At 67.4% G+C, this 110,418-nt stretch carries 111 protein-coding genes (1 of these 111 only partly in view); 46 read left to right on the plus strand and 65 right to left on the minus strand.

Features of this window, described 5'->3' with window-relative positions:
- Positions 1-540: hypothetical protein (locus tag OEZ60_RS03530; RefSeq protein ID WP_263333276.1), on the minus strand; the 540-nt coding region annotated here is incomplete at its 3' end.
- A 182-nt stretch (positions 541-722) separates the two neighbouring features.
- Between OEZ60_RS03530 and OEZ60_RS03535 the strand changes: the two genes are divergently transcribed.
- The 3 genes from OEZ60_RS03535 to OEZ60_RS03545 all read left to right on the plus strand — a co-directional run bounded on the left by OEZ60_RS03535 (position 723) and on the right by OEZ60_RS03545 (position 3,853).
- Positions 723-1,760, plus strand: coding sequence for an AbrB family transcriptional regulator (locus OEZ60_RS03535; protein ID WP_263333278.1), 1,038 nt, complete (start codon positions 723-725; stop codon positions 1,758-1,760).
- 199 nt (positions 1,761-1,959) lie between these two features.
- Complete coding sequence (locus OEZ60_RS03540) at positions 1,960-2,649, plus strand: MFS transporter (RefSeq protein WP_263333280.1); 690 nt, start codon at positions 1,960-1,962, stop codon at positions 2,647-2,649.
- A 277-nt stretch (positions 2,650-2,926) separates the two neighbouring features.
- Positions 2,927-3,853: a phosphoadenosine phosphosulfate reductase gene (locus OEZ60_RS03545; protein WP_263333283.1), complete on the plus strand. Its 927-nt coding sequence runs from the start codon at positions 2,927-2,929 to the stop codon at positions 3,851-3,853.
- 6 nt (positions 3,854-3,859) lie between these two features.
- Here the strand turns inward: OEZ60_RS03545 and OEZ60_RS03550 are convergent, their stop codons facing one another.
- The 3 genes from OEZ60_RS03550 to OEZ60_RS03560 all read right to left on the minus strand — a co-directional run bounded on the left by OEZ60_RS03550 (position 3,860) and on the right by OEZ60_RS03560 (position 5,881).
- Positions 3,860-4,510 (minus strand): hypothetical protein, encoded by a 651-nt coding sequence (locus OEZ60_RS03550; protein ID WP_263333285.1) that lies wholly within the window; start codon positions 4,508-4,510, stop codon positions 3,860-3,862.
- Between the two features lie 61 nt (positions 4,511-4,571).
- On the minus strand, positions 4,572-4,877 hold the full coding sequence (locus tag OEZ60_RS03555; protein WP_263333287.1) for a hypothetical protein: 306 nt from the start codon (positions 4,875-4,877) through the stop codon (positions 4,572-4,574).
- 143 nt (positions 4,878-5,020) lie between these two features.
- Positions 5,021-5,881 carry a DUF2189 domain-containing protein gene (locus tag OEZ60_RS03560; RefSeq protein ID WP_263333289.1) on the minus strand — a complete coding sequence of 287 codons (861 nt, stop codon included), beginning with the start codon at positions 5,879-5,881 and terminating at the stop codon, positions 5,021-5,023.
- 231 nt (positions 5,882-6,112) lie between these two features.
- Between OEZ60_RS03560 and pyrC the strand changes: the two genes are divergently transcribed.
- The 7 genes from pyrC to OEZ60_RS03595 all read left to right on the plus strand — a co-directional run bounded on the left by pyrC (position 6,113) and on the right by OEZ60_RS03595 (position 12,746).
- Positions 6,113-7,153: a dihydroorotase gene (gene pyrC, locus OEZ60_RS03565; RefSeq protein WP_263333291.1), complete on the plus strand. Its 1,041-nt coding sequence runs from the start codon at positions 6,113-6,115 to the stop codon at positions 7,151-7,153.
- A gap of 104 nt (positions 7,154-7,257) precedes the next feature.
- The gene (locus tag OEZ60_RS03570) at positions 7,258-7,938 is read left to right on the plus strand and encodes an orotate phosphoribosyltransferase (RefSeq protein WP_263333293.1); all 681 of its coding nucleotides are present in this window, start codon (positions 7,258-7,260) and stop codon (positions 7,936-7,938) included.
- A gap of 185 nt (positions 7,939-8,123) precedes the next feature.
- The gene (locus OEZ60_RS03575; RefSeq protein WP_263333295.1) at positions 8,124-9,611 is read left to right on the plus strand and encodes a replicative DNA helicase; all 1,488 of its coding nucleotides are present in this window, start codon (positions 8,124-8,126) and stop codon (positions 9,609-9,611) included.
- Positions 9,612-9,658: 47 nt separating this feature from the next.
- Complete coding sequence (gene alr, locus OEZ60_RS03580) at positions 9,659-10,708, plus strand: alanine racemase (RefSeq protein WP_263333297.1); 1,050 nt, start codon at positions 9,659-9,661, stop codon at positions 10,706-10,708.
- Entirely contained in the window at positions 10,705-11,487 is a 783-nt protein-coding gene (locus tag OEZ60_RS03585; RefSeq protein ID WP_263333299.1) for an MlaE family ABC transporter permease, read from the plus strand. Before alr ends, OEZ60_RS03585 begins: the two co-directional genes overlap by 4 nt.
- Positions 11,484-12,230, plus strand: a complete 747-nt coding sequence (locus OEZ60_RS03590; RefSeq protein WP_263333301.1) for an ABC transporter ATP-binding protein — start codon at positions 11,484-11,486, stop codon at positions 12,228-12,230. Before OEZ60_RS03585 ends, OEZ60_RS03590 begins: the two co-directional genes overlap by 4 nt.
- Positions 12,231-12,299: 69 nt before the next feature.
- The gene (locus tag OEZ60_RS03595; RefSeq protein WP_263333303.1) at positions 12,300-12,746 is read left to right on the plus strand and encodes a paraquat-inducible protein A; all 447 of its coding nucleotides are present in this window, start codon (positions 12,300-12,302) and stop codon (positions 12,744-12,746) included.
- Between the two features lie 223 nt (positions 12,747-12,969).
- On the opposite strand, the gene OEZ60_RS03600 is transcribed toward OEZ60_RS03595, so the two are convergent.
- The gene (locus tag OEZ60_RS03600) at positions 12,970-13,746 is read right to left on the minus strand and encodes a hypothetical protein (protein WP_263333306.1); all 777 of its coding nucleotides are present in this window, start codon (positions 13,744-13,746) and stop codon (positions 12,970-12,972) included.
- 139 nt (positions 13,747-13,885) lie between these two features.
- On the opposite strand from OEZ60_RS03600, the gene radA reads away from it, so the two are divergent.
- The 5 genes from radA (at position 13,886) to OEZ60_RS03625 (ending at position 18,544) form a co-directional block, all read left to right on the plus strand.
- Positions 13,886-15,253 (plus strand): DNA repair protein RadA, encoded by a 1,368-nt coding sequence (radA, locus tag OEZ60_RS03605; RefSeq protein ID WP_263333308.1) that lies wholly within the window; start codon positions 13,886-13,888, stop codon positions 15,251-15,253.
- A gap of 17 nt (positions 15,254-15,270) precedes the next feature.
- Complete coding sequence (locus OEZ60_RS03610) at positions 15,271-15,906, plus strand: CvpA family protein (protein ID WP_263333309.1); 636 nt, start codon at positions 15,271-15,273, stop codon at positions 15,904-15,906.
- A gap of 107 nt (positions 15,907-16,013) precedes the next feature.
- Positions 16,014-17,477 (plus strand): amidophosphoribosyltransferase, encoded by a 1,464-nt coding sequence (gene purF, locus OEZ60_RS03615; RefSeq protein ID WP_263333311.1) that lies wholly within the window; start codon positions 16,014-16,016, stop codon positions 17,475-17,477.
- Position 17,478: 1 nt separating this feature from the next.
- The gene (locus OEZ60_RS03620) at positions 17,479-18,129 is read left to right on the plus strand and encodes a DUF2199 domain-containing protein (protein WP_263333312.1); all 651 of its coding nucleotides are present in this window, start codon (positions 17,479-17,481) and stop codon (positions 18,127-18,129) included.
- Positions 18,122-18,544 (plus strand): DUF1284 domain-containing protein, encoded by a 423-nt coding sequence (locus OEZ60_RS03625; RefSeq protein ID WP_263333313.1) that lies wholly within the window; start codon positions 18,122-18,124, stop codon positions 18,542-18,544. Before OEZ60_RS03620 ends, OEZ60_RS03625 begins: the two co-directional genes overlap by 8 nt.
- A gap of 99 nt (positions 18,545-18,643) precedes the next feature.
- On the opposite strand, the gene OEZ60_RS03630 is transcribed toward OEZ60_RS03625, so the two are convergent.
- A complete protein-coding gene (locus tag OEZ60_RS03630; RefSeq protein ID WP_263333314.1) occupies positions 18,644-19,330 on the minus strand; it encodes an alpha/beta fold hydrolase in 687 nt (228 codons plus the stop codon).
- A 166-nt stretch (positions 19,331-19,496) separates the two neighbouring features.
- Positions 19,497-20,084: a biotin transporter BioY gene (locus OEZ60_RS03635; protein ID WP_263333315.1), complete on the minus strand. Its 588-nt coding sequence runs from the start codon at positions 20,082-20,084 to the stop codon at positions 19,497-19,499.
- A gap of 105 nt (positions 20,085-20,189) precedes the next feature.
- On the opposite strand from OEZ60_RS03635, the gene OEZ60_RS03640 reads away from it, so the two are divergent.
- From OEZ60_RS03640 to OEZ60_RS03660, 5 genes are all read left to right on the plus strand, one after another.
- Entirely contained in the window at positions 20,190-20,855 is a 666-nt protein-coding gene (locus tag OEZ60_RS03640) for an SDR family oxidoreductase (protein ID WP_263333316.1), read from the plus strand.
- A 126-nt stretch (positions 20,856-20,981) separates the two neighbouring features.
- On the plus strand, positions 20,982-21,767 hold the full coding sequence (surE, locus tag OEZ60_RS03645; RefSeq protein WP_263333317.1) for a 5'/3'-nucleotidase SurE: 786 nt from the start codon (positions 20,982-20,984) through the stop codon (positions 21,765-21,767).
- Positions 21,764-22,405 carry a protein-L-isoaspartate(D-aspartate) O-methyltransferase gene (locus tag OEZ60_RS03650; protein ID WP_263333318.1) on the plus strand — a complete coding sequence of 214 codons (642 nt, stop codon included), beginning with the start codon at positions 21,764-21,766 and terminating at the stop codon, positions 22,403-22,405. The genes surE and OEZ60_RS03650 overlap by 4 nt, the downstream gene beginning before the upstream one ends.
- Before the next feature lie 59 nt (positions 22,406-22,464).
- On the plus strand, positions 22,465-23,688 hold the full coding sequence (locus OEZ60_RS03655; protein ID WP_263333319.1) for a M23 family metallopeptidase: 1,224 nt from the start codon (positions 22,465-22,467) through the stop codon (positions 23,686-23,688).
- Positions 23,689-23,770: 82 nt separating this feature from the next.
- Positions 23,771-24,340, plus strand: a complete 570-nt coding sequence (locus OEZ60_RS03660) for a hypothetical protein (protein WP_263333320.1) — start codon at positions 23,771-23,773, stop codon at positions 24,338-24,340.
- Positions 24,341-24,382: 42 nt separating this feature from the next.
- Here OEZ60_RS03660 and OEZ60_RS03665 read toward each other — a convergent pair whose 3' ends face one another.
- From OEZ60_RS03665 to OEZ60_RS03680, 4 genes are read right to left on the minus strand one after another with little or no spacing between them, the layout of a single operon-like run.
- A complete protein-coding gene (locus tag OEZ60_RS03665) occupies positions 24,383-25,225 on the minus strand; it encodes an ATP-binding protein (RefSeq protein WP_263333322.1) in 843 nt (280 codons plus the stop codon).
- On the minus strand, positions 25,222-26,103 hold the full coding sequence (gene tatC, locus OEZ60_RS03670) for a twin-arginine translocase subunit TatC (RefSeq protein WP_263333324.1): 882 nt from the start codon (positions 26,101-26,103) through the stop codon (positions 25,222-25,224). The genes OEZ60_RS03665 and tatC overlap by 4 nt, the downstream gene beginning before the upstream one ends.
- A complete protein-coding gene (gene tatB / locus OEZ60_RS03675; RefSeq protein ID WP_263333326.1) occupies positions 26,100-26,666 on the minus strand; it encodes a Sec-independent protein translocase protein TatB in 567 nt (188 codons plus the stop codon). The genes tatC and tatB overlap by 4 nt, the downstream gene beginning before the upstream one ends.
- Positions 26,667-26,699: 33 nt before the next feature.
- Positions 26,700-26,915, minus strand: coding sequence for a twin-arginine translocase TatA/TatE family subunit (locus tag OEZ60_RS03680; RefSeq protein WP_263333328.1), 216 nt, complete (start codon positions 26,913-26,915; stop codon positions 26,700-26,702).
- A 171-nt stretch (positions 26,916-27,086) separates the two neighbouring features.
- Here OEZ60_RS03680 and OEZ60_RS03685 point away from each other — a divergent pair, with 171 nt between their 5' ends.
- Positions 27,087-27,749, plus strand: coding sequence for a helix-turn-helix transcriptional regulator (locus OEZ60_RS03685; RefSeq protein ID WP_263333330.1), 663 nt, complete (start codon positions 27,087-27,089; stop codon positions 27,747-27,749).
- A gap of 3 nt (positions 27,750-27,752) precedes the next feature.
- Here OEZ60_RS03685 and OEZ60_RS03690 read toward each other — a convergent pair whose 3' ends face one another.
- From OEZ60_RS03690 to OEZ60_RS03700, 3 genes are all read right to left on the minus strand, one after another.
- Positions 27,753-28,847, minus strand: coding sequence for an ABC transporter ATP-binding protein (locus OEZ60_RS03690; protein ID WP_263333332.1), 1,095 nt, complete (start codon positions 28,845-28,847; stop codon positions 27,753-27,755).
- Between the two features lie 162 nt (positions 28,848-29,009).
- Complete coding sequence (locus OEZ60_RS03695) at positions 29,010-29,789, minus strand: SDR family oxidoreductase (RefSeq protein ID WP_263333334.1); 780 nt, start codon at positions 29,787-29,789, stop codon at positions 29,010-29,012.
- A gap of 63 nt (positions 29,790-29,852) precedes the next feature.
- A complete protein-coding gene (locus tag OEZ60_RS03700) occupies positions 29,853-30,335 on the minus strand; it encodes a cupin domain-containing protein (protein WP_263333336.1) in 483 nt (160 codons plus the stop codon).
- Between the two features lie 91 nt (positions 30,336-30,426).
- On the opposite strand from OEZ60_RS03700, the gene OEZ60_RS03705 reads away from it, so the two are divergent.
- The 5 genes from OEZ60_RS03705 (at position 30,427) to OEZ60_RS03725 (ending at position 35,659) form a co-directional block, all read left to right on the plus strand.
- Positions 30,427-31,359 carry a LysR substrate-binding domain-containing protein gene (locus tag OEZ60_RS03705; protein ID WP_263333338.1) on the plus strand — a complete coding sequence of 311 codons (933 nt, stop codon included), beginning with the start codon at positions 30,427-30,429 and terminating at the stop codon, positions 31,357-31,359.
- Between the two features lie 45 nt (positions 31,360-31,404).
- Positions 31,405-32,415 carry a Hint domain-containing protein gene (locus OEZ60_RS03710; protein ID WP_263333340.1) on the plus strand — a complete coding sequence of 337 codons (1,011 nt, stop codon included), beginning with the start codon at positions 31,405-31,407 and terminating at the stop codon, positions 32,413-32,415.
- Between the two features lie 93 nt (positions 32,416-32,508).
- A complete protein-coding gene (locus tag OEZ60_RS03715) occupies positions 32,509-33,081 on the plus strand; it encodes an MOSC domain-containing protein (RefSeq protein WP_263333342.1) in 573 nt (190 codons plus the stop codon).
- A gap of 110 nt (positions 33,082-33,191) precedes the next feature.
- A complete protein-coding gene (locus tag OEZ60_RS03720) occupies positions 33,192-34,013 on the plus strand; it encodes a universal stress protein (RefSeq protein WP_263333344.1) in 822 nt (273 codons plus the stop codon).
- A 41-nt stretch (positions 34,014-34,054) separates the two neighbouring features.
- Positions 34,055-35,659 (plus strand): peptide chain release factor 3, encoded by a 1,605-nt coding sequence (locus tag OEZ60_RS03725; RefSeq protein ID WP_263333346.1) that lies wholly within the window; start codon positions 34,055-34,057, stop codon positions 35,657-35,659.
- Positions 35,660-35,668: 9 nt separating this feature from the next.
- On the opposite strand, the gene OEZ60_RS03730 is transcribed toward OEZ60_RS03725, so the two are convergent.
- Positions 35,669-36,466 carry a glycosyltransferase family 25 protein gene (locus tag OEZ60_RS03730; protein ID WP_263333348.1) on the minus strand — a complete coding sequence of 266 codons (798 nt, stop codon included), beginning with the start codon at positions 36,464-36,466 and terminating at the stop codon, positions 35,669-35,671.
- 222 nt (positions 36,467-36,688) lie between these two features.
- Between OEZ60_RS03730 and OEZ60_RS03735 the strand changes: the two genes are divergently transcribed.
- Positions 36,689-38,236: a DEAD/DEAH box helicase gene (locus OEZ60_RS03735; protein ID WP_263333350.1), complete on the plus strand. Its 1,548-nt coding sequence runs from the start codon at positions 36,689-36,691 to the stop codon at positions 38,234-38,236.
- A 28-nt stretch (positions 38,237-38,264) separates the two neighbouring features.
- On the opposite strand, the gene OEZ60_RS03740 is transcribed toward OEZ60_RS03735, so the two are convergent.
- From OEZ60_RS03740 to OEZ60_RS03890, 31 genes are all read right to left on the minus strand, one after another.
- On the minus strand, positions 38,265-38,846 hold the full coding sequence (locus OEZ60_RS03740) for a GNAT family N-acetyltransferase (RefSeq protein ID WP_263333352.1): 582 nt from the start codon (positions 38,844-38,846) through the stop codon (positions 38,265-38,267).
- A gap of 69 nt (positions 38,847-38,915) precedes the next feature.
- Entirely contained in the window at positions 38,916-40,598 is a 1,683-nt protein-coding gene (locus tag OEZ60_RS03745) for a ribonuclease J (protein ID WP_263333353.1), read from the minus strand.
- Positions 40,595-41,368: a type III pantothenate kinase gene (locus OEZ60_RS03750; protein ID WP_263333355.1), complete on the minus strand. Its 774-nt coding sequence runs from the start codon at positions 41,366-41,368 to the stop codon at positions 40,595-40,597. Before OEZ60_RS03750 ends, OEZ60_RS03745 begins: the two co-directional genes overlap by 4 nt.
- Positions 41,369-41,382: 14 nt before the next feature.
- A complete protein-coding gene (locus tag OEZ60_RS03755) occupies positions 41,383-42,156 on the minus strand; it encodes a biotin--[acetyl-CoA-carboxylase] ligase (protein ID WP_263333358.1) in 774 nt (257 codons plus the stop codon).
- Positions 42,146-43,585 (minus strand): NADH-quinone oxidoreductase subunit NuoN, encoded by a 1,440-nt coding sequence (gene nuoN / locus OEZ60_RS03760; protein WP_263333360.1) that lies wholly within the window; start codon positions 43,583-43,585, stop codon positions 42,146-42,148. Before nuoN ends, OEZ60_RS03755 begins: the two co-directional genes overlap by 11 nt.
- A gap of 12 nt (positions 43,586-43,597) precedes the next feature.
- Entirely contained in the window at positions 43,598-45,136 is a 1,539-nt protein-coding gene (locus tag OEZ60_RS03765) for an NADH-quinone oxidoreductase subunit M (RefSeq protein WP_263333362.1), read from the minus strand.
- Entirely contained in the window at positions 45,136-47,298 is a 2,163-nt protein-coding gene (nuoL, locus tag OEZ60_RS03770; protein WP_263333364.1) for an NADH-quinone oxidoreductase subunit L, read from the minus strand. Before nuoL ends, OEZ60_RS03765 begins: the two co-directional genes overlap by 1 nt.
- Before the next feature lie 6 nt (positions 47,299-47,304).
- Entirely contained in the window at positions 47,305-47,610 is a 306-nt protein-coding gene (nuoK, locus tag OEZ60_RS03775; protein ID WP_263333366.1) for an NADH-quinone oxidoreductase subunit NuoK, read from the minus strand.
- Positions 47,611-47,677: 67 nt separating this feature from the next.
- A complete protein-coding gene (locus tag OEZ60_RS03780; protein ID WP_263333367.1) occupies positions 47,678-48,286 on the minus strand; it encodes an NADH-quinone oxidoreductase subunit J in 609 nt (202 codons plus the stop codon).
- A complete protein-coding gene (locus OEZ60_RS03785) occupies positions 48,283-48,690 on the minus strand; it encodes a carboxymuconolactone decarboxylase family protein (protein ID WP_263333368.1) in 408 nt (135 codons plus the stop codon). The genes OEZ60_RS03780 and OEZ60_RS03785 overlap by 4 nt, the downstream gene beginning before the upstream one ends.
- The gene (nuoI, locus tag OEZ60_RS03790; protein ID WP_263333369.1) at positions 48,687-49,181 is read right to left on the minus strand and encodes an NADH-quinone oxidoreductase subunit NuoI; all 495 of its coding nucleotides are present in this window, start codon (positions 49,179-49,181) and stop codon (positions 48,687-48,689) included. The genes OEZ60_RS03785 and nuoI overlap by 4 nt, the downstream gene beginning before the upstream one ends.
- A 1-nt stretch (position 49,182) precedes the next feature.
- Entirely contained in the window at positions 49,183-50,220 is a 1,038-nt protein-coding gene (gene nuoH / locus OEZ60_RS03795; protein WP_263333371.1) for an NADH-quinone oxidoreductase subunit NuoH, read from the minus strand.
- A 24-nt stretch (positions 50,221-50,244) separates the two neighbouring features.
- On the minus strand, positions 50,245-50,517 hold the full coding sequence (locus tag OEZ60_RS03800) for a hypothetical protein (protein WP_263333768.1): 273 nt from the start codon (positions 50,515-50,517) through the stop codon (positions 50,245-50,247).
- A 2-nt stretch (positions 50,518-50,519) separates the two neighbouring features.
- A complete protein-coding gene (nuoG, locus tag OEZ60_RS03805) occupies positions 50,520-52,538 on the minus strand; it encodes an NADH-quinone oxidoreductase subunit NuoG (protein ID WP_263333373.1) in 2,019 nt (672 codons plus the stop codon).
- 2 nt (positions 52,539-52,540) lie between these two features.
- Positions 52,541-52,822, minus strand: a complete 282-nt coding sequence (locus tag OEZ60_RS03810; protein WP_263333375.1) for a hypothetical protein — start codon at positions 52,820-52,822, stop codon at positions 52,541-52,543.
- 131 nt (positions 52,823-52,953) lie between these two features.
- Positions 52,954-54,249 carry an NADH-quinone oxidoreductase subunit NuoF gene (gene nuoF, locus OEZ60_RS03815; protein ID WP_263333377.1) on the minus strand — a complete coding sequence of 432 codons (1,296 nt, stop codon included), beginning with the start codon at positions 54,247-54,249 and terminating at the stop codon, positions 52,954-52,956.
- 9 nt (positions 54,250-54,258) lie between these two features.
- Positions 54,259-54,480, minus strand: coding sequence for a DUF5337 domain-containing protein (locus OEZ60_RS03820; protein ID WP_263333380.1), 222 nt, complete (start codon positions 54,478-54,480; stop codon positions 54,259-54,261).
- 5 nt (positions 54,481-54,485) lie between these two features.
- Positions 54,486-55,097, minus strand: a complete 612-nt coding sequence (locus tag OEZ60_RS03825) for a hypothetical protein (RefSeq protein ID WP_263333381.1) — start codon at positions 55,095-55,097, stop codon at positions 54,486-54,488.
- 69 nt (positions 55,098-55,166) lie between these two features.
- Positions 55,167-56,222 carry an NADH-quinone oxidoreductase subunit NuoE gene (gene nuoE / locus OEZ60_RS03830; protein ID WP_263333383.1) on the minus strand — a complete coding sequence of 352 codons (1,056 nt, stop codon included), beginning with the start codon at positions 56,220-56,222 and terminating at the stop codon, positions 55,167-55,169.
- Positions 56,222-57,442: an NADH-quinone oxidoreductase subunit D gene (locus OEZ60_RS03835; RefSeq protein ID WP_263333385.1), complete on the minus strand. Its 1,221-nt coding sequence runs from the start codon at positions 57,440-57,442 to the stop codon at positions 56,222-56,224. Before OEZ60_RS03835 ends, nuoE begins: the two co-directional genes overlap by 1 nt.
- Positions 57,442-58,047 (minus strand): NADH-quinone oxidoreductase subunit C, encoded by a 606-nt coding sequence (locus tag OEZ60_RS03840; protein WP_263333388.1) that lies wholly within the window; start codon positions 58,045-58,047, stop codon positions 57,442-57,444. Before OEZ60_RS03840 ends, OEZ60_RS03835 begins: the two co-directional genes overlap by 1 nt.
- A 10-nt stretch (positions 58,048-58,057) precedes the next feature.
- Positions 58,058-58,591, minus strand: coding sequence for a NuoB/complex I 20 kDa subunit family protein (locus OEZ60_RS03845; RefSeq protein ID WP_263333390.1), 534 nt, complete (start codon positions 58,589-58,591; stop codon positions 58,058-58,060).
- Positions 58,582-58,947, minus strand: coding sequence for an NADH-quinone oxidoreductase subunit A (locus OEZ60_RS03850; protein ID WP_263333392.1), 366 nt, complete (start codon positions 58,945-58,947; stop codon positions 58,582-58,584). The genes OEZ60_RS03845 and OEZ60_RS03850 overlap by 10 nt, the downstream gene beginning before the upstream one ends.
- 201 nt (positions 58,948-59,148) lie before the next feature.
- A complete protein-coding gene (locus OEZ60_RS03855) occupies positions 59,149-59,931 on the minus strand; it encodes a crotonase/enoyl-CoA hydratase family protein (protein WP_263333394.1) in 783 nt (260 codons plus the stop codon).
- Between the two features lie 28 nt (positions 59,932-59,959).
- A complete protein-coding gene (locus tag OEZ60_RS03860) occupies positions 59,960-60,811 on the minus strand; it encodes a hydroxymethylglutaryl-CoA lyase (protein WP_263333395.1) in 852 nt (283 codons plus the stop codon).
- A complete protein-coding gene (locus OEZ60_RS03865) occupies positions 60,804-61,460 on the minus strand; it encodes a glutathione S-transferase family protein (protein WP_263333397.1) in 657 nt (218 codons plus the stop codon). The genes OEZ60_RS03860 and OEZ60_RS03865 overlap by 8 nt, the downstream gene beginning before the upstream one ends.
- Positions 61,457-63,385, minus strand: a complete 1,929-nt coding sequence (locus OEZ60_RS03870) for an acetyl-CoA carboxylase biotin carboxylase subunit (RefSeq protein ID WP_263333398.1) — start codon at positions 63,383-63,385, stop codon at positions 61,457-61,459. The genes OEZ60_RS03865 and OEZ60_RS03870 overlap by 4 nt, the downstream gene beginning before the upstream one ends.
- Positions 63,386-63,470: 85 nt before the next feature.
- Entirely contained in the window at positions 63,471-63,908 is a 438-nt protein-coding gene (locus OEZ60_RS03875) for an ASCH domain-containing protein (protein ID WP_263333400.1), read from the minus strand.
- The gene (locus tag OEZ60_RS03880; RefSeq protein ID WP_263333402.1) at positions 63,908-64,471 is read right to left on the minus strand and encodes a thermonuclease family protein; all 564 of its coding nucleotides are present in this window, start codon (positions 64,469-64,471) and stop codon (positions 63,908-63,910) included. Before OEZ60_RS03880 ends, OEZ60_RS03875 begins: the two co-directional genes overlap by 1 nt.
- Before the next feature lie 3 nt (positions 64,472-64,474).
- The gene (locus tag OEZ60_RS03885; RefSeq protein ID WP_263333404.1) at positions 64,475-66,079 is read right to left on the minus strand and encodes a carboxyl transferase domain-containing protein; all 1,605 of its coding nucleotides are present in this window, start codon (positions 66,077-66,079) and stop codon (positions 64,475-64,477) included.
- A 45-nt stretch (positions 66,080-66,124) separates the two neighbouring features.
- Positions 66,125-67,288: an isovaleryl-CoA dehydrogenase gene (locus OEZ60_RS03890; RefSeq protein ID WP_263333406.1), complete on the minus strand. Its 1,164-nt coding sequence runs from the start codon at positions 67,286-67,288 to the stop codon at positions 66,125-66,127.
- 288 nt (positions 67,289-67,576) lie between these two features.
- Here OEZ60_RS03890 and OEZ60_RS03895 point away from each other — a divergent pair, with 288 nt between their 5' ends.
- A complete protein-coding gene (locus OEZ60_RS03895; RefSeq protein ID WP_263333408.1) occupies positions 67,577-68,281 on the plus strand; it encodes a phytochelatin synthase family protein in 705 nt (234 codons plus the stop codon).
- Between the two features lie 134 nt (positions 68,282-68,415).
- Here the strand turns inward: OEZ60_RS03895 and OEZ60_RS03900 are convergent, their stop codons facing one another.
- Positions 68,416-69,642 (minus strand): DegT/DnrJ/EryC1/StrS family aminotransferase, encoded by a 1,227-nt coding sequence (locus tag OEZ60_RS03900; RefSeq protein ID WP_263333410.1) that lies wholly within the window; start codon positions 69,640-69,642, stop codon positions 68,416-68,418.
- Positions 69,643-69,761: 119 nt separating this feature from the next.
- Positions 69,762-70,424, minus strand: coding sequence for an HAD-IA family hydrolase (locus OEZ60_RS03905; RefSeq protein ID WP_263333412.1), 663 nt, complete (start codon positions 70,422-70,424; stop codon positions 69,762-69,764).
- A gap of 110 nt (positions 70,425-70,534) precedes the next feature.
- Between OEZ60_RS03905 and glmU the strand changes: the two genes are divergently transcribed.
- Genes glmU through OEZ60_RS03920 form a run of 3 tightly spaced genes read left to right on the plus strand, consistent with a single transcriptional unit; the run spans position 70,535 to position 74,369 of the window.
- Positions 70,535-71,881, plus strand: coding sequence for a bifunctional UDP-N-acetylglucosamine diphosphorylase/glucosamine-1-phosphate N-acetyltransferase GlmU (glmU, locus tag OEZ60_RS03910; protein WP_263333414.1), 1,347 nt, complete (start codon positions 70,535-70,537; stop codon positions 71,879-71,881).
- Positions 71,882-71,883: 2 nt separating this feature from the next.
- Positions 71,884-73,698 carry a glutamine--fructose-6-phosphate transaminase (isomerizing) gene (gene glmS / locus OEZ60_RS03915; protein WP_263333416.1) on the plus strand — a complete coding sequence of 605 codons (1,815 nt, stop codon included), beginning with the start codon at positions 71,884-71,886 and terminating at the stop codon, positions 73,696-73,698.
- Positions 73,695-74,369, plus strand: a complete 675-nt coding sequence (locus tag OEZ60_RS03920) for a DNA alkylation repair protein (RefSeq protein WP_263333418.1) — start codon at positions 73,695-73,697, stop codon at positions 74,367-74,369. The genes glmS and OEZ60_RS03920 overlap by 4 nt, the downstream gene beginning before the upstream one ends.
- Before the next feature lie 85 nt (positions 74,370-74,454).
- Here the strand turns inward: OEZ60_RS03920 and OEZ60_RS03925 are convergent, their stop codons facing one another.
- The gene (locus tag OEZ60_RS03925; protein WP_411709784.1) at positions 74,455-76,062 is read right to left on the minus strand and encodes an AMP-binding protein; all 1,608 of its coding nucleotides are present in this window, start codon (positions 76,060-76,062) and stop codon (positions 74,455-74,457) included.
- 107 nt (positions 76,063-76,169) lie between these two features.
- On the opposite strand from OEZ60_RS03925, the gene moaA reads away from it, so the two are divergent.
- Positions 76,170-77,171, plus strand: a complete 1,002-nt coding sequence (gene moaA, locus OEZ60_RS03930; protein WP_263333420.1) for a GTP 3',8-cyclase MoaA — start codon at positions 76,170-76,172, stop codon at positions 77,169-77,171.
- A 5-nt stretch (positions 77,172-77,176) separates the two neighbouring features.
- Here the strand turns inward: moaA and OEZ60_RS03935 are convergent, their stop codons facing one another.
- Positions 77,177-78,298: a bactofilin family protein gene (locus OEZ60_RS03935; protein ID WP_263333422.1), complete on the minus strand. Its 1,122-nt coding sequence runs from the start codon at positions 78,296-78,298 to the stop codon at positions 77,177-77,179.
- Between the two features lie 111 nt (positions 78,299-78,409).
- Positions 78,410-79,396 (minus strand): GlxA family transcriptional regulator, encoded by a 987-nt coding sequence (locus tag OEZ60_RS03940; RefSeq protein ID WP_263333424.1) that lies wholly within the window; start codon positions 79,394-79,396, stop codon positions 78,410-78,412.
- A 147-nt stretch (positions 79,397-79,543) separates the two neighbouring features.
- On the opposite strand from OEZ60_RS03940, the gene OEZ60_RS03945 reads away from it, so the two are divergent.
- The gene (locus OEZ60_RS03945; RefSeq protein WP_263333426.1) at positions 79,544-80,551 is read left to right on the plus strand and encodes a GlxA family transcriptional regulator; all 1,008 of its coding nucleotides are present in this window, start codon (positions 79,544-79,546) and stop codon (positions 80,549-80,551) included.
- Positions 80,552-80,639: 88 nt separating this feature from the next.
- Complete coding sequence (locus OEZ60_RS03950; protein ID WP_263333428.1) at positions 80,640-81,065, plus strand: DUF1810 domain-containing protein; 426 nt, start codon at positions 80,640-80,642, stop codon at positions 81,063-81,065.
- A 14-nt stretch (positions 81,066-81,079) separates the two neighbouring features.
- On the opposite strand, the gene OEZ60_RS03955 is transcribed toward OEZ60_RS03950, so the two are convergent.
- The 7 genes from OEZ60_RS03955 to OEZ60_RS03985 form a co-directional block, all read right to left on the minus strand.
- Complete coding sequence (locus OEZ60_RS03955) at positions 81,080-81,838, minus strand: glutamine amidotransferase (RefSeq protein ID WP_263333430.1); 759 nt, start codon at positions 81,836-81,838, stop codon at positions 81,080-81,082.
- Positions 81,835-82,998, minus strand: coding sequence for a M20 aminoacylase family protein (locus OEZ60_RS03960; protein WP_263333432.1), 1,164 nt, complete (start codon positions 82,996-82,998; stop codon positions 81,835-81,837). The genes OEZ60_RS03955 and OEZ60_RS03960 overlap by 4 nt, the downstream gene beginning before the upstream one ends.
- A gap of 106 nt (positions 82,999-83,104) precedes the next feature.
- Positions 83,105-84,436 carry an NAD(P)/FAD-dependent oxidoreductase gene (locus tag OEZ60_RS03965; RefSeq protein WP_263333433.1) on the minus strand — a complete coding sequence of 444 codons (1,332 nt, stop codon included), beginning with the start codon at positions 84,434-84,436 and terminating at the stop codon, positions 83,105-83,107.
- Positions 84,437-84,450: 14 nt separating this feature from the next.
- A complete protein-coding gene (locus tag OEZ60_RS03970; RefSeq protein ID WP_263333435.1) occupies positions 84,451-85,269 on the minus strand; it encodes an ABC transporter permease subunit in 819 nt (272 codons plus the stop codon).
- Positions 85,266-86,156, minus strand: a complete 891-nt coding sequence (locus OEZ60_RS03975) for an ABC transporter permease subunit (protein WP_263333750.1) — start codon at positions 86,154-86,156, stop codon at positions 85,266-85,268. Before OEZ60_RS03975 ends, OEZ60_RS03970 begins: the two co-directional genes overlap by 4 nt.
- Before the next feature lie 16 nt (positions 86,157-86,172).
- Positions 86,173-87,315 carry an ABC transporter ATP-binding protein gene (locus OEZ60_RS03980; protein ID WP_263333437.1) on the minus strand — a complete coding sequence of 381 codons (1,143 nt, stop codon included), beginning with the start codon at positions 87,313-87,315 and terminating at the stop codon, positions 86,173-86,175.
- Between the two features lie 65 nt (positions 87,316-87,380).
- Positions 87,381-88,463, minus strand: a complete 1,083-nt coding sequence (locus OEZ60_RS03985) for a polyamine ABC transporter substrate-binding protein (RefSeq protein WP_263333439.1) — start codon at positions 88,461-88,463, stop codon at positions 87,381-87,383.
- A gap of 174 nt (positions 88,464-88,637) precedes the next feature.
- Between OEZ60_RS03985 and OEZ60_RS03990 the strand changes: the two genes are divergently transcribed.
- The 3 genes from OEZ60_RS03990 to OEZ60_RS04000 all read left to right on the plus strand — a co-directional run bounded on the left by OEZ60_RS03990 (position 88,638) and on the right by OEZ60_RS04000 (position 92,157).
- A complete protein-coding gene (locus OEZ60_RS03990) occupies positions 88,638-89,315 on the plus strand; it encodes a GntR family transcriptional regulator (protein ID WP_263333440.1) in 678 nt (225 codons plus the stop codon).
- Positions 89,316-89,447: 132 nt separating this feature from the next.
- On the plus strand, positions 89,448-90,848 hold the full coding sequence (locus tag OEZ60_RS03995; protein WP_263333442.1) for an aspartate aminotransferase family protein: 1,401 nt from the start codon (positions 89,448-89,450) through the stop codon (positions 90,846-90,848).
- 10 nt (positions 90,849-90,858) lie between these two features.
- A complete protein-coding gene (locus OEZ60_RS04000) occupies positions 90,859-92,157 on the plus strand; it encodes an NAD(P)/FAD-dependent oxidoreductase (RefSeq protein WP_263333445.1) in 1,299 nt (432 codons plus the stop codon).
- 84 nt (positions 92,158-92,241) lie between these two features.
- Here OEZ60_RS04000 and OEZ60_RS04005 read toward each other — a convergent pair whose 3' ends face one another.
- The 6 genes from OEZ60_RS04005 to OEZ60_RS04030 all read right to left on the minus strand — a co-directional run bounded on the left by OEZ60_RS04005 (position 92,242) and on the right by OEZ60_RS04030 (position 99,761).
- Positions 92,242-93,558 carry an NAD(P)/FAD-dependent oxidoreductase gene (locus OEZ60_RS04005; protein ID WP_263333447.1) on the minus strand — a complete coding sequence of 439 codons (1,317 nt, stop codon included), beginning with the start codon at positions 93,556-93,558 and terminating at the stop codon, positions 92,242-92,244.
- A gap of 29 nt (positions 93,559-93,587) precedes the next feature.
- A complete protein-coding gene (locus OEZ60_RS04010; protein WP_263333449.1) occupies positions 93,588-94,865 on the minus strand; it encodes a DUF3422 family protein in 1,278 nt (425 codons plus the stop codon).
- A gap of 104 nt (positions 94,866-94,969) precedes the next feature.
- Positions 94,970-96,130, minus strand: coding sequence for an MFS transporter (locus tag OEZ60_RS04015; protein ID WP_263333451.1), 1,161 nt, complete (start codon positions 96,128-96,130; stop codon positions 94,970-94,972).
- Between the two features lie 46 nt (positions 96,131-96,176).
- On the minus strand, positions 96,177-97,610 hold the full coding sequence (locus OEZ60_RS04020; RefSeq protein ID WP_263333452.1) for an NAD(P)(+) transhydrogenase (Re/Si-specific) subunit beta: 1,434 nt from the start codon (positions 97,608-97,610) through the stop codon (positions 96,177-96,179).
- Positions 97,611-97,624: 14 nt separating this feature from the next.
- Entirely contained in the window at positions 97,625-99,199 is a 1,575-nt protein-coding gene (locus OEZ60_RS04025) for a Re/Si-specific NAD(P)(+) transhydrogenase subunit alpha (RefSeq protein WP_263333455.1), read from the minus strand.
- A gap of 121 nt (positions 99,200-99,320) precedes the next feature.
- Positions 99,321-99,761, minus strand: coding sequence for a methyltransferase family protein (locus tag OEZ60_RS04030; protein ID WP_263333457.1), 441 nt, complete (start codon positions 99,759-99,761; stop codon positions 99,321-99,323).
- 187 nt (positions 99,762-99,948) lie between these two features.
- On the opposite strand from OEZ60_RS04030, the gene kynU reads away from it, so the two are divergent.
- A complete protein-coding gene (kynU, locus tag OEZ60_RS04035) occupies positions 99,949-101,145 on the plus strand; it encodes a kynureninase (protein ID WP_263333459.1) in 1,197 nt (398 codons plus the stop codon).
- 117 nt (positions 101,146-101,262) lie between these two features.
- Positions 101,263-102,099, plus strand: coding sequence for a tryptophan 2,3-dioxygenase (gene kynA / locus OEZ60_RS04040; protein ID WP_263333460.1), 837 nt, complete (start codon positions 101,263-101,265; stop codon positions 102,097-102,099).
- Positions 102,100-102,127: 28 nt separating this feature from the next.
- On the opposite strand, the gene OEZ60_RS04045 is transcribed toward kynA, so the two are convergent.
- A complete protein-coding gene (locus tag OEZ60_RS04045) occupies positions 102,128-102,940 on the minus strand; it encodes a helix-turn-helix domain-containing protein (protein WP_263333462.1) in 813 nt (270 codons plus the stop codon).
- Between the two features lie 185 nt (positions 102,941-103,125).
- Between OEZ60_RS04045 and OEZ60_RS04050 the strand changes: the two genes are divergently transcribed.
- The 7 genes from OEZ60_RS04050 to OEZ60_RS04080 all read left to right on the plus strand — a co-directional run.
- Positions 103,126-104,694: an ABC transporter substrate-binding protein gene (locus OEZ60_RS04050; protein WP_263333464.1), complete on the plus strand. Its 1,569-nt coding sequence runs from the start codon at positions 103,126-103,128 to the stop codon at positions 104,692-104,694.
- 83 nt (positions 104,695-104,777) lie between these two features.
- Positions 104,778-105,722 carry an ABC transporter permease gene (locus OEZ60_RS04055; RefSeq protein WP_263333466.1) on the plus strand — a complete coding sequence of 315 codons (945 nt, stop codon included), beginning with the start codon at positions 104,778-104,780 and terminating at the stop codon, positions 105,720-105,722.
- 10 nt (positions 105,723-105,732) lie between these two features.
- A complete protein-coding gene (locus tag OEZ60_RS04060) occupies positions 105,733-106,617 on the plus strand; it encodes an ABC transporter permease (protein WP_263333468.1) in 885 nt (294 codons plus the stop codon).
- Entirely contained in the window at positions 106,617-107,588 is a 972-nt protein-coding gene (locus OEZ60_RS04065; protein WP_263333470.1) for an ABC transporter ATP-binding protein, read from the plus strand. The genes OEZ60_RS04060 and OEZ60_RS04065 overlap by 1 nt, the downstream gene beginning before the upstream one ends.
- Complete coding sequence (locus tag OEZ60_RS04070; protein ID WP_263333472.1) at positions 107,585-108,571, plus strand: ABC transporter ATP-binding protein; 987 nt, start codon at positions 107,585-107,587, stop codon at positions 108,569-108,571. Before OEZ60_RS04065 ends, OEZ60_RS04070 begins: the two co-directional genes overlap by 4 nt.
- On the plus strand, positions 108,568-110,226 hold the full coding sequence (locus OEZ60_RS04075) for an amidohydrolase (protein ID WP_263333474.1): 1,659 nt from the start codon (positions 108,568-108,570) through the stop codon (positions 110,224-110,226). The genes OEZ60_RS04070 and OEZ60_RS04075 overlap by 4 nt, the downstream gene beginning before the upstream one ends.
- Positions 110,223-110,418: the 5' end (the start) of a C69 family dipeptidase gene (locus tag OEZ60_RS04080; protein ID WP_263333476.1), read on the plus strand. 1,235 nt of this gene lie beyond the right edge of the window; the window shows 196 of its 1,431 coding nt (coding positions 1-196); its start codon is at positions 110,223-110,225; its stop codon lies off the right edge, out of view. The genes OEZ60_RS04075 and OEZ60_RS04080 overlap by 4 nt, the downstream gene beginning before the upstream one ends.

A 110,418-nucleotide genomic window follows, 5' to 3' on the forward strand; every position in this document is an offset into this window, starting at 1 on the left:
CACGACCTCGGCGGCAGGCTCCTCAGCCACGGGCTCCTCGACCACGACCTCGGCGGCAGGCTCTTCAGCCACGGGCTCCTCGACCACGACCTCGGCGGCAGGCTCCTCAGCCACGGGCTCCTCGACCACGACCTCGGCGGCAGGCTCCTCAGCCACGGGCTCCTCGACCACGACCTCGGCGGCAGGCTCCTCAGCCACGGGCTCCTCGACCACGATCTCGGCGGCAGGCTCCTCAGCCACGGGCTCCTCGACCACGACCTCGGCGGCAGGCTCTTCAGCCACGGGCTCCTCGACGACGACCTCGGCGGCAGGCTCCTCAGCCACGGGCTCCTCGACCACGACCTCGGCGGCAGGCACTTCAGCCGCGGGCTCAGCGGCGGGGGCCGGGATCGGTTCGACGCCCTCCGGGCAGGGCAGCGCCGAGCCGTCGGGGCAGATCATCGCGGTCTCGGCACCGGTGTCCTGCGACATCGCGGGCGCCGGTGCAATCAGCGAGAGGCTCGCAATCAAGGCGGTGGTGGTGTTCAGTCTGCTTCGCATGGGTACCTCGAATCTGCAGCGTTCTGGCCGCTGTCGCCACTCTATTAAACGAATCTCGGCCGCTCAGGTTCCCCCTCGGCATCACGCTTGCGTCATCGTGCGGCGCTCCGCCGATCCGGCGGTGTCAGGCTCCTGTCAGGCTCCGGAGTGCAAGCCGGACGGCGGGATAGAGGGGTCACATGATGCCGGTCCGCGGCGCCAGACTGCGAACGCTCGCAGCCGCCCTGCTCGGGGCGGGCGGGTTCCTGCTGGCGGGCTGGCCGCTGCCGCTTCTCCTCGGCCCGATGCTCGGTTGCCTCGCTGCGGCACTCGCCCGCGTCCCTCTCGCCGGAATGGGCGCAACCGGGACCTTCATGCGCAGCTATCTCGGCGTGGCGATCGGATCCACCGTCACGCCCGGACTGATCGCCGCCCTTCCGGCGCAGGGCCTCTCGCTCGCGCTCGTTCCGCTCTACGTCATCACCATCGGCGCTCTTGGCTATCCATACTTCCGCCGCGTCGCGGGGTTCGACCGGCCAACCGCCTTTTACGCGGCAATGCCGGGCGGACTGCAGGACATGCTCGTCTTCGGCGAGGAGGCGGGCGGAGACGTCCGCACCATGAGCCTTGTCCATGCCACCCGCGTCCTTGTCATCGTCACCGTCGCGCCGTTCCTCCTGATGGCGGCGTGGGGTTTGGACCTCAGCCGCCCTCCGGGGCTTCACCTTGGCGATATCCCGGCGACCGAAATGCTCCTGATGCTGATCGCCGGCCCGGCCGGCTGGAAGCTCGCCGAACGCGCCCGCCTCTTCGGTGCCTCGATCCTCGGGCCGCTGATCCTCACCGCGGGCCTCAGCCTTGCGGGCTTCATCGAGCACCGCCCGCCCGCCGAGATGATCTGGGCGGCGCAGTTCTTCATCGGCATTTCGGTCGGGGCGAAATACACCGGCATCACGGCGCGCGAGCTGCGCGTTACGGTCGGGGCCGGAATCGGTTTCGCGGTGCTGCTCGCGCTGGTCTCCACGGGCTTCGTCGCCATCGCCGCCAGCGTCTCGACGGCGCCGCTTCCCGATATCCTCCTGTCGTTCCTGCCCGGCGGCCAGGCCGAGATGGCGGTGATCGCGATCGTCGCCGGGGCCGATGTCGGCTTCGTCGTCGCCCATCACCTGACCCGGATCTTCTTCGTCATCCTCGTGGCGCCGCTCGTCGGGCGCTGCGGGCCGACGCGCCGCCCCGATTGACGGCGGCGCGCCCGCGTGACGTTCTTGCCCCGCCCCAGAGGAGTGGCGCCGTTGTCCGTCGATCCCCGGCCCGACTCCGCAGGAACCACGCAGCCGCCGCGATCGGCCTGGCAACCTGACGATCGCGCTGGCGCTTCAAGCCTTCGACCGCGCCGTTGCCGAAGGCGAACTCGGCCTCGGCTTCGCGCTTGTCCTCAAGATGGTGGCCTATGTCACGCCCGCCCCGGTGGCCAATGTGCTTCTCGGCGGATTGCCCCGGCGCGGGCTTCTAAGAACGCACGACCTGGTCCACGCCCTGGTCTTCGTGCTGCAACCGGCCTCGGTCGCCTTCACACCGACCTTCCACGCGACAATCCCCGACATCCTTCCCGACGAGCGTCGGTATGCCCACGCGCTGAAGCTGTCGCGGCTCACGATGAATCTCGAGAACATCGCGAGCCCGGCGCTCGCCGACCTGGAGCCGCCTCGTCTCCTCTACCGAACGCCCGAACGGAAGGTGATGCTCACCAGCGGCTCGGCGCTCGGGCTTGCATTGCCGGTCGGCACGGCGATCCTCGCGCTCACGCCCGAATCCGAGGCGGAGTTCTGGCCGATCTGTTTGGGATGGATGACCACGACCGGCTTCGCCAGTTCGACGATCCTGACGCCCACAGGACGGCTGTTGCGCCGCTCGGCCGGAGCCTCGGAACGTCCCGCCCTGTTTGCCGCGCAGTTCGCGCTCTCGCATGGATGCTGGCTTGTCACCTACCCCCTTTCGGGTTGGCTCGGCGCTCGCTTGGCGATGGCGACAGCGGCTGTGCTGCTCGGTCTGCTCGCGACCCTCTTGGTCGCGGCCACCGCCTGGCTCTGGCCACGGTGGCGGACCGATCCGGCGTCCGGAGACGCCTGAGGCCTTTACTCGGACGCCTGCCGCGGCTGCGCCCGACAGCGTGCGCGGCACGGTTCTCATGAGCGCAACTCACCCAGGCAGGCCGCGCCGATCGGAAACAGATCGTCCACGAACAGCCCTTAACGAATTCGGACGAAACAGATTGGTCGGGAAAAGCCAACAAAAACAGCTTACCCTTTCTGATATCTTGCACAACGGACCCTTCCGGGCGCAAACTGTGAGCGGGACGAGTATGGATGTAATGTGAATGCAGGACATCGGCGCAGGCCCATCGGACTTGCGATCCCTGTCCGATGTGGAATGGTTTGCCGGGATCAGCGATTTGGGCAAGGCGGAGGGAGAGTGTCACCGTCTGGGCCATTCGCACGCTGCCCTGTTCCTCGACCGCGGCCCGACCCTGATCGTCACCTTCGAGTCATCCGACGAAATCGCGAACCGCCATCCCGATAGCCTGCCGGTGGGCTTCGATCTGGCGAAGGAACGCAAATGGTCGCATCTGTGCCTTCTCGCCCGCAGCGACACCTGGTTCCGCGACAAGACCGTCTACGCGTATTTCGACCAGCTCGTTGACGCGGCTTTCTTCGAAGAATTCGACCAGGTCGTATTCTACGGCGCCGGCATGGCAGGCTATGCGGCGGCGGCCTATTCCGCCACCGCGCCGGGCGCGACCGTGATCCTCGCCGCGCCGCAGGCGACGCTCGACCCGCGCATCACCGGCTGGGATCCGCGCTTCACCGAGTTCCGGCGCCTGTGCTTCACCGACCGGTATGGCTACGCGCCCGAAATGACCGAAGGCGCCGGCGACGTCTATGTGATCTTCGACCCCGAACAGAACCTCGACGCGATGCACGCGGCGCTGTTCGCACGCGCCCATGTCACCCTGCTGCCGTGCCGCAATCTCGGCCGCGACATCGGTCGCGCACTCGAGGAGATGCGGATCATCCGCGCCATCTTGTCCGCGATCGGAGCCGGAGAGTTCGACGCGACGCGGTTCCGAACCATCTATCGCGCGCGCCGCAACTACATTCCCTATTTGCAGAACCTTCTCGCCCGGCTCGACAGGGATGGGCGTCCCTACCTTGCCGCTCTCCTGTGCCGCTCGGTTGCCGAGCGTCTCAATGTTCCGGCTTTCGCCATGCGCCTCGCTCGGCTCCGCCAGGATCTCGAAGCTCAGGGCCGGAAGCTACCGAGTCGCCGACGCTGAGCAGCTTCAGCGTGGCAGCCGTATCAGCCTGGCGAGCGCCCGCCCCGAAGGCCGCTCCGCACCCGCGACACGGCGCGCGGTCGGCACGGCGATCCCGATATCTGTGAAGTAGATGAAGTCCTGCGCCACCCAGTCGACGGGGCCGATGAAGCTCGCCTTGACCGCAAGCGTGGCATAGCGGCATCCGCCGATCTCGCGGTCGCTGGCCGAGCCGAAGACATAGACTGCGGTGTCGGTATCGATGGCGCCGCCGGGAAAGACGGTGTCAACCGTGCCGAGCCACGCCCCGCCGGGTTCCGGGTTCGGCAGGTCCTCCTCCGGCTCGGAATAGACAAGCGTGAGGCTGCGCTCGGGGTCGTTCACGCCGTTCTGCCGACGCGCGACCACCAGATCGTAAAGCCCCGCCCGGCTGAGGAAGACGAGGCCGCTCGAAGACCCATCCGAGTCCGGCTCGAAGATCGCGATGCGGCCCTCCCCGGCGTCGCGATAATCGACGCGACCGCCATCGGCGTACTCGGCGGCTATGCCGGTCGACAGGTCGGCCGCAACCGGGCAGTCCGCCGCCAGGGCACCCCCCGCGGCGAGTGTCACGGCGGCGAGCGCCGCGACGGACACGCGTCGCGCCTGCTCCATGCCGGACATGTTGCTGCCGCTCATCATGGGAGGAGGGCATCGCAGGAAATGGTGTCAGCGACAAGCTCGGCCGCCCGCGGATCGTTCAGCAGCGATAGGCGGCGGCGTTGAGCTCGTAGACATCCGCTCCCGGTGTTACCGGATCGAAGACGATCGCGTTCGCGCCGGCGTCGCGGGCATCGGCCATCATGCGGTTGCGCGCGTATTTCACGCCCTGCCCCGCCAGCGGCCCGTAGGCGGCCGGCGCCATCCGGATATTGGTGACGTAGGCGCATTGCGCGACCTCCGCCGCAGACGCGTCACGTACGCCCGCCACCCCGAAAAAGCCGGGATCCTGCGCGCAACCGGCAAGAAGCACCGCGGTCGCCGCGGCGATAAAAAAGTATTTCATCAGACTGCTCGATCTCTCATGGGCGCATTGATGCGCTCTCGCGGCGGAGTCTGCGCGTTTGCGAAAGCCAGCGCAAGCGCCGCCAACTGCCGCCAATCAGGATCGGCGGGTTTCTTCGCATGCCACTCCGGCCGCTCGCCCGTTCAGACCGGGGTCACCGCGCGGCGGTAGAGATGCCAGGTCGCGTGGCCGAGGATCGGCATCGCCACCGCGAGCCCGAGCAGCAGCGGCAAGGATCCGAGCACCAGCGCCCCCGCCACGATCAGCCCCCAGAGCGCCATCGTCGCGGGATTGGTCCTTGCCACCCGGACCGAGGTCACGACGGCGACGGGCAGGCCGACATTGCGGTCGATCAGCAGCGGAAACGACACCGCGCTCGTGGCGAGCACGAAGACCGCGAACAGGAAACCCGTCGGAATGCCGAGCAGGATCATCGCCCAGCCCGCGCCGGTGGACATCACGTCCCGGAAGAAGACCGTCGCCGAGGCCGGGATCTCCGGTCCCATCGTGACCAGGAAGATGCCATAGGCGACGAGGATCCACAGGAAGAAGACGAAGAAATGCGCGGCGGCAAGCACAAGGATCGCGCCGAACCGCGGCGAGGCGAGGACCGAGAAGCCGGTCGACCAACCTGCGGGCTTGCCCTGTTCGCGGCGCCGGCTCATCTCGTACAGCCCCACGGCCGCCGCGGGCCCGAGCAGCGCGAAGCCCGAGACCAGCGGAAACACCAGCGGCAGGAGGTTGCGATTGAAGGCGACCCACACCAGGCAGACGCCGATGATCGGATAGAGCAGGCACGCCATGATGACGTCGGACCTGAGCGCCATGAAGTCGGCCGCACCGAGCCTCAGCGCCGCGCGGAGGTCGCTCACGCCAATCCTTCTCACCGTCGGCGGCGCCGCGGCCGCCCCCCCGAGTTCGCGGGTAACCTCGCCCACATCGTGGCCCGCCTCGCCCAGAATGTGTGCACCCCAGGACAGCGGATTGCCGATCGTCTTGACCATGGATTCCACTCCGCTCTGCCAAACTGGCGGCGCGGCCGGCATTGGGCCCGGCGCAATCGTCGCCCGCCGGGCAAACCTGGCAGCGCCGATCCAACATTCTACCACGATATCCGCTCGCACCCATTCGCAAATGCGTGACGCACCGCGCGCTCCCCCAGACCGCCGCAGGAAAATCGCGCGCGGCACCTGCGGACAGTGGAAACCCGCTCCCGGAGGGTGTAGGGCAGAGCCATGACCGACACGCTCTCGCTCCGCCGCCCCGACGACATGCATCTGCACCTGCGCGACGGCGCGATGCTGGAGGCCGTCCTGCCCGAAACCGCGCGCCACTTCGCCCGCGCGATTATCATGCCGAACCTCGTGCCGCCGGTCGTGACCGCGCGCGACGCGGCGGCCTACCGCGACCGCATCATGGCGGCCCTTCCCGATGGCATGACGTTCGAGCCGCTGATGACGCTCTACCTGACCGAGGCGACCGACCCCGGGGACGTCGCCGCCGCCCATGCTTCGGGGCTCATAAAGGCGGTGAAGCTCTACCCGGCCGGCGCCACCACGAATTCGCAGTCGGGCGTGCGGGACTTCGACAAGGTCCGCGGCGTGCTCGAGACGATGGCCGAGATCGGCCTGCCGCTCTGCGTCCACGGCGAGGTCACGGCTTCCGAGGTCGACATCTTCGACCGCGAGGCGGTGTTCATCGAGCGCGTTCTCGACCCGGTCCGCCGCGGAACGCCGGGCCTGCGTGTGGTGATGGAACACATCACCACCGAGGAAGGCGTCGCCTACGCCCGTACCGGCGGCGACGACCTCGGCGCGACGATCACCACCCACCACCTCGTGATCAACCGCAATCACATCCTCGCGGGCGGGATCAAGCCGCACTACTACTGCCTGCCGGTCGCCAAGCGCGAAAAACACCGGCTGGCGCTCCGCGAGGCCGCGACGAGCGGAGAGCCGCGCTTCTTCCTCGGCACTGACAGCGCCCCCCATGCCGATCACCTCAAGGAACATGCCTGCGGCTGCGCCGGCTGCTTCACCGCGACCAACACGCTCTCGATCCTCGCCCATGTCTTCGAGGAAGAAAACGCGCTGGACCGGCTCGAGGCCTTCACGTCGCTGAACGGCGCCGCCTTCTACCGGCTCGCGCCGAACGACGCGCGGATCCGTCTCACCAAGGGGCCGGCGATCGACTACCCGGCCAAGATCGAGACCGGCGCGGGCCCCGTCACGGTGTTCGACCCGGGCTTTCCGCTGAACTGGAAAGTCGAGGATTGACCATTCATCTTGCCCCAAATATCCCCACCGGAGGCTCCCGGCCCCGCCACCTGATGCCTCCGGCGGGGATATTTGGGGCAAGACGAAGCTGAAGAGGTAAGCCCATGATCCCCACGTCCTTCCCCCCGAAAGAAGAGATCGCGCGCCTTACCGCGCGGATGCTTCTGGAGATCAAGGCGGTGCATTTCAACGCGGTCGAGCCTTTCACGCTCGCCTCGGGACTGCCCTCTCCCACCTATATCGACTGCCGCAAGCTCATCTCCTATCCCCGCATCCGCGCGACGCTGATGGATTTCCTCGCCGTCACGGTGATGCGCGAGGCGGGCTTCGAGGCCTTCGACAACATCGCCGGCGGCGAGACCGCGGGCATCCCCTTCGCCGCGATGGTCGCCGAGCGCCTTGCGCTGCCGATGACCTATGTCCGCAAGAAGCCGAAGGGCTACGGCCGGAACGCGCGGATCGAGGGCGCGATGGCGGAAGGCGAGCGTGTACTTCTCGTCGAGGATCTGACGACCGATGGCGGCTCGAAGCTCTCCTTCGTCGACGCGATCCGCGAAACGGGCGCCACCTGCGCCCACACCGCGGTGATTTTCTATTACGGAATCTTCCCCGAGACGATCGAGACCCTCGGCCGGCACGGCGTCAGCCTCCATCACCTCTGCACCTGGTGGGACGTCCTCGCCGAGGCGCGCGAATCGGGCGCCTTCGATTCCGCGACACTGTCGGAAGTCGAGGCCTTCCTTACCCAGCCACGGGCCTGGCAAGACGCCCGCGCCAAAATCTGACGCTACGTCAAGTATCGCCGAAAGTCGCAATCGCCGGTTGAGGCGATCAAGATATTGACAGCGAGCGCCGCCATCTCACATCATATGCGCGGCGGCGCTTTTCCACAATTCATCCACAGCGATATACAATTTGCACCGCCCCGCGGCGGTGGCGCATATCCCGTCGCCAGCAATGAGGGACAAAGATGAACGACCTGGCGACCATTCGGGCGATCAAGGATGTGCCCGAGACGGATACGCTTCCGCACAATATCGAGGCCGAGCAGCAGCTCCTCGGCGCGATCCTGACCAACAACGACATATACGACAGGATCGCGGCGCTCGTGAAAGCCGAGCACTTCTTCGAGCCCGTCCACCAGCGCATCTTCGAGATCGCCGTCGCGCGCATCCAGAAGAACGCGCTCGCCTCGCCGGTGACGCTGAAGGGCTATCTCGAGGAAGACGAGGGGCTGAAGGCGCTCGGCGGGCCCGCCTATCTGGCGCGGCTCGCCGGCGCCGCCATTTCCGCCTTCGCGGCGCGCGACTATGCGCAGATGATCTACGAACTCGCGGTCCGGCGCGAACTGATCCGGCTCGGCCAGGACATCTCGACCCGCGCCAAGACGATCGAGGTCGACAACGACCCCAAGGACCAGATCACCGAAGCCGAACAGCGGCTTTACACGCTCGCAGAGCAGGGCACGGCCGAGAAGGGCTTCGTCTCGTTCCTCAAGGCCACGACCGAGGCGGTGCAGTCGGCCCTCGCCGCCTACCAGCGGGACGGCGGGCTTTCCGGCGTCTCGACCGGGCTTGTCGATCTCGACAAGAAGCTCGGGGGGCTGCATCCCTCCGACCTCCTGATCCTCGCCGGCCGCCCCTCGATGGGCAAGACCTCGCTCGCCACCAACATCGCCTTCAACATCGCCAAGGCCTACAAGCGCGGCCGCCGGCACGACGGGACGGAAGGCGCCGTCGAAGGCGGCGTGGTGGGCTTCTTCTCGCTCGAAATGTCGGCCGAGCAGCTTGCCGCGCGGATCCTCTCGGAAGCCTCCGAGGTTCCCTCCGAGCAGATCCGCCGCGGCGACATGTCCGAGCAGGAATTCCGCCGCTTCGTCGAGGCCGCAAAGGCACTGGAGACCTGCCCGCTCTATATCGACGACACCCCCGCCCTGCCGATCAGCCAGGTTACGGCCCGCTGCCGGCGCCTCAAGCGCACGCACGGGCTCGACGTCGTTTTCGTCGACTACCTCCAGCTTCTGCGCGGCACCGGCAAGGGCGACAACCGCGTGCTGGAAATCGGCGAGATCTCAATGGGTCTGAAAGCGCTCGCCAAGGAGCTGAGCATTCCTGTCGTTGCGCTCTCGCAGCTCTCGCGCCAGGTGGAAAGCCGCGAGGACAAGCGTCCGCAACTCTCGGACCTCAGGGAATCCGGCTCGATCGAACAGGACGCCGACGTCGTGATGTTCGTCTACCGCGACGAGTACTACAAGGAACGGGAGAAGCCGGCCGACCACGAGCTCGAGAAGATGGCCGCCTGGCAGGAGATCATGGAGCAGGTCCACGGCAAGGCCGAGGTCATCATCGGCAAGCAGCGCCACGGGCCGATCGGCACGGTCGAGCTCTCCTTCGAGGGTCGCTTCACCCGCTTCGGCAACCTCGTGAAGGCCTGGCAGCAGGGTGGCGAGGGGTTCTGACGACGTTTGCGCTTGACCTTGCAGGGCAAGCCGGCAAAACCCGGCGCATGGCACAGGCAATTCTCTCCATCGACCTCGACGCGATCGCCGCGAACTGGCGGGCGCTCGCTTCCCTTTCGGCATCCGCGGTCGAAACCGCCGCGGTGGTGAAGGCCGATGCCTACGGGCTCGGCGCTGCACGGGTCGGACGGGCTCTCGCCGCGGCCGGCGTGCGCCGCTTCTTCGTCGCCGAATGCAGCGAAGGCGTTGCCCTGCGCGCGGCCGCCGGCCCCGCGCCCGAGATCTTCGTCTTTTCCGGCCATATGGCGGGGGACGCCGAGGCCATTTCCGGCAACGACCTGATCCCGCTTCTGAATTCGACCGAACAGGTAATCCGCCAGCGCAACGTCTTGCCCGGCCGCTCCTTCGGCATCCAGCTTGACAGCGGCATGAACCGGCTCGGCCTCGAAGAGGCCGACTGGCGCACGCTCGCGCCCTCGGTGCTGGCCGAGGGTCCTGTGCTTCTCATGTCGCACCTTGCCTGCGCCGACGAGCCGGAGCACGCGATGAACGCGGCCCAGCTCGCCACCTTCCGCCGCATGACCGACGGTACCGGTGTAAAGCGCTCGCTGGCCGCGACCGGCGGCATTCTCCTCGGCCCCGACTATCACTTCGACCTCACCCGCCCCGGCGTCGGCCTCTATGGCGGCCTGCCCTTCGCGAAAGCCCGGCCGGTGGTGCGGCTCTCGCTGCCGGTGATCCAGATCCGCGACATCGCCGCGGGCGAGACGGTGGGTTATGGCGACGGCTGGGCGGCGAAGCGGCCGAGCCGCATCGCCACCCTCGGCGCGGGCTATGCCGATGGCCTCATCCGCGCGATGACCGGCCGCGCCACGCTCTATGCCGGAACCACGCCCTGCCCGCTCGCCGGCCGCGTGTCGATGGACATGATCGGCGTCGATGTCACCGACCTCGACCACGCACCCGAGACCTTGGACATCCTTTGCCCGTCACAGGGTGTCGACGCGCTCGCCACCGCCGCCGGCACGATCGGCTACGAGATCCTGACCTCGCTCGGCCATCGCTATGCGCGGGCCTACGAAGGCGGCGCGGGATGAACCTCCTGGCTCCGCTCGGCGCGCTCGGCCGGCTGGTCCTCGCCGGGCTCGCGACGCTCGGCCGGATGGCGATCTTCGGGGCCGAGACGTTGAGCCACCTCTTCCGCCCGCCCTTCTACCCGAAGGAATTCCTCGCGGCGCTGATGCAGATCGGCTGGTTCAGCCTGCCCGTCGTGGGCATGACCGCGCTTTTCACCGGCGGCGCGCTGGCTCTGCAGATCTATGCCGGCGGCGCCCGGTTCTCGGCCGAGGCGGTGGTGCCCTCGATCGTCGCCATCGGCATGGTGCGCGAACTTGGCCCGGTCCTTGGCGGGCTCATGGTCGCGGCCCGTGTCGCCTCGTCGATCGCGGCCGAGATCGGCACGATGAAGGTGACCGAGCAGATCGACGCGCTGACGACTCTGTCCACCCATCCGATGAAATACCTCACCGTGCCGCGGGTCCTCGCCGCGACGCTCGCGGTGCCGGTCCTCGTCGCGGTCGGCGACAGCATCGGCATCTTCGGCGGCTACCTCGTCGGCGTGAACCGGCTCGGCTTCAACCCCGCGACCTATCTCAAGAATACACGGGAATTCCTTGAACTCTGGGACATCGTCTCGGGCCTCTGGAAGGGCGCGGCCTTCGGCTTCATCGTGGCGCTGATGGGCTGCTATTTTGGCATGAACTCGGCGCGCGGCGCCCAAGGCGTCGGACGCGCGACGAAATCGGCGGTGGTCGCCGCCTCGGTACTGATCCTCGCCACGAACTACCTGATGACGGAGCTCTTCTTCTCGGCATGATCACGCTGTCGCAAGTTCACAAGGCGTTCGGCAAGAACCGCGTCCTCAGGGGCGTGGACCTGACCGTGCCGACCGGCGAGAGCATGGTGATCATCGGCGGGTCCGGCACCGGAAAATCGGTTCTTCTCAAATGCATCCTCGGGCTTGTCCAACCCGACAGCGGTACGATCGCGCTCGATGGCGAGGATGTTGGCACCGCCGCGCGCGACGCCTTCCTCGCGCGCTTCGGGATGCTCTTCCAGGGCGGCGCTCTCTTCGACTCGCTGCCGGTCTGGCAGAACGTCGCCTTCCGGCTCCTGCGCGGCTCGCTGAAGCGCCCGAAGGGTGAGGCGCGCGAGATCGCCATCGAAAAGCTCCGCCGCGTCGGGCTGAAACCGGAGGTGGCCGACCTCTTCCCCGCCGAACTGTCGGGCGGCATGCAGAAGCGCGTCGGCCTCGCCCGCGCCATCGCGGCGGAGCCCGAGATCATCTTCTTCGACGAGCCCACGACCGGGCTCGACCCGATCATGGCCGGCGTTATCAACGAACTGATCCGCGAGATCGTGACCGAGATGGGCGCAACCGCAATGGCGATCACCCATGACATGAGCTCGGTCCGCGCCATCGCCGACCGGGTGGCGATGCTCCATGACGGGGTCATCCAGTGGACCGGTCCGATCGCGGAAATGGACGAAACATCAGACCCTTACGTCCAGCAATTCATCCACGGCCGCGCCGAGGGTCCGATCGCGGCCGTCCGCTGAGCCAGCGCGTACAAGCGCGGTGGACACGCCCCCTTGGTGCCACCCGCGCGATCCTGTATCACGAGCGTCATGCTGCGTGTCGCGAACCTTTCGCTCCTGATCCTGTTTCCGGTCTCCTGGTTCGCGCCGCTCCTCCGCGCGGGCCTTCTTCCCTTCTTCGATCTCGACGCGATCTCGGTGGTGACCGGCCTCCAGGCGCTTTGGGAAAAGGACGCGGTCCTCGCGCTCCTCGTCACCTTCCTCGCGATCTTCGCGCCCTATCTCAAGACGATCGGCCTCGCGCTGGTGCAGTTCCGCCTCGCCTCGCCGCGCATCCTCGCCGGCCTTCACCTGCTCGGCCGCCTCGCAATGGCCGACATCTTCCTCATCGCGCTCTACATCGTCATCGCCAAGGGCGTCGGCGTCGGCCGGATCGAGACCGCTTGGGGCCTCTACCTCTTCACCGGCTGCATTCTCGCGAGCCTCGCGATCTCGCATCTGACAGAGCGCGCGCGCGCCCCGTCGAAGGGTCGCTGACTCGGCCAGCCATCGGCGGGGATGCTTGCGGCAGGATGAACTGGAAGGAAGCCGTTGAGGTGTTCCCGCGGGATGCGCCCGTCGGTGCCGGGGCGTCGTCGATGACCGTCATGGTCGTCGTGCCCTTTCGCGATCGGATTACGGACGCGGCGCAGGCTCGGAATGAGTGGTCATGCGTACATGACGGTCTCCAAAAGGCGGCCTAGGGCCGGCGCCCCCCCTGTTATTCCGTGAAGACCTGATCGACTTCGGCTTCTTGACTTGCGAGTTCCGCCACCGGGGGTGGGAGAGTGATTTCGGACGCAAGCCCGATCTTGGGGTTCTGATTCCGGGAGAGGACGGCGGCAGCCCCGACCGTGTCGATCAATGGGTCTGACTGGCCCGTTATGAACCGGGCAAGTCGCGGCAAAGTTGAGGGTTCCTGGAGCTCGGTCAGCTGAACCCGGAATACCTCGCAGCCCTGGCTCGGAAGCCAGTGTTCGTAGGCAGTTTGACGCCGTTCGATTTCTTTAGCGTACCAATAGCAAAGTTGATAATCGCTCCAATCTTGCCAATCTCTTGCAGTCTGAACATTCGGATCCGTCGGACCGAGAAGTACCAGGCGCCCGATGCCAGTGCGCTCCGGCACGCAGCCAATCGAGAACAGGCTGGACGCCACCTCGCGGGCGGGGCGCGTCAGGATCACGAAACTCGGCCGAAGGCCCAGATCCAGGGTCGGTTCGACAAAGCCCTTGCAGAAGAGGTGAGAGGTCTCGAAGAAAGCCGTGCCTTCAAGGTGGCTTGCAATCGCCGGAAACATCTCGCTTTCCAGCCACCACCGAGCCGCCGGCGGATGGTCGCAGATTCCGCGCAGGACATAGTTCATCCTCGGTGGGCCTTCATGTACGGCCTGAACACCAGAGATGCATTGACCAAGCGCGGTGAGAAGCTTGCTGCCACTGCGGCCGGGGGTAATCGTGAAGATGAGACGGTGGGCGCGCAGCTTCTCAAATGCGTCCATCATCCGCAGTCCCAACCTAATGTTGCAAATTCGTCCGCCCGCGCTCATTCGTGGGTCTAATGCATGGCAAGACCCATTGCTAGGCCCGGCGGCGGCGCCCCCCCTTGCCGCTACGCGCGGCATCGGGCAGGAAGGGCGCATGGCGAAAACGGGCCCGTCCTACACATGCTCGGAATGCGGCGCGGTCCACAAGAAATGGACCGGGCGTTGCGACTCCTGTGGCTCCTGGAACTCGATCGTCGAGGAGGCCCCGCTCTCGGCTGGTCCGGCGGCGAAGACGCTCGGCGCCGCGAAGGGCCGCCAGATCGAACTCACCACGCTCGCCACGACGGAAGTCCCGCCGCCGCGGGCCGCCTCCGGCATGGGCGAGCTCGATCGCGTACTTGGTGGCGGGCTGGTGCCGGCTTCGGCGATCCTCGTCGGCGGCGATCCCGGCATCGGCAAGTCGACCCTGCTTCTGCAAGCCGCGGCGAGTTTCGCGCGCACCGGTCTTTCCTGCCTCTATCTCTCCGGCGAGGAGGCCTCTGCCCAGGTCAGGATGCGCGCCCAGCGGCTCGGCCTTGCCGATGCGCCGGTGCGGCTCGGCGCCGAGACCAACCTGCGCGACATCCTGACCACGCTCGACGGTGCCCGCCCCGATCTCGTGATCATCGACTCGATCCAGACCATGTGGGCCGACCATGTCGAGGCCGCACCGGGCTCGGTCTCCCAGGTCCGCGCCGCCGCGCACGAACTGGTGAGCTTTGCCAAGAAGCGCGGCACCTCGGTAATTCTCGTCGGGCATGTCACCAAGGAGGGCCAGATCGCCGGCCCCCGCGTCGTCGAGCACATGGTCGACACCGTTCTCTATTTCGAGGGCGAGCGCGGCCACCAGTTCCGCATCCTGCGCGCGGTCAAGAACCGTTTCGGCCCGGCCGACGAGATCGGCGTCTTCGAGATGACCGGCGCCGGCCTTGCCGAGGTCGCCAATCCCTCGGCGCTCTTTCTCTCCGAGCGCGGCCAGGCCCACCCGGGCTCGGCGGTATTCGCCGGGATAGAGGGCACGCGGCCGGTGCTGACCGAGATCCAGGCGCTTGTCGCGCCCTCGCCGCTTGGCACTCCGCGCCGCACCGTGGTCGGGCTCGACAGCGGCCGGCTCTCCACAATCCTCGCGGTACTCGAATCCCGCTGCGGCATCCCCTTCGCCGGGCTCGACGTCTTCCTCAACGTCGCGGGCGGGATGCGCGTCGCCGAACCCGCCGCCGATCTCGCGGTCGCGGCGGCGCTCCTTTCGGCGCGCGAGGATGTTGCTCTGCCGCCCGACATGGTGATTTTCGGCGAAATTTCACTCTCCGGCGCGCTCCGCCCTGTGGGTCAGACCGAAAACAGGTTGAAAGAAGCGCGAAAACTTGGTTTCTCACAAGCAGTCGCCCCGGAACGCAGCAAGACGGAGGGCGAGGACGGGATCAGGGTGCGAAAGATGCCCGATCTAACGACGTTCGTCGGCGAGATGTTCGCCGCGGGCTGAGAGCGAGGAGCAGGAACATGGAAGGTTTCACAATCGTCGACGCCGTCGTTGCCGTGGTCATTCTGGTCTCGGCGGTACTGGCCTACAGCCGCGGATTCGTCCGCGAGTCGCTGGCGATCCTCGGCTGGGTCGCCGCTGCGGTGCTCGCCTTCATCTTCGCGCCGCAGGCCGAGCCGCTGGTCAAGCAGATCCCGGTCCTTGACACCTATCTCGGCGAAAGCTGCGAACTGTCGATCATCGCCTCCTTCGCCGCGGTCTTCGCGCTGGCACTGATCGTGATGTCGGTCTTCACGCCGCTCTTTGCCTCCGCGGTCCAGCGCTCGGCGCTCGGCGGCGTCGATCAGGGGCTCGGCTTCCTCTTCGGCGTCCTGCGCGGCATCCTCCTCGTCGCGGTGGCCTTCGTGGTCTACAACCGCGTGCTCGTGGCCGCGACGGTTCCGGTCGTCGACCAGTCCCGCTCGGCGGTCGTGTTCGCCTCGCTCGAGGACAAGCTCAACAAGGAGATGCCGCAGGACGCGCCGGCCTGGGTGATGGCGCGGTACGAGGAGCTTGTCGGCGGTTGCGTCGCCGCCGCCCCCGCCGAGCCGGCCCCGACCGAGGAAGCGAACGGGACCGGTGCGAAGACCCTGACCGCGCCTTCGACCGCCAACTGAACCTCGCATCCGGACGATTGTGATCGCTCGCGCCGTCACATGGGCGTGACATGTGGCCGGCTTGGCTCTAAATGGGGGGCAAATCCCGGAATCGGAGCCAGGCCCCCATGCGTCCCTTCCTCGCCCACCCCTTCGATGATGACAAGTTGAAGGAGGAATGCGGCGTCTTCGGCGTGATCGGCGTTCCCGATGCGGCGAACTTCGTCGCCCTCGGACTGCACGCTCTCCAGCATCGTGGCCAGGAGGCGGGCGGCATCGTCGCCTACGACCCGAAGGACGGCTTCAACAACGTCCGCCGCTTCGGCTACATCCGCGACAACTTCACCAAGCCCGACGTGATGCAGATGCTGCCCGGCCCGCTCGCCATCGGTCATGTGCGCTACTCCACCGCCGGCTCCAAGGGCAACACCGCGATCCGTGACGTCCAGCCCTTCTTCGGCGAGTTTGCGATGGGCGGCGCGGCGATCGCCCACAACGGCAACCTCACCAATGCCGCGCAGCTCCGCCGCGACCTGATCGAGCGTGGCGCGATCTTCCAGTCCTCCTCGGACTCGGAATGCATCATCCATCTCATGGCCCGCTCGATCCAGAAGTCGATCCCCGAGCGGATGAAGGACGCGCTTCGCGCCGTCGAGGGCGCCTTCTCGGTCATCGCCATGACCCGCACCAAGCTCATCGGCGTGCGCGATCCCTTGGGCGTGCGCCCGCTCGTCCTCGGCAAGGTCGGCGACGAAGGCTATGCGCTCTCGTCGGAGACCTGCGGGCTCGACATCATCGGCGCGGAGTTCCTGCGCGAGGTCGAGCCGGGCGAGATGGTGGTGATCTCCAAGGGCAAGGTCGAAAGCTCGCGGCCCTTCGGCCCAGCGAAATCGCGCTTCTGCATCTTCGAGCAGGTCTATTTCTCGCGCCCGGATTCGATCCTCGGCGGCCGCTCGGTCTACGAGACGCGGCGCCAGATCGGGGTGGAGCTCGCCCGCGAGGCGCCGGTCGAGGCCGATCTCGTCTGCCCGGTGCCGGATTCGGGTACACCGGCGGCGATCGGCTTTGCCGCCGAAAGCGGCATCCCCTTCGGGATGGGCATCATCCGCAACCAGTATATGGGGCGTACCTTCATCGAGCCGACCGAGCAGATCCGCAACATGGGGGTGCGGCTCAAGCTCAACGTCAACCGGGCGCTGATCAAGGGCAAGCGGGTGATCCTCGTCGACGACTCGGTCGTGCGCGGCACGACGAGCCGCAAGATCAAGGACATGATCCTCGACGCGGGCGCCGCCGAGGTGCATTTCCGCATCGCCTCGCCCCCGACCGCCTGGCCGTGCTTCTACGGCGTCGACACGCCCGACCGCGAGAAACTCCTCGCCGCGACGATGACCGAGGAAGAGATGCGCGCCTGGATCGGCATCGACAGCCTCAAGTTCATCTCGCTCGACGGGCTCTACCGTGCGGCGGGAGAGGCCGGGGGCCGCGACACCAAATGCCCGCAATTCTGCGACGCCTGCTTCTCGGGCGACTATCCGGTTGCACCCTCGGACCAGATCGCCAGGGGCTTCGCGATGAAGGCGGCCGAATAGGGTGTCGGGCTGGCGCGACCGGCTGTTCGGCATAGGGAGCGGCACGACCGAGCCACCCGGCGCCGAACGGCAATCGCTCCAAGCCGATGCGCGCTGGCGCCGGCTCCATGACAGGAACTGGACCTGCCCGGCTTGCGATCAGGTCCACAACGGCGTCTTCGACCTCGCCTATGCCCGCCCCGATCCTTACCAGGGGCCGGAAGATTACGAGCCGAACGGCGCGGTCCCCGACGCCCTCGCCGCCGGGCGGGATATCCTGACCGAGGACTTCTGCCTTCTCGGCCCCCACCGCATCCTGCGCTGCGTACTGCCGATTCCCATCATCGGCAGCGATACGCAGTTCGCCTTCGGTGTCTGGGGCACGATCAAGCCGGACCACTTCGACGAGGTCCTGGAGCATTTCGACAGCGGGACGGCGGCAGACACCGGGCCTTACTTCAGCTGGCTCATGAACCAGTTGCCCGGCGCTTCCCGCGATCCCGCGCGCTGCACGATGACGATGCAGAACGGTCGCCAGCGCCCGATGCTGGCGATCGACGACGAAAGCCACCCCTTCCACGCCGCCCAGCGGGACGGCATCACCTTCGACGCGCTGCTTGACCTCTATGCCCGATATGGCCACGACATCCGGCCCTACCTGACCGATGCCTGATCCGATCCGCTATCGCCCGCACCATTTCCTCTGCTCGCTCGGTTTCGAGGGCAAGGGCTACTCACCCGACTTCACCGCCAACATGACGGCGATCGTCATGGGCCGGCTTCGGGCCGAGAATGGCGACGCGACCGAGATCGAGGTCACGGGCGCCACCGACGATATCTGCGGCGCCTGCCCCAAGCGGCGTGGTCGGGCCTGTAACAACGAGCCGAAGATCAAGGTCCTCGACCGCGCCCATGCCGGCGCGCTGAAGCTTGAGCCGCGCGAGCGGCTGACCTGGGGCGAGGCCAAGGCACGGATCCTGGAGAACGTGCCGCCCGGCAGTCTCAGGACGCTGTGCCAGGGCTGCGAATGGGAACCCTACGGCATGTGCGAGGCCGCCCTGACACGGCTTCACCTGGAGTCCCGATAAGCGGCCCCGAGGGGACCTGATGCCGCGGCCGATGCCAGCGCGTCACCCGCCGCAAGAGGCGTCGTTCGCGTCGGCGCAACCCGATGCGACGCGAGTCGATCACCCTGCCAGCGAAACCAGCAGGTCGGCCAGCTCCCGCGGCTTAAACGTGAATGCCGCGTGGACGGACGCGATCTCGATGGGACGGACACCCAACCTGGCCGCGAAGGCCCGCTGCATGTCCGGGGGAATGATCTGATCCTCGGTGCACAGGATGTAGTTGCGCGGGACAGTCGGGATCGCTCCACCGGGCCAGGGCTGGTTGATCGCCAGCCAGCCCTGGCGCCGCTGCGTGTTGGACAGGAATTCCAGATACGCGGCCCGCTCCTCCGGCGGCACCAGAGAGGCGAGCAGGTCCAAGTTGAACGACCGGGTTCCGTCGCCGTTGTCGATGGTGACCGCAAGGATCGTTGCCGCGACGTCCGGCCCCAAGGCCTCGGAAATCGACTGCCCCGGTTCCGGCACGATGGCCGCGACGAAGATCAGCTGGTCGACCGGCAGCAGGGACGCGGCAAGGGGGGTGGTCGCACCGCCCGCGGAATGGGCGACAAGGACACGAGGAAGGCCAGTTCCCTCCATCGCGCGCGCGACCGTGGCGGCATAATCCTCCAGCGTCGCTTCGGCGCGTTCGCACGGCAGATCGACGTTGACCACCCGGTGCCCGCGGGCCTCGAGATAGGGCACGACCGGAGCCAGTTCCGCTGGAGATCCAAAGCCACCATGAACAAGCACGAACGACGTTGGCATGATCGCAACTCCAGGGGTGGATGCCGTCTTCGGCCGAATGAAAGCGCGCTTCGAACCGGCGCGAAGCCTCGGCGAAACGGGAACGCCCCGACTGGCTGAAAGGTAGCACGGCTGCGGATTCCCCAATAGAGAAAACGCCGCCCGGCCACCGAACAAGGCCGGAAGGTCAGGCCTTGCGGTTCTTCACCGCGGCCCAGCCGCCAGAGACGACGAGCGCCGCGATCACCGCCTTGACCGCGTCGCCGATCAGGAAGGGCGCCACGAAGCCCGCCCAGATCTTGTCAGCCGGCAGGCCGACCCAGCCGGCCTCGATCCCCAAGGTGCCGGCAAGACCCATCGGCCAGGCCACGCCCGGCAGGTAGAGGAGCGCCGAGGCGGCGATGCCCGCGAGCGACAGGCCGAAGATGCCCCGCACGCCCCGGTCGGCGGCGAAGCCCGCGAGCCAGGCGAGCCCGACGAAGCCCACGAGGAACCCCGCCGTGGGCCCGGCGAAGGCCACGAAGTTGAGGCCGTTCGCGAAGACCGGCAGCCCCGCCGCACCCTCGGCGAGATAGGCCAGCAGTGTAAGCGCGCCCATCCGCGCGCCATAGGTGAAGCCAACGATCAGGATCGCCAGCGTCTGCAACGTCATCGGCGTCGGCACCATCGGCACCGAGACCTGCGCCGCCAGCGCGATGAAGAGCGAACCTCCGAGCACCATGAGCGAGCGAGAGAGCCATGAGCGGGTCGGGAAGACAGCGTCTGAAAGTGTCATGATCGGACCTTTCCCCGGTTCTGTTCGCCCGGAATCTCGACCCTACCCGGCCATGAGTCAACAATATCCGTTGCAAGCCCCCGCGCGGGGTGCGAAACGGGCGCCATGACCGTAGCCTCCGATCCCACCACCAAACCGCTCGCCCTCGTCACCGGCGCCTCGCGCGGGCTCGGCTTCGCGCTTGCCGCCGCGCTGGCGGAAGCCGGCTGGCATGTCCTCGCCGTCGCCCGCACCTCGGGCGGGCTCGAAGAACTCGACGACCGTATCCAGGCGGCCGGCGGCAGCGCCACGCTCGCGCCGATGGATGTGACCGACGACAAGGCGATGGCGCATCTCGCCGCCTCGATCGCGCATCGCTGGGGCAAGCTCGGCCTCTGGGTCCATGCCGCGATCCATGCCGCGCCGCTGAGCCCGGCCGGCCATATCGCCGCCAAGGACATGGACAAGTCAATCGCCTGCAATCTACGCGCCACCGCGACGCTGACCCCGCTCCTCGAACCACTGCTTCGCGCCGCCGAGGGCACCGCGCTCTTCCTCGATGATCCGCGCGGCGGCGAGAAGTTTTTCGGCGCCTACGGCGCCACCAAGGCGGCGCAGATCGCGCTCGCCCGAAGCTGGCAGGCCGAGACCGCCAAGATCGGCCCGCGCGTCGTGATCGAGACACCGCGCCCGATGGCCACCGCGACCCGCGCCCGCTTCTTCCCGGGCGAGGACCGCGCGAGCCTCGCCGATATCCACGAGGAAGCCGCGCGGCTGCTCGCCGCCCTCTGAGCGGCTATCATCTTGCCCCAAGTATTCCCGCGCCGATCGACTCGGGCCTGCCCGGACGCGCGGCCATCGCCGCTTTACGCCCCGCCGCCGGTCGTCTAATCAGGGGCAAAGCAGCACGGGGCGGGCATGCGCATCCTCATCACCAATGACGACGGCATCAACGCGCCGGGGCTCGATATCCTGACCGCGATTGCCGAGGAGATCGCCGGGCCGGACGGAGAGGTCTGGACCGTCGCCCCCGCCTTCGAGCAGTCAGGCGTCGGCCACTGCATCTCCTACACCCATCCGATGATGATCCTGAAGCTTGGTCCCCGCCGCTACGCGGCCGAGGGCAGCCCGGCCGACTGCGTACTCGCCGGGCTCTACGATGTCCTTCAGGGCGGTCGGCCCGACCTCGTCCTCTCCGGCGTCAACCGCGGCAATAACGCGGCCGAGAACGTGCTCTATTCCGGCACGGTCGGCGGCGCGATGGAGGCCGCGCTCCAGGGCCTTCCGGCGATCGCGCTCTCGCAGTTCATGGGGCCGAGGACCGAAGATCTCGAAACCCCGTTCGAAGCCGCCCGCGACCATGGCATCAGGGTGGTGCGCGCGCTTCTCGACAAGGGGATCTGGGACAAGGGCGACTACCGGCTCTTCTACAACGTCAACTTCCCGCCCGTGGCCGGCAGGGACGTGAAGGGCATCAAGGTCACCGCCCAGGGCTACCGCACCGACACCTTCTTCGGGGTCGAGCCGCATGTCTCGCCCTCCGGGCGCAAGTTCCTCTGGATCACCGGCGGGCCGCAGCACCTGCCGACCGCGCCCGGCACCGATGTCGCGGCCAATCTCGACGGCTGGATCTCGGTCACGCCGATGCGCGCTGACCTCACGGCGCATGACACGCTCGCCGAGCTCGAGGCGCGGCTCGCATGACGGAACCGGCCGAGCGGAAGATGCGCTTTCTCTACGGGCTCCGCTCGAAGGGCGTGACGGACGCGCGCGTGCTGACCGCGATGGAGCGGATCGACCGCGGCGCTTTCGTCCGCGGCATCTTTGCCGAGCGCGCCTATGAGGACATGCCGCTGCCCATCGCCTGCGGCCAGACCATCAGCCAGCCCTCGGTCGTCGGGCTGATGACCCAGGCGCTGGCCGTGAGCCCGCGCGACAAGGTGCTCGAGGTCGGCACCGGCTCGGGCTACCAGGCCGCGATCCTCAGCCAGCTCGCGCGGCGGGTCTACACCGTCGACCGCCACCGCCGCCTCGTGCGCGAGGCCGAGGCGGTGTTCCAGAGCCTCGGCCTCACCAACATCACCGCGATCGCCGCCGACGGCAGCCACGGCCTGCCGGACCAGGCGCCGTTCGACCGGATTCTGGTCACGGCCGCCCCCGAGGATCCCCCCGGGCCGCTCTTGGCTCAGCTCAGGATCGGCGGTATCATGGTGGTGCCGGTGGGGCAGTCGGATACGGTGCAGAGCCTGATCAAGGTGACGCGGCAGCCTCACGGATACGATTACGATGAACTTCGCCCGGTGCGCTTCGTGCCGCTGGTCGAGGGGCTGGCGCAGGATTGAGGCGCCGCCCGAACCCACCGAGGCCCGGCCAACAGGGCCAGCGAACTGAGGATGCGAGCATGACCACCTCCCGCCCGATCTCCATGATCCGCGTGGCCCTTCTGGGAACCAGCCTCGTCGCGCTGGCCGCCTGCGAGCCGGGCGGCGGCTTCGATCCGGATCTGCGAAACTACAGCCAGATCGGCCTCGACACCTCCGCCGCCGCGATGCAGGCGAGCGCGGCGCGACCGACCCCGGACGCGCGCGGCATAATCTCTTACCCGAACTACCAGGTCGCAGTGGCGCGCCGCGGCGACACCGTCGACAGCGTCGCCGCCCGCGTCGGCCTGCCCGCGGCCGAGCTCGCGAGCTACAACGCGCTCCAGCCCGGCATGCCGCTCCGCGAAGGTGAGATCGTCGCGCTGCCGCGCCGGGTCGCGGGCGCGGCGCCCGCGGTCGCCGCGCCGGTGTATGGCGCACCGGCAACCGGTGCTCCGGCGACCGCCTCCGGCGGCCGCATCGACGTGACCACGATTGCCTCCGGCGCGCTCGACCGCGCGTCGGCCACATCGGCGCCCCAGCCCGCCGCTGCCGCTCCGGCACCGGCGGCAGCCCCCGTGACTGCCACCGAACCGGTTCGCCACCGCGTCCAGCGTGGTGAGACCGCCTATTCCGTGGCCCGGCTTTACAACGTCGACGTCAAGGCGCTTGCCGACTGGAACGGGCTCGGTCCCGATCTCGGTCTCCGCGAGGGCCAGACCCTGCTGATCCCGGTCGCGAACGCCACCCGCCCCGCGCCGGTCGCGGTGACGGCGCCCGGACAGGGCTCGCCGACGCCGACGCCTCCGTCGGCCGCCAAGCCGCTGCCGGCGGAGAAGACCACGCCGACCGCCGCGCCGGTCAAGACCCCGCCCCCCGCGGATCTCGGCGCCGAAAAAACCGCGGCCTCCACGGGCTCGAAGCTGGCCATGCCGGTCCAGGGAAAGATCATCCGCGGCTACCAGAAGAAGAAGAACGAAGGCATCGACATTTCGGCGAGCGCCGGCTCCTCGGTCACCGCCGCGGGCGATGGCACCGTCGCCGCGATCACCAAGGACACCGAGCAGGTGCCGATCCTGGTGATCCGCCACGAGGGCAACCTGCTCACCGTCTACGCCAATATTGACGGGATCGCGGTCGCCAAGGGCGCCAAGGTCTCGCGCGGCCAGACGATCGCAAAGGTCCGCTCCTCCGACCCGGCCTTCCTGCATTTCGAGGTACGCCAAGGCTTCGACAGCGTCGATCCGATGCCCTACCTGCAGTAACGGACTTGGCGGCCGGACCGGAACCCCGGAGCCCGGCCCGCCATTATCGCCAGGTCCCGCGCCAACCTCGTCTGGAGAACGGATGCCGAAGTTTTTTGCATCTCTGCTGGTTGCGGCAGCGGTCCTGCTGATCGGCGGCTGCGCGGCAAAGCCGACCGTGACCCAAGGCGATATCGACGCTCTGACGCGCGAGATAAAAAGGCTTGGACCTGACGTCGCGCCCGAGGAAGCCGAACGCGCCGCCAGCATCGCCTACCTTTATTCGCTGCAACTCGCGCAAGAGTACGAGATCACGGACCCGCCGATCATTCACAATGACAAGGTCCTCCACGGCCTTCGCGAGCGCGGGCTCTGCAATGACTGGACCGAGGATCTCCTCAAGCGCCTGAACCAGGAGAACTTCCGCACCCTGTCGCTGCACTGGGCCACCTCGCCCCCGGCCACGTTCCGGATCATCCACCACACGGCCGTCATCAGCCGGCGGGGGGATGCCCTGTACGACGGGATCATCCTCGACCCCTGGCGCTACGGCGGCACACTCTACTGGTCACGCCCGCAGGCCGACCCGCGCTACGACTGGCGGCCGCGACTGGAGGTCCGGGAAAACCAGATCAGGATACAGGAGGCTGAGGCTACCGCGGCGGCGGGCTGATATCAGCACCGGGTCCGAAATTCCTGCGGGGGCAAGGGCTTGTCAGAGCGTAACGCCCCGCCGCCCGGCAAGATCGGTGAAGTACTGCCAGGCCACGCGGCCCGAGCGCGCCCCCCGCGTCGCCTGCCATTCGATGGCCTCGGCGCGCAAGCTGGCATCGTCGATCGCCACGCCGTAAGCGTCGCAATAGCCGCGGATCATCGCCAGGTATTCGTCCTGATTGCAGGGATGGAAGCCGAGCCAGAGCCCGAACCGGTCGGAGAGCGAAACCTTTTCTTCCACCGCCTCCGAAGGATTGATCGCGCTCGACCGCTCGTTCTCGATCATGTCGCGCGGCATCAGGTGGCGGCGGTTCGAGGTGGCGTAGAACACCACGTTCGCGGGCCGCCCCTCGATCCCGCCATCGAGCACCGCCTTGAGGCTCTTGTAGTGCTGGTCGTCATGGCTGAACGACAGGTCGTCGCAGAAAAGCACGAAACGATGGCCGCTCGCGGCGCGCAGATGGGTCAGGAGACGGCCGACCGTGGGCAGGTCCTCGCGGCTCAGCTCGACGATCTTGAGCGGCAGACCCTGACGCAGCACCTCGGCGTGGACCGCCTTCACGAGCGAGGACTTCCCCATCCCGCGCGCGCCCCAGAGCAGCGCGTTGTTCGCGGGCAGGCCGCGCGCGAACTGGAGCGTATTGGCCAGAAGCGTGTCGCGCGACCGGTCGATGCCGACGAGTAGCGGCAGGTCGACGCGGTTCACCTCCGCCACCGGCTCCATCCGGTCGGGGTTCACATGCCAGGCGAAAGCGTCCGCAGCGGCGAAGTCCGGTGCCTGAAGCGGTGCCGGAGCGATCCGCTCCAGCGCCTCGGCGATCCGGGCCAGCAGCGCCGCGCTCATTGCTTGGCCGCGCCTTCGCCCGGCGCCTCCTCCGCGTCCTCTTCCTCGTCGTCAAACCAGAGGCCCTCGGCCCTGAGCTGCGCCTCGCGCTTCTTCTCGACCCGCGCGACGAGGAAGATTGACACCTCGTAGAGCCCGTAGACCACAACGAAGAGGATCACCTGGCTCACGACGTCGGGCGGCGTTGCGATCGCGGCGAGGCAGAGGATGCCGACGACGGCATATTTCCGCACCGCGCCCAGCCCCGCGCTCGACACCAGCCCCGCCTTTCCCATCAGCGTCAGGAGCACCGGGAGCTGGAAGCAGAGCCCGAAGGCGAGAATGAACTTGATGGTGAGCGCGAGATATTCCTCGATCGAGCCGAAGAAGGCGATACCCGCGGCCGTGCTCGCCGCCGGATCGAGAGCGCCTTCAGCCGGGACCGGGCCGGATTTCTGGAAGCCGAGGAAGAACGAGAAGGCCAAGGGCAGGATCGCATAGTAGGCGAAGGCCGCGCCGGCAAGGAACATACCCGGCGAGGCGACGAGGAACGGCAGGAACGCGTTCTTCTCCGACTTGTAGAGACCGGGCGCGACGAAGCGCCAAAGCTGGTAGCCAATGAACGGGAACGAGAGCGCGAAGCCTCCCAGGAACGAGATCCGGATCGCGACGAAGAAGCCCTCCTGCAGCTTGATCATCGCTAGCGAGCAGTCCTGCCCGCGGTCGGCGAGTGCCGCACAGATCGGCTTGGTCAGGAAGGTGAAGATCGGGTCGGCCACCGAGAAACAGGCGACCATCGCCACGATGAAGGCCAGCACCGACCAGATCAGGCGCGACCGGAGCTCCGTCAGATGTTCGATCAGCGGCGCCGTCGAGTCGTCGATCTCGTCCTTCATCATGCCTCGCCCTTCTTGGTTGCGGGCTTGGCCTTGGCCGCCGCCGTCTTCGGCTTCGGCTTGGCGGCCGGTTTCGCCTCCGTCTTGGGCTTCGGCTTTGCCGGAACCTTCGTCGCGGTCGTGGCCGCCGGCTTCGGCGCGGCCGGCTTGGTCTCGGCGAGCTTCGTTTCGGCGGGCTTCTCCGCGGCCGGCTGCGAGGCGGACTTGGCCTCGGTGCGTGCCGCGGCATCCGCCGCCTTCTTGTCGGCCAGAGCCTGCGTCGCCGGTCCCTTCGACGCCGCCGGTTTGGTCGGCTGCCACTTCTCGAACTTCGAGGCCGCCTGTTCGAGCGCGTCGAGCCCGAGGCTCTTCTTCGTCGTCATCGCCTTCAGCTCGTCGGCGGTTTCCTTGACGCCGGTCTCGCGCGCCGCGTCGTCCATTGCGCGTTGGAACTCGCGTCCCATTGCTCGCGCCTTCGCGGTGAAGCGCCCGAGCGTGCGGAACATCGCGGGCAGGTCTTTCGGACCCACCACGATCAGCGCCACGATGCCGATGAGCAGAAGCTCACTCCAGCCGATATCCAACATGTCCGCGCCGCCCCTTCAGGCGAAGGCCAAGGCTCAGGCCTTGTCCTTCTTCGGTTTCGGCGTCACGTCACGGGCCGCCTCGGCGGTGTCGTTCTCGATCTCCTCGGTGCCGTCCTTCACGCCCTTCTTGAAGGCGGTGATGCCCTTGCCGACCTCGCCCATGAGCGAGGAGACCTTGCCGCGACCGAAAAGCACCAGAACCACGACGGCGATCAGAAGAAGGCCAGGAATGCCGATGTTGTTGAGCATGTTCGTCTCCCTCGGGCACCTCCGCAGCGCCCGTTCTGCTACCCGTCCGATGTAGTCCGTCCGGGGTCCCAGTCAAAGCCCCTTCCGCACGCCGGACGGCCGGTTCAGGCCTTGAACCTGCGGTGCAACTGACAGTATTTTGTCAGTTGCACCCCCTCGATCCGGGACCTGATGCGCCGCAACGACCGCCTGTTCCAGCTTCTGCGCATCCTGCGCGACGGCAAGCTCCACCGTGCCGCCGACCTCGCCTCGGCGCTCGGGGTCTCGCCCCGCACGATCTGGCGCGATATGGCGGTCTTGATGGAACGCGGCCTGCCGGTCAGTGGCGAGCGTGGCATCGGCTATCTCCTGCGCGACCCGGTCACCCTGCCCCCGATGGCGATCACCAAGGACGAGTTCGAGGTGCTGCGGCTCGGCATCACGCTGGTCGCCGGTGCAGCCGACCCGGTGCTGGCGCGTGCGGCCGAGAGCCTGCGCGCCAAGATCGCCGCGGTCTCGCTCGCCGATGCCGGCGACACCGGCTCCGACACCTTCGTCTTCTCGAGCGCCGAGGCGGCGCGCGCCGCGCCGCATCTCGGCCTGATCCGGCGCGCGGTGCGCGAGCACCTGACACTCGCGCTGTCCTATCGCGGCGCGCCGGCGACGCGTGTCCGCCCCCTGCATCTCGATTACTGGGGTAAGCTCTGGACGCTGACGTCGTGGTGCGAAAACGCGCATGGATTCAAGGTGTTCCGCGTCGATCTTGTGACGTCTCTCAAGCATGACGGCGGCGCCTTCCTGCCCGAGCCGGGCAAGACGGTAGAGGACTACCTCGCCCGGATCGCGCCGGCCTGAGCCTCAGCCCCGACGCGGGAAGACGAAACAGCGGTCGCGGCGGATCATCAGCCACATCACCGTACCGGGCTTGGGCAGGAACACCGCCGGCACCGTCGCCTTGAGGATGTCGCCGCCATAGTCGAGGCGGAACTCGACGAGGCTCTCGCGGCCGAGGAACCGCGCCCGCACCACCTCGGCCCGCGCCGCGGTGCCGTCGCTCGGCGTCGGATTCGGGCCGCGCCCGGCCCGGTCGAAGTCGATCTTGAGATGCTGCGGCCGGATCACGATCTCGACCTCGGTGCCGTCGGGCACGCCGGGGGCGAGGAACTCGCCGAAGGCGGTCTCGGTCAGGGCGCCCTGAACTTCGCCGCGCAGGATGTTGATATCAGAGAAGAAAGCCGCGGCCTCGCGGTCGACCGGCGCATTGTAGATATTGTAGGGCGCGCCGCGCTGGACGACCCTGCCCCGGCGCATCAGCGCGATCTCGTCTGCCATGCGCATCGCCTCGTGCGGCTCGTGCGTGACGAGGAGGACCGCCGTACCCTCCTCCTTCAGGAGCGCCAGCGTGTCGTCGCGGATGCCGTCGCGGAGCCGCTCGTCGAGGCCCGAGAACGGCTCGTCCATGAGAAGGATGCGCGGATTGGGTGCGAGAGCGCGGGCAAGCGCCACCCGTTGCTGCTCGCCGCCCGATAGCTCGTGGGGATATTTCGGCCCGAAGCCCGAGAGCGAAACCCGTTCCAGCAGCGCGTCGACCCGCCGCGCCTGGGCGGCATCGCCACGAGTGAGGCCGAAGGCGATGTTCTCGGCAACGCTGAGATGGGGAAACAGCGCGAAATCCTGGAACATCAGCCCGATCGAGCGCCGCTCGGGCGGGATCCGGAACACGGTGTCGCAAATCAGCCGTCCGTCGACGAGGATGCGGCCCCGGTCCTGCATGTCGACCCCGGCGATCATCCGCAGCGTCGTCGACTTGCCGCAGCCCGAGGGGCCGAGGAGGCAGGTCACCTGCCCGGCCGGAATCGTCAGCGAGACGTCGTCGACCACGGTCTGGCCGTCAAATCGGCGGACGAGGTTCTGGACCTCAAGTCGCGGCGGTGTCTCTGTCAGGTCGCGCATGCCCGTGCCCGAGAAAATTGGTCAGGTTTTGGACCGGATAGCAGCCCCGCCCGCTGGCCGCAAGCATCGCAGGTTTCGGCCCCGGCTGCGCCTAGGCCGACCCGCCGGGGGTTTCACCCCCGAACCCCCAGGATATTTTCGACAAGATGATGGCGAGCCGCGTTACAGGGTCGCGTTCATCGCGCCGCCGTCGAGCAGGAGATTCTGGCCGACGATGAAGCCGGCGTGGGCCGAGCACAGGAAGGCGCAGGTGGCGCCGAACTCCTCCACCGTGCCGTAGCGCCGCACCGGGATCGTGGCGGCGCGGCGGGCCCGCGCTTCCTCTAGGGGGATACCGGCGCCCGTGGCGACGCCGGAATCGAGCGAGGTCGCCCGATCGGTGTCGTGGATGCCGGGCAGGAGGTTGTTGATCGTGACACCGTCCGGCGCGACCTGCCGGGCGGTACCGGCGACGAAGCCGGTGAGGCCGGTCCGCGCGGCGTTCGAGAGGCCGAGCGTGGCGATCGGCGCCTTCACCGATTGCGAGGTGATGTTGACGATCCGTCCCCAGCGCCGTGCGATCATTCCCGGCAGAACCGCCTGCATCAGCGCGATCGGGGTCAGCATGTTGGCGTCGAGCGCGCGGATGAAGTCATCGCGACCCCAGTCGCTCCAATGCCCCGGCGGCGGTCCGCCGGCATTGGTGACGAGGATGTCGACGGCGCCAGCCGCGGCGAGCACCGCGGCGCGGCCGGCCTCACTGGTGATATCGGCGGCGACCTCGGTGACGTTGACGCCATGCGCGGCGCGAATCTCCGCCGCGGTTCTCGCGAGGGCCTCGGCGCCGCGGGCATTGATCACGAGGTCGACCCCGGCCGCGGCCAACGCCTCGGCGCAGCCCCGTCCGAGGCCTTTCGATGCCGCCGCGACCAGCGCCCGGCGTCCGCGAATTCCCAGGTCCATCCTGTTTTCCTCCCGTTGCGGGGCGAGCATAGGGATTTTGCTGACGCTGGCCAGTGGCGGCGCTCAGGCTGCCGCCGAGGAGAAGCGGTAGGCCACGCCGGAGAAGGCCGCCTCGGCGAAACCATAGGCGAAGCGCAGGCCCGTCGGTCCGGCGATCACGCCGTGCTCGGCATTGCCGGGAATATAGACGGCCACGCCGGGCACCAGCGCATGGGCGATGCCGTCGATCGTGACCGTGCCGCCGCCCTCCATGCAGAGATAGAACTCGGCCGGCGCGTGCCGATGCGGGTGCAGGGTGCCCGCGGGCCCGAATTCGGCGATCCCGAGCACGAATTCCTGCGTCTGGGTGCGGTCGGCGCAGATCAGCGTCCGCCAGGTGACACTGCCGAAGACCGGATCGGTGCCGCCCTCGAGTGCGACCTCGGCCGCGTCGACCGAGAAGCCCTGGGGCGCGGGCGGCGCCGGTGAATTCACCGGTTCCGGCAGGTCGGTCGCGCCGATCATCAGCGCTTCGGCCGCATCGGGGATCATCATCGGTTCAGTCATTGCGGGGCTCCTCCTCTTTCCGGCCGCATCTAACCGGCTTCACCAGCCCGCCTCAATGCGCTAAAGCTGATCTACATTATACGCTGGGGTTATGATTCAATTGCGCCTTCCGAGCTTCTCCGGCCTCACCGCCTTCTATGCCGCCGTCCGCCACGGTACGCTGACCGGGGCGGCGCGCGAGCTCAACGTCTCGCAGCCGGCGATCAGCCGCCGCATCGCGGCGCTCGAGGCGGATCTCGGCTGTCCGCTCTTCGACCGGACGCACAAGCCGGTGCGCCTGACCGAGCAGGGCCGGGAACTTTCGGTCGCGCTGCGCGGCGGCTTCGACATGATCGAGACCGCGACCGACCGCATCCGCCGTGCTGCGAGCGGCTGGACGGTGTCCGTCTCGGCGCCGTCGGGCTTTGTCGCCTACTGGCTGATCCCGCGGCTCGGCGACCTGCAGTCTGCGTTCCCTGAAACGACGATCCGAATCATAAGCCTGGAACATGACGAACCCGGCCGGCGCGGCGACATCGCGATCCGTTTCGGCGCGCCGGACGCGGCGCAACCCGACGAGGCCAAGATCCTCGGCGAGGACGTGTTCCCGGCCGCGAGCCCGCTTTACCTGAGCCGCGTTCGCCAGCCCGGAACTGTGCACGACCTTGGCGGCCACACGCTCCTGACGACCGCGTCGGGCCGGCGCCACTGGTACGACTGGGACAGCTGGTTCGACGCCGTCGGGGTGCCGCGCCCGGCCGGCACGCGCACCCTCGATTTCAGTGCCTATGCGATGCTGGTCAGCGCCGCGCTCGCCGGCCAGGGGATCTGCCTGTGCTGGTCGGGCCTGCTCGACAGCTTCCTCGACACCGGCGCGCTGATCCGGCTGACCGAGGTCTCGGCCGGTTCCGGGCGGGGTTATTTCCTCGACCTGCGCGAGGGCAGGGCCGCGCCGCGCATGGTGCAGGCAGTTGCGGACTGGATCCGCGACCGCGCGACAACCCCGGAGCCGGGACGCGCGTTGACGCGGACGACCGCGATTTGATAGGCCTGTGCGGCCCGCCCCCGGGACGTCATGCGAGGTCAGACGATGAGCGACGGCGCGCAGCCCTTTCCGGCCCATACGGTGCATGTTTACGAGGCGTCGGCGCTGCGCGTGAGGCGCGGAGTCAATCTGCGCGACGCCATTGCGGAAGCGGCGGCCTGCGAGCCCGGCGACGTTTACCGGCTCGACCCCGCGGCGCGGGCGTGGCGGATGCTGCTGCGTCCGGCCGCCGACCGGCAACCGCATGCTGCGATCGCGGAGGGCTCCGAGATCGGCGCGCCGGGCGAGCGGGTCGATCTCGTGTCCTTGTTCACGCTGATGACCGAGGACGGCGAGCGGCTGGAACTTCTTTTCGCGCGACACGCGGCCTCGGGCGCGGGCATCGCGCTGCCGCTGTCGCCGATCACACCCGGCGCCGATTACACGCTTCTGGCCGCGACCGAAGACTTCGGCGACATGAGGATCGCTGACGTGGTGTGCGTCTCCTTCGGCGCAGGCACGATGGTCACGCTTCCCGGCGGCTCGCAGCGCCCGATCGAATCCCTCGCACCCGGCGACCAGGTGCTGACCCGGGACCACGGGCCGCAGCCGGTCCGCTGGATCGGCAGATCGACGATGCGCGCGAACGGCGCCTTCGCGCCGGTGGTGATCACCGCCGGTACTCTCGGGAATGCGGGCGATCTCGTGGTCAGCCCGCACCACCGGGTCTTTCTCTACCAGCGCGGCGTCCACCGGGTCGGCGGCGTGGCCGAGATCCTCGTTCAGGCCAAGCATCTCGTCGACGGCGAGGCGGTGGTGCGCCGCGAAGGCGGCTTCGTCGACTATTACAGCCTCGTCTTCGACCGGCACGAGATCATCTATGCCGAGGGGATCCCGGCGGAAAGCCTCATGGTCAACGAGGCCACGACTGGCCATCTGCCGCCCGATCTCGCCGAGGAGATCCGCGCCCGCTTCCCCGGCCTGAACCAGCACCAGCATTTCGGCACCGAGGCCGGGCGCGAGCTTCTCGACGAGGCGGCTCGGGCCGCGCTTCTCGCCCGCTACCGTCAGGGGTAAGCCGCGCTTGGTCTGGTCAGAAAATGGTGCCGGTTGTAGGATTGAACAGGGTTACACGAACCGAGCCCAGTGACCCGAAGAAGAGGAGACCGCATGACCCGCCCCGCTCCCGTTGTCACCCCTCTGCCGATGGAGGAACTGCGCCAAGCACTGCCGCAGATCCTCGCCGCCCCGAAGGACGAGGGTGAGGTCAAGGCGATCGTCATTCGCCCAGCTCCGGGCGAACGGCGGATGGTTGATCAGGCTGAGCTGAGCCTCGCCGGCGGGGTCCACGGCGACCACTGGGCGAAGGGATGCTGGATGTCGACCGAGGACGGCCAGCCCCATCCCGACGTCCAGATCTGCATGATGAACGCGCGCTGCATCGAGGCGATCGCGGGCGAGCCCGAAAACTGGGCGCCAGCAGGCGACAACCTCTTCATTGACATGGACCTTTCGCCGGCCAATCTGCCGCCCGGAACGCGGCTGGCGCTCGGGACCGTCGAACTCGTGACGACCGACAAGCTCCATGCAGGCTGCCAAGATTTCATCGACCGCTACGGCCGCGACGCCTGCCTGTTCGTGAACACGGGCGAGGGAAAGACGCACCGGCTGCGTGGCATCTACGCGCGGGTGACGAAGGACGGCACCGTGAAACGCGGCGACCGGATGCGCAAGATCGGCTGAACCGGCCAATCTCGCACGGTTGATCTGGCGCAGATCGTTTGGCGGCGGCCTCCGCTATGGTTCCACCGAACGGCCGCCCCACCCGGCGGCCCGGCACAACGGAGCACGCCATGCCGGTTTACCTCGTCGCCACCGACCTTTCCGCCCGCGGCGACCGCGCCGTGCGCCGCGCCTTCGCGCTCGCCCGCGCGCATCAGGCCCGCCTGATCGTGGCCAGCGCCGTCGACGACGACCTGCCACAGGCGCTAGCGGCCGAACTGGCGGCGGGTGCCGAGCGGACGCTCGCCGACGTCGTCGCAGCCGATCCCGACCGGGACGCGGTGGAGTACGAGACACGGATGCTGCGCGGCGATCCGAGCCTCGCCATCGCCACGCTGGCCGCGACGGAGGCGGTGGATCTCCTCATTCTTGGCGCTCACCGCGTGCGCCCGGTCGCCGACATCTTCCTCGACACCACGATGCTGCGGATCCTGCGCCAGGTCACCTGCCCGGTCCTTCTGGTCCGCAATCCGGTCGCCCATCCCTATCGCGGCATCCTCGCTGCGACGGATTTCTCGCCCGCTTCGGCGGCGGCGCTGCGTACGGCGGCCGCGCTTGTCCCGGACGCTTCCATCGCGGCGATCCATGCGTTCCACGTGCCGTTCAAGGGGCTGATGCCGCGCGAGACCGCCGCCCCCTTCCTCGCCGAGGCGCGCTCTCACGAGGCGGAGTGGCGCGGGCGCGAACGCCTGCCCGAGCGGCTCGGCCCGGTGACCTTCGAAGAAGGCCCGGCGACCGAGGTGATCTCCGAAGCTCTCGCCGCGACCGGCGCCGACCTGATCGCGGTCGGGGCGCACTCCCGCGCCGGGATGGCCGCGCGCCTGCTCGGCAGCTTCGCGACCATGCTCATCGAGGCCGCGCCGACCGACCTGATCGTGGCCCGCCCCGGCTAGCGCCATTGCGGCGGCCCCGCGCCGCCGCTATATCGCGCGCCATGATGGACCAGTCGAACCGCCCCGCCCTTCCCGCCGAAATCGCCCGGCGCCGCACCTTCGCGATCATCTCGCATCCGGATGCGGGCAAGACCACGCTGACAGAGAAGTTCCTCCTGTTCGGCGGCGCGATCCAGATGGCCGGCCAGGTCCGCGCCAAGGGCGAGGCGCGGCGCACGCGCTCGGACTTCATGAAGCTCGAACAGGACCGCGGCATCTCGGTCTCGGCCTCGGCGATGTCTTTCGACTTCGGCCCCTACCGCTTCAACCTCGTCGACACGCCAGGCCACTCGGACTTCTCCGAGGACACCTACCGCACGCTGACCGCCGTCGATGCCGCGATCATGGTGATCGACGGGGCGAAGGGCGTCGAAAGCCAGACGCGGAAGCTCTTCGAGGTCTGCCGCCTGCGCGACCTGCCGATCCTCACCTTCTGCAACAAGATGGACCGCGAGGCGCGCGACACGTTCGAGATCATCGACGAGATCCAGGAAAACCTCGCCATCGACGTGACGCCCGCAAGCTGGCCGATCGGCATGGGGCGCGACTTCCTCGGCTGCTACGACATTCTCAATGACCGGCTCGAACTGATGGACCGCGCCGACCGCAACCGGGTCGCGGAATCGATCCGGATCGCCGGGCTGGACGATCCGAAACTGGCCGAACACGTCCCCGCCGAGCAGTTGAAGAAGCTTCGTGAAGAGCTTGAAATGGCGAGGGAACTCCTGCCACCCTTCGACCGTCAGGCGTTCCTCGAAGGCCATCTGACACCGATCTGGTTCGGTTCGGCGATCAACTCCTTCGGCGTCAAGGAACTGATGTCCGGCATGGGCGATTACGGCCCCGAGCCGCAGCCGCAGAAGGCGACCGAGCGCCAGATCGCGCCCGAGGAGGGCAAGGTCGCGGGCTTCGTCTTCAAGGTTCAGGCCAACATGGACCCCAAGCACCGCGACCGGGTGGCCTTCGTGCGCCTCGCCTCGGGCCATTTCGAACGCGGCATGAAGCTTCTCCATGTCCGCTCGAAGAAGCCGATGGCGATCTCCAACCCTGTCCTGTTCCTCGCCGCCGACCGCGAGCTGGCCGAGGAGGCCTGGGCGGGCGACATCATCGGCATCCCGAACCACGGCCAGCTCCGCATCGGCGACGCGCTGACCGAGGGTGAGGCGCTGCGCTTCACCGGCATCCCCTCGTTCGCGCCCGAGCTTCTGCAGACCGTGCGCGCGGGCGATCCGCTGAAGGCCAAGCATCTCGAAAAGGCACTGATGCAGTTCGCCGAGGAAGGGGCCGCCAAGGTCTTCAAGCCCGCCATCGGCTCGGGCTTCATCGTCGGCGTCGTCGGTGCCCTCCAGTTCGACGTGCTCGCGAGCCGGATCGAGATCGAATACTCGCTCCCCGTGCGCTTCGAAAGCTCGCAGTTCACCTCGGCCCGCTGGGTCACCGGCCCGAAGGCGGACGTGGAGAAATTCGTCAACGCCAACAAGGGCCATATCGCCCACGACCATGACGGCGACATCGTCTACCTGACGCGGCTGCAATGGGATATCGACCGGATTACCCGCGACCATCCCACGCTGAAGCTGTCGGCGACGAAGGAAATGATGATCTGACGCAGGGGTTTACCCGGCGAAGTGCATCTCGACACGGACACTCTTGCCACGGCCAAGCTCGGCCTCCTGCCGCTTCCGGTGGCGGTGGTCCCTGAGCCGCCGGCGCCAGCCGCGCGGCCCGTTCATGCCCGCCTCGCGCTCGGCGCCGATATCGGAACCAAAGGTTTCCACGTCATGCAGGACCGGCGCGGGGTTGAGAAAACCCGGCCTGAGCAGCCGATATCCGCGCCCCGCCTCGGCGCCGAACAGGAAATGGTCGACCGGCACGCCGAGCCTCGGATAGCGCGTCAGCAGGCGCTCCGCCGCCTCGCGGGTCACGACATAGCCGCAAGTGCCGAGAAAGCTGCTCCGCATCCGGAAAAGCCCCGTCCCGCTTTCGACCGGGCCGAGCGCCTCGCCCAGGGGGAATCGGCGACTGCGCTGCGGGCCGGGCCAGAATTCGAGCTTCAGAGCCCCCATCCCGTTCCGCTCCATGAGCCCGGCGAGATCGCAGGCGGCGAGCGCCGCGAAGCCCGCCGCCAGCCGGGCATCGTCCTCGAGCACGATCGCGGCCTCGGCCTCACCGCCGGCGATCTCGCCCCAAAGGCACTGGTGGGTGAGCGAGCAGGCCATGTCGCCAAGCGTTGCCGGAAACATCCGCGCGAGAGGTCCCGCGCCGAACGCGCGGGCAAGCGTCGCAGGGTCGCTCTCTGCTGAGTCGATGGCCTCTACCCGCTGCCATGGAAGGCCGAGCCCGTCGAGTTCCGCGCCGATCCGCACCAGCCGGTCCGGCCGCCGGGCGAGGTTGATGACATGGATTGGCAGCATCCGCTACGCCCTTTGCCGGCCCCGTTTTCCGCAGCCTAGACCGCGTCCAGACAAGTTGGAACTGGCATTTCAGAGCATGGGCCAGAAACGGCTTGCGCTGATTGACCTTTCGGCGGCTTTGCGGTAGGGCCATGAGGCCTGCATCCGGCGGGCACTCGCCGGGGCGCCCGGAAGTCGCGTCCCTTCACCCTTGCGGTGCCATACCGCATTCGATGGACGCTGATGACCAAGTTTTCCGATCTGAAGCTGGACCCCAAGGTCCTGCAAGCCATTGCCGAAGCCGGCTATGAGACCCCCACCCCGATCCAGGCGGGTGCCATTCCCCACGCGCTCGAAGGCCGCGACGTGCTCGGCATCGCCCAGACCGGGACCGGCAAGACCGCCTCGTTCACGCTACCGATGATCACGCTCCTCGGCCGCGGCCGGGCGCGGGCGCGGATGCCGCGCAGCCTCGTGCTGGCGCCGACGCGCGAACTCGCCGCCCAGGTGGCGGAGAACTTCGACACCTACTCGAAGCACACCAAGCTCACGAAGGCGCTCCTCATCGGTGGCGTCAGCTTCGCCGAGCAGGACAAGCTCATCGACCGCGGCGTCGACGTCCTGATCGCGACGCCGGGCCGCCTGCTCGATCATTTCGAGCGCGGCAAGCTCCTCCTCACCGGCGTGCAGATCATGGTGGTGGACGAGGCCGACCGGATGCTCGACATGGGCTTCATCCCGGATATCGAGCGGATCTTCCAGCTCACGCCCTTCACCCGCCAGACGCTCTTTTTCTCGGCCACGATGGCGCCCGAGATCGAGCGAATCACCAACACCTTCCTGCACAACCCGGCGAAGATCGAGGTCGCGCGCCAGGCGACGACCTCCGAGACGATCGAGCAGCGGCTGATCGAGCTCACGCCCACCCGCAAGGACCAGTCGGCCAAGCAGAAGCGCGAACTTCTGCGCGCGGTGATCGACGCCGAGGGTGAGGCCTGCACCAACGCGATCCTCTTCTGCAACCGCAAGACCGAAGTCGATATCCTCGCGAAATCGCTGAAGAAATACGGCTACAACGCGGCGCCGATCCACGGCGACCTCGACCAGAGCCAACGGATGAAGACGCTCGACGGCTTCCGCGACGGGAGCTTGCGCTTCCTCGTCGCCTCCGACGTCGCCGCGCGCGGGCTCGACATCCCGGCCGTCTCCCACGTCTTCAACTTCGACGTGCCCTCCCATGCCGAGGACTATGTCCACCGGATCGGCCGCACCGGCCGCGCCGGCCGCAAGGGCGTAGCCGTGACCATCGCCACTCCGGCCGATCAGAAATATCTCGACGCGATCGAATCGCTGGTGAAGAAACCGATCCCGCGCGGCGCGATCCCCGAGGGGTTCGAGATCAGCGAAGCCGCGCAGCGCCCCGCGCGCAAGGACGACGACAAGGGCAAGGGTCGCGGACGTGGCCGTGGTGGCCGCGAGGACCGCAAACCGCGTCCGGTGAAACCGCATGGCGAAGAAGCCTCGATGGCGCCACTCGAACAGCCGGTGGCCGCCGCGAAAGCCGAGACCAGACCGGAACCCCGGCCCGAGCCGGCGGCCGAACCGCGGCCCGAACGTGCCGAGCGCCCCGAGCGCCCCGAGCGTCCCGAGCGTCGCGACGATCGCAAGTCTGACCGCAAGGGCAAGGGCGAGGGCCGCGGCCGCCGCGAGGACCGCGACGCGCCAGTGGTCGGCATGGGCGACCATGTGCCCGACTTCCTGATGCGCGGGCTGAAGAGCGAAAAGGCGTAACGCCGCTATTGCCGGTGGGCGGCGCGGGTCACCGCGCCGGTCGGCACATCGGATAGCGGCAGGGCGCGCCGTCGATCCGCACTTCGGCCAGAAGCTCGAACCCGTGGCGCTGGTAGATCGTGAGGTTCCTCCGGTTGGTCGATTCCAGGTAGACCGGCAACCCGTCCCGGTCGCAGGCCGCGAGACCGTGTGCCAGAAGCCGACTGCCGAGCCCCTTCCCACCATGCACCGGATCGACCGCGACCAGCGACAGGTGCCAGTGCGGCTCGTCGAGGTGATAGGGCTCGCAAGCCTCAATCAGCGCCTGAAAGAGCGGCAGCCGATCCGGCTGGAAGGTGCGCGCCGCGTTCTCCGCCAACGCCTCAGCGTCGGGCACCACTCCCGGCGGGCGCCAGATCGCCATGCCGAGGCCGTCGCCGATAATATGGTTGGCGCCGTCGGCGAAGCCCGGTTCGGCATTGATCCGCGCGTAGCCGTAGTTCGACAGCGTGAACCGGTGCGGATCGGGCAGGATCCAGCGCGCGAAGGGGTCGCCCGCGAAGGCGACAGTCAGAAGCGCCCCCATCCGATCGAGATCGGCCGGTAAGGCGGCGCGAATATCGGCGTCCATCCCCTCGCTCCCTGCCGGTTTGCGAGGAAGAGTAACCCGGGATGCGCGCGGGAAGAAGCCGGACGCCGCCTATTCGGCGACAAGCCGGCTCGTCACCACGGTGACCTCGGGCTTCTTGCCGATCTCCTCAAGCGAGACCTGGCGGACGATGCGCTTGACCGCCTCCGCCAGCTTGTCGTCGTCCCTCAGCACCTTGTCGGCGGCCGAGCCGAGGTATTCGTTCACCTCCGCCTCGATCATGTCGGCAAGGTCGGCACCACGGCGCGTCGTCTCGGACAGACCCTTGAGCTCGACCCAGGCGTCGCCCAGAGGTTCGTCGTCCTCGTCGATGATCAGGCTCGCCATCACATGGCCGTTCAGCGCCATGCGGATCCGGTCCCGCACCACTCCGTCAAGCGCTCCGATCAGCACGCTGCCGTCGAGATAAGTCCGCCCGGTTTCGATGTATTCGACCACCTTGGGCTCATCGCCGGTCAGATCGACCACCGTGCCGTTCACCGCGAGCTCCGCTGCGATCCCCTTCTCGATGGCGATCCGGCAGTGCTCCCTCAGATGGCGGTGCTCGCCATGCATCGGCAGGAGTATCTTCGGCCTCAGGAGATCGTGCACCGCCTCGAGGTCCGGCCGGTTGGCATGGCCCGAGACGTGATAGAGCCCGCCGCGGTCATCGACCACGTCGACCCCCATCTCGGAAAACGCGTTCATCACCCGGATCACGCCGCGCTCGTTGCCGGGAATGGTCTTGGAGGAGAAAAGGAACGTATCCCCCTCCTTCATCTCCAGCCCGAGATACTTGCCGCGCGCCAGCTGCGCCGAGGCCGCGCGCCGCTCGCCCTGGCTGCCGGTGACGATCAGCATCAGTTTGCGGCGCGGCATTTCCACGGCTTCCTCGGGCGGGATCACCGCCGGGAAGTCGGTCAGCACGCCGGTTTCCGCCGCCGCCGTGATCATCTTCTTCATCGCCCGGCCGAGCATGCAGACCGAGCGGCCCGCCGCCCGTCCCGCCTCGGCCAGCGTCTTCAGCCGCGCCACGTTCGAGGCGAAGGTGGTCGCGACCACCATCCCCTCCTGCGCCGCGATCAGCTCGGACAAGGGCGCGGCCAGCGAGGCCTCGGACCGGCCCGGAAGCGGCGAGAAGACGTTGGTCGAGTCGCAGGTCAGCACCTTCACGCCCGCGCCTTCGTTGGCGATCTCGTGCCACTGGTTGGGGTCGAAAGGCTCGCCCACAATGGGCGTGCCGTCGAGCTTGAAATCGCCCGAATGGACGATCCGCCCCGCCGGCGTGTCGATGACGAGTGCCGCACTTTCGGGGATCGAGTGGCTCACCGGCACGAACTGGACCTTGAACGGCCCGGCCTCGACCGTCTCGGGGCGGGGCTTGACGACGCGGATCACGTCAAGCGGGTTGCCCTGCTCCTCCATCTTCAGATTGGCGATGGCGGCGGTGAAGGCCCGGGCATAGACCGGGGCCTTGATCTGCGGCCACAGAAGCCCGAGCGCGCCGACATGGTCCTCGTGCGCGTGGGTGATGAAGATCGCCTCGATACGGTTCGCATTCTCGGCGAGCCAGGCGATGTCGGCCATGATCAGGTCGACACCCGGCGAGGTCTCCATGTCCGGGAAGGTCACGCCGAGGTCGACGACGATCAGCCGTTCCTTGCCCGCTGGCCCGTAGCCATAGACATAGGCGTTCATGCCGATCTCGCCGGCGCCGCCGAGCGGCAGATAGATCAGGCGGTCTTTCGAGCTCATCCGTTTTCCTTGTTGAATGCGTGGATGACCGTCAGGCCATGCATGGTCAGGTCGTCCTCGACCCAGTCGAAAACATCGGTGGCCTGCGCGAACAGGGGCGTGAGCCCGCCGGTGCCGATGATCTTCATCGGCCGGCCGAACTCCGTTCGGATCCGTGCGCAGATCCCCTCGACGAGGCCGATATAGCCCCAGAACACACCCGACTGCATGCAGGCGACGGTGTTCTTGCCGATCACCGCCTCTGGCATCGAGACATCGACATGCGGCAGGGCCGCCGCTGCCATGTGCAGGGCTTCGAGGCTGAGGTTGACACCCGGCGAGATCACCCCGCCGATATAGGCGCCGTCCGCATCGACCACGTCGAAGGTCGTCGCGGTGCCGAAGTCCACCACCACGAGATCGCCGCCGTGGCGGTCGAAGGCGCCGGCGGCGTTGACCAGCCGGTCGGGGCCGACCTGGGTGCCCTGATCGACCCTCGGCGGCGCCGGCAGGAGGCAGTCGGGCTTGCCGACGACGAGCGGCCGGCAGCCGAAATAGCGGTCGCAGAGGACGCGCAGGTTGAACACGACCCGCGGCACCGTCGAGGAGATGATGCAGGCGTCGATGTCAATGGCGATCTTGCGATGCGCCATCAGCGTCGAGAACCAGACGAAATACTGGTCCGCCGTGCGCTGATGCTCGGTCGCGGTCCTAAGCGTACAGAGGAAGGTCGTCCCGTCCCAGACCGAGAAGACGGTGTTGGTATTGCCGCAGTCGATGCACAGGAGCATGGGACCCTCCTTCCTCAGAAGAACACGTCGGCGGCCGGGATATTGCGCCGCCCCTGCGACGTGGCGATGACGAGCGCGCCGTCCTCGGCGATGGTCTCGAACGTGCCCTCGATGGTCTCGGACGCGGTCCGCGCGGTGATCCGCTGGCCGAGCTTGGCCGCGCGGGCAAGCCAGGCGGTGCGGATCGGTCCGAAGCCGTAGGTGGCAAGCTGCGCCTCCCAGCGGGCGAAGGCGTTGGCGAGATAGGCGAGGAACTCCTCGGGCGCGATCCTCACACCGGTCTCGCCGAGGACCGAGACCGGCAGCGTCGCCTCGGGCTCGACCGCCTCCCTCGGCGGCGCGGCCACGAGGTTGACGCCGATGCCGACGGCAAGATGACTCACATCGGCGCCGCGGCCCGCGCTTTCCAAGAGAATCCCCGCGACCTTGCCGCCGTTCAGGAGCACGTCGTTCGGCCATTTGAGCGACAACGTCGCACCGGGCCCGCAGACCGTCTCCAGGGCGTCGGCGAGCGCCAGCGCGGCGACGAAGCTTCTGAGCGCCGCCCGCGCGGGATCGCCCGTGGGCCGCATCACCAGCGTGGCAGCGAAATTGCCCTCGGGGCTGATCCACTCCCGGCCCCGCCGCCCGCGCGCCGCTGTCTGGCGGCGGGCGAGGATCCAGGTCGGCTGGGTCAGGCCGGGCGCGAGCCGCTGAGCCTCGGAATTGGTGCTGTCAACCTCGGCGAGGACGTGGCGCGCCACGCCCTCGGGCCAGGCCGAAGGGTCACCCGTCCGCTCAGCGGACAAGAACTTCGGCCGCCAGCGCCGCGGCCCCCTCGATGCCGAAGAGGTTGACGACGCCCACCACCATCACCACCGCCGAACCGACCAGCAGGAGCCACTGCGCCGGTACCATGCGGCTGTCGAGCGCGTCGGTCTCGGTGCCGAAGTACATGTAGTAGACGATGCGGATGTAGTAGAACGCGCCGATCACCGAGGCGACCGCGCCGGCCACCGCGAGCCAGACCATGCCGGCATTGACCGCGGCCAGCAGCACGCCGTACTTCGCGAAGAACCCGAGCATCGGCGGCACCCCGGCGAGCGAGAACAGGAGCACCAGCATGGCAAGTGCCTTCACCGGCTCGCGCTTCGAATAGAGGTTGAGCGCGTTGATGTCGGTCACCGGGGCGCCGTCGCGCTCCATCGACAGGATGAAGGCGAAGGTGCCGATGTTCATCGTCACATAGATCGCCATGTAGATCAGCATCGCCTGCACGCCGGCCTGCGTCCCCGAGGCAAGGCCCACCAGCGCGAAGCCCATGTGGGCGATCGAGGAATAGGCCATCAGCCGCTTGATGTTGCGCTGGCCGATCGCCGCGATTGCACCGAGGAACATCGACAGCGCCGCGAGTAGCGCAATGACCTGGCTCCAGTCGGCAACCGCGGCGCCGAAGGCGTCATGGACGAGCCGCGCGAACAAGGCCATCGCCGCAACCTTGGGCGCGGTGGCAAAGAAGGCGGTGACCGGCGTCGGCGAGCCTTCGTAGACGTCGGGCGTCCACATGTGGAACGGCACGGCCGAGACCTTGAAGGCGAGGCCCGTGATCAGGAACACGAGGCCGAACAGCAGGCCGATGGAGACATGGCCGTCCTGAATCGTCTCTATGATGCCCGAGAAGAGCGTCGTACCGGTGAAGCCGTACGTCAGCGAAGCACCGTAGAGGAGAAGCCCCGAAGAGAGAGCGCCTAGGACGAAGTATTTCAGACCGGCTTCGGTCGACTTCACGCTGTCGCGGCGGAGCGCAGCGACGACATAGAGCGAGAGCGACTGCAGCTCGAGCCCCATGTAGAGCGACATGAGGTCCCCGGCCGAGACCATGACCATCATGCCCGTCACCGCGAAGGCGACGAGGATCGGGAACTCGAACCGCGCGAGGCCGCGGCGCGCCATGTAGTCCTGGCTCATGACGAGGACCGCGGCGGCGGATAGAAGCACCGTGACCTTGGCGAAGCGCGCGAAGGCATCATCGGCGAAGGAGCCGGAGAAGGCCATCGCGTCGGCCGAAGACGAGAGCCCGATCCAGGCGGCGATCGCCACGAAGATCGCGGCGGTGGTCCATGTCAGGAGGCCGGTCAGTTCGTCCTTGCCGGAATAGACCGCGCCAATGAGCGCGGCCATGCCGTAGACGATCAGCACCACTTCGGGAAGGACGGCGGAGAAATCGGAAGCGATCATCGCGGGTTTTCCTCAGTGGCTGGCCAGCTGCACCGACGAGTCGGCGGGGATGGCGGCATGGTAGTCGGAGACGAGCGCCGCGACCGAAGGTCCGATCATGTCGGTCACGAGGCTCGGGTAGACGCCGAGGATCAGCGTCATCGCGACCAGCGGCGCGAAGATCGCCTTCTCGCGGCGGGTCATGTCGGTGATGGTCTTCAGGCTCTCCTTGATGAGATCCCCAAAGACGACCCGGCGGTAGAGCCAGAGCGCATAGGCGGCAGAGAGGATCACGCCCGAAGTCGCGACCGCGGCAGCCCAGGTGTTGACCTGGAAGATGCCCATGAGGGTCAGGAACTCGCCGACGAAGCCGGAGGTTCCCGGCAGGCCGACATTGGCGAGCGTGAAGAACATGAAGATCAGCGCATAGGCGGGCATCCGGTTCACGAGCCCGCCATAGGCGTCGATCTCGCGGGTATGCATCCGGTCGTAGATCACGCCGACGCAAAGGAAGAGCGCGCCGGAGATGAAGCCGTGGCTCAGCATCTGGAAGATCGCGCCGTCGATGCCCTGCTGGTTCGCCGCGAAGATGCCCATCGTGACGTAGCCCATGTGGGCGACCGAGGAATAGGCGATCAGCTTCTTCATGTCCGACTGCGCGAGCGCCACGAGCGAGGTGTAGACGATCGCGATCGCCGACATCCAGAAGATGAGCCCAGCGAGAAGGTCCGAGGCGATCGGGAACATCGGCAAGCTGAAGCGCAGGAAGCCGTAGCCGCCCATCTTCAGAAGGATCGCCGCCAGCACGACCGAGCCCGCCGTCGGCGCCTGGACGTGGGCGTCCGGCAGCCAGGTATGGACCGGCCACATCGGCATCTTCACCGCGAAGGAGGCGAAGAAGGCGAGCCACAGAAGCGTCTGCATGCCGCCGACGAAGCGGAAACCAAGCACGTTCAGCGTCTCGGAGGCGAACTGGTGCGTGAGCAGCGTCGGGATGTCGGTCGTGCCGGCATCGACATACATCGCGATCATCGCGACCAGCATCAGGACCGAGCCGAGGAAGGTGTAGAGGAAGAACTTGAAGGCCGCGTAGATCCGGTCCTTGCCGCCCCAGATGCCGATGATCAGGAACATCGGGATGAGGCCCGCCTCGAAGAAGAGGTAGAAGAGCACGAGATCGAGCGCCACGAAGACGCCGATCATCAGCCCTTCGAGTACGAGGAAGGCGACCATGTATTCCTTTACCCGGGTTTCGACCTCCCAGCACGACAGGATCGTGATCGGCATCAGGAACGTGGTGAGCAGCACGAACAGGATCGAGATCCCGTCGACGCCGACCTTGTACTTGAAGCCCATGATCCATTCCCGCTCTTCCACGAACTGGAAGCCGGTGTCGTTCGGATTGAAGCCCGAGATGAGAAACAGCGAGACGAGGAACGTCACCGTGGTCGCGAGCAGCGCCACCCATTTGGCGTTCTTGCGCGCCGCGGCGTCGTCGCCCTTGAGGAACAGCGCCAGGATCGCTGCCGCGATCAGGGGCACGAAGGTGATGATGGAAAGCAGGTTTTCCATTAGTGCGCGCCCCCCGAGAGCGTCATCCAGGTGATCAGAAGCGCGATGCCGATGACCATCGCGAAGGCGTAGTGGAAGAGATATCCGGACTGCGCCCGGTTCACGATCCGCGTCAGCGTCGGGATGAAGCCCATCGCCACGCCGTTGATCGTGCCGTCGATGACATTGCCGTCACCGCGCTTCCACAGGAACGTGCCGAGCCGCTTCGCCGGATTCACGAAGATCGCGTCGAAGATCTCGTCGAAGTACCACTTGTTGAGCAAGAACCGGTAGAGGATCGGCTGCTGCGCCGCGAGGCGGCCGGGTATCGAGGGATCCTTGATGTAGAAGACCCAGGCGGTGAAGAACCCGATCAGCATCGCCACGAAGGGCGAGACCTTGACCCAGGCCGGTGCGTGGTGCGCCTCGTCGAGGACCGTGTTCGAGGCCTCCGACATGTAGATCGCCCCTTCCGGCGCATGGCCGGCGGCCGCAACGGCATGGCCCTCCTCGGCCGGTGCCTCGGCGGTGGCCGCGGCCTCGTCGTGACCCTCGGTCGCGCTCGCTTCCGCTGTCGTTGCCTCACTGTGGCCTTCGGTGGCCGTGGCCTCGGTCGCAGCCTCGCCGTGCCCGGCTTCGGCGCCGGCTTCGGCATGGGCAGGCATCGCGAAGAAGGTGACCATCCGGTCGTGATCGCCGAAGAACGGCTTGTACCAGAGCATGCCGGCGAAGACCGCGCCGAGCGCCAGCACGCCGAGCGGCGCGATCATCGTCATCGGGCTCTCATGGGCGTGGTCATGGGCGTGGTGATCGCCGCGCGCCTCGCCGTAGAAGGTCATGAAGATGAGCCGCCAGGAGTAGAAGCTCGTGAAGAGCGCCGCGATGACAAGCGCCCAGAAGGCGAAGGAATTGCCGCTCGCGAACGCGCTCTCGATGATCGCATCCTTCGACAGGAAGCCCGCGAAGCCGATCGAGGTGAGCGGGATGCCGACGCCGGTGATGGCGAGCGTCCCGATCATCATCGCCCAGTAGGTATAAGGGATCTTCGTGCGCAGGGCGCCGTAGTTCCGCATGTCCTGCTCGTGGTGCATCGCGTGGATGACCGAGCCGGCACCGAGAAACAGCATCGCCTTGAAGAAGGCATGCGTGAAGAGGTGGAACATCGCCGCGCCGTAGACGCCCGCGCCCGCGGCCACGAACATGTAGCCGAGCTGCGAACAGGTCGAATAGGCGATGACGCGCTTGATGTCGTTCTGAACGAGACCCACCGTCGCCGCGAAGAACGCCGTCGCCGCGCCGATATACATCACGAAGGTCTTGGCCTCCGGTGCGTATTCGAAGAGGGGCGACATGCGGCAGACGAGGAACACGCCCGCCGTCACCATGGTCGCGGCGTGGATGAGCGCGGAAACCGGCGTCGGGCCCTCCATCGCGTCCGGCAGCCAGGTGTGCAGGAAGAGCTGCGCCGACTTGCCCATCGCGCCGACGAAAAGAAGGAACGCGAGGAGGTTCGCGGCGTTCCACTCGGTCCAGAGGAAGGTGAGCTGCGTCTCGGCCAGCGTCGGCGCGGCGGCGAAGACATCGTCCATGTTGATACTGTCGACGAGGTAGAACAGACCGAAGATGCCGAGCGCGAAGCCGAAGTCACCGACCCGGTTGACCACGAAGGCCTTGATCGCGGCGGCGTTGGCCGAGGCCTTCCGGTAGTAGAAGCCGATCAGCAGGTAGGACGCGACGCCCACGCCCTCCCAGCCGAAGAACATCTGGACGAGGTTGTCAGAGGTCACGAGCGCGAGCATCGCGAAGGTGAAGAACGAGAGATAGGCGAAGAAGCGCGGTTTGTAGACCTCCCCCTCGCGCCAGTTCTCGTCATGGGCCATGTAGCCCCAGGAATAGAGGTGGACGAGCGCCGATACCGTCGTCACCACGATCAGCATGATCGCGGTCAGCCGGTCGAGCCGGATCGCCCAGGAGGTGTCGAGCGAGCCAGACCGGATGAAATCCAGCACATGGACGTGGCTCGTCGTGCCATCGAAGGTGAAGAACACGATCCAGCTGAGAAGACAGGCGAGGAACAGGAGGCCCGTCGTCACCGCCATCGCGCCGGTCTCGCCGATCACGCGCCAGCCGAAGCCGCCGATGATCGCGCCGACGAGGGGGGCAAGAAGGATGATCGTTTCCATTTGCCGTTACCCTTTCATCACGTTGACGTCTTCGACGTCGATGGTGCCGCGGTTGCGGAAGAAGCAGACGAGGATCGCGAGCCCGATCGCGGCCTCGGCGGCGGCGACGGTCAGGACGAACATCGTGAAGACCTGGCCGACGAGGTCGTGGAGGAACGACGAGAAGGCAACGAAGTTGATGTTGACGGCGAGCAGCATCAGCTCGATCGACATCAGGATGACGATGACGTTCTTCCGGTTGAGGAAGATGCCGAAGATGCCGATCACGAACAAGGCGGCGGCAACGCCGAGGTAGTGAGTGAGACCGATCATTTCATTGCCCCCGTCCGATTGCGATTTTTCGGCGAAAAATCGAGCAAATTTTCGCAGAAAATTTGTGTCACAGCCCCTGCCCCGGCTTCACGTCCTTGAGCTCCATCGCCTTGGCCGGATCGCGCCACATCTGGGCGAGCACGTTCTGGCGCTTGACGTCCTTGCGGTGCCGCAGCGTCAGCACGATCGCGCCGATCATCGCCACGAGCAGGATCACCCCGGCGAGCTGGAACAGGAGGATGTACTTGTCGTAGATCAGCAACCCGAGCGCGGCGGTGTTCTGCACTCCCTCGGGCGTCACCGCGCCGCGCATGGCCTCGGCCGTCTCGGCCGTTTCCCAGGCGCCGAAGGCGATGCCGAGCTGCATCAGGATCACCACGCCGATGAGAAGCCCGAGCGGCATGTAGCGCGCCATCTCACCCTTCAGCTCGGCGAAATCGACGTCGAGCATCATCACCACGAAGAGGAACAGCACCGCGACCGCGCCGACATAGACGATCATCAGGAGCATCGCCACGAACTCGGCCCCGAGGAGCACGAAGAGCCCCGCCGAGGAGAGGAAGGCGAGGATCAGCCACAGCACCGAATGGACCGGGTTGCGCGCCAGCACCACCATGAGGCCCGCGGCCACCGCCGTGATGGCGAAGAGGTAGAAGGCGAAGACCAGAACGCTCATGCGTCATCTCCCATCTCATCGAAGACCCGCTGCGCGATCTCCAGCGCGCGGCTCATGGCGGGCACCCCGCCGAACATGCTCATCTGGTAGATCACTTCCGCGATCTCCCGCTTCGTCGCCCCGGCCTCAAGCGCGTGGCGGATCGTCAGTTTCATCTGCGGCTCGGCCTGCGCGCCGAGAACCGTGAGCGCCGCCACGGTGACCAGGAGCCGCGTCCGGGCGTCGAGCCCCTCGCGGTTGAAGGTCTTGCCGAACCACATCTCCATCATGTCCTTCGACATGGTGGGGAAGAGCTTGTCGAGATCGGCGCCCTTGAAATTCTCCAGCGCAGGATTGAAGGCGCGGGCCATTTCCTGGCCCTGCTCCATCATCTGCTGGAAGAGTTTACCGAAGGCGTCGGTCATCTGTAGGGTGCATCCAGTTCGAGGTTGCGGGCGATTTCGGCTTCCCAGCGCTCGCCATTGGAGAGGAGCTTGGCCTTGTCGTAGAACAGCTCTTCGCGCGTCTCGGTGGCGAACTCGAAGTTCGGCCCCTCGACGATGGCGTCGACCGGGCAGGCCTCCTGGCAGAAGCCACAGTAGATGCACTTCGTCATGTCGATGTCGTAGCGCGTGGTGCGGCGCGAGCCGTCCTCGCGCGGTTCGGCGTCGATGGTGATCGCCTGCGCCGGGCAGATCGCCTCGCAGAGCTTGCAGGCGATGCAGCGCTCCTCGCCATTCGGATAGCGGCGGAGCGCATGTTCGCCGCGGAAGCGGGGCGAGAGCGGCCCTTTCTCGTGCGGGTAGTTCAGCGTCGCCTTCGGCGCGAAGAAGTACTTCAGCCCAAGCCCGAAGCCCTTGATGAAATCGGCGAGCAGAAAGTACTTCGCCGCGCGGTTGTAGTCGATATTCGCCATATCAGCCCCCAATCGCCCAGCGGGCCCAGAAGCCGCCCAGCACTTCGAATTTCGCGAGGAACGAGACGATCACCACCCAGCCGATCGACAGCGGCAGGAACACCTTCCAGCCGATCCGCATGAGCTGGTCGTAGCGGTAGCGCGGGACGATCGCCTTCACCATCGCGAACATGAAGAAGAAGACCCACATCTTCGCGACCATCCACCACCAGCCGTCCGGCAGGAACGGGATGGGCGAGAGCCAGCCGCCGAAGAAGAGAAGCGAGATCAGCGCACACATCAGGAAGATCGCGATGTATTCGCCGGCCATGAAGAGGAGGTAGGGAGTCGAGGAATACTCGACCATGAACCCGGCGACGAGTTCCGATTCCGCTTCCGGCAGGTCGAAGGGCGGGCGGTTTGTCTCGGCCAGTGCCGAGACGAAGAACAGCACCACCATCGGCAGATGCGGCAGCCAGTACCAGTTGAAGAGCCCGAGGTTGCCGTCCTGCGCGGCGACGATCGCCGAGAAGTTCATGCTGCCGGTCGAGATGATCACGCCGATGATGATGAGGCCGAGCGAGACCTCGTAGGAAATCATCTGCGCGGCGGAGCGGAGGCTCCCCAGGAACGGGTATTTCGAGTTCGACGCCCAGCCGCCCATGATCACGCCGTAGACCTCCAGCGACGACACGGCGAAGACGAAGAGGATCGCGACGTTGATGTCGGCCAGAACCCAGCCCGGATGGAACGGAATCACCGCCCAGGCGAGGACAGCGAGCACGAAGGAAAGCATCGGGGCGAGGAAGAAGACGAACTTGTCGGACCCGGCCGGGACGACGATCTCCTTGACCACGTATTTCAGCGCGTCGGCCACCGACTGCAAGAGGCCGAAGGCGCCGACGACGTTCGGGCCCTTGCGCATCTGCACCGCCGCCCAGATCTTCCGGTCGCCATAGACGAGGAAAAGCAGCGACAGCATGACGAAGGCGATGATGCCCAAGCCCTGCACCGCGATCAGCAGGAACGTGCCCAGTGGTGTTGCCAGAAATTCCGCCATTCTTTTTTCCTCAGCCCGTCCGATCTAGACCGTTGGTATGCCGCGTTCGGCGCAGTCGGCCACCGCCGTTTCGGCATCGGTGGTCGTCAGCCTCCGGGGCAGCGTCGGCGTGATGCTGTAAACAGCATCCGCGCTCCAAACGCCACCCTCTTCCTTCACTTTCCTGCGCATCTGCTGCGCGAATCTGCCGTACTTTTCCGCCGCGTAGCGGACGTACGCATCCGCGGCCACGGCGCAGGCCAGGCGCCCGGCGGGACCGCCGGGAACATGTGCCTGACCGTGTGGCGGATGCGTCATGCTCACTCCGCCGCCAGCGGCCGCTCGGCCCGCGCTCTGGCCAGTGCCGAGAGTTCGGCCATGACCTCGGAGGCGCGCGCGATCGGGTTCGTCAGGTAGAAGTCCTTGACCGCGGTCAGGAACTCCGCCTTGCCCGGCGCCCGGAGCTCGAGCGGCTGCCATTCGTTCTGGGCCACCTCGTCGATCGCGCCCAGATGCGGATGCGCCTCGACCAGCGCGCGGCGGAGCCCCGCGAGCGTGTCCCAGGGCAGCACCGCGTCCAGCTCGGCCGAGAGCGCGCGCAGGATCGCCCAGTTTTCCTTCGCCTCGCCGGGGCCGAAGCCCGCGCGCATCGCGAGTTGGGGCCGGCCCTCAGTGTTGACGAAGAGCCCGTTCTCCTCGGTATAGGCCGCCGCCGGCAGGATGATGTCGGCGCGGTGCGCGCCGCGGTCGCCGTGGCTGCCCTGGTAGATCACCGTGGCACCCTTGGCGATCTCCACCTCGTCGGCGCCGAGATTGTAGATGACCTCCGCGCCCTCGAGCGCCGCGACAAGCCCGCCCTCGGTCACCGCGCCCACGTCCATCGCACCAACGCGGGAGGCCGCGGTGTGCAGGACGAGGAGCTTCGACTCGGTCATCTCCGCGAACTTCATCGCATGGGCGAGCACCGCCTCGCCGTCGGCTTCGCGCAGCGCGCCCTGGCCGACGATGACCAGCGTCTCCTTGCCGAGCGCATCCTCATGCGGCTTCGAGGTCAGTTCCGTCAGCGCCTCGCGCCCGGTGCCGAGATGGAAATAGTCGTAGGTCAGATCCATCTTCGGCCCGATCACGCCGATCTTGGCGCCGTTGATCCAGGCCTTGCGGATGCGCGCGTTCAGCACCGGCGCCTCGATCCGCGGATCGGTGCCGATCAGCATGATCGCGCGGGCCGTGTCGATGTCCTCGATCTTCGCGGTGCCGACATAGGCCGAGCGGTTGCCGGCGGGCAGACGCGCGCCGTCGGTGCGGCATTCGACCGTGCCGCCCTGCCCCTCGACGATCGCCTTGAGCGAGAACGCCGCCTCGACCGGGGCGAGATCGCCCACGAGGCCCACGACCTTCCTGCCCTTCATCGCGGCGGCAGCGGCGGCAAGCGCCTCGCCCCACGACGCCTTGCGCAGCTTGCCGTTCTCTCGGACATAGGGCGTGTCGAGCCGCTGGCGGCGCAGGCCGTCCCAGACGAAGCGGGTCTTGTCGGAGATCCACTCCTCGTTCACGCCGTCATGGTTGCGCGGCAGGATGCGCTTCACTTCGCGGCCCTTGGTGTCGACCCGGATGTTCGAGCCGAGCGCGTCCATCACATCGATCGTCTCGGTCTTGGTCAGTTCCCACGGACGCGCGGTGAAGGCGTAGGGCTTCGAGGTCAGCGCGCCGACCGGGCAGAGGTCGATGATGTTGCCCTGAAGGTTCGAATCGAGCGTGGTGTTGAGATACGAGGTGATCTCCGAATCCTCGCCGCGCCCGGTCTGGCCCATCTGGGTGATGCCCGCGACCTCGGTCGTGAAGCGCACGCAGCGGGTGCAGGAGATGCAGCGGGTCATCGTCGTCGCGACCAGAGGCCCGAGATCGAGATCCTCCGAAGCCCGCTTAGGCTCCCGGTAGCGCGAGAAGTCCACGCCGTAAGCCATTGCCTGGTCTTGCAGATCGCACTCCCCGCCCTGGTCGCAGATCGGGCAGTCGAGCGGGTGGTTGATCAGGAGGAACTCCATCACTCCCTCGCGGGCCTTCTTGACCATCGGCGAATTGGTCTTGATCACCGAGGGTTCGCCGTTCGGCCCCGGCCGCAGGTCCTTGACCTGCATCGCGCAGGAGGCGGCGGGCTTCGGCGGGCCGCCGACCACTTCGACCAGACACATCCGGCAGTTGCCGGCGATGGAAAGACGCTCGTGATAGCAGAAGCGCGGGATCTCGACCCCAGCCTCCTCGCAGGCCTGGATCAGCGTCATCGAGGGATCCACCTCGACCTCGATATCGTCGATGATGATCTTGCGGAGGTTGGACATCGTTATTTCTCCGTGGAAGTTCGGTCGGCCGGTGCGCCCACCGGCGGCCAGGCCATGAAGGCCAGAACGAAAAGCGGCGCGAGCGACAGCGCCGTCGGAATCAGGAACGCGAAGACCATGCCGCCCTCCATGTGGAGCGTGCCGATCAACGCGCGAGAGAGCAGCAGGCCGAGCACGGGCGCCGCGCAGACCGAGAGGATCGGCCCGCGAAAGCCCGCCTTCTGGAAGACGACGACGTAGAGGACCGAGGCGACCAGCGGACCGAGGAAGGAGAGGACCATCATTCCGCCTTCTCCCCTCTGGTGCTGTGAAAACTAGACAGACCCATGGACACCACCGCGCGCGGATCATTCGGCAGGCGCCGCAGCTGCCCGCTGGTCGGTTCCGCGATATGGTGGCCGGTCGGGTGCATGGGTTATTCCGCCGCCATCGCGCCCGTGCGGCCCGTACGCTTCGCCTTGATCCGGTCCTCGATCTCGCCGCGGAAATGGCGGATGAGGCCCTGGATCGGCCAGGCGGCGGCATCGCCGAGGGCGCAGATCGTGTGGCCCTCGACCTGCTTGGTGACGTCGAGGAGCATGTCGATCTCCTCGACCTCTGCCTCGCCCTTCACCAGCCGGTCCATGACCCGCATCATCCAGCCGGTGCCTTCGCGGCAGGGCGTGCACTGGCCGCAGGACTCGTGCTTGTAGAACTTCGAGAGCCGCCAGATCGCCTTGATGACGTCGGTCGACTGATCCATCACGATCACGGCGGCGGTACCGAGGCCCGAGCGCTGCTCCCTGAGCCAGTCGAAGTCCATGATCGCGTCGTCGCACTGGGCCGCGGTCAGCATCGGCACCGAGGAACCGCCGGGGATCACCGCCTTGAGGTTCTTCCAGCCGCCCCGGACCCCGCCGCAGTGCTTCTCCAGAAGCTCCTTCAGCGGGATCGACATCGCCTCCTCGACGACACAAGGGTTGGCGACATGGCCGGAGATGCCGAAGAGCTTGGTGCCGGTGTTGTTCGGCCGCCCGAAGGAGGCGAACCAGTCCGCGCCGCGGCGCAGGATCGTCGGCACGACGGCGATCGATTCCACGTTGTTCACCGTGGTCGGGCAGCCGTAAAGCCCCGCGCCGGCCGGGAACGGCGGCTTCATCCGCGGCATGCCCTTCTTGCCTTCGAGGCTTTCCAGAAGTGCCGTTTCCTCGCCGCAGATATAGGCGCCGGCGCCGTGGTGGACGTAGATGTCGAAGTCGAAGCCCGACTTGCAGGCGTTCTTGCCGACGAGCCCGGCGTCATAGGCCTCGTCGATCGCCGCCTGCAGCGCCTCGCGCTCGCGGATGTATTCGCCGCGGATGTAGATGTAGCAGGCGTTCGCGCCCATCGCGAACGAGGCGATCAGGCAGCCCTCGATCAGCGTATGGGGATCATGGCGCATGATCTCCCGGTCCTTGCAGGTGCCGGGCTCGGATTCGTCGGCGTTGACGACGAGATAGGACGGGCGGCCATCCGACTGCTTCGGCATGAAGGACCACTTGAGGCCGGTGGGGAAGCCCGCCCCGCCCCGGCCGCGCAGGCCCGACGCCTTGATCTGGTCGATGATCCAGTCGCGGCCCTGCTTCAGGATGCCGGCGGTGCCGTCCCAGTGGCCGCGCTTCTTCGCGCCAGCCAGGGTCCGGTCATGCATCCCGTAGAGGTTGGTAAAGATCCGGTCCTGATCTTTCAGCATGTCAAATCCTCATTCCCCCTGGCGCTTTTGACGCCGCCAGATCCGCCAGGTTACGACCAGCGCCCAGAAGAACGCGGCCAAAGCTGCCAGGTCGAACAGAACGGCGTAACGGTCGCCCGGCCCGACCAGCCATTGCGCGCCGAGCCACAGAAGACCCGTGGCAGCGATCACCACCGCCACCCCCCGCGCTTCCCGCGCGAGCCCCTGGTCCTTCTGGTCCGGTGCGCCCATCAAACTCACTCACTGCGCGCCGCGCTCGGGGCGCGCTCTGAAAACTCTGTCTGGCCACCACGGGCCAGGATCTTTGCCTGCTTCACCCACTCGTCGCGGGTGATGCGGCCATGAAAGCCGACCATCAGGCTGTCGACGAAGGCGATATCCCGCGCCTTCCAGGACGCGATCTGGTCGAAGTGCCAGATCCCGATCTCGTTCAGCTGCTCTTCGATCGCCGGCCCCACGCCCTTGATCAGCTGCAGATCGTCGGCCCGCCCGTTCCGCGGCGCCGCAAGCCGTTCCGGCGACGCGTCCGGCACCCGCTCCTTCGACTTGGCGAGCGCCGCATCGAGCCCCGTGCTCGCCGCGGAAACACCCCGCCCGAGGACCCGAAGATCGCCGGTTATCCGCCGCGGCTCGACGGGCGCGTCCTCTTGCACGTTCTTCTCGGCCTCAGGCTTCGCATGCGTGACCGGCACGGCCGTCACCTGCTCCGCACGACCACAGAACGACCAGCCGAGGACAAGGCCGAGCGCAGCGAAGACAGCGAGCCCGGCGACGAAGGAACCGAGCACGGGATACTGCGCCACATACATGAGCACCAGCGCCACGAGCACACCGCCCGCGGCCGCCACGGCCCATGTTGTGCGGCGGCAAGCCGCCCGTGCAGTCTCCGACATCGATCCCATACCCCGTCGCGTTCTTTAGTAGACGTCGCCCTTCTCCACGCGGGTCGAGAACTCGGTCTCGCCGCCTCCGGCCAGCAGTTTCGCCTGCTCTACCCAGCCGTCGCGGCTCGCCCGGCCCTTGAAGCCCTCGAGGTTCTCGTCGACCCAGGCCAGTTCCTCGGCCGTCCAGGCGGCGATCTGGTCGTAATGGTAGAAGCCGAGGCTGTTCAGAAGCTCCTCGAGCTTCGGCCCGACGCCCTTGATCTTCTTGAGGTCGTCCGCCCCGCCCTCACGCGCCACGTCGAGCGCCTGCGGCCGTTTCGCCGAACCGGCAACCGGCGCGGGCGCCGCCTTCGCTTCGGCCTTGGCGGCGGGCTTCGCTGCCTTGCCGAGCCACGGCGTCAGGAGCGGCACCTCGGTCCCGTCGATCCGTTTCAGCGTGTCGCCGATATCGGTCGCGAGCCCTGCCGAGGCATTGTGCTTCGCCTTGCCAGCCTCGTATTCGGTGAGGCTCGTCAGCCCCGAAAGCGGCTCGGAGGCGTAGCGGCCATTCTGCGGACCCGGCACCGGCACCTTGCCGGCGGCCATGTCGTCGAGGAGCTTCGCGAAGCTCTCCGCCGTCAGGTCCTCGTAATAGTCCTTGCCGATCTGGGCCATCGGCGCGTTGGTGCAGGCACCAAGGCACTCTACCTCTTCCCAGGAGAACTTGCCGTCGGCCGAGAGCTGATGCGCCTGGGGCGCGATCTTCTCCTTGCAGACCTTGATCAGGTCCTCGGCCCCGCAGATCATGCAGGACGTGGTGCCGCAGATCTGGATATGGGCAACAGAGCCAACGGGTTGCAGCTGGAACATGAAGTAGAACGTGGCCACTTCCAGCGCCCGGATATGCGCCAGCCCCAGCATGTCGGCGACATGCTCGATGGCCGCGCGGGAAAGCCAGCCCTCCTGCTCCTGCGCGCGCCACAGGAGCGGGATGACCGCCGAGGCCTGCCGGCCCTCGGGGTATTTCGAAATCTGGCCCTCCGCCCAGGCGAGGTTCGCGGGCGTGAAGGCAAAGCTGTCCGGTTGAACCGGGTGAAGACGGCGCAACATCAGCGATCCACCTCTCCGAAAACGATATCCATGGTGCCGATGATCGCGGCGACGTCCGCCAGGAGATGGCCCGAGGCCATCCAGTCGATCGACTGCAGATGCAGGTAGCCCGGCGCGCGCAGCTTGGCGCGGTAGGGCTTGTTGGTGCCGTCGGCGACGAGGTAGACGCCGAACTCGCCTTTGGGCGCCTCGACGGCGGCATAGACCTCGCCCGCCGGCACGTGGAAGCCCTCGGTGTAGAGCTTGAAGTGGTGGATCAGCGCCTCCATCGAGCGCTTCATCTCGCCGCGCTTCGGCGGGCTGAGCTTGCCGCGGGCGAGCACGTCGCCCTTGCCCTCGGGGGCCCTGAGCTTGGCGATCGCCTGATGGATCATCGAGGTCGACTGGCGCATCTCCTCCATGCGGCAGAGATAGCGGTCATAGCAGTCGCCGTTCTTGCCGACGGGGATCTTGAAGTCGAACTCGTCGTAGCATTCGTAGGGCTGGGCGCGGCGCAGGTCCCAGGCCATGCCCGAACCGCGCACCATGACGCCGGAATAGCCCCATTTCAGCGCGTCTTCCTCGGTCACGATGCCGATATCGGCATTGCGCTGCTTGAAGATGCGGTTCTCGGTCAGGAGCCCGTCGAGATCGTCGATAACCTTCGGGAAGGCATGCGCCCATTCCTCGATGTCGTTCAGGAGATCGTCGGGCAGGTCCTGATGCACGCCGCCGGGGCGGAAATAGGCGGCGTGGAGCCGCGCTCCGCACGCGCGCTCATAGAAGACCATGAGCTTCTCGCGCTCCTCGAAGCCCCAGAGGGGCGGCGTCAGCGCGCCGACGTCCATCGCCTGCGTGGTGACGTTGAGGAGGTGGTTCAGGATGCGGCCGATCTCGGAGTATAGCACCCGTATCAGCGAGCCCCGGCGCGGCACCTCGACCCCGGTCAGCTTCTCGATCGCGAGGCACCAAGCATGTTCCTGGTTCATCGGCGCGACGTAATCGAGCCGGTCGAGATAGGGCAGGTTCTGCAGGTAGGTGCGGCTCTCCATCAGCTTCTCGGTGCCACGGTGGAGAAGGCCGATATGGGGATCGCACCGCTCCACCACCTCGCCGTCCAGCTCCAGCACAAGGCGCAGAACGCCGTGCGCCGCGGGGTGCTGCGGACCGAAGTTGATGTTGAAGTTGCGGATCCGCTGTTCGCCCGTCTGGGCGTCGTCATAGCCTCTGGAGCCGTCCATCATTTCGCCCCCTGTTTCTCGTCGCCCGGAAGGATGTATTCCGCGCCCTCCCAGGGGCTCATGAAATCGAACTGCCGGTAATCCTGGGTCAGCTTCACCGGCTCGTAGACCACCCGCTTCAGCGCCTCGTCATAGCGCACCTCGGTATAGCCCGTGGTCGGGAAGTCCTTCCGAAGCGGATGACCCCGGAAGCCGTAGTCAGTGAGGATGCGGCGCATGTCGGGATGGCCGGTGAAGATGACCCCGAACATGTCGTAGACTTCCCGCTCGAACCAGTTGGCGGACGGATGGATGCCGATGATCGAGGGCACCATCTCGTCCTCTCGGACCTGGACCCGGACGCGGATGCGGGCGTTCTGGTACATCGAGAGGAAGTGGTAGACGACGTCGAACCGCTGGGCGCGCTCGGGATAGTCCACCGCGGTGATGTCGACGAGCGTCGAGAAGCGGCAGTTGCGGTCGGCGCGGAGGAACTCGACGAAGTTGACGAGACCCGCGACGGTCACGGTGACGTTGAGTTCGCCATACGCGATCTCGGTCGCGACCACCTCGTCGGGGCGCTTGAGCTCGATATGGAGGCTGAGTTCCTGAAGGTCTTCGGTCATGGAACTCTCCTCAGCGAACGAGCGTGCCGGTGCGGCGGATGCGGCGCTGCAGTTGCAGGATGCCGTAGAGAAGCGCCTCGGCGGTCGGCGGGCAGCCCGGGACGTAGATGTCGACCGGCACGATGCGGTCGCAGCCGCGCACCACCGAGTAGCTGTAGTGGTAATAGCCCCCGCCATTGGCGCAGGAGCCCATCGAGATGACGTAGCGCGGCTCGGGCATCTGGTCGTAGACCTTGCGGAGCGCGGGCGCCATCTTGTTCGTCAGCGTACCGGCGACGATCATCAGGTCCGACTGGCGCGGGGAGGCGCGCGGCGCGGTGCCGAACCGCTCGAGGTCGTAGCGCGGCATCGAGGTGTGCATCATCTCGACGGCGCAGCAGGCGAGGCCGAAGGTCATCCAGTGCAAGGAGCCGTTCCGCGCCCAGTTGATGATGTCCTCGGTCGTGGTCAGCAGAAAACCCTTGTCCTGCAGCTCGCGGTTCAGCGCCTGGGTCGCGACCTCGCGGTCGGCGCCGGCGGTGTTGGCACCCGTCATCACGCCCATTCCATCGCCCCCTTCTTCCACTCATAGGCAAAGCCGATCGTCAGCACGGCGAGGAACACCATCATCGACCAGAACCCGACCGTCGAGACGTCCTTGAACGCCACCGCCCAGGGGAAGAGGAAGGCCACTTCGAGGTCGAAGATGATGAACAGGATCGAGACGAGGTAGAAGCGCACGTCGAACTTCATCCGCGCGTCGTCGAAGGCGTTGAAGCCGCATTCGTAGGCCGAAACCTTCTCCGGATCCGGGTTGCGGAACGCGATCACCGCGGCCGCGAGGATCAGCACGAGGCCAAGGCCGATGGCCATGGCGAGGAAGATGAGGATGGGAAGGTATTCTCGCAGCAGCTCGTCCACCGTTGGCTCCTTCGTCTCGCGCGGGGATCACCGGCGCGTGATATGGCTCCGGCCCGTTTACTCCCCCGCCCTGACGGGGTCAACCGAAGGAGGCCGCCAATATGTCGCGGACGGTGCGGAAAATGTCGGACGTGATGGACAGTTACCGCTAGCTGGCCAAGTCATCGGCAGGCCTCCGACCGCCAATGCCCTTGTCGCCGTTCAACTCTTCCACGATGGCGCGCGCTTGTCGAAGAAGGCCGCGATTCCCTCCGCCGCCTCGGCGCTTTCCCAGCGCCGGACCAGCGCCTCGATCGTCTCGGCGATCACCGCCTCGTCGATCCGCGGCCCGAGCCTGCGGGCCAGCGCCTTGGCCTCCGCGACTGCGCCCGGAGCACAGGCGAGATAGGGCGCGACCTCGGCCTCGACGGCACCGTCAAGGTCTTCGGCATCGACCGCGCGAGCGAGAAGCCCGAGCGTGACCGCCTCCTCGGCGCCGAAAAGCCGCGCGGACATGAAGACGCGCCGCGCCATCGCCTCGCCCAGCCGGGCCAGCACATAGGGCCCGATCGTCGCGGGAATCAGGCCGAGCTTCGTCTCGGTCAGGCCGAACCGCGCCTGCGCCGCGCCGATCGCGACGTCGCAGACCGCGGCCATGCCGACGCCACCGCCGAAGGCGTTGCCCTGGATCCGGCCGATCACCGGCTTTGGGCAGGTGTTGAGCACGTTCAGCATCATCGCGAGCTTGGTGGCCTCGCGCGCCCGAGTCGCACCGTCCGCTGCGATCTGCTCGCGCATCCAGCCAAGGTCGCCGCCCGCGCAGAAGGTCTCCCCGGCGCCGGTCAGGATGACCGCCCGCACCGTGGGATCGCGCCCGAGCCGCCCCGCGGCCTCGGTCAATTCCGCGATCATCTTGGCCGAGAGCGCGTTGTGCTTCTCGGGCCGGTCGAGCGTAAGCCGCGCCACTCCCCGAGTGTCGCAGTTGAGGCTGATCGTCTCGTACATTGCCGTCTCCCGTTCCATGCCGCCCCCGTCACCCGCGCATTGCGCGCGCCATGCCCGCCGCCTTCGCGAGGCAGTCGCGGTCGAGCCCTGTCTCGTAGCCGAGCGCCCGAAGCCGCGCCTCGACCGCCTCGGTCGCGACATTGCCCGCAGCACCAGGCGCGTAGGGGCAGCCGCCGAGGCCGCCCACGGCGGCGTCGAAGACCCTGAGGCCCCGCGCCAGCGACGCCTCGATATTGGCGAGCGCCCGGCCCGCCGTGTCGTGATAGTGCCCGGCAAGCCGCTCCGCTGGCAACTCCTCAAGCACCGCGGCCAGCATCGCGTCGATCGTCTCCGGGCGCCCCTGGCCGATCGTGTCGCCGAGGCTGAGTTCATAGCAGCCCATGTCGCGCAAGGCCCCGGCCACCTTCGCCACCGCGGCCGGCGCAATGGCGCCGTCATAGGGGCAATCGGTCACGACCGAGACATAGCCCCGGACCGGGATCCCGTCGGCCCGCGCCGCCTCGACCACCGGGCGGAAGCGGTCGAGGCTCTCGGCGATGGTGCAGTTCAGGTTGGCTTTTGAAAAGCCTTCCGATGCCGAGGCGAAGATCGCCACCTCGTCGGCCCGGGCGGCCTTCGCCGCCTCGTAGCCCTTCATGTTCGGCGTCAGCGCCGCATAGGACACGCCCTTCGCCCGCGTGATCCCCGCCAGCACCGCGGCGCTGTCGGCCATTTGCGGCACCCATTTCGGAGAAACGAAGCTCGCCACCTCGATCCGCCGGAACCCGGCGCGGCTGAGGCAGTCGACGAGCGCGATCTTCTCCTCCGTCGGAATGATCCGCTTTTCGTTCTGGAGCCCGTCGCGCGGCCCCATTTCGACGATCTCGACGCGTTCAGCCATCCCATGCCTCGTAGAAGTCGCGCTTGTAGAGCAGTTCGGCCCGCTTCGGCGGCAATGCCTTCTTGAAGGCGGGCCGCGCCGTCACCCGGTCGTACCAGGCGGCGAGCGTCGGGAACGCCTCGAGCCGGGCGAAGTGGCGCGCCATGTAGAGCGCCTGACCCACGCCGATATCGGCGGCCGAGAAGCCGCGGTCCAGGAGATGCGTGCGCCCAAGCAGCCGCCGCTCCAGCGCGCCGTAGCATTTTTCCAGCCGCTTCGCCTCGATCCGCATCACCACAGGGCTGCGCATCGCGTCGTCATAAAGCGCGATATGCTGCTGCGTGAGCGCAGCCGTGTGCTGGCTGATCGTCTCGGCGAAATGCACCCAGATCAGCCAGTCGATCCGCTCCGGATCCCCCGGCGCGCGGCCGAGTTCGGGCTCCGGGAACCGTTCGCAGAGATATTCGGTGATGGCGCCGCTCTCCCAGATCACCCTTTCGTCGATCTCCAGCGCTGGCACCCTGCCGGCCGGGTTCACCGATAGATAGTCGAGCGAGCGCAGCGATCTATCGAATGGATGCAGCACCACGTGGAATTTCAGATCAAGCTCGTTGAGCAGCCAGAGCGAACGCATCGAGCGCGTCTGGTGGCAATGGTGGAGGCGGATCACGCCTCCTCCTCCTCGAGCCGCACCAGCGCGGCGCCGGCCTCGACCTGGGTTCCGGCCGCGACCAGCACCTCGGCCACCGTGCCGTCGCGGGCGGCGGTCAGGGTATGCTCCATCTTCATCGCCTCGAGCACCGCGAGCCGATCGCCAGCCGCGACCGCCTGCCCGGCGGTGACGAAGACCGCCTTCACGAGACCCGGCATCGGCGAGAGCGTGAGCCCACCACCGGCATCGGCGCTCTGCCGGTCGAGGGGATCGGTCAGGCCGAAATGCCAGGCGCCGGGACCGAAGATGCTGACGGTGCCCGGCGTCAGCACGATCCGCGCGCCGGCGGGACGGCCGTTCACCCACCAGGCGCCGGAATGCAGCGCGCAATCGGCGACGTCGCCTTCGATCGTCACCCGCGCCCGGCCGGGGCCGAGCGCCTCGACCACCGCGTCGAACCCGTCGAGGGTCACCGTCCGGCGCAAGGGTGCCCAGAGCGCGAAGCCCGCCATCGCGGCGCCGCCATCCGCGAGCCCGGCCGCGCCGAGCGCGGCCAGCGCCTGCACGGCAAGTCCCGGCGCGGCCGCAGCGGTCAGCGCGGCGAGGTCGCGGGCGATGAGGCCGGTATCGACGTCGCCCGCGCGGAAACCCTCGTGGCGCGCGAGCGCGGCAAGGAACGACAGGTTCGTCACCGACCCGGCGACCTCGGTATCCTCGAGCGCGGCGGTGAGTTTCGAGAGCGCGATGGCGCGGGTCGGCCCGTGGACGATGATCTTGGCAATCATCGGGTCGTACCAGGGGCTGATCGTGTCGCCGGGGCGCACGCCGGTATCGGCGCGCGCGCCGTCGGGGAAATGCAGGTGCGAGAGCGTCCCGGTCGCCGGCAGGAAGCCCGCCGGCACGTCCTCGGCATAGAGCCGCGCCTCGAAGGCATGGCCCGCAAGGCGGATATCCTCCTGCCGCGAGGTCAGCGGTTCGCCGGAGGCGACGCGGAGCTGCCATTCGACGAGGTCGATACCGGTGATCGCCTCGGTCACCGGGTGTTCGACCTGCAACCGCGTGTTCATCTCCATGAACCAGAAGCGGTCGGGCCGCAGGCCTTCGGACCCGTCGACGATGAACTCGACCGTGCCCGCGCCCTTGTAGCCGATCGCCTCGGCCGCGCGCACCGCGGCCTGGCCCATCGCCTGGCGCATCTCCTCGGTCATGCCGGGCGCGGGCGCCTCCTCGATCACCTTCTGGTGGCGGCGCTGGAGCGAGCAGTCGCGCTCGAAGAGGTGGACGGCGCGGGTGCCGTCGCCGAAGACCTGCACCTCGATATGGCGCGGCTTCTCGATGTATTTCTCGATCAGCACGGCGGGATTGCCGAAGGCGGTCTGCGCCTCGCCTCGCGCGCTTTCGAGCGCGTCGGCGAAGTCCTTCGCCCGCTCCACGAGCCGCATCCCCTTGCCGCCGCCGCCCGCGACCGCCTTGATCAGCACCGGATAGCCGATCGCGTCGGCCGCGCCGGCAAGGTGCTCCGGATCCTGGTTGTCACCGTGGTAGCCGGGCACGACGGGCACGCCCGCCTTCTCCATCAGCGCCTTCGCGGCGTCCTTGAGACCCATCGCCCGGATCGCGGCCGAGGACGGGCCGATAAAGACCAGCCCCGCCTTCTCGACGGCGTCGACGAAGTCCGGGTTTTCCGAAAGAAACCCGTAGCCGGGGTGGATCGCCTCTGCGCCCGTGGCCAGCGCCGCCGCGATGATCGCGTCGCCCCTGAGGTAACTGTCGGCCGGGCGGGGGCCACCGACATGCACCGCCTCGTCGGCCATCGCGACATGGCGCGCAGTGGCGTCGGCATCGGAATAGACCGCAACGGTGGCGACGCCGAGCTTGCGGCAGCTGTCAATGACGCGGGCGGCGATCTCGCCCCGGTTCGCGATCAGGATTTTCGAGAACATGCGTTCGTCCTTCTGGCACGGCCGGGGGTTTCACACCCCCGGACCCCCGTGGGGTATTTGGGCAATGAAGAAAGGCGGGAGGATGTCATGAGCCGAGATCCTCGATCAGCCGGAAGCGCTCGCAGACGAGCTCCATATCCGTATCGAAGCCGCCATTGCGTTCGAAGAAGCGGCGATGGCCGGCGCGCCAGCCTTCGAGCGTGTCGTTCTCTCCCTCGGCGAGCGCGAAGTCCTCACCGATGTCGCGGAATCGCCGGATCGCGACCTCGCGGGTTTCGATCACCAGAGCGGGCGCGCCGTCCCAGTCGAGCGCGATATCCCGCCGACCGACGACCGGCATCGGGTCCGCTCCGGCTTCGAAGTCCCGAAGCGCGCCGCAGGTCGCGGTCTTGGCCCCCGAACGGACGAGCGCCAGGAGCCTATCGCAAAGCGCGCGGCTGTCGCCGAAGGTGAAGGTCTCGGCGCCCGGATACCGCGCTTTCGCGGCCTGAAGCGTGAGGATCGTGTTCGGTTTCGCCGCCATCACGCGCACCATCCGGCGCGCCGGCCGCCCGCATAGGGGCGGGCGTGGCCGTCCTCGATCATCCGCCGCTGGACCGGTTCGCCATCGACGATGAGCGCGACCAGCGCGCGGCCGTAGCGATCCTCGCCCTCGCGGACCAGTTCCACCGTTTCGGCCTGCCATATCGCCTGGCGCAGCGCCCATTTCGCGCGGATCGCGGCGGCGAGTTCGGAAGGGCAGGACGGCGAGAAGAGCTCGGGCGTGTCGTAGCCGGTGAGCCGCGCCGGCGTCTCTCCTCCGTCCGCGCACCACATCCGGACCGTATCGCCGTCGACGACGCGGTAGATGCGGCAGGCGCCGCCTGTCGAGGCGACCGGTCGCGTCACCGCGAGGGTCGCGTCGGCGACGCCCGGCAAGAGGATGAGCCCGACCGACGCGACCACGATCACCGCATTCAGGTAGACGCGCGGATCGGCGAGCCGCCGGGACCGGCTCTTCCGGTGCGGCGACACACCCGCGCTCCGCCTGAGCGGCCGTCGGTAGTCGCGGCTGAAGCGGATCAGGTTATTGCGCCGTTTCGCCATCGCTCACATCCGGAAGACGCCGAAGCGGGTCGGCTCGATCGGCGCGTTCAGCGCCGCCGAAAGGCTGAGGCCCAGCACCTCGCGGGTCTTTCTCGGGTCGATGATTCCGTCGTCCCAGAGCCGGGCCGAGGCGTAGAGCGGATGCGACTGTTCCTCGAACATCTCGATCGTGGGGCGCTTGAACTCGGCCTCTTCCTCCGGGCTCCATGTGCCCCCAGCTCGCTCGATGCCGTCACGCTTGACTGTGGCAAGGACGCCCGCCGCCTGTTCGCCACCCATCACCGAGATGCGGGAATTGGGCCAGGTCCAGAGGAAACGCGGCGAATAGGCGCGCCCGGCCATGCCATAGTTGCCGGCGCCGAAGCTCCCGCCGACGAGCATGGTGATCTTCGGCACCGATGTCGTTGCCACCGCGGTCACCATCTTGGCGCCGTGCCGGGCGATGCCCTCGTTCTCGTATTTGCGGCCGACCATGAAGCCGGTGATGTTCTGGAGGAACACCAGCGGGATGCCGCGCTGGCTGCACAGTTCCACGAAATGCGCGCCCTTGATCGCGGATTCGGAGAAGAGCACGCCGTTGTTGGCAACGATGCCGACGGGGCAGCCCTCGACATGGGCGAAGCCGGTCACCAGCGTCTCGCCGAAGCGCGGCTTGAACTCGTCGAAGCGCGAGCCGTCGACCACGCGCGCGATCACCTCGCGGATGTCGTAGGGGGTGCGCAGGTCGGCGGGGACGAGGCCGAGGATCTCCTCGGGATCGTAGGCCGGGGCTTCGGGGCTCTGCCACTGCACGGTTGCGGGCTTTGCCCGGTTGAGGTTGCCGATGGCGCGGCGGGCGAGCGCCAGCGCATGGGCGTCGTCCTCCGCGAGGTAGTCGGCGACGCCGGAGAGTCGGGTGTGGACATCGCCGCCGCCGAGATCCTCAGCGCTGACCACCTCGCCGGTCGCGGCCTTCACGAGGGGCGGCCCGGCGAGGAAGATCGTCCCCTGCTCCTTCACGATGATCGAGACGTCCGACATGGCCGGGACGTAGGCGCCGCCGGCGGTGCAGGAGCCCATGACAACCGCGATCTGGGGGATACCCTTGGAGGACATCCGGGCCTGGTTGTAGAAGATCCGGCCGAAATGGTCGCGGTCGGGGAAGACCTCGTCCTGGTTCGGAAGGTTGGCGCCGCCCGAATCCACGAGGTAGACGCAGGGCAGACGGTTCTCCTCGGCGATCTCCTGCGCGCGGAGGTGTTTCTTCACGGTCATCGGGTAGTAGGTGCCGCCCTTCACGGTGGCGTCGTTGGCCACCACCATGACCTCCTGGCCATGCACCCTGCCGATCCCGGCGATGACCCCGGCGGCGGGGGCGTCGCCATCGTACATGCCGTGGGCGGCGGTGGCACCGACTTCGAGGAAAGGCGAACCGGCATCGAGCAGGTTCGCCACCCGCTCGCGCGGCGGCATCTTGCCGCGAGCGACGTGGCGGGCGAGAGACTTCTCGCCGCCGCCGGCGGCGGCACGCTGGGCGGCCTCGGCAATGGTCGCCAGCATCGCCTCATGCGCCGCTCGGTTGGCGCGGAAGGTGTCGGAGGTGGAGAGGACGGAGGAAGTCAGACGCATCGGTCAGGCCTCGAAAGTAGGTTGCAGGGCGCAGCGGGGCTTGGCTCAGGCCATCGCCCCCATCAGCTCGCGGCCGATCAGCATTCGGCGGATTTCGGATGTTCCGGCGCCGATCTCCATCAGCTTCGCATCGCGGAAGATGCGGGCGACGGGAGTCTCGTTCATGAAGCCCATGCCGCCCATCGCCTGCACCGCCTGGTGGGCGACGACCATCGCCTCCTCGGAGGCGTAGAGCACGCAGGCCGCCGCGTCCTGGCGGGTGACCTCGCCGCGGTCGCAGGCCTTCGCGACCTCATAGATATAGGCGCGGGCCGAGTTCATCTTGGTGTACATGTCGGCGATCTTGCCCTGCATGAGCTGGAAGTTCCCGATCGGCTGGCCGAACTGCTTGCGCTGCGCGAGGTAGGGCATGACCTCGTCTAGGCAGGCCGCCATGATGCCGGTGCCGATGGCCGAGAGCACGACGCGCTCGTAGTCGAGCCCGGACATGAGGACGCGGACGCCCCTGCCCTCCTCGCCGAGGATGTTCTCGAACGGCACCTCGACATCGTCGAAGATCAGTTCGGCGGTGTTGGAGCCGCGCATGCCGAGCTTGTCGAAGTGCTTCGAGGTCGAGAAACCCTTCATTTCCTTCTCGATCAGGAAGGCGGTGATGCCCTTCGATCCGGCCTCTGGGTCGGTCTTGGCATAGACGACGAGGGTATCGGCGTCCGGCCCGTTGGTGATCCAGAACTTGGTGCCGTTCAGCACGAAGCGGTCGTTCTTCTTCTCGGCACGGAGCTTCATCGAGACGACGTCGGACCCTGCCCCGGCCTCGGACATCGCGAGCGCGCCGACATGCTCGCCGGAGATCAGGCGCGGCAGGTACCTGCGCTTCTGCTCGTCGGTGCCGTTGAGCTTGATCTGATTGACGCAGAGGTTGGAATGCGCGCCGTAGGAGAGGCTTACCGAGGCCGAGGCGCGCGCGATCTCCTCGACCGCGACGCAGTGGGCGAGATAGCCCATCCCCGCACCGCCGTATTCCTCCGGCACCGTGATGCCGAGAAGGCCAAGCTCGCCCATCTCTTTCCAGAGTTCGGCGGGAAACTCGTTCGACCGATCGATCTCCGCGGCCATCGGCTTGACGCGCTCCTGCGCCCAGCGGTGGACCATGTCGCGGAGCGCCTCGATCTCCTCGCCAAGGTGGAACTTCATGGATGCGGTGAACATCGGCGCCTCCGTGTAAATGAACGTGCGTTCAATTCATAGATCGAAAGGGTGAGTCGGGTCAATGGGGTGCTGCGGCAAGGGACGCGCAGCGGCGTTGGGAATCGGCTCAGCTCTGCATCCAGGGGAAAAGACCTCGATGGATCGCCGAACATCTGCGGTCGGCATGACAGGAATGTTCGATCGGAGCGAAGACCGAAGACGGTGCGACCCGCCGGATCCCGCCAGTCATTGGTCCACATGGAACTTCATGGCATTCTGTATCCCTAAGGATCAATATCGGGGGATCGAATGCGACAGACACTCTTCGGCCTTCTGTGCCTTGGCCTCTGCGGCCAGGCGACCGCCGAGACCCTCCCCCTCCCGGAAAGCCTGATCGCCCTGAACAGCGACAACGGTCAGGCGTTGCTGATCGAGGCAGAGGCCCGGGCCGATTACTTCGACCTTGCCATCCATTTCACCAACCAGGTGCATCCGGCCTTCTGCGGTCCGGCTTCAATCGCGATGGTCCTCAATGCTCTCGACGTCCCGCGTCCGGCGTCTGACATGACCCTCGGACTCGGTATGTTCGATCAGGAGAATGTCTTCACGCCTGCCACGGAGGCCGTGAAGCCCCGGGCCCGGATCGAGAGGGCCGGCCTCACGCTCGACGAGCTCGGCAGGATGTTCGAAGCCCATTCCGTGGCGGCGAGCGTGCATCATGCCGCCGACTCCTCGCTCGAGGAGTTCAGGCGCGCCGCGATCGACAGCATCGGGGACGCGGAGAGCTTTGTTCTGGTCAACTATCTCCGCTCCAGTCTCGGACAGGAACGGGGCGGTCACATCTCGCCGCTCGGCGCCTATGATGCGGAGACCGACAGATTCCTCATACTCGACGTGACCCGCTACAAGTACCCGCCTGTCTGGGTCGATGCTGCGGCGTTGTTCGATGCGATGAACACGCCGGATTCCGACAACGACGATCGCTCGCGAGGATACCTGCTCGTCGTTCGATGACCCGGTCTGCCATGGACGCGCCGATGCGATGCCCCGAGCAGCGGACGGCTTTGCGCATTTGCGCCGTCCCGTGACGCGGAAGCGTCCGCTTCAGGATGAAGTGACCGCCGAACCGTAACCGCGCGATGGCAGGGTCAGTCCGCCGCCGGAACAGCTTCGACCGGCCCCGCCTCGCCCTGGTGGACTGCCAGGACTTCGGCCCGGATGATCCGCGCGATGAGGGCTGCGTCGTCGGTGGAGAAGGTCAGGGGCAGGCGCATGTCGATGAGGCCCGCGAGGATGCGGTCGGTGTTCGGCAGCGACTGGGCCTCTGCGTAGCGCCAGCTGTCGTGGCGCGAGGTAAACCCTGTCGGCTCGGCATGGCCGAACCATTTCAGCTCGACCCCGCGGGCGGCGGCGCGGGCGATCAGGGCGCGGACCCTGTCGCCGGACCAGCCCGGCAGCAGGAACTGGAACGAGGAGGCCACGTAATGCTCCTCGGCGGGGCGCGGGATGAGCCGGAGGCCGGGCGTATCGGCCAGCCCCGCCTCCAGCACCTGGTAGAGCGCGTTCCAGCGGGCGCATTGGGCCGGCAGGTCGGCGAGCTGCGGCCTGAGAATCGCCGCGCGCAGGTTGTCCATCCGGCCCGAGACATTGGGGGTGACGTATTTCACCTTTTCGAAGGCCTCGGGTCCGGGCGCGGCGCGGTGACGGGTGTAGAGCATGTAGCTGCCCGAGAGGATGGTCGCGCGGGCCATCAGGTCGGGATCGTCCGAGACGAGGAGCCCGCCCTCGCCCGAGTTCATGTGCTTGTAGGTCTGGGTCGAGTAGCAGCCGGCGATCCCGTGCCGGCCCGAGGGCGTCTGCCGCCAGGCCGCCCCCATCGTGTGGGCGCAATCCTCGATCACCGGGACGCCGGCCGCGTCGCAAAGCGCCATCAGCCGGTCCATGTCGCAGATATGGCCGCGCATGTGGCTGAGGACCAGCGCCTTCGCGCCCGCCAGCTTGGCCGCGAGGTCATCGAGGTCGACTGTCAGGTTCTCGGTCGTCTCGACGAAGGCCGGCGCCGCGCCGACGGCGGCGATGGCGCCCGGCACCGGCGCCAGCGTGAAGGCGTTGGTCAGGACCCGGTCGCCCGGCCCGACGCCGATCGCCCGCAGGGCGCAGCCGATCGCATAGCCGCCCGAGGCCACCGCGAGGCAGTATTTCGCGCCGGTGAAGGCCGCGAATTCCTCCTCGAGGAGCGCGGTTTCGGCGATCTCTTCCGGCGCGGTATTGTAGCGGTGCAGCCGGCCGTGGCGCAGGACCTTCAGCGCCGCCTCGATCCCCGCCTCGGGGATCGGCTCCTGTTGGGTGAAGCTTCCGGTAAAACGCTCGCTCATCGCATCCTCGTCGGCGGGGCCATGCGAGGGTTGTCCTTCGCCCGGCGCGCGGCGTCAATCCGGCGGGCGGGGTTTCGGTTTCGCGAAATCGGCGGTTCGGGCGCGCGAAACCGCCGGTCTCAGCCGATCAGCGCTTGGACGATCCCGGGAAGCGCATAGAAATCGTCGACGAGCGCCTCGGGGGCGAGCGCCTCGACTCCGCGTCCGGCCGGACCGAAGGTCACAAGCGCGACCGGCACGCCGGCGGCCGTACCGGTGCGCCGGTCGGTTTCGGTGTCGCCGATAAGGAGCGAGCGGCCGACCTCGCCGCCGGCGCGGTCGACCGAGAGGAAATAGGGCGCCGGGTCGGGCTTGCGAACCGGCAGCGTGTCGGCACCGACGAGCGAGCCGAAGAGCCCGCGGACCCCAAGTCGCGTCACCAGGAGCTCGGCCAGCCGCTCTGGCTTGTTGGTGCAGATGCCGGTCGCGTAACCGGCGGACCGCAGCGCCTCGACCGCCTCGGCGGCGCCGGGATAGAGCCGGGTTTCGCGGTCGATCCCCTCCTCGTAGGCGGCGAGAAGCCTGGGGTATTCCAGATCGACCTCGGCCTCGCCGCCGGTGCCGAGCCGCGTAAAGCCGAGCCTGAGCATCGCTCGGCCGCCGTGGAACGCGGTCAGCGCATCGGCGGCCGGATCGAGAAGATCGCCCACGCCGAGCCCGCGAAAACAGGCATTCGCGGCGGCGATCAAATCGGCGGATGTGTCCGCGAGCGTCCCGTCAAGATCGAAGATGACCGTGCGCATGGCTGCATTCCGCCTCTGTAACGCGCAGAAAGGAGTTGTGATCCCCAGCCCCCCTTGCGACCCTCGGGGCCTTGGTTAAAACGGACGGCACCCGAAGGAAAGCACCATTCATGGCCACAGCTCTCATCATTCTCGCCGCCGGACAGGGCACAAGGATGAATTCCGACCTGCCGAAGGTCCTGCACCGGCTCGCCGGCGCGCCGGTCCTCGTCCACGCGATGACCGTCGGCGCGAGCCTTGAGCCCGAGCGCACCGTGATCGTCGCCGGCCACGAGGCCGAAGCGGTGACCAGGGCGGCCAAGGCCCATGACGAGACTGCAGAGGTCGTGATCCAGGCCGAGCAACTCGGCACCGGCCACGCCGTGGCCCAGGCCCTGCCGGCGCTCAAGGGGTTCACCGGCAAGGTCATCGTGCTTTACGGCGACACGCCGCTGATCCGTCCGGAGACGCTCGACGCGCTCGCCAAGAGCCCGGCCGGCATCACCGTGCTCGGTTTCACCGCGTCGGACCCGCGCCGCTACGGGCGGCTGATCGTGGCCGGCGACCGGCTTGAACGGATCGTCGAGTACAAGGGCGCGACCGAGGCCGAGCGCGCGGTGCGGCTCTGCAACAGCGGCGTCGTGGCCGTCGAGTCCGCGCTTCTGAACGAGCTCGTCGCGGGCCTCACGAACGACAACGCGGCCGGTGAATACTATCTGACCGACATCGTCGCCGCTGCCCGCAAACGCGGCATCACCGCCGACATCGTGATCTGCGACGAGGCCGAGACGCTCGGCGTCGACACCCGCGCCCAGCTCGCACAGGCCGAGGCCGCCTTCCAGGCCCGCGCCCGCGCCGAGGCGCAGGAGAACGGGGTGACGCTGACCGCGCCCGAGACCGTGTTCTTCGCCTTCGATACTGTCGTCGGCCGCGACACGGTGATCAGCCCCAACGTCGTCTTCGGCCCCGGCGTCACCGTGGAATCGGGCGCCGAGATCCTGCCCTTCTGCCATCTCGAAGGCTGCCATATCTCGCGCGGCGCCCGCGTCGGTCCCTTCGCGCGGCTGCGGCCCGGCGCCGAGCTCGCCGAGGATGTCCATGTCGGCAACTTCGTCGAGATCAAGAACGCGATCCTCGACGAGGGCGTGAAGGTCGGCCATCTCACGTATCTCGGCGACGCCCATGTCGGCGAGCACACGAACATCGGCGCGGGCACCGTGACCTGCAATTACGACGGCGTCTCGAAACACCGGACCGAGATCGGCGCGCATGCCTTCATCGGCTCCGACACGATGCTGGTCGCGCCGGTCAAGGTCGGCGCAGGGGCGCTGACCGCGACGGGTTCGGTCATCACCGAGGACGTTCCCGACGACGCGCTGGCCGTGGCACGCAGCCGGCAGGTCACGAAATCCGGCCTCGCCCGCAAATTATTTGATAAAATGAAAGCCGCGAAGGCGAAGCGGCAGAAAGAGATTTAGTAATGTGTGGAATTGTTGGGGTGCTAGGCCACAATGAAGTGGCGCCAATTCTCGTCGAGGCCCTGAAACGCTTGGAATATCGCGGCTACGATTCGGCCGGGATCGCGACAGTGAACCGGGGGCGGCTCGACCGTCGCCGCGCCGTGGGCAAACTCGTCAACCTCTCCGATCTCCTCGTGCACGAGCCGCTCGCGGGCAAGGCCGGCATCGGCCATACCCGCTGGGCGACCCACGGCGCGGCAACGGTGATCAACGCCCATCCCCACCGCTCCGGCCCGGTCGCCGTGGTCCACAACGGCATCATCGAGAATTTCCGCGAACTGCGCGCCGAGCTTGCCGAAAAGGGCCTCGCCTGCGAGACCGAGACTGACACGGAAACGGTCGCGCTCCTCGTCCGCCATCACATGGACCAGGGCCTCTCGCCCCGCGACGCCGCGCGCGAGACCCTGAAGCAGCTCGACGGCGCCTTCGCGCTCCTCTTCCTCTTCGATGGCGAGGAGGACTTGATGATCGCCGCCCGCAAGGGTTCGCCGCTGGCGATTGGCCACGGTCAGGGCGAGATGTTCGTCGGATCCGATGCGATCGCGCTGGCGCCGATGACCGACCGCATCACCTACCTGGAGGAGGGCGACTACGCCTTCGTCACCCGCGCCGGCGTCGAGATCTTCGACGCGGCAGGCCGCCGCGCCAACCGCGACGTCCAGAAGATCCAGCTCGACGCGACCCGGATCGAGAAGGCGGGCTACAAGCACTTCATGGCCAAGGAGATCGCCGAGCAGCCGATCGTTCTGGCCGACGCGATCAAGCATTACTGCCGGGGCGGGAAGATCAACCTGCCCGAGGAGCTCGACTTTGCCACGCTGGACCGGCTGACGCTGGTGGCCTGCGGCACCGCCTCCTATGCCTGCATGACGGCGAAGTACTGGTTCGAAAGCCTGGCAGGCCTGAATTGCGAGGTCGATATCGCCTCGGAGTTCCGCTACCGCGAACCGCCCCTGCCGCAGAACTCCTTCGCCATCTTCGTCAGCCAGTCGGGCGAGACCGCCGACACGCTCGCCGCCCTCCGCTACGCCCGCGACAAGGTCGCGAAGATCGTCTCGGTGGTGAACGTCGCGACCTCGTCGATCGCGCGAGAAAGCGACATCGCGCTCCCGATCCTCGCCGGGGTCGAGGTCGGCGTCGCCTCGACGAAGGCCTTCACCTGCCAGCTCGCGGTGCTCCTGCTCCTGGCGCTCGAAGCCGGCCGCCAGCGCGGCCGGATCGACGACGCGGCGCTAGCCGAACACCTCAAGGCGCTCGCCTCCCTGCCCGGCCTGATGAACCAGACGCTGACCCGCGAGCCGACGATCGCCGCGACCGCCGCCGCCATCGCCGAGGCGCAGGACGTCCTCTTCCTCGGCCGCGGCGCGATGTTCCCGCTGGCGCTCGAAGGTGCGCTGAAACTCAAGGAAATCAGCTATATCCACGCCGAGGGCTATGCTTCGGGCGAACTCAAGCACGGCCCGATCGCCTTGATCGACAAAGCGGTGCCGGTCATCGTCCTCGCCCCGCGCGATGCGCTCTTCGACAAGACCGTGTCGAACATGCAGGAGGTGATGGCGCGGCACGGCAAGGTGGTCCTGATCACCGACGCTAAGGGCGCCGACGAGGCGAGCTACGGCACCTGGAAGACGCTTACCCTGCCCGAACTGCCCGCACTCCTCGCGCCGATCCTCTACGCGCTGCCTGCCCAGCTTCTGGCCTATCACGCGGCCGTCGCGAAGGGCACCGACGTCGACCAGCCGCGAAACCTCGCCAAGTCCGTGACCGTGGAATGACGCTCGATGAGGCCTTGGCCGGGCTCCGGGCCGGGATCGAACCCGGCCGGGCGGCGCAGATGGCGGCCTATCACAAGCAGACCCGCGAGGTTCTCGGCATACCGAACCCGTTGCTGAACGACCTCGCGAAAACCTGGCGGCAGGCCCTTTCCGTCCCGGACCGGGTCGCGCTCGCCGACCGGCTCTGGCGGACAGACATCTTCGAGGCCCGCATTGCGGCGGCGAAACTGCTCGCGCAGGCGCGGCTGCGGCCGGACGAGGATGCCTGGCGCCTCATCGCCTCTTGGGTGCCCGAATTCGACGGCTGGGCCATCGCCGACCATGCCTGCGACGCCGGCGCGCGCCGGCTCGTGGCCGACCCCTCCCGCATCGACGAGGTCGAGGCCTGGACCCGCTCCGACCACATGTGGGCCCGCCGCGCGGCACTCGTCATCACCCTGCCCTGGACCAAGCAGAACCATCCGGGCGAGGAGGACATCGCGATCCGCGACCGCGTGCTCGGCTGGGCTGCGTCCTACGCCGATGACCGGGAATGGTTCATCCAGAAGGCCGTCGCCTGGTGGCTGCGGGACCTCTCGAAACACGACCCCGACCGCGCCCGCGCCTTTCTGGCCACCCACGGCGGCCGGCTCAAGCCCTTTGCCCGCAAGGAAGCCGGTAAATACCTTTGAGCTTCTTCATTGCCGAAGTACCCCGGGGCGCCGGCAGGTTCGCCACCGGTTCAAGAACCGGCCGGCGCGGGCAGCGCCCCGGGTATTACCCCCCGCGGAGCGCCCGCCGCATGATCTTGCCGGTCGCCGTCATCGGCAGATCCTCGCGCCGCTCGACGTAGCGGGGGGCGACATGCGGGCTCACGCGCTCCCGCACCCTCGCAATCAGCGCCTCGGGAAGCCCGCCCCAGACCGCCCCCTTGCGCAGCACGACGTAGGCCTTCACCACCTCGCCCCGGACCGGGTCCGGCACGCCCACGCAGGCCGCCATCACCACATCGGGATGCCCGGTCAGGCAGTTCTCGATCTCCGACGGCCCGATCCGGTAGCAGGCCGACGAGATGATGTCGTCGTCGCGCGCCACGAAGGCGAAATAGCCCTCGCCGTCGCGGGTCCCGAGGTCGCCGGTCCTGAGCCAGTCGCCCGCGTACTTCGCCGCCGTCGCCTCGGGTTTGCCGAGATATTCGAGGAACATCACCGGATGGCCGCGCCTGACTGCGATCTCGCCGGTCTCGCCATCCGGCACCGTCCGCCCCTCGCCGTCGATCACCGCGACCTCCGCGCCGGGCACCGCGCGGCCCATCGCGCCCGGCTTCGTCGGAAACACGCCTTCCGCCGAGCAGACAACGAGGTTGCACTCGGTCTGGCCATAGATCTCGTTGATCGGCGCCCCCAGCGCCGAACGGCCCCAGTCGAGCATATCGGCGCCAAGGCTCTCGCCGCCCGACGACACCGCCCGCACGCCAAGCCCCTCCGGCACGGACGCGCCCCGCATCAGCTTCAGCGCCGTCGGCGGCAGGAAGAGGTTCGTCACGGCATGGTCGCGCATGATCGCGAAGGCTTCGTCGGGGTCGAACCTGCGCATTCGCCGGCAGACGAGCGGCACGCCGTAGTAAAGACAGGGCATCGCCATATCCATGAGCCCGCCGATCCAGGCCCAGTCCGCCGGTGTCCAGCCGACCGCGCCCGGCCGGGGGAAAAAGCCCTGGCTCAACTCGACATTCGGCAGATGGCCGAGCAAGAAGCGATGGGCATGCACGACGCCCTTCGGCGCGCCGGTCGTGCCCGAGGTGTAGATCAGCACCGCCGGATCCTCCGCCGCGACAGGCACCGGCATCAGCCGCTCCGATCCCGCCGTGATCTCGGCCCAGAGATCCCGCTCCGCCGAGGGCTCGATGCAATAGACCTCGCGCAGGTCGGGAAGTGCCGCGCGAATGGGGTCGAGCCGGTCGAGACTGGTCCGGTCCGTCACCACGATCCGCGCCCGCGCATCGGCAAGCCGGTACTGCAGCGCATCCGGCCCGAAGAGCGTGAACAGCGGCAGCACCACCGCCCCGAGCTTCAGCGCCGCGAAATGCGCGACCAGCACCGCCGGCCCCTGCGGAAGAAGCACCGCCACCCGCTCGCCGCGCTTCAGGCCGCGCGCGGCGAAGGCATTGGCGAGCCGGTCCGAGGCCCGCTTCAGCTCGCCATAGGTCCAGCGCCGAACCGCGCTGGCCTCGCCCAGCTCGATCAGCGCAAGCCGCTCCGGCTCCGCCCGCGCCCAGCTGTCGCAACAGGCCTCGGCAATCGAAAACCGCTCCGGCACCCGCCAGCGAAACCCCTGCCTCAGCGCCTGCCAGTCCCGGCCTTCGCCGAGCATCCTGCGGTCCATCCCGGCCCTGTCCCATCCTCGCTCTTGCACGCCCCGAGAGGAGGCGCTTCGCCCTGCCCTGTCAAGTCGCGCTTGTACCCCCTCCTGCCCGGCAGTAAGTTCGACCAATGACCCCGCTCATAGACCCCTTCGCCCGTCCGATCTCCTACCTGCGTGTCTCGGTGACGGACCGCTGCGACTTCCGCTGCACCTATTGCATGGCCGAGCACATGCAGTTCCTGCCGAAGAAGGACCTCCTGACGCTGGAGGAACTCGACCGGCTCTGCACCACCTTCATCCACCTCGGGGTGGAGAAGCTGCGCATCACCGGCGGCGAGCCTTTGGTGCGGCGCGACATCATGACCTTCTTCAAGTCGATCTCCCGGCATCTGGAGACCGGCGCCCTGAAGGAGCTGACGCTGACCACGAACGGCTCACAGCTCGCCCGCTTCGCCGCCGATCTCGCCGCGCTCGGGATGCGCCGCGTCAATGTCTCGCTCGACACGCTCGATCCGGCGAAGTTCCAGGAAATCACCCGCTGGGGCCGCCTGCCGCAGGTCATGGACGGCATCCGCGCCGCGACCGCCGCCGGGCTCCGGGTCAAGATCAACACCGTGGCGCTCAAGGGCTTCAACGAGGACGAGCTTTTCCCGCTCCTCGACTGGTGCGCGAACGAGGGCCACGACCTCACCTTCATCGAGGTGATGCCGATGGGCGAGATGGGCGAGGAGATGCGGCTCGACCAGTACTGGCCGCTGAAGGACCTGCGCGCACGCCTCGCCGAGCGCTTCACGCTCACCGACCTCGCCGAACGCACCGGCGGCCCCGCGCGCTACGTGCGGATCGAGGAGACGGGCCAGAAGATCGGCTTCATCACGCCGCTGACGCACAATTTCTGCGAAAGCTGCAACCGCGTCCGCGTGACCTGTACGGGCGAGCTCTTCATGTGCCTCGGGCAGGAGGACAATGCCGACCTCCGCGCGCCCTTGCGCGCGAGTTCCGACGACGCACCGCTCGAAACCGCGATCCGCGCGGCGATCGCTCGCAAGCCCAAGGGCCATGACTTCGACTATTCGCGCCAGAAGGTGAAGGGCCAGGTCTCGCGCCACATGAGCCATACCGGCGGCTGATCGGGTCAGGCAGGCGCCAGGAACCGCGGCCGGAACAAGCGTTGTACGACCGCGCCAAGGCCGGTCAGCGTCAGCGCCAGCACGAAGAGCCAGCCGAGGATCGGAACGAGTGCAATGATCCCGGCCGCGAGCGCGCCGACGCCCCCGCAAATTGCCCGCTCGCCGACGCTTTGCGGCTCGGGACGGCCCACCGCCTGAACGAGCGCCACGCCGAAGGCGTAGACCGCGAGGATGTAGCCCACGAAGCCGCCCGCCAGCGCGACGAGAACCACCGCGGGAACCAGCAGGGCGCCGATCAGCGTCATCGCGAAGAGTACCGCCGAGCCGATCACCGCCGACTGCGCGAGAAAGCCGATCCAGAGGTTCCGCAGCGGCCGCTCAAGAATGCTGCGCCGCATCGCGGCCAGTGTCCGCGGCATCACTGCCGCGACCAGCGCGGCCAGCGCTGCGACTATGATGACGCCAGTCAGGAACCGCCCCACCGCGCGCGTCCAGCTCCAGCCTGTCAGGGGCCGGGCCGCCGCCTCCCATTCCGCGAGGTCACGGCGCTCGATCCGGTCCTCGGACGCGACACTCGTGGGGATCGTCAGCGTGCCGGGCGCTTCCTCGAAGAGGGTGAGCTTCCCGTCGATCCGGGCGCCGTCCGCGAATTCAACCGTGCGCGCGGTGAGGTTGACGTCTCCCTTGATGGCCGCGCCGATCCGCACATCGTCACCGGCGATCAAAGCGTAGCCCGCCACCGGCCCCCCGACCGCCAGCTTGGCGCCGGAGAGCCTCAGGTCGCCGCCGACGGCACCGACCCGGACGTCGTAGCCGGCCAGCGTCGCATCGCCCGCCACCGGCCCCTCCAGCACCACGTCCATCCCGGCCAGGTAGGCATCGCCGCCGACCGCGCCCGTCATCGTCACCCTTCGCCCGGCCAGATGCGCCGAACCTGAGATATCGGCCTCGCCGCGCACGGTTTCGCCGGCCATGAAGAGATCGTCGGTGCCGGCCGCATCCAGGACCACGGTGGCCCCCGCCCGGAAGCTGTCGCCTCCGAAGTCGAAGGTCTGCGCCTTCTCCTCCGCGCTTCCCGGCGCGGCGGTCAGTACAAGCACGGTCATGGCGCGGATGAAGTTTCGCATGACATCCTCCCGGCAAATCCGCTGCCCAGCATAGCCGCAGATCCGCCCGCGGCCCTGCGCAGGATCAATGCGACTTGCCGCCCTCGGTCCCGCTGCGGCCGGGAGTCCCGGTCATCCGCTCCGCTCGCGCCGCCAGGCCTCGGGTGTCACGCCCTCGGCCTCGCGGAAGACGCGGATCAGGTGCGAGACGTCGCAGAACCCGGTCTCGGCGGCGATCTCGGTAACCGATTTCTCGCCCCGCTCGAGCAGCGCCCGCACCTGCGCGAGCCGGATCCGCCGCCCCGCCTCGGCCGGCGTCAGCCCGAGCGCCGCACCGAAATGGCGTTCGAGCTTGCGGCGGCTCACGCCGAGCTGATCGGCGAGCCGCGAGACCGGCAGCGGCGTCTCGGGCATCTGCTGCATCCAAAGAAGCGCCCGCTTCACCAAGGGATCGGAGGCGTTCAGCTCCATCGGCAGGCCGGGCTGCGGCCGTTCGGCGGCAAGCGCCTCGTCCACGATCATGATCGACAGGCTCTTGCGCGCCGCCGCCCGGCCGATGTGGCGGTCGACGAGGAACGCGGCGAGATGCGCGGTCGCGGAGCCGCCGGAACAGGTCAGCCGGTCACGGTCGACGACGAAGATCTGGTCGGTGACCGGAATGAGCCCCTCGAACTCCTCGAGGAAGTCGTCGCGGTGGAACCAGTTCACGCAGCACCGGTAGCCCTGCATCAGCCCTGCCCGGTGCAGCACGAACGCCCCGGTGCAAAGCCCGATCAGCGGCACCTTCGCCGCCGCCGCGCGCTGCAAGTAGGCGATCACGTCGGGATGAAGCCGCTGCGCCTCGCCGATCAGCCCGCCGACGACGGCGATATAGTCGAACCGCGCCGGATCGCCGAGCTTCTCGTCAGGCTGCACCGCGAGCCCGCAGCTGCTGTCCACCGGCTCCAGCGTCGGCGCGATCACCCGCCAGCTGCACAGAATCGGCCGCGAGCGGTCGCCCTCATCGGCCGCGAGACGCAGCACGTCGATGAAATTCGCAAGCGCCGCGAGCGTGAAGCGGCGGGCCGGGATGATGCCCACGCGCAACCTTGGCGACAGATGAGGGGCGGCAGAAACCATCACAGGAAGCCTTTCACGAGGACGCGACGCAAAGATGATGTCTCATTGCCGCATTTATCCAACGAAAACGCGACGAAATCGACAACAAACCATCCACTTTGCGACACTGGCCCGGTCCCGGGCACATTCCTGCCGAGGAGGTCCGCCATGTCCCACCAGTCTCCGATCCGCGCGCTCCACAGGGTTCCGGCCGCCGCGCCCGCGCCGAACCCGGCGAAATCCAGCTTCGTCTTCCTCTTGCTCGACGGCTTCACCCACATCGCCCTCGCCTCCGCGATCGAGCCGCTGCGGCTGGCGCGCGAGATCCTCGGCCGCGACTCCTATTCCTGGCGGCTGGTGTCGCTTACCGGGGCGCCTGCCACCTGTTCGAACGGAATGACGGTCCTCGTCGAAAGCGGCTTCGCGCCCCTGGCCCGCGGCGAGACGCTGATCGTCGTCGGCGGCCCAGAGACGCGGCGCCAGAACGACGCGCGGCTCAGCGCGCAGCTCCGCCGCGAGGCGGCGCATGGCGTCAAGATCGGTTCGCTCTGCATGGGCGTCTACGCGCTGGCCCGCTCGGGGCTTCTCGACGGCGAGGAATGCGCGGTTCACTGGGACGCGATCGAGGGCTTCGGCGAGGAATTCCCCGAGATCCGGATCAGCCGCAACGCCTTCGTGCTCGGTCGCCGGCCCACGGCACCGGGCGGCGCGGTTGCGGCCGACATGATGATGCACCTTATCGCCGAGACGCACGGCACCGATGTCGCGACCCGGATCGCCGACCAGATGGTCTGCAACGGCGTGCGCAGCCCAAAGTCGCAGCAGAAGGTCTCGATCCAGTCGCGCTACGGGATGCGCAACCCGCGTCTCGTGAAGGTGCTGAACTGCATGGAGCAGAACCTCGAGACGCCGCTCACCGCGCAGGAGATCGCCGATATCGCGGCGATGTCGGTGCGCCAGACCGAACGGCTCTTCGCGCGCTACCTCAACACCACGCCGATGAACTTCTACATGCAGATGCGGCTTGAGAAGGCGCATTCGTTGCTCTTGCAGACCGAGCTTTCGGTCACCGAGATCGCGGTCGCCTGCGGCTACAAGTCGACCTCGCATTTCACCAAGAACTTCCGCGCCGCCTATGACGTGACGCCAAAGAAGATGCGCGCCGTTAGCGCCTGATCCGGGCACCCGACGTTCCCACCGCCCCGCTCCTCCGCTATCCTTCGCCCCGACCCCGACCCTGCATGGCCGGGCAGGAGGAACCGGGATGCCCGATCTGAGACGCTTTCACGACGCCCAGGGTGAAGCCTACGAAACGGCGCTGGCCGAGCTGCGCGCGGGCGCCAAGCTAAGCCACTGGATGTGGTTCATCTTCCCCCAGCTCAGGGGCCTCGGCCGCTCGCCCACCGCGCAGTATTTCGGCATCGAGGATCTGGCCGAGGCACGCGCCTATCTCGCCGACCCGGTGCTTTTAACCCGCCTCACAGCCTGCGCCGAGGCGCTCCTTTTGCACGACGACCGCCCTGCCGAGGCGATCCTCGGCCCGATCGACGCGCTGAAACTGCGGTCCTCCGCCACGCTCTTTCGTGAAGCCGCGACGGGGAAGACGGCGCTCCTGATGCAAAGCCTTCTCGACCGCTTCCACGGCGGCCATCCCTGCAGGCGAACGCTTGAGGCGCTGGCGGAACAGTAGGACGCGATTGCCGCTTACGCGGGATCGGCGTCCCGCCGGTAGGTCTCAACGAAGCGGCGCAGGATGATCTCCGGCATGTGCACGTCGCTTTGCCGGCACATCTCGATCAGCCGGTCGGCATCCTCGGGAGGAAAATAGCCCTTGTTGCGGTAAATCCGGATGCGCAGCTCGAACCCGTCGCTGTCGGCCTCGGGGTGGAACTGGGTGGCATAGACGTTCCGCCCGTAACGGATCATCTGGAACGGGCACGGATCGGAGGCCAGCAGGTGAACGGCGCCCTCGGGCAGTTCCTGAAGTGCCTCCTTGTGGCCGACGAAGGCGAGGAACTGCTCCGGCAGCCCCGCGATCAGCGGATCGGCCGCCCCCTCGGGCGTGACCCGGCAGAGCGTGGCCCCGACCGGCTCGCCATAGCGCGCCTTGCTCACCCGGCCGCCGAGGTGGTGGCCGAGCACGCCGATCCCGTAGCAGCAGCCGAGGAACGGAACATCGCGAGCCGTGATCTCGGGCATGATGCCGAGGACCGCCGCCTCGATCCGCGCCTCGACCGGGGATTTCTCCTCCGGCGCGTCGCTGACGCAGCCGGGGCCGCCGCCGACGATGACGCCGGAATAGTCGGACAGATCAAGCCCCTCCGGCAGCGGCTCGAGATCGAGCCGGATCCGGTGCGTCTGCTCCGCGCCAAGCCCGCCCTTGCGCAGGAACGCAGCGAACTCGTCGTCGGCGGCCTCGGTCTCGGGGCGGAGCTGCAGGACGAGGAACGGTTTCGCCGTCATGCCGCCGGCATCCGCTCCTCGATGATGCCCGCCCACCAGGAGCATCCCGCCGGGATCGCGTCGTCGTTGAAGTTGTATTCCGGGTGGTGGACCATCGCGGTGTCACCGTTGCCGACGAGAATGTAGGCGCCCGGCCGCTCTTCGAGCATGAAGGCGAAATCCTCGCCACCCATGATCAGCGGGGCCTTGCCGCAGCTGCCCGCGATCTTCGAGGCCACCTGCGCGGCGAAACCGGTCTGCTCCTCGGAATTCACCATCACCGGATAGCCGCGCATGTAGTTCACATGCGCCTTGGCGCCATAGGCATCCGCCGTGGCCTCGGCGATCTTGACGAGCCGGGTCTCGGCCAGCTTGCGCACCGCCTTGTCGAGCGTCCGCACCGTCCCCTTCAGCGTCACCGTCTGCGGGATCACGTTGAAGGCCTTGGATTCGGTTTCGAAGCTCGTAACCGAGACGACGACCTGGCTGACCGGATCGACGTTGCGGCTGGCGATGGTCTGCAAGGCGATGACGATCTGGCTCGCCACCACGGTCGTGTCGATCGTCTGATGCGGCTTGGCGGCATGGCCGCCCTTCCCTTCGACGACAATCTCGAACTGGTCGGTCGCGGCGAAGAAAGCGCCGGGGCGGATCGCGAAGGAGCCGACGGGCTGGCCCGGCCAGTTGTGCATCCCGTAGACCTCCTGGATGCGGAACCGCTCCATCATCCCGTCCTCGCACATCTCGCGGCCGCCGCCGCCGCCCTCCTCGGCGGGCTGGAAGATCACGATGGCAGTGCCGTCGAAGTTGCGGGTCTCGGCGAGGTACTTCGCCGCGCCGAGCAACATCGCGCTATGGCCGTCATGGCCGCAGGCATGCATCCTGCCCTTGGTCCTGGAGGCATAGGGCAGCCCCGTCGCCTCGATGATCGGCAGCGCGTCCATGTCGGCGCGAAGCCCGATCACTTTGCCCTTGGTGTCGGTCCGGCCCTTGATCACGCCGACGACGCCGGTGCGGCCGATTCCCTCGACCACCTCGTCACAGCCGAACCCCTTCAGAAGCTCGGCGACCCGTGCGGCGGTGCGGTGGGTGTCGAACAGAAGCTCGGGATGTTCGTGGAAATCGCGCCTCCAGCCGGTGATTTCCGGCAGGAGTTCGGCGAAGCGGTTCTTGACGGGCATGGATGGGCTCCCTCCGGTTCTTCTTGGCGCCTTGCGCTTTGGCCGGCGCGGTTCGCGGGCGATCCTCTGCCAAATCGCCGCGCCCCGCAAGGTCTGGGGGGTGTCATCACCTGTCCAGGAAACCGTACCAGGCGTAGGCCGGCGCCAGGAGCGCACGGCGGAACCGGCCGAGCGGAAACCGCGCGGGCGGCATTGCCATCACCGCGGGCGCGGCACCCCTCCCGGTCGCAAGCCGCGCGAGCAGATGTCCCGCATAGGTTCCCATCGCCACGCCGTTACCGTGATAGGCGAAACCAGCCCAGGCATTTGGCCAATCGCCGATGGGGCCTGAATAGGGGGTCAGATGCCAGCTCAGGCAGACGAAGCCCGACCAGTAATGCGGCGTCTCGATACCGGCCCAGGCGGGGAACATCGCCTCGAAATCGGCCCGGATCTTGCGGTGCATCGCGTCCTGAGCCGCGGCATCGGCACGGATGCCGCCGCGCATCCCGAACAGGAAACGCCGGTCCGGCATCAACCGGAAATAGTGCAGGAGCCGGCGCGTGTCATAGGCCATGAGATCGCTCGACCAGCCCTGCCCGGCAATCTCCTCCGGTGTCAGGGGGCGTGACACCAGCACCGCCGACTGCGTCGGCAGGTAGCGCCCGGCCATCCAGCCCGGCAGGTCGTCGCTTGAATAGCCGTTGGTGGCGACGATCAGCTTCTTGGCCTCCAGGACGCCATCGGGCGTGTGAAGCCGATAGCCATCGCCCAAGGGCTCGATCCGTATGACGGGCGAATTCTCATAGAGCCGTGCCCCCGCCTCGCGCGCGGCGTGGGCAAGGCCCAGCACATATTTCAGCGGGTTGAGCGCGAAGCCGAGCGGCAAGCGCAGCGCGCCGTGAAACCCCGGCCCCGAGAGCCCCTCGCCCGCCAGCTCGCCGGGTCCGATGAGCTCGGTCCGAACCCCGTAAGCCCGCTCCAGCTCCGGCGCCTCGGCCCGGAGCGCGGCAAGATCGCGCGGCCGATGCGCGAGCACGACCTCCCCGCCCTTCGAATGAACGTCGGCCGCGATCCCGTGCCGGTCGATGAGATCGCCGACGAGCGCCACCGCCTCCTTCTGCGCGCCATGCCATTCGGCAAGCCCCGCGTCACCGAAGCGGCGGCGGAGCGTCGCCTCGCTGGCCTTGGTACCGCCGATACAGGCGAACCCGCCATTGCGCCCCGAAGCCCCCCAGCCGATCGCCTCTGCTTCGAGGACCGCGACATCGGCGCCCGCGTCGCGAGCGAGGTGCAGGGCCGCCGACAACCCGGTATAGCCGCCGCCGATGACCGCGATCTCGGCCCGTTCGGCACCGACGAGCGCCGGACCTGGACCCGGCCGCTCGATTGTCGTGCCCCAGTAGCAACCCGCAACCGGGCCGCCGCCGTAGCCGTGATCCTCGTAAATGCGCCGCATCGCCAAGGCGCCGTTCAGGTCCGCACCGCCGCCAGTTCTTCGGCACGCTGTCGGGCGATCGACCGCTTGGAGATCAGCGAGGCGCTGATCACTCCGACCGTCACGATCGAGATCAGGATCGTCGAGAGCGCGTTGATCTGCGGATTCACCCCAAGCCGCACCGAGGAGAAAATCTTCATCGGCAGCGTCGTCGCCGAGGGCCCCGCCACGAACTGCGAGATGACAAGGTCGTCGAGCGAGAGCGTGAAGGCGAGAAGCCAGCCCGAGACCACCGCCGGCGCGATGATCGGCAGGGTGACCGACTTGAACGCGTCGAACGGCGTGCAGCCGAGATCGAGCGCCGCCTCCTCCAGCGACCGGTCGAAGGTCGCGAGGCGAGAGGAGACCACGACCGAAACGAAGCACATCGTGAAGGTGATGTGCGCGAGGATGATGGTGAAGACCCCGCGGTCGAGCCCGATGGTGATGAAGAGCAGAAGCATGGCGAGACCGGTGATCACCTCCGGCATGACGAGCGGCGCGTAGATCATGCCGGAAAACATCGTGCGCCCGGGAAAGCGCCCGGCCCGGACGATCACGTAAGCCGCCATCGTGCCGAGGACGGTCGCCACCGTCGAGGAGATGACGGCGACCTTCAGCGTCACCCAGGCCGCGTTCAGGAAGGCCTGATCGCGAAAGAGCTCACCATACCACTTGGTGGAAAACCCGGCCCAGACCGTGACCAGCTTCGACTCGTTGAACGAGAAGGTCACGAGGATGATCATCGGCAGGTAGAGGAACGCGAAGCCGAGCGTGATCGAGGTCGCGTTGAACCAGGAAAAACGGCGGTTCATTGGTCAGCCTCCCTCTGCTTCTGCTCGTTGCGCTGAAAGAGCACGATCGGGATGATCAGGATGAGGAGCAGCACGACGGCCACGGCCGAGGCGACCGGCCAGTCGCGGTTGTTGAAGAACTCCTCGAACAGCACCTTGCCGATCATCAGGGTCGAGGATCCGCCAAGGAGCGAGGGAATGACGAACTCGCCGAGCGCCGGGATGAAGACGAGGAAGCTGCCGGCGATGACGCCGGGGCGCGACAGCGGGAAAGTCACGAGCCAGAAGGCCTGGATCCGCGAGCAGCCGAGATCCTCGGCCGCCTCGATCAGTGATCCGTCGAGCTTTTCCAGCGCCGAGTAGATCGGCAGCACCATGAACGGCAGATAGGTGTAGACGATGCCGATGTAGACGGCCGTATTGGTGTTGAGGATCTGGATGGAGCTGTCGGTCAGCCCGGTCCACATCAGGAGCTGGTTGAGGAAGCCCTCGTTCGACAGGATCGACATCCAGGAATAGACGCGGATCAGGAACGAGGTCCAGAACGGCAGGATCACCAGCATCATCAGCGTCGGACGCCATTCGTCGGGTGCCTGCGCCATCCCGTAGGCGATCGGATAGCCAACGAGCAGCGTAAGGAAGGTCGAGATGATCGCGATCTTCAGGCTCGAGAGATACGCGGTGTAGTAAAGCGCGTCCTCGGCGAGGAAGGTGAAGTTCTCGAAATCGAGCGCGCTCAGGAAGGACTTGAATCCCTCCCAGCCCGCCGAAAGATCGAGCACCGGCGTATAGGGCGGGATCGAGATCGCATAGTCCGACAGCGCGATCTTCAGAACGATCGCGAACGGAATGAGGAAGAAGACCAGAAGCCACGCATAGGGTGCGAGGATCAGGAACAGCCGGCGGATATTCATGACGCCCCCCTCAGCTCAGCAGCACGACGCCGGCGGTGTCGGTGAAGGACAGCCACACCCGGTCGTCCCAGCTGATGTCGCGGCGCGAGATGCGGCGGTCGTTGGCGACCTGCGCCTTGATCATCCGCCCGCCCGCAACCTCGACCTTGTAGGTCGAGATATTGCCGAGATAGGCGATGTCGTGGACGGCCCCCTCGATCGCGTTGGCGCGGCCCTCGGGCTTCTCGGTGGTGATCGCCACCTTCTCGGGCCGGATCGCGAAATGCACCCGTGCCCCCTTGGCGACCTGCCCCGCCGGGGTGGCCGCGATCTCCGGCTGACCCTCGGCCCAGGCGATGGCAACCTTGCCCTCGCCCTTCGGCGCGGCAGTGCCCTCGATGATGTTCACGTCGCCGATGAAGTCCGCGACATAGACCGAGTTCGGGGTCTCGTAGATCCGGTCGGGCGTGTCGACCTGGATCATCCTTCCGTGGTCCATGACCGCGACGCGGCTGGCGACCGTCATCGCCTCCTCCTGGTCATGGGTCACGATCACGAAGGTGGTGCCGGTCTTTTCCTGGATGTCCATCAGCTCAAACTGGGTGTCCTGGCGGAGCTTCTTGTCGAGCGCGCCCAAGGGTTCGTCCAGCAGCAGGAGTTTCGGCGCCTTGGCGAGCGAGCGCGCGAGCGCCACCCGCTGGCGCTGACCGCCCGAGATCTGGTGCGGCTTGCGCTTGGCGAACTTTTCCAGCCGGACGAGGCGCAGCATCTCCTCGACCCGGGCGCCGATCTTGTCGGCGGGCATGTCCGACCGTTTCAGCCCGAAGGCAATGTTGTCCCAGACCGACAGATGCGGAAACAGCGCGTAGCTCTGGAACATCATATTCGTCGCGCGCCGGTTCGGCGGGATCGGGGCGATGTCCTGACCGTCGAGCAGGATCGTACCCGTCGTCGGCTTCTCGAAGCCCGCAAGCATCCGCATCAGCGTGGTCTTGCCGCAACCCGACGGCCCGAGGAGCGCGAAGAATTCGCGCCGGTAGATGTCCAATGTCAGATCGTCAATTGCGATGAATTCGCCGAATTTCTTCGTCACGTTCTGGAACCGGATCAACGGCTTCTCGTTCGGATCGTTCCAGGGGGCGAAGACCGGGCGGTTGGCGGACTGCTGATCCATTATGTCCTCGTGTGATATGCGAAGCCCCGCGCCGGAAGGGCGCGGGGCAGGATTGGGAGGTGCGCTCAGGTACCCGACTTGACCTTGGTCCAGAGCCGCGTCACGTCGCGGTTGACCTTCGGATCCCAGGTCGTCGTGGTGTAGAGGTTGTTCATCGTCTCCTCGTCCGGATAGATCGCCGGATCGCCGATCACCTCCGGATCAAGGAACTCCTGCGACGCCTTGTTGCCGTTCGGATAGTAGACATAGTTCGAAGCGGCGGCCGCGTTGTTCGCATCGAGGATGAAGTCGATGAACTTGTGGGCGGCGTCCGGGTTCGGCGCGTCGACCGGGATCGCCAGCTGGTCGAACCACATCAGCGCGCCTTCCTTCGGGATGTGATACTCGATCTCGACCCCGTTATCGGCCTCGATGGCGCGGGCCTGTGCCTGGAAGACGTCGCCCGACCAGCCGAAGGCCACGCAGATGTCGCCGTTGGCGAGCGCGTTGATGTATTCGGACGAGTGGAACTTCTGCACGAAGGGCGCGATCGCCGTCAACACCGGCTCGGCCTTGGAGATCGTCTCGAAATCCTGCGCATCCGGGTCTTCGCCGATATACTTCAGCGCCGCCGGGATGATCTCGACCGGCGCGTCGAGCATGTGGATGCCGCAGGACGCGAGCTTTTCCGCGTTCGCGGGATCGAAGACCAGCGCCAGCGAGTTGACCGGCGCATCCTCGCCGAGCACCTCCTTGACCTTCTGGACGTTGATACCGATCCCGGTCGATCCCCACATGTAGTTGATCGAGTACTCGTTGCCCGGGTCGTACTTCTCGGTCCGCTCGGCGATCGCGTCCCAGACGTTGCCGACGTTCGAGAGCTTCGACTTGTCGAGCTTCTGGAACGCGCCGGCCTGGATCTGACGCGACAGGAACGTGCCCGAGGGGACCACGACATCGTAGCCCGAACCACCCGCGAGCAGCTTGGTCTCGAGGATCTCGTTCGAATCGAACACGTCGTAGATCAGGTCGATCCCGGTTTCTTCCTTGAACTTCGCCAGGAGCGCTTCGTCGATATAATCCGACCAGTTGTAGACATGGACCTCCTCGGCCCCCGCCGCGCCGGCCACCGCGATCGCGGCCGCCATCGTCATCCCCGTAAGCTTCATAGTACCTCCTAAGGTCTGTTGGAGTGGACAGCCCAAGGGCCATCCGCAGGGTCTTCGCCTCTTGTTGCGCCATTTTGATCAAATTTTTCGACTCAAATCAACATGGCATTTCCGCAAAGCGCAATCTATTATGGCAGAAACAAAATATCGCACAGCCCCTGTCGAGAAACCCGAATGAAAAACATGATCAACGCCAGCGAATCGCCCAGAAAGGTGCCCTCGCACGAGATCACCTACTGCCGACTCCGCGACATGATTCTCTTCGGTCAGCTCGCGCCTGGCCAGCCGGTGACGATCCAGGGTCTGACCGCGACGCTCGAGGCCGGCATGACCCCCGTGCGCGAGGCGATCCGCAAGCTCACCGCCGAAGGTGCGCTCGAACTTCAGGGCAACCGCCGCGTGTCGGTGCCCCAGCTCACCGTCTCGCAACTCGACGAGATCGCCTTTGCCCGCCTGACGATCGAACCGAAGCTGGCACAGATGGCGACCAACCATCTGCGGGCAAATGATATCGCCGCACTGGCGCGGATCGACGGCGAGATCGACCAGGCCATCGCCGGAGGCGATGTCCAGCGCTACCTGCGCGGCAACTTCAACTTTCACTTCACGCTCTATGAACGCGCGGAAGCACCGATTCTGCTGTCGATCGCCCAGATGCTCTGGCTGCGTTTCGGCCCCTCGCTCCGGGTGGTCTGCGGCCGATACGGCACTGCCAACCTGCCCGACCGCCACGGCGAGGCGCTGGATGCGATGCGCTCGGGAGATGCCGCCCAGCTCGCCGCGGCGCTCGAGGGTGACATCGCCCAGGGAATCGAGCAGGTACGGCTTTCGCTCCCCCCTTCCGGAATTTGATCAAATTCTATTGACATCGCCGGTTTTGATCATATCCTGTGCGTGACTGACAGACTGGCCGACGCCCGCCCGACGCGGCGCCGACCGCACTGCGACACCCGCCCTACAGGCCCGAACACGACAGGTTCCGCGATGACCAAGATCACCAATCACATGCCGACGAAAGAACTCCAGGCGCTTGACGCGGCGCATCACATGCACCCCTTCACCGAGGATGCCGCGCTCGCAAAGAAAGGCGCGCGCATCATCACCCGCGGCAAGGGCGTCTATCTCACCGACAGTGAGGGGAATGAGATCCTCGACGGCATGGCCGGCCTCTGGTGCGTGAACCTCGGCTATGGCCGCAAGGACATCGCCGAGGTGGCGGCGCGGCAGATGGAAGAGCTGTGCTATTACAACACCTTCTTCCAGACCAGCCACGTTCCCGCCATCGCGCTCGCGGCGAAGATCGCGGAACTGGCGCCGGGCGACCTGAACCACGTGTTCTACGCCGGATCTGGCTCGGAGGCGAATGACACCAACATCCGCCTCGTCCGCCGCTACTGGGACGTGAAGGGCAAGCCCGAGAAGAACATCATCATCGCCCGCAAGAACGGCTACCACGGCTCGACCATGGGCGGCGGATCGCTCGGCGGGATGGCCGGCATCCACGCCCAGGGCGGTTTGCCGATTCCGAACATCGTCCATATCGGCCAACCGCATTGGTACGCCGAGGGCGGCGACATGACGCCCGAGGAATTCGGTCTGGTGCGCGCCCGCGAGCTTGAGGACAAGATTAACGAGTTGGGCGCCGACCGCGTCGCCGCCTTCATTGGCGAGCCGGTCCAGGGTGCGGGCGGCGTGATCATCCCGCCCTCGACCTACTGGCCCGAGATCCAGCGCATCTGCGACAAGTACGGCATTCTCCTGATCGCCGACGAGGTCATCACCGGCTTCGGCCGCACCGGCAACTGGTTCGGCTCCGAGACCATGGGCATCAAGCCGCATATCATGACCATCGCCAAGGGCCTGTCGTCGGGCTACGCGCCGATCGGCGGCTCGATCATCTGCGATGAGGTCTACCACACGGTCGCGAACTCGGGCGACGACTTCAACCACGGTTACACCTATTGCGGCCATCCCGTCGCCGCGGCCGTCGCGCTGCGCAACCTCGAGATCCTGGAAGAGGAAAACATCCTCGACCATGTCCGCAACGTGGCCCATCCCTACCTCGCCGAACGCTGGAACGCCCTGGCCGACCATCCGCTGGTGGGCGAGGCGCGGCTCATCGGCCTCATGGGCTCGATCGCGCTGACGCCGGACAAGGCGAACCGCGCCGCCTTCGCCTCCGAGGCCGGCACCGTCGGCTACCGCTGCCGCGAGCGCTGCTTCGCCAACAACCTCGTGATGCGCCATGTCGGCGACCGCATGATCATTTCGCCGCCCCTCGTCATCACCCCGGCGGAGATCGACGTCTTCATCGCCCGCGCAACGAAGTCGCTCGACGAGACCTATGCTGGGATCAAGGCGGACGGCCTGCTGAAGGCGGCCTGAGCGGGGCCGCATGGACATCCTTTACGCCAATGACAGGGCCGGGGAATATCCCCGGTCCTGGTACGCCGACAGCGCCGAGGCTCCGGGCCCCTACGCGCAAGCCACGGGCGATCTGACCTGCGACGTCTGCGTTGTCGGCGCGGGGTTCACCGGACTCTCGGCGGCGCTTCACCTCGCCGGGCGCGGCTTCGACGTGATCCTGCTCGACGCGCATCGCGTCGGCTGGGGCGCGTCGGGCCGCAACGGTGGCCAGGTGGGGACCGGCCAGCGGCTCGACCAGGAGGCGCTGGAGAAGCTGGTCGGGCTCGACCACGCCCGGGCGCTCTGGGACCTCGCGCAGGAAAGCGTCGCGCTGACGAAGGCCCTGGCGGCCGAGCACGCGCCGGATGCCGGCTTCGCACCGGGGATCATCCACGCCTGCCACCGCGCCCGCTATGTCCCCCATGCCCGCGACTACGCCGAGAAGATGGCGCGCGACTACGGCTACGACCTGATCCGCCCGCTCGACCGCGAGGAGATGCGCCACATGGTCGGCTCGCCCGCCTATCACGGCGGCGACATCGACATGGGCGGCGGCCACCTGCATCCCCTGCGCTACGCCTTCGGCCTCGCCCGGGCGGCGCAGGCGAAAGGCGTGCGGATCTTCGAACGCTCCAAGGTCACGGCGATCACTGAGACCGCGCCCGCCACGGTTGCGACGGAGAAGGCGAAGATCATTGCGGGCCATGTCGTCCTTGCCTGCAACGGCTATCTCGGCGACCTCAATAAGCGCGTCGCCACCCGCGTCATGCCGATCAACAATTTCATCGTCGCGACCGAACCTATGATGCCCGAGAGCCAGGAAAGCCTGATCCGGGGCAACCACGCCGTCGCCGACACCAAGTTCGTGATCAACTACTTCCGCTTCTCGGACGACCACCGCCTCCTGTTTGGCGGCGCCGAGAGCTACGGTTACCGCTTCCCCGATATCGCGGCGCTGGTGCGCAAGCCGATGCTGGAGATCTATCCCCAGCTCAAGGATGCGAAGATCACCCATGCCTGGGGCGGCACGCTCGGCATCACGATGAACCGGATGCCGCATTTCGAGCGGCTCGCCGGGAACATCCTTTCCGCCTCGGGCTATTCGGGGCATGGCGTTGCGCTCGCGACGCTCGGCGGCAAGCTCGCGGCCGAGGCGATCGCCGGCCAGGCCGAACGGTTCGACCTGATGGCCTCGGTCCCGACCCGCGCGTTCCCGGGCGGGATCGCGCTGCGCTGGCCGCTCCTGGTGCTGGCGATGCTGTGGTTCTCGCTCCGCGACCGGCTCTGAGGCGGCGAGGCCGGGGGCGCTGCCCCCGGACCCCCGGGGTATTTCAGCAATGAAGAAGCTCCGGGGCGGAACTGCGGGCCCGCCCTAGGCGCCGGAGCCGAAGCGCGCGAGGCGGAAGGGGCCGAGGTCGTGGCCGGGCGCGCGGCCGTCGACGAGATCGGCGGTGACGCGGCCGATGCCCGGGCCGATTCCGAAGCCGTGGCCCGACAGGCCGGTCGCGATGGTGAGGCCCGGCAGCGCCGCGGCGTGGTCGATCACCGGCAGGACATCCGGCATCGTGTCGATCATGCCGGCCCAGGCGGCGGCGATCGGCGGCTTTCCGAGCCCGGGGAAGGCGGCGGCGAACCGGTCGCGCATCCGTTCGACCTGCGGCAGGTCGGGGGCCGGGGCGAGGATGCGCATCCGCTCGAACGGGGTCTCCTCGTCAGCGGTCCAGCGGCGCGGCGTCCGCCAGGCATCGGGGAAGTGGCGCGGCGCGGCGGGCTTGAACCGCGTGCCGGCGATGTCCTTGCGGATCAGGGGCAGATAGGTCCGGAAATGCTGGAACGCATCCGGGCCGAGGTAGAAGTCGTGGGTGAGCCGCAGGGCAAGCGTGTAGCCTCCATCCTGCCGCCGCCGGAGCGCGAAGCGGCTGTCGGCCGCCGCGCCTGCGAAGATCTGCGGCAGGGGGGCGGTCGCTGCAACCGTCGCGCGGACCGAGAGCTGCGGCAGCCCAAGCCCGTGCGTCCGGGCGAAGAGCGCCGACCACGACCCGCCCGCGAGCACCACCCGCTCCGCCGCGACACGTCCCATCTCGGTCACCACGCCCGCGACGCGCCCCGCCGCGATGTCGAGCCCCCGTACCGCGCAGTTCTCGACGATCCGGACGCCGCGCGCCGCCGCCGCCTCGGCGAGCCGCGGCACCGCGATCCAGGGTTCCGCCTGCGCGTCCGAGGCGGTCCAGATCCCGCCGGTCCATCCCGCGTCGCCCGGTAGCATCGCCCTGACCTCGGAGCGCGACAGCACCCGCGTGTCGATGCCATGCGCCCGCGCATGCGCCGTCCAGGCTTCGTGCGCCGCCATGTCCCTCGCCCCGTTGGCGATGTAGAGAACGCCGGTCTGGCGAAAGCCGAGCGAGGCGCCCGCCTCGGCCTCGAGCCCTTTCCAGATCGACAGCGCCTCGATCATGATCGGCAGTTCGGCCGGGTCGCGGCCCTGCTGGCGCACCCAGCCCCAGTTGCGGCTCGACTGTTCCCCGGCGATCCGGCCCTTCTCGCAAAGGACGACCCGGACACCGCGGCGGGCGAGGTACCATGCCGTCATCACGCCGATCACGCCGCCGCCGATCACCACGACGTCGGCGGCCTTCGGCGGCGGGCCGGGGAAGCGGACCGGGCTCGCGACGGAGATCGGAAACGCCACTCTGGAACCTGCCTCCGCCCCGGGCGTGCTCAGTGCATCTTCTGGCGGATCCGCCGGATCATCAGCCAGACGGCGAGCAGCATCGGCGGCACCAGTGCCGCGGTCAACAGGCTTTTCTTCCAGCCCATCGCATCGGCGAGGGGCTGTAGGAAATAGCTGCCGAGGCTCACCGCGTAATAGGAGATCGCGACGACCGAGAGCCCCTCGACCGTGTGCTGGAGCCTGAGCGCGAGGTCGGCGCGGCGGTCCATGCTCTCCAGGAGCTTCTGGTTCTGGCCCGAGCGTTCGACGTCGACGCGGGTCTGCAAGAGTTCGCCGGCGCGTTCGGCCCGCTCGGCCATTTGCTCAAGCCGCCGCTCGGCCGATTTCACCGTCCGCATCGCCGGATCGTAGCGGCGGGTCATGAACTCGGCGAAGGTCTGGCGGCCGTTGAACCGCGTTTCGCGCAGGACCTGCACCCGCTGGGTGACGAGCGCCTCGTAGGCACCGGTCGCACCGAAGCGGAAGGCATGGCGCACGGCCTGTGCCTCAAGCTCGGCGGAGATCGCCAGAAGCTCGTGCAGCGTGTCCTCGGCGTCGCGGCCCTTGTCGGACATCGTCGCGACCAGCTCCGACAGCTTCGGGTCGAGCGCGTTGAGCCGGCCATTGAGCTCACGCGCCCGGCCGAGGCCGAGCATCGACATCGCCCGGTAGGTCTCGATCTCGCAAAGCCTTTGGACGATGCGGCCGATGCGGCGGGCGCCGGTGCCCGGCCGGGGAAAGATCGCGAAGCGCATGAAGCCCGCGGGGTCGATCTGGAAGTCGCCGGCGATGATCGCCGTCTCGTCCAGCACCCAGGAACAGGCGAGACTTTCGGGGACGAACCACTCCTCGAGCCGCGTCTTGACGGTCTCGAGGTCGTCGGGCAGCGGCTCCACCCGGATCAGGATCGCGGCGACGCGCCTGCCGGGCGCCCGCGCGGCCCAGTCGGCGGGGAAGACCTCGGCCTCGGCCGGGTTGAAGGCGCGGTCACCGACGCCCCTGCCGAAGGCAGAATAGGTCACGAACTCGGTATGGCTTTCCCATTTCAGGTCGTGCCGTCCGATCCGCGCGGCGTGGTGGGTTGCGCCGTCGGGCGGATGCGCGGCGCCATGCCGGTCGAGGAGCGACAGGAGATGACCGCGGTCCTCGGCCCGGTCGCGGTTATGGGCGTCGACCGGCTGCTTCACCGCGAAATAGACGGCGTGGCAGGGCAGGTCGAGCGACGGGAAGGGCCGCGCGTGGAGTTCGTTCACAAGCGCGTAGCGCAGGGGATGGTCGTCGATCATGGGTTGCGTCTCCGTGCCGGACCATAGCGCCCGCCAGGGCATTTGCGGGGGGAAAGCGTGCCGGTGACAGGCACACCGAGGTATACTTGCTTTTGAGCAACGCTTTAGCGGTATCGCGGCGCGATGAGAAGGGCCGCGAGCGCCGCCGCGGCGGCGGCCGCGAAGGTGGCGCCCGGCCCCGACAGCGCCCAGAGCGCACCGGCGAGGGCGTTGGCGCCGAGCGTGGCAACGCCGCTCATCAGGTTGAACGCGCCGAAGGCCGTGCCGCGCAGCTCCGACGGGGCGGCGCGGGCGATGGCGGCGGAGAGGAGGCCTTGGCTCAACCCCATATGGACGCCCCAGAACGCGATGCCCACGAAGGCGGACGCGAGCCCGCCCGTCGCGGCGAAGATCAGATGCGCGGCCGCGAGTGTCAGGATCGAGAGGCGCAGGAGCCCGCCCTGCCCCGCCCGGTCCGACAATGCGCCAGCCGGCCAGGCGACCACGCCGTAGACGAGGTTCATCAGGACGAAGACAGCGGGCGCCCAGGCTGGTGCGAGTCCGGCATCGGCAGATTTGAGGATCAGGAAGGCCTCTGATATTCGCGCAAAGGACAGGGCCGCGCCGAAGGCAGCGACGCGCCAGAAGGCCGGGCCGAGGGCGGCAAGGGTCCGGCGGTCGAGGCGCGGCGGCACCTTCCGCTCGCGGTCGTGTCGCGGCGGCTCGGAAACGCCGCGCCAGAGGACGAGAACCGCGACGGCGGCGGGCAGGACGGCCACGGCGAAGACGAGCCGGATATCGCCACCCGACAAAAGCATCAGCGCGATGGCCAGGAGCGGCCCGAGGAACGCCCCCGCCGTATCGAGCGACTGGCGCAGGCCATAGGCCGCGCCCCTCTGATCCTCGGGCACGAGGTCGGCGACCAGCGCGTCGCGCGGCGCGCCCCTGATGCCCTTGCCGATCCGGTCGGCCATGCGCGCGGCGAGCACCGTTCCCGCGCCACCCGCCACCGCGAAGACCGGCTTCGTCAACGCCGCGAGCCCGTAGCCCGCGATAAGGAGCGGCTTGCGCCGTCCGATCCGGTCCGACCAGGCGCCGGAGAAGACCTTGACGATCTGCGCTGTCGCCTCCCCCGCCCCCTCGATCAAGCCGACCGCGAGCGCCGTCGCGCCGAGCGTCCCGGTCAGGAAGAGCGGCAGGAGCGCATGGATCATCTCGGAGGAGACATCCATGAAGAGGCTGACGAAGCCGAGCGCGACGACGCCTTTCGGAAGGTTTCGGAACATGGCCCCCTCAAAGAAAAACCCCGGCCGCCTGGGCCGGGGTTTCGCTTCAGTCGAGCATCGGCAGGAGGCTGTCCACCGACTTCTTGGCGTCGCCGTAGAACATCCGCGTGTTGTCCTTGTAGAACAGGGGGTTCTCGATGCCGGAATAGCCGGTGCCCTGGCCGCGCTTGGAAACGAAGACCTGTTTCGCCTTCCAGACCTCGAGGACCGGCATCCCGGCGATGGGGGAGTTCGGGTCCTCCTGTGCGGCCGGGTTCACGATGTCGTTCGAGCCGATGACGATGGCGACGTCCGTCGAGGGGAAGTCGTCGTTGATCTCGTCCATCTCCAGCACGATGTCGTAGGGCACCTTGGCCTCGGCCAGGAGCACGTTCATGTGGCCCGGCAGGCGGCCCGCGACGGGGTGGATGCCGAAGCGCACCTCCTTGCCCTTGGCGCGGAGCTTGCGGGTCAGTTCCGCGACCGACTGCTGCGCCTGCGCCACCGCCATGCCGTAGCCCGGCACGATGATGACGGAGTCGGCGTCGTTCAGCGCCGCCGCCACGCCGTCGGCGTCGATGGCGATCTGTTCGCCCGCGATCTCCATCGCCGGACCGGCCGTGTTGCCGAAGCCGCCGAGGATGACGCTGATGAAGGACCGATTCATCGCCTTGCACATGATGTACGACAGGATCGCACCCGAGGAACCGACGAGCGCCCCGGTCACGATCAGGAGGTCATTCCCGAGCGAGAAGCCGATCGCCGCCGCGGCCCAGCCCGAGTAGCTGTTCAGCATCGACACGACGACCGGCATGTCCGCGCCGCCGATCCCCATGATCAGGTGGTAGCCGATGAAGAGGGCGGCGAGCGTCATCAGGAACAAGGGCAGGAACCCCCCGGTATTGAAATACCAGACGAGGCAGATCACCGAGAGCGCCGCGGCGCCCGCGTTCAGCATGTGCCCGCCCGGCAGCTTCTCGGCCTTCGAGGTCACCTTGCCCGCGAGCTTGCCGAAGGCGATGACCGAGCCGGTGAAGGTCACGGCCCCGATGAAGATGCCGAGGAACAGCTCGACCCTGAGGATAGACTGCTCGACCGGCGTCTTGTGGGCGAGGACGGCGGCGAAGCCTTCGAGCCCGTGACGGGCCTCCTCGCTCATCGCCAGCACGTTGCCGAGCTCGAAATGCGCGTTGAAGCCGACGAAGACGGCCGCGAGGCCGACCAGCGAGTGCATCGCCGCGACGAGTTGCGGCATCTCGGTCATCTGGACCTTGTTGGCGACGTAAGTGCCGATGATGCCGCCGCCCGCGATCAGCAGCACCGACAGGAGCCACAGCCCCGAGCCCGGCCCGATCAGTGTCGCGGCGACGGCGAGGCCCATGCCGACGATGCCGTACCAGACCGCGCGCTTGGCGCTTTCCTGCCCCGAAAGCCCGCCGAGCGACAGGATGAAGAGAACCGCCGCAACGACATAGGCGGCCGTGGTGAAACCGAATTCCATCTCTGCGGCCTCCTTCAGGATTTCTGGAACATGGCGAGCATGCGCCGGGTGACGAGGAAGCCGCCGAAGATGTTGATTCCGGCCATGAAGATCGAAAGCGCCGCGAGCACGATCACCAGGAACGAGCCCGATCCGATCTGCATCAGGGCGCCGAGGATGATGATCGACGAGATCGCGTTGGTGACCGCCATCAAGGGCGTGTGCAGCGAATGCGAGACGTTCCAGATCACCTGGAAGCCGACGAAGACGGCAAGCACGAAGACGATGAAGTGTTGCATGAAGCTCGCCGGAGCCACGAGGCCCACGCCCAGCAGAAGCGCGCCGCCGACGGTCAGAAGCGTGACCTGGCTGCGGGTCTGTTTCCTGAAGAGCGCGATTTCCTGCGCGCGCCGCTCCTCCGGCGTCAGTTCCTTTGCCTTCTCCTTCGGCTTCTGCGCCGCGATCGCCTGCACCTTCGGCGGCGGCGGCGGGAAGGTGATCTCGCCGCCATGGGTCACCGTGGCGCCGCGGATCACGTCATCTTCCATGTTGTGGTTGACGACACCGTCCTTGCCCGGCGTCAAGTCCGCCATCATGTGGCGGACGTTGTTGGCGTAAAGCGTCGAGGACTGCGTCGCCATGCGGCTTGGGAAGTCGGTGTAGCCGACGATGGTCACGCCATTGTCGGTGACGATCTTCTCGTCGGCCTTGGTCAGCTCGCAGTTGCCGCCACGCTCGGCGGCAAGGTCGACGATGACCGAGCCCGACTTCATCGCCTCGACCATGTCCTTCGTCCAGAGCACCGGCGCGTCGCGGCCGGGGATGAGCGCGGTGGTGATGACGATGTCCACCTCGGGCGCGAGCTCGCGGAACTTCTTCAACTGCGCTTCGCGGAACTCGGGGGAGGACGGGGCGGCATAGCCCCCCGTCGCGGCACCGTCGGTCTGGCTCTCGGCGAAGTCGAGATAGACGAACTCGGCACCCATCGATTCGATCTGTTCGGCCACTTCGGGGCGCACGTCGAAGGCATAGGTGATGGCACCGAGCGAGGTCGAGGTGCCGATCGCGGCGAGACCGGCGACGCCGGCGCCGACGACGAGCACCTTCGCGGGGGGCACCTTGCCCGCCGCCGTCACCTGGCCGGTGAAAAAGCGGCCGAAGTTGTTGCCCGCCTCGATCACCGCGCGGTAGCCGGCGATATTGGCCATCGAACTGAGCGCGTCCATCTTCTGCGCGCGGCTGATCCGCGGCACCATGTCCATCGCGACGACGGTGGCGCCCTGCTTGTTCGCGAGCTCCAGAAGTTCCTTGTTCTGCGCCGGATAGAAGAACGAGATCAGGGTCTGGCCCTTCGAGAGCCGCTTGGTCTCGGTTTCCGAGGGCGGCCGCACCTTGGCGACCACGTCGACTTCCTTGAAGAGCGCGGCCGCGGTCTTGACCACCGTCACGCCGGCCGCCTCGTAGGCCTTGTCCGAGAACCCGGCCGCCGCCCCGGCGCCGGTCTCGACGAAACACTCGTGCCCCAGCTTCTTCAGCAGTCCCGCCGAGTCGGGCGTCAGCGCCACCCGCGCCTCGCCCTCGAATATCTCCTTCGGTGCCCCGATCTTCACTGTCCATTCCCCTCCGCGATGGCGCCGATGCCCGTATTCGCCGCATCGTCGCGCGTTTCCGACGTTCGCCCTGCGTTAATAGCTTGCTGCGCCGCAGCGCGACAAGGGTGTTTCCGTTCTGTCAAAGCCACCGACGGGTCCGCTGACGGTAGGCTTCGAACTCTTCTCCGAAATGCTCCGCGAGCCGCTCCTCCTCGCCGCGGATGAAACGCAGGTCGATCACCCACATGAAGACGGCCACCAGCGGCAATGCGACAAGCGCATCCCAGGCGATGAACAGGCCGGCAAGAAGCAGGGCGTCACCGAGATAGATGGGATTTCGGCCGAGGCGGAACACGCCGCCCGTGACCAGCGCACCGGGATCCCGGCGCGGGATCACGGTCGTGCGCGCCAGCAGCATCTGCACCACCGCAACAAACATCAGCGTCACGCCGGCAATCACCAGCGCCGACCCGACATAGGCATTCGCCGCGGTCTCGACCGGAAATATCTTTCCGGCGATCCCTCCGAGCACCGCGAACCCGGCCAGCCAGACCGGCGGGAAATCGATATCCTTGGCCATCAACTGGCGTCCTGTCCCCAAACTTACCGGACCCTAGTTCCCGAAGCCCGTCGAGCGCAAGCCGCCGTCCCGAGAAAGGCGCGTTATCCGGAGGAGTTTGTGTCGCCTCCGCACCGGATACGATCGCGCTGGCGCCGTGGCACGAAGACTCGTACACAAGGAACAGACTTGCGAAGGAGACCGTCCGATGGCCGCCGATTTCGCCGCGACCCGCGCGATGTTCCAGCTTCCCGACGGCGTGATCTATCTCGACGGCAACTCGCTCGGCCCGCTGCCGCGCGGTGCGGCCGAGCGCGTGGCCGCCTGCATCACCGCGGAATGGGGCGGGATGCTGATCACCGCCTGGAACCGGGCAGGCTGGATCGACCTGCCGCGCCGGCTCGGCGACCGGATCGGACGGCTGATTGGGGCGGAACCGGGCACGGTCGTGTTGGGCGACACTTTGTCGATCAAGGTCTACCAGGCGCTCGCCTCGGCGCTGGAGCTGCGGCCGGGCCGCCGGGTAATCCTGTCGGACACCGGGAACTTCCCATCCGATCTGTACATGGCTGACGGGCTCGTCCGCACGCTCGGCCAGGGCTACGAGCTGCGCACGGTCGCGCCCGAGGCGGTCGAAGCGGCGATTACCCCCGATCTCGCCGTCCTGATGCTGACCGAGGTCGATTACCGCACCGGGCGCCGCCACGACATGGTGCGCCTGATCGCGAAGGCGCATGATGCCGGGGCGCTGGTGGTCTGGGACCTTGCCCATTCCGCCGGCGCGATCGAGGTCGACCTCGCCGGCGCGGCGGCCGATTTCGCCGTGGGTTGCACCTACAAGTATCTCAATTCCGGCCCCGGCGGCCCGGCCTTCATCTATGTCGCGCCACATCTCGCCGACCGGGTCCGGCCGGCGCTGTCGGGCTGGCTCGGGCATGAAGCCCCCTTCGCCTTCGATCTCGACTACCGCCCCGGCACGGGGATCGAGCGGATGCGCGTCGGCACCCCGCCGATCCTGCAGATGGCCGCCCTCGATGCCTCGCTGGACATCTGGGACCGGGTCGAGATGCCCGATGTGCGGGCCCGCTCAATCACGCTGTCCGAAGCGTTCATTCAGGGCGTCGAGGCCGCCTGCCCGACGCTGGAGCTCGCTTCGCCGCGCGATCCCGAGGCGCGCGGCAGCCAGGTGAGCTTTCGCCATCCCGAGGGCTACGCGATCATGCAGGCATTGATCGCCGCAGGTGTGATCGGCGATTTCCGCGCCCCGGACATTCTGCGCTTCGGCTTCACGCCGCTTTACACGACGATGGAGGAGGTCGAGGCGGCGGTCGGGATCCTCGCCGGGATCATGGCGACATCGGCCTGGGATCGCGCGGAGTTCCGGACCCGCGCGAAGGTGACATGAGGGCTTCCGGGCCTTTTCGGCCCGGACCGGGGCGGGGGGCTCCGCCCCCCGCGCCCCCCGGGGGTATTTACGCAATGAAGAAGGGAAAGGGCGGCACCTGCGGCCCGAGGAGGTGGAATGGCGGATCCCTATGACCCCGGCCGGGAAGGCGCCGAGATGTCCTTCGAGGGGCAGATGTCCTATGGCGATTATCTCGCGCTCGACGCTATCCTCTCCGCGCAGGCACCCCTGAGCGACGCGCATGACGAGATGCTGTTCATCGTCCAGCACCAGACCTCGGAGCTCTGGATGCGGCTGATGCTGCACGAACTTTCGGCGGCGCGGGCGCGCATCGCGGCGGACGATCTCGCGCCGGCATTCAAGATGCTCGCCCGCGTCGCGCGGATCATGGAGCAGCTGAACTCGGCCTGGGATGTGCTTCGAACCATGACGCCGTCGGACTACACGCGGTTCCGGACCGCGCTCGGGGCGTCCTCGGGATTCCAGTCCTGGCAGTACCGGCTGATCGAATATGCCGCCGGCAACCGCAACCCGGCGATGCTGAAGCCGCATGCGCACCGGCCCGACATCCTTGCGCGGCTCGAGGCCGAACTCGCGCGACCCTCGCTCTATGACGAGGCGTTGCGCGCCGCCGCCCGCGCCGGCTTGCCGGTGCCCGAAGAGGTGCTGACGCGCGATCTGAGGGCGCCCTGGACCGCGCATGACGGCGTCGAGGCCGTCTGGCGCATCGTCTACGACGATCCCGAGGCGCATTGGACGCTTTACGATCTGGCCGAGAAGCTCGTCGATTTCGAGGACTACTTCCGGCGCTGGCGGTTCAACCATGTGACCACGGTGGAACGGGTGATCGGATTGAAGCGTGGCACCGGCGGCACCGGCGGCGTGAGCTACCTGCGCCGGATGCTGGAGGTCGAGCTGTTCCCCGAGCTCTGGCACCTGCGCACCGGGCTCTGAGCCGGGGCGCGGGCGCGGTGAGCGGCCTTCATCGCCGGAACGATGCGCCCGCAGGCGCGACATTTGCCGTGGCACCCGACAGGAGACCCGCGACGCGGGGGTCGAGGCTCGGCGAGCCCTTGTCGTAGAGCCCGACCTGCCGCATCGCCGCCCTGAGGTCGATATTGCTGCCGAGGAAGCGCCAGACGATCGGCGCGCTGAAGGGCGCGCGGTTGCGGCTGGTGATGCCGAAGGTGGCGCCGCGCAGGTAGGTCTGCTGGCCGCGCCCCACGGGGTAGAGCACCGTCTCGACCAAAGCGTCCCGCGCGAGGCTCTGGAATTCCATCACGAAGATCCGGTTGCCGAGCATCGCCACCCGGCCGTGGTACTTGGACAGGTAGAGCGTGCCGTCATCCGGGTCGACCGAGCGCTCCACCGACTTGCAGTGCACCATGCCGTCGCGCTCGTCGATCCGCACCAGCGCGCAGATGATCGCGTTGTTCCAGCTCTCGGTCGGAAAGTAGCTGAGGTAGTAGCCGAGGTAGCGGCGCAGCGGGATCGTCTGGCCCTCGAAAGCGCTGTCGAAGCCGCGAGTGCCGGGATGCGGCCGCACCATGCCCTGCAGGCGCGGCGCCACCGTCGGATGGGTCTCGAACTCTTCCGGCGGCAGCAGGAGTTCGGCCGGGCGGACGCCGAAATGCAGGGCGATCCGGCGCAGGTTCGCCGCCGACGGGGTCGAGGCGCCGCTGAGGTACTTGTTGAACTGCTGGCGGTTGATCCCGATCTGCCGGCAGGTCGCCGAGATCGACGAATCGGTCGAGCAGAGAAGCCGCAGATTCGTTGCGATAGCAGTGTCTTCCAAGCGCGGTCCTTGCGTCTGGGGCCAGACAGGCGGTTTCATCGCCAATCTATTTCGCGACCTGACGCGAATACAGCGCAAATTCGCGTCAGGTCGCTGCCGGCGGCGAAATTGTTCGCCTGTCGCTTCCGCGCTTTCCTGAGAGCGAACCGCCGCATCCCGGCGCGTCACACAGCAGGGAGAACATCATGACTTCGCAGAACATCACCTGGAGCCGTGTCGGCCTGCCGCGCCGCGCGTTCCTCAAGGGGGCAACGGCGCTCGGGCTGGCGTCGGTCGCCGGTCTTTCGCTGCCGCGCGGCGCGCGGGCCGAGGGCGGCACGCTGAAGACCCGGACCTATGCCGACATCCGCTCGATGGACCCGGCCTTCAGCCAGGGCGTGGTGGACGAGGAGATCCACGCCGCGATCTACAACAAGCTGATACAGTACAAGCCGGGCCGCGAATGGGGCTGGCAGCTCGACGCCGCGGCGATGGTCGAGCAGGCCGACGACACCCATATCAACTTCGCGCTCCGCGACGATATCGGCTTCACGGGCGGCTTCGGCGCGATGACCGCCGAGGACGTGAAGTTCTCGTTCGAGCGGATCATCGACGACGCGCTCGAATCCACCAACAAGCCCGACTGGGGGCCCCTTGACCATGTCGAGGTGACCGGCGAGCGCACCGGCACGATCGTCCTGAAGAACGCCTTCCAGCCGCTGTGGAACATCACCCTGCCCTACATCGCCGGCAACATCGTCTCGAAGGCCGCCTTCGAGCAGGCAGGTGGCAAGATCGACACCCAGCCGGTGGCGACTTCGGGCCCCTACCTGCATGCCGGCTGGGAGCCGAAGCAGAAGACCACGCTGAAGCGCAACCCCGACTGGAAGGGCGAGGCGCCCGCCTACGACGAGATCCAGATCTTCCACATCGACGACGAGAAGGCCGCCGAGATCGCCTTCGAGGCCGGCGAGATCGACTTCACGCGCGTCAGCCTCGACTCGGTGGAGCGGCTGAAATCCGCGCCGATCGAGGGGGCGACGCTAGATGAATACCCCTCGCTCTACTACGCCTGGGTTGGCATGAACCTCGACAATCCGAAGCTTGCCAACATCAAGCTCCGGCAGGCGATCCAGTACGCGATCGACGTGCCCTCGATCATGGCGGGCGCCTATTTCGGCGCGGCCGAGCCCTCGACCGGGATCATCGCGCCGGGCCTCGCTGGCCACCGCGAGGCTTCCATGACCGGCGCGGCTGCCGATCTCGAAAAGGCGCAGGCGCTGATGGCGGAATCGGGCGAGACCAATGTTTCGCTGACCATGGACATCCTCAACAAGTCGGCCAATGTCACCGCGGCGCAGATCATCCAGGCGAACCTCGCCGCGATCGGCATCACGCTGGAAATCAAGCTCAACGAGGGTGCCACCTTCTGGGAGCTCGGCTCGAACGAGGGGCTGGAGCTGGTGCTGAACCGCTTCTCGATGACGCCGGATCCCTATTACGCGACCTCGTGGTTCATCGCCGAACAGGCCGGCATCTGGAACTGGGAGCGCTTCAGGAACGAGGAGTTCGACCAGCTTCACATCGCCGCCCAGTCCGAGGCCGATCAGGCGAAGCGCGCGGAGATGTATGTCCGGATGCAGAACCTGATGGAGGAAAGCGGCGCCTACAAGTTCATAACCCATGAATCGACGCCGGTGATCTACCGCAACACCGTCGCGCCGGCGCTCCGGCCGGACGGCCTGCCGCTCTATCGCTACTTCGGCGCGGCCTAACCAGCTCCCTGCGGACGGAGGGGGCGCGGGTCCGCCCGTGCCCCCTTCACCTTCAGGCGGTCGACAGCGTTCGGGGAGGAACCATGCTGACCTATATTCTGCGCCGGTTGGGACTGGCGGCGCTCATCACCATCCTTGCGGTGACGCTCCTGTTCCTGATCATCCACATGATTCCGGGCGATCCGGTCTCGACCATGCTGGGGCCGAAGGCCTCGCCGGAGCTGCGCGCCGCGCTCGAGGCGCGGATGGGCCTCGACAAGCCCTTGCCGGTGCAGATCGGCCTCTTCTTCGCCAACATGCTGCGGGGCGATCTCGGCATGGATGTGTTCACCAACCGTCCGGTGACCACGATCGTGCTCGGGCAGATCCCCTACACGCTGGTGCTGATCCTGTTCTCGATCCTCTGGTCGGCCGTGCTCGGCATCGCGCTCGGCTGTTACTCGGCGGTCAACCGCAACTCGCTCGGCGACCGGCTCGCCGGCGTACTGTCGGTCTCGGTCATCGCGGTTCCGGCCTTCGTCGTCTCGCTCTACTCGCTTCTGATCTTCGCGGTGAAGCTGCAATGGTTCCCTGCGATCGGCGCGGGCGAGCCGGGCGCCTGGGGCGACCAGTTTCACCACCTGATCCTGCCGAGCCTCGCGATCGGGCTCTCCTGGGTCGGCTACATCGCCCGGCTCGTCCGCGCCTCGATGCTCGAGGTCATGGGCGAGGGCCATGTCCGCACTGCCCGCGCCTTCGGCCTGCCGGAACGCTGGATCACCTACCGCTACGCACTCCGGCTCGCGATCCTGCCCACCGTCACCGTGATCGGCGTCGGCATGGGCTTCCTCCTCTCGGCCGCCGTCTTCACCGAGATCGTCTTTTCGCGCCCCGGCCTCGGCAAGCTGGTGATCGATAGCATCACCACCCGCAACTACCCGGTCGTGATGGGCTCGGTGCTGTTCTCGACGCTGATCTTCGTCGCCTCCACGACGCTCGCCGACATCATCAACGCCATCCTCGACCCGCGCATCCGGGCCGGCAAGTGAGGGGGAGAGAATGACCGATACCGCAATCGTGCTGCCCAGGGCCCGTTCCGAACTGGGCGAGATCCTCTACCACCTCGTCCGCGATCCCCTGGGCCTCGCCGGCCTGATCATCGTCGTGGCGATCGTCGGCTCGGCGCTCCTCGCGCCCTGGATCGCGCCCTACGACCCGGTGGCGATGAACATTCCCGACCGGCTGCAGGGGCCGAACGCCGCCCATCTCCTCGGCACCGACCAGATCGGCCGAGACACCTTCTCCCGCGTGATCTGGGGCGGCCGCGTGGCCCTGAAGGTGGCGCTGCCGACGATCGCCGGGGCGATCGTCTTCGGGCTCCTGCTCGGCATGATCGCGGGCTACGGGCCGAAATGGCTCGACAGCCTCATCGTGCTTCTCTTCGACACCCTGCGCTCCTTCCCGACGGTGATGTTCGCGCTCGCCGTCGTCGCGCTGGTGGGGCCGAGCCTCAACACCGTCATCTTCGTCATCATGGTCACCTCGATCCCGACCTATGGACGGGTCGTGCGCACGCTGACCCAGTCGATCAAGCAGTCCGAGTTCATCACCGCCGAACGCTCGCTCGGCGCGAAAGTGCCGCGGATCATGGGCATCCACATCCTGCCGAACGTCCTCGGCCCGCTCGCGGTGCTCGCCGCGATGGACATCCCGACCGTCGTCGGGCTCGAGGCCGGCCTCAGCTTCCTCGGCATGGGGGTTAAACCGCCCACGCCTTCCTGGGGCGTGCTTCTCTCGGACGGCTACGCGCTCATTCGCAACACGCCCTGGCTCATCATCGCGGGGGGCATCCCGCTCATCCTGACCACGCTCGGCTTTACCTTCCTCGGCGAGGCATTGCGCGACGTGGTCGATCCGAAACTGCGCGGCAAGGGGGGCAAGTGATGGCCGTTCTCGACATTCGCGACCTCTCGGTCAGCTACTCGACGCCACGCGGGAGCCTCAGGGCGCTCCGGAACGTCTCGATGACGGTGCCCGCGGGCAAGATCGTCGGCATCGTGGGCGAGTCCGGCTGCGGCAAGTCCACGCTGATCTCCTCGATCATCCGGCTGATGGCGCCGAACGCGCAGGTTGGCTCGGGCGAGGTGCGCTTCAAGGGGACGGACCTGCTGGCCCGGTCTGAGGCCGAGATGCGGGCGCTTCGCGGCACCGAGATCTCGATGGTCTTCCAGGACCCGATGCAGACGCACAACCCGGTCCTGACCGTCGGCCAGCAGATGGTCGACATCCAGTACCGCGACAAGAAACCCAAGGCCGAGAAGCTGAAACGGGCCGCCGAGATGCTGGCGCTCGTCGGCATCCCCGACCCCGAGGCGCGGCTCAACCAGTATCCGTTCGAGTTCTCGGGCGGGATGCGTCAGCGCATCGCGATCGCGATGGCGCTGATGGCCCGGCCGGCACTTCTTATCGCCGACGAGCCGACGACCGCGCTCGATGCCACGCTCGAAGTGCAGATCATCAAGCGGCTGAAGGAGTTGCAGGACGAGATCGGCTGCGGGGTTCTCTTCATCTCGCACCATCTCGGCGTGATCGCCGAGCTCTGCGACGAGGTCGTCGTGATGTACGCCGGGGAAGTGGTGGAAAGCGGCACCGTCCGCGACGTCTTCCACAATCCCGCCCATCCCTACACGGCCGCCCTTCTCGACTGCGATCCCGGCCACATCAAGGTGAAGACGCGGGTTCTGCCGACGATCCCGGGCAACATCCCAGACCTCGTCAACCTGCCCAAGGGCTGCATCTTCGCCGACCGCTGCGACAAGCGCCACAAGGCCTGCGACACGCGCCCCGCGCTGTGGACCGCGCGCGCGGGCCACCAGGCCGCCTGCCACCTGATTGCCGAGAAGGAAACCGCATGAGCGCGCTGCTGCAGATCCGCGACGTCTTCGTCCGCTTCCACCTCCGCGGCGGCATCTTTTCCTCCGCCGGAACGATCGACGCCGTCTCCGGCGTCAGCCTCGATGTCGAGGAGGGCAAGACCTACGGCATCGTCGGCGAGAGCGGCTCGGGCAAGACCACGCTCGCCCGCGCCGTCGCGGGGCTCCACCACGCCTCCGAAGGCTCGATCATTTATCGCGGACAGGAACTCGTGAACCTGCCCGAGGCGGAGTTCCGCAAGCTCCGGCGCGAGATCGTGATGATGTTCCAGGATCCGATCGGCTCGCTCTCGCCCCGTCTCACCATCAAGTCGCTGATCACCGAGCCGTTCCGCATCCAGGGTATGAAGGATCGCGACCTCGACGCCGAGGCGCGGCGGCTCCTGACCATGGTCGGCCTGCCGCCGGAATTCGCGTCGCGCTATCCTTACCAGATCTCCGGCGGTCAGGCGCGTCGGGTGGGCGTGGCGCGGGCGCTGGCACTCAACCCGAAGCTCCTGATCGCCGACGAGCCGACGGCCGGTCTCGACGTCTCGATCCAGGGCGAGATGCTGAACCTCCTTGCCCGCCTTCAAGACGAGCTCGGCCTGGCGATCATGATCATCACCCACAACCTTAACGTCGTGCGCCATATCACTGACAAGGTTGGCATAATGTATCTAGGTAAGCTGGTGGAGGAAGGCGCGACCGAGGAGGTTTTCGTCCGCCCGCAGCACCCCTACACGCTGGCCCTCCTGGCAGCCAACCCCGAGCCCGACCCCGACGCGCAGCTGATGCGGGTGGAGCTTCAGGGCGAGCCGCCGTCGATCCTGCGGCGGCCGAAGGGCTGCGAGTTCCACACCCGCTGCCCCTTCGTCCAGGCCCGCTGTTCGCGCGACGTGCCCGCCTGGACCACCCATGCCAGCGGCGCGCATCGTTGCCATTTCCCGGAAATCTGGACGCGCGAGGTTCAGGCCGCATCATGAGTGCCACGATCTTCACTGGCGGCCCGATCCTGACGATGGATGCGGCCAACTCCACCCCCGAAGCAGTGGGCATCGCGGGTGAGCGCATCGTCGCGGTCGGGCCGCTGCCCGACGTCCGGGTCGCGCTGCCGGGCGCGCGGGAAATCGACCTTGCCGGACGGACGCTGATCCCGGCCTTCATCGACCCGCACGGGCATTTCCCGGATTCGGCCTTCGTGACACTCCTGCGCGCCGATCTCGCCTCGCCGCCGCGGGGGGGGTGCCGCACGCTCGCCGACATATTCGCGCGGCTCCGCGCCAAGGCCGCCGAGACACCGAAGGGCGACTGGGTCATGGGCGCGGCGCTCGACGAGACCCTTCTGACCGAGGGCCGGATGCCGACCCGCGACGAGCTCGACGCGGTGTCTTCCGATCATCCGATCTGGGTGATCCACACCTCGGGTCATTGCGGCGTGGCGAATTCCCTCGCACTCGCCCGCCACGGCGTGGGCGAGGATACGCCCGACCCCGCCGGGGGGCGCTACCTGCGCGATGCCGGCGGCCGACTCACGGGCGGGATCGAGGGGCTGTCGGCCATGGGCGAGATGGGCGACACGCATTTCCTGATCGACGCCAGCAACTTCCGCCGCTGCTTCGACGTCGCGCGCGAAGAATACATCTCCCACGGCGTGACGCTGGCGCAGAATTCCTGGACCGCGCAGCCGCTTCTGGAACTTTTCGCCGAGGTCGCGGCGGCGGGCGATCCGGGCATCGACCTCGTCCTCCTGCCCATTGCCGAGATCGAGCCCGACTTCTCGACCAAGGGGCTCGGAACCCGCTGGCCGGAGCAGGCGCATGTCACGCTCGGGCCGCGCAAGCTCCTGACCGACGGCTCGTTCCTGATGCGCACCGCCTGGCTCACCGAGCCCTACCATACCGGCGCCCCCGGCAAGGCCCCCGATACTGGCCTGCCCTACATGGACCGCGAGACGCTCTTCGCTGAGGTCCGGAAGCTCCACGACCTCGGCTTCCAGATCCACACCCATTGCAACGGCGATGCCGCCTCCGACTTGTTCCTCGATGCCGTCGAGGCGGCAACCGCGGCCAATCCGCGCCCCGATCACCGCCACACCATCATCCATGGACAGGTGATGCGTCAGGACCAGCTCGCGCGCTGCGCAGCACTCGGCGTCACGATCAGCTTCTTTCCCGCCCATGTCTGGTTCTGGGGCGACAAGCACCACGACGAGTTGCTGGGCCCCGAGCGGGCCGCGAACATCTCGCCGGCCGCCTGGGCCGAGGCGGCCGGCGTCCGTTTCACCATCCACAACGACGCCTCGGTGACCCCGACCCGGCCACTGCAGCTGATCCATACGGTCGTGAACCGGCGCACCCAGAGCGGTCGGCTGCTTGGTGATCACCAGCGCGTTTCCGCCCTGAGCGCGCTCCGCGCCCACACGATCGACGCCGCCTGGCAGGTGTTCCAGGAAGCCGAACGCGGCTCGATCGAGACGGGCAAGCTCGCAGATCTGGCCGTGCTCGACGCGAATCCGCTCGCGAAGCCTGAAAACATCGAAAATGTTCAATTAGTGCAAACTTGGCGGCGCGGATTGCCGATTTTCGCGGCTGAAATAGGAGAAATAAACACCACGAAACGCATCGGAGCCGGCGCATGAGCTACGCGATCTACATCGGCCGCAACCACAGCCGGACCAGTCACGCCTGGCTTGGCGGCTACGGCGACGAACCTTCCTCACACTGGCTCGAGATCGTCCCTGCGGCCGACCATCCCGCCGGCGCGACGATCGGGGTCGGCGTCGGGGCCGAGGCCGACATGCCGGGCGTCCGCAGCTCGATCCCGCAGGTCG

Origin of the sequence: Albidovulum salinarum, assembly GCF_025673475.1 — a bacterium.
GTDB lineage: Bacteria > Pseudomonadota > Alphaproteobacteria > Rhodobacterales > Rhodobacteraceae > Albidovulum > Albidovulum salinarum.

What these genes read in the sequence shown, in the direction of transcription:
- OEZ60_RS03535 (WP_263333278.1), top strand. Translation starts at nt 723, where the DNA reads ATGCCGGTCCGCGGCGCCAGACTGCGAACGCTCGCAGCCGCCCTGCTC.
- OEZ60_RS03540 (WP_263333280.1), top strand. Translation starts at nt 1,960, where the DNA reads ATGGTGGCCTATGTCACGCCCGCCCCGGTGGCCAATGTGCTTCTCGGC.
- OEZ60_RS03550 (WP_263333285.1), bottom strand. Translation starts at nt 4,510, where the DNA reads ATGAGCGGCAGCAACATGTCCGGCATGGAGCAGGCGCGACGCGTGTCC.
- OEZ60_RS03555 (WP_263333287.1), bottom strand. Translation starts at nt 4,877, where the DNA reads ATGAAATACTTTTTTATCGCCGCGGCGACCGCGGTGCTTCTTGCCGGT.
- OEZ60_RS03560 (WP_263333289.1), bottom strand. Translation starts at nt 5,881, where the DNA reads ATGGTCAAGACGATCGGCAATCCGCTGTCCTGGGGTGCACACATTCTG.
- pyrC (WP_263333291.1), top strand. Translation starts at nt 6,113, where the DNA reads ATGACCGACACGCTCTCGCTCCGCCGCCCCGACGACATGCATCTGCAC.
- OEZ60_RS03570 (WP_263333293.1), top strand. Translation starts at nt 7,258, where the DNA reads ATGATCCCCACGTCCTTCCCCCCGAAAGAAGAGATCGCGCGCCTTACC.
- OEZ60_RS03575 (WP_263333295.1), top strand. Translation starts at nt 8,124, where the DNA reads ATGAACGACCTGGCGACCATTCGGGCGATCAAGGATGTGCCCGAGACG.
- alr (WP_263333297.1), top strand. Translation starts at nt 9,659, where the DNA reads ATGGCACAGGCAATTCTCTCCATCGACCTCGACGCGATCGCCGCGAAC.
- OEZ60_RS03585 (WP_263333299.1), top strand. Translation starts at nt 10,705, where the DNA reads ATGAACCTCCTGGCTCCGCTCGGCGCGCTCGGCCGGCTGGTCCTCGCC.
- OEZ60_RS03590 (WP_263333301.1), top strand. Translation starts at nt 11,484, where the DNA reads ATGATCACGCTGTCGCAAGTTCACAAGGCGTTCGGCAAGAACCGCGTC.
- OEZ60_RS03595 (WP_263333303.1), top strand. Translation starts at nt 12,300, where the DNA reads ATGCTGCGTGTCGCGAACCTTTCGCTCCTGATCCTGTTTCCGGTCTCC.
- OEZ60_RS03600 (WP_263333306.1), bottom strand. Translation starts at nt 13,746, where the DNA reads ATGGACGCATTTGAGAAGCTGCGCGCCCACCGTCTCATCTTCACGATT.
- radA (WP_263333308.1), top strand. Translation starts at nt 13,886, where the DNA reads ATGGCGAAAACGGGCCCGTCCTACACATGCTCGGAATGCGGCGCGGTC.
- OEZ60_RS03610 (WP_263333309.1), top strand. Translation starts at nt 15,271, where the DNA reads ATGGAAGGTTTCACAATCGTCGACGCCGTCGTTGCCGTGGTCATTCTG.
- purF (WP_263333311.1), top strand. Translation starts at nt 16,014, where the DNA reads ATGCGTCCCTTCCTCGCCCACCCCTTCGATGATGACAAGTTGAAGGAG.
- OEZ60_RS03625 (WP_263333313.1), top strand. Translation starts at nt 18,122, where the DNA reads ATGCCTGATCCGATCCGCTATCGCCCGCACCATTTCCTCTGCTCGCTC.
- OEZ60_RS03630 (WP_263333314.1), bottom strand. Translation starts at nt 19,330, where the DNA reads ATGCCAACGTCGTTCGTGCTTGTTCATGGTGGCTTTGGATCTCCAGCG.
- OEZ60_RS03635 (WP_263333315.1), bottom strand. Translation starts at nt 20,084, where the DNA reads ATGACACTTTCAGACGCTGTCTTCCCGACCCGCTCATGGCTCTCTCGC.
- OEZ60_RS03640 (WP_263333316.1), top strand. Translation starts at nt 20,190, where the DNA reads ATGACCGTAGCCTCCGATCCCACCACCAAACCGCTCGCCCTCGTCACC.
- surE (WP_263333317.1), top strand. Translation starts at nt 20,982, where the DNA reads ATGCGCATCCTCATCACCAATGACGACGGCATCAACGCGCCGGGGCTC.
- OEZ60_RS03650 (WP_263333318.1), top strand. Translation starts at nt 21,764, where the DNA reads ATGACGGAACCGGCCGAGCGGAAGATGCGCTTTCTCTACGGGCTCCGC.
- OEZ60_RS03655 (WP_263333319.1), top strand. Translation starts at nt 22,465, where the DNA reads ATGACCACCTCCCGCCCGATCTCCATGATCCGCGTGGCCCTTCTGGGA.
- OEZ60_RS03660 (WP_263333320.1), top strand. Translation starts at nt 23,771, where the DNA reads ATGCCGAAGTTTTTTGCATCTCTGCTGGTTGCGGCAGCGGTCCTGCTG.
- OEZ60_RS03665 (WP_263333322.1), bottom strand. Translation starts at nt 25,225, where the DNA reads ATGAGCGCGGCGCTGCTGGCCCGGATCGCCGAGGCGCTGGAGCGGATC.
- tatC (WP_263333324.1), bottom strand. Translation starts at nt 26,103, where the DNA reads ATGATGAAGGACGAGATCGACGACTCGACGGCGCCGCTGATCGAACAT.
- tatB (WP_263333326.1), bottom strand. Translation starts at nt 26,666, where the DNA reads ATGTTGGATATCGGCTGGAGTGAGCTTCTGCTCATCGGCATCGTGGCG.
- OEZ60_RS03680 (WP_263333328.1), bottom strand. Translation starts at nt 26,915, where the DNA reads ATGCTCAACAACATCGGCATTCCTGGCCTTCTTCTGATCGCCGTCGTG.
- OEZ60_RS03685 (WP_263333330.1), top strand. Translation starts at nt 27,087, where the DNA reads ATGCGCCGCAACGACCGCCTGTTCCAGCTTCTGCGCATCCTGCGCGAC.
- OEZ60_RS03690 (WP_263333332.1), bottom strand. Translation starts at nt 28,847, where the DNA reads ATGCGCGACCTGACAGAGACACCGCCGCGACTTGAGGTCCAGAACCTC.
- OEZ60_RS03695 (WP_263333334.1), bottom strand. Translation starts at nt 29,789, where the DNA reads ATGGACCTGGGAATTCGCGGACGCCGGGCGCTGGTCGCGGCGGCATCG.
- OEZ60_RS03700 (WP_263333336.1), bottom strand. Translation starts at nt 30,335, where the DNA reads ATGACTGAACCGATGATGATCCCCGATGCGGCCGAAGCGCTGATGATC.
- OEZ60_RS03705 (WP_263333338.1), top strand. Translation starts at nt 30,427, where the DNA reads ATGATTCAATTGCGCCTTCCGAGCTTCTCCGGCCTCACCGCCTTCTAT.
- OEZ60_RS03710 (WP_263333340.1), top strand. Translation starts at nt 31,405, where the DNA reads ATGAGCGACGGCGCGCAGCCCTTTCCGGCCCATACGGTGCATGTTTAC.
- OEZ60_RS03715 (WP_263333342.1), top strand. Translation starts at nt 32,509, where the DNA reads ATGACCCGCCCCGCTCCCGTTGTCACCCCTCTGCCGATGGAGGAACTG.
- OEZ60_RS03720 (WP_263333344.1), top strand. Translation starts at nt 33,192, where the DNA reads ATGCCGGTTTACCTCGTCGCCACCGACCTTTCCGCCCGCGGCGACCGC.
- OEZ60_RS03725 (WP_263333346.1), top strand. Translation starts at nt 34,055, where the DNA reads ATGATGGACCAGTCGAACCGCCCCGCCCTTCCCGCCGAAATCGCCCGG.
- OEZ60_RS03730 (WP_263333348.1), bottom strand. Translation starts at nt 36,466, where the DNA reads ATGCTGCCAATCCATGTCATCAACCTCGCCCGGCGGCCGGACCGGCTG.
- OEZ60_RS03735 (WP_263333350.1), top strand. Translation starts at nt 36,689, where the DNA reads ATGACCAAGTTTTCCGATCTGAAGCTGGACCCCAAGGTCCTGCAAGCC.
- OEZ60_RS03740 (WP_263333352.1), bottom strand. Translation starts at nt 38,846, where the DNA reads ATGGACGCCGATATTCGCGCCGCCTTACCGGCCGATCTCGATCGGATG.
- OEZ60_RS03745 (WP_263333353.1), bottom strand. Translation starts at nt 40,598, where the DNA reads ATGAGCTCGAAAGACCGCCTGATCTATCTGCCGCTCGGCGGCGCCGGC.
- OEZ60_RS03750 (WP_263333355.1), bottom strand. Translation starts at nt 41,368, where the DNA reads ATGCTCCTGTGCATCGACTGCGGCAATACCAACACCGTCTTCTCGGTC.
- nuoN (WP_263333360.1), bottom strand. Translation starts at nt 43,585, where the DNA reads ATGATCGCTTCCGATTTCTCCGCCGTCCTTCCCGAAGTGGTGCTGATC.
- OEZ60_RS03765 (WP_263333362.1), bottom strand. Translation starts at nt 45,136, where the DNA reads ATGGAAAACCTGCTTTCCATCATCACCTTCGTGCCCCTGATCGCGGCA.
- nuoL (WP_263333364.1), bottom strand. Translation starts at nt 47,298, where the DNA reads ATGGAAACGATCATCCTTCTTGCCCCCCTCGTCGGCGCGATCATCGGC.
- nuoK (WP_263333366.1), bottom strand. Translation starts at nt 47,610, where the DNA reads ATGATCGGTCTCACTCACTACCTCGGCGTTGCCGCCGCCTTGTTCGTG.
- OEZ60_RS03780 (WP_263333367.1), bottom strand. Translation starts at nt 48,286, where the DNA reads ATGAGCGTTCTGGTCTTCGCCTTCTACCTCTTCGCCATCACGGCGGTG.
- OEZ60_RS03785 (WP_263333368.1), bottom strand. Translation starts at nt 48,690, where the DNA reads ATGACCGACGCCTTCGGTAAACTCTTCCAGCAGATGATGGAGCAGGGC.
- nuoI (WP_263333369.1), bottom strand. Translation starts at nt 49,181, where the DNA reads ATGGCGAATATCGACTACAACCGCGCGGCGAAGTACTTTCTGCTCGCC.
- nuoH (WP_263333371.1), bottom strand. Translation starts at nt 50,220, where the DNA reads ATGGCGGAATTTCTGGCAACACCACTGGGCACGTTCCTGCTGATCGCG.
- OEZ60_RS03800 (WP_263333768.1), bottom strand. Translation starts at nt 50,517, where the DNA reads ATGACGCATCCGCCACACGGTCAGGCACATGTTCCCGGCGGTCCCGCC.
- nuoG (WP_263333373.1), bottom strand. Translation starts at nt 52,538, where the DNA reads ATGTCCAACCTCCGCAAGATCATCATCGACGATATCGAGGTCGAGGTG.
- OEZ60_RS03810 (WP_263333375.1), bottom strand. Translation starts at nt 52,822, where the DNA reads ATGATGGTCCTCTCCTTCCTCGGTCCGCTGGTCGCCTCGGTCCTCTAC.
- nuoF (WP_263333377.1), bottom strand. Translation starts at nt 54,249, where the DNA reads ATGCTGAAAGATCAGGACCGGATCTTTACCAACCTCTACGGGATGCAT.
- OEZ60_RS03820 (WP_263333380.1), bottom strand. Translation starts at nt 54,480, where the DNA reads ATGGGCGCACCGGACCAGAAGGACCAGGGGCTCGCGCGGGAAGCGCGG.
- nuoE (WP_263333383.1), bottom strand. Translation starts at nt 56,222, where the DNA reads ATGTTGCGCCGTCTTCACCCGGTTCAACCGGACAGCTTTGCCTTCACG.
- OEZ60_RS03835 (WP_263333385.1), bottom strand. Translation starts at nt 57,442, where the DNA reads ATGGACGGCTCCAGAGGCTATGACGACGCCCAGACGGGCGAACAGCGG.
- OEZ60_RS03840 (WP_263333388.1), bottom strand. Translation starts at nt 58,047, where the DNA reads ATGACCGAAGACCTTCAGGAACTCAGCCTCCATATCGAGCTCAAGCGC.
- OEZ60_RS03845 (WP_263333390.1), bottom strand. Translation starts at nt 58,591, where the DNA reads ATGGGCGTGATGACGGGTGCCAACACCGCCGGCGCCGACCGCGAGGTC.
- OEZ60_RS03855 (WP_263333394.1), bottom strand. Translation starts at nt 59,931, where the DNA reads ATGTACGAGACGATCAGCCTCAACTGCGACACTCGGGGAGTGGCGCGG.
- OEZ60_RS03860 (WP_263333395.1), bottom strand. Translation starts at nt 60,811, where the DNA reads ATGGCTGAACGCGTCGAGATCGTCGAAATGGGGCCGCGCGACGGGCTC.
- OEZ60_RS03870 (WP_263333398.1), bottom strand. Translation starts at nt 63,385, where the DNA reads ATGTTCTCGAAAATCCTGATCGCGAACCGGGGCGAGATCGCCGCCCGC.
- OEZ60_RS03875 (WP_263333400.1), bottom strand. Translation starts at nt 63,908, where the DNA reads ATGGCGGCGAAACCGAACACGATCCTCACGCTTCAGGCCGCGAAAGCG.
- OEZ60_RS03880 (WP_263333402.1), bottom strand. Translation starts at nt 64,471, where the DNA reads ATGGCGAAACGGCGCAATAACCTGATCCGCTTCAGCCGCGACTACCGA.
- OEZ60_RS03885 (WP_263333404.1), bottom strand. Translation starts at nt 66,079, where the DNA reads ATGCGTCTGACTTCCTCCGTCCTCTCCACCTCCGACACCTTCCGCGCC.
- OEZ60_RS03890 (WP_263333406.1), bottom strand. Translation starts at nt 67,288, where the DNA reads ATGTTCACCGCATCCATGAAGTTCCACCTTGGCGAGGAGATCGAGGCG.
- OEZ60_RS03895 (WP_263333408.1), top strand. Translation starts at nt 67,577, where the DNA reads ATGCGACAGACACTCTTCGGCCTTCTGTGCCTTGGCCTCTGCGGCCAG.
- OEZ60_RS03900 (WP_263333410.1), bottom strand. Translation starts at nt 69,642, where the DNA reads ATGAGCGAGCGTTTTACCGGAAGCTTCACCCAACAGGAGCCGATCCCC.
- OEZ60_RS03905 (WP_263333412.1), bottom strand. Translation starts at nt 70,424, where the DNA reads ATGCGCACGGTCATCTTCGATCTTGACGGGACGCTCGCGGACACATCC.
- glmU (WP_263333414.1), top strand. Translation starts at nt 70,535, where the DNA reads ATGGCCACAGCTCTCATCATTCTCGCCGCCGGACAGGGCACAAGGATG.
- glmS (WP_263333416.1), top strand. Translation starts at nt 71,884, where the DNA reads ATGTGTGGAATTGTTGGGGTGCTAGGCCACAATGAAGTGGCGCCAATT.
- OEZ60_RS03920 (WP_263333418.1), top strand. Translation starts at nt 73,695, where the DNA reads ATGACGCTCGATGAGGCCTTGGCCGGGCTCCGGGCCGGGATCGAACCC.
- OEZ60_RS03925 (WP_411709784.1), bottom strand. Translation starts at nt 76,062, where the DNA reads ATGGACCGCAGGATGCTCGGCGAAGGCCGGGACTGGCAGGCGCTGAGG.
- moaA (WP_263333420.1), top strand. Translation starts at nt 76,170, where the DNA reads ATGACCCCGCTCATAGACCCCTTCGCCCGTCCGATCTCCTACCTGCGT.
- OEZ60_RS03935 (WP_263333422.1), bottom strand. Translation starts at nt 78,298, where the DNA reads ATGCGAAACTTCATCCGCGCCATGACCGTGCTTGTACTGACCGCCGCG.
- OEZ60_RS03940 (WP_263333424.1), bottom strand. Translation starts at nt 79,396, where the DNA reads ATGGTTTCTGCCGCCCCTCATCTGTCGCCAAGGTTGCGCGTGGGCATC.
- OEZ60_RS03945 (WP_263333426.1), top strand. Translation starts at nt 79,544, where the DNA reads ATGTCCCACCAGTCTCCGATCCGCGCGCTCCACAGGGTTCCGGCCGCC.
- OEZ60_RS03950 (WP_263333428.1), top strand. Translation starts at nt 80,640, where the DNA reads ATGCCCGATCTGAGACGCTTTCACGACGCCCAGGGTGAAGCCTACGAA.
- OEZ60_RS03955 (WP_263333430.1), bottom strand. Translation starts at nt 81,838, where the DNA reads ATGACGGCGAAACCGTTCCTCGTCCTGCAGCTCCGCCCCGAGACCGAG.
- OEZ60_RS03960 (WP_263333432.1), bottom strand. Translation starts at nt 82,998, where the DNA reads ATGCCCGTCAAGAACCGCTTCGCCGAACTCCTGCCGGAAATCACCGGC.
- OEZ60_RS03965 (WP_263333433.1), bottom strand. Translation starts at nt 84,436, where the DNA reads ATGCGGCGCATTTACGAGGATCACGGCTACGGCGGCGGCCCGGTTGCG.
- OEZ60_RS03970 (WP_263333435.1), bottom strand. Translation starts at nt 85,269, where the DNA reads ATGAACCGCCGTTTTTCCTGGTTCAACGCGACCTCGATCACGCTCGGC.
- OEZ60_RS03980 (WP_263333437.1), bottom strand. Translation starts at nt 87,315, where the DNA reads ATGGATCAGCAGTCCGCCAACCGCCCGGTCTTCGCCCCCTGGAACGAT.
- OEZ60_RS03985 (WP_263333439.1), bottom strand. Translation starts at nt 88,463, where the DNA reads ATGAAGCTTACGGGGATGACGATGGCGGCCGCGATCGCGGTGGCCGGC.
- OEZ60_RS03990 (WP_263333440.1), top strand. Translation starts at nt 88,638, where the DNA reads ATGAAAAACATGATCAACGCCAGCGAATCGCCCAGAAAGGTGCCCTCG.
- OEZ60_RS03995 (WP_263333442.1), top strand. Translation starts at nt 89,448, where the DNA reads ATGACCAAGATCACCAATCACATGCCGACGAAAGAACTCCAGGCGCTT.
- OEZ60_RS04000 (WP_263333445.1), top strand. Translation starts at nt 90,859, where the DNA reads ATGGACATCCTTTACGCCAATGACAGGGCCGGGGAATATCCCCGGTCC.
- OEZ60_RS04010 (WP_263333449.1), bottom strand. Translation starts at nt 94,865, where the DNA reads ATGATCGACGACCATCCCCTGCGCTACGCGCTTGTGAACGAACTCCAC.
- OEZ60_RS04015 (WP_263333451.1), bottom strand. Translation starts at nt 96,130, where the DNA reads ATGTTCCGAAACCTTCCGAAAGGCGTCGTCGCGCTCGGCTTCGTCAGC.
- OEZ60_RS04020 (WP_263333452.1), bottom strand. Translation starts at nt 97,610, where the DNA reads ATGGAATTCGGTTTCACCACGGCCGCCTATGTCGTTGCGGCGGTTCTC.
- OEZ60_RS04030 (WP_263333457.1), bottom strand. Translation starts at nt 99,761, where the DNA reads ATGGCCAAGGATATCGATTTCCCGCCGGTCTGGCTGGCCGGGTTCGCG.
- kynU (WP_263333459.1), top strand. Translation starts at nt 99,949, where the DNA reads ATGGCCGCCGATTTCGCCGCGACCCGCGCGATGTTCCAGCTTCCCGAC.
- kynA (WP_263333460.1), top strand. Translation starts at nt 101,263, where the DNA reads ATGGCGGATCCCTATGACCCCGGCCGGGAAGGCGCCGAGATGTCCTTC.
- OEZ60_RS04050 (WP_263333464.1), top strand. Translation starts at nt 103,126, where the DNA reads ATGACTTCGCAGAACATCACCTGGAGCCGTGTCGGCCTGCCGCGCCGC.
- OEZ60_RS04055 (WP_263333466.1), top strand. Translation starts at nt 104,778, where the DNA reads ATGCTGACCTATATTCTGCGCCGGTTGGGACTGGCGGCGCTCATCACC.
- OEZ60_RS04060 (WP_263333468.1), top strand. Translation starts at nt 105,733, where the DNA reads ATGACCGATACCGCAATCGTGCTGCCCAGGGCCCGTTCCGAACTGGGC.
- OEZ60_RS04065 (WP_263333470.1), top strand. Translation starts at nt 106,617, where the DNA reads ATGGCCGTTCTCGACATTCGCGACCTCTCGGTCAGCTACTCGACGCCA.
- OEZ60_RS04070 (WP_263333472.1), top strand. Translation starts at nt 107,585, where the DNA reads ATGAGCGCGCTGCTGCAGATCCGCGACGTCTTCGTCCGCTTCCACCTC.
- OEZ60_RS04075 (WP_263333474.1), top strand. Translation starts at nt 108,568, where the DNA reads ATGAGTGCCACGATCTTCACTGGCGGCCCGATCCTGACGATGGATGCG.